The following is a 115,343-nucleotide window of genomic DNA, read 5'->3' as shown; positions in this document are numbered from 1 at the left end:
TTTAATTCTTTTATACGTTCCCGGTACCACCACACTACATCTTCGGTTGTGGTTACACCGGGTTGAATAACTTTATCAGAGAAGCCTTCCTGAATGATATCATGTGCTATACGACAGATCTGCGGATAGATCACCATCTCACGTTCGCTTCGCGTTTCAAGCCAGCCTATAGCAAGCCTTTCGGCAGATATAACACGTGTATGGAATTTTTTATTCAACGCGTTCAGCACCTGATCATAATCGTTAGCAGATATACCATCGGCATGACCAAAGTGTTCTGATTTATTCAATGCAATCTTCCTGGGATTTCGTTCTTCTATAATTCTGGCGAGTTGCTTCCATTGATCCGGTTCGCTATCGGGATCCCAGGCGCGCTTGAAAACTTTACCAACATCGTAACGTGATACGGCAAGGTATTCAACCTCTTTATCAGCACCGCGATCGAATACAACCAGCATGGTTGTTCTGCGTGCAGCCATCCACGTTGCAGGCAATAATGTTTCTATTACCGGGTCTTCATTGTACTCGCGAGAGATCACCACCCACATATCTATACCTTCCCTGCGCATCAGTTTCGGGAGAACCGTATGCAGGCGGTCGTCAAGTAAATCATCGATCACTTTTGCTTGCTCGCGCTGCGAAAGAATTACAGGCGTCTGCGCTGCCGCTGAAGATACAAAGGCTATACATGCCGCTACGAGTAAATACCTGATCATATATATAGTTTACCGGATATCAATAATGCATCGCTCGTTCTTCAACAGTTCAATCGCTTCTGGCATTTCTATTCCAGACTTCGCATCATCCAATGCTTCGCGTATCCTGGTTTTGATTTCCTTCATGCGCAGTGCCTCCACAAAACGTCTTACCTGCTCTTCACTTTCCAGTGTAAGCTTTGGAACCTTCGTAGGTTTGTCATCATCACCTTTTGCCACCATGGTAAAATACGATGAGTTGGTATGTGTGATGGTACCGAGTTTCACATTCTGTGCTTCTACACGAATGCCAACGATCATGGAAGAATTACCAACATAGTTGACCGAGGCATGTAATGATACCAGTTCCCCTACCTCTACCGGCTGAAGAAATTCCACTCTGTCAACGGATACAGTTACACAATACGCACCAGCGTGTTTACTCGAACAGGCATAAGCAACTTTATCCATCAAGGAGAGTAAAATGCCTCCGTGAATTTTTCCACCAAAGTTGGCGTACGAAGGGATCATCAATTCAGTAATCGTAGTTTGGGAGGAGCGGACAGGTTTGATTTCGATCATGGCAAATTCAATATTCGGTGAAATATAGTAAGGTTAATTGTTATACGTTAGCCGTAAACTATTTAAAGTTAAACGCTATTCGTTATTTGTTCAGCAGGAGTCAGAGTATATATACGTTATACACCACCCATTATCGATGTGGAAGTATACTCATAAAGATAACTTTCAGTATAGAATGTTTTAACCGCCAACGGCTAAACGTCTGTCCATAGACCACTTTAGACGAAGGAACATGGCAATGGCAGTAAGCGTAAGTCCTATGAGAAGTCCCATCCAGATGCCGATAGCCTGGTAATCGGTTTTGAAACCAAGCCAATAGCCGAGAGGCAAACCAATCACCCAGTATGAAATGAAAATAAAGAAGGACGGTATTTTTACATCCTGCAGTCCACGTAACGCAGAGGCGCAGACTACTTGTGCGCCATCGGATAATTGGAATATAGCAGCCACAATCAACAACGATGCTGCGATCGGAATCACCGTAGGGTCATTTACATAAAGGGTAGGCAACCAGTTATTCGCTATAATAAATATAGCTGCCGTGATACTCATAAAGAGAAGTGCCATGCCCAACAATGTATAGGCCGCGAGGCGCATATTCTTATAATCACGTGCTCCGGAAAAATATCCAACCCGAATGGTTGCTGCAGTGCCAAGCCCGGCTGTAGTCATATAGCTTAGTGTTGCCAGATTGATGGCGATCTGGTGCGCAGCTTGTGTTTTTGTTCCCAGCCAACCCATCATGACCAGGGAAAAATCAAATGCTGCGGCTTCAAATATAAATTGGACACCACTGGGGATACCGAGGTGCAACATCTTTGAAAAAAGCTTCTTTGAATAGTTACCCCACGAGAACGCTGCACGAAACTTCCGGAAGGAAGGAATATAGTATATATATACGGCGATGGCAATCGCCATAAAAATCCGCGAGATAAACGTTGCCCACGCGGCACCAATCAATCCGAAAGCAGGAGAACCTGCGTGACCATACACCAGTATATAATTCAGGATCACATTTAATATGTTCGCCAGGATCATCACGACTAACGCTACACGTGTATTGGACAATCCTTCAGCAAATTGTTTATAGCTCTGGAAGACCATCATCGGTACCAGTGAAAACGCCACGATGCTTAAAAAGGGAATCGCGCGTTCTACAACTTCCACAGGTTGATTGATGTGATACAAAACATTCTTTCCAATCTCCACTACGCCAATCAAAATAAAAGCATTGATCACATTGATGACGAGTCCGTGGCGAAGCGTCTCGACGATATCTGTATCGTTGTTCTCACCTTGTGCTGCGGCCACCAACGGTGTTATAGCAAACGACACTCCTATACCAAAGAGCATGAATACGTTAAACACAACAACAGCTAAACCCGCTGCTGCCAGCGACTCTGCATTGAGGTGCCCTACCATCATGGTATCTGTAACACTCATCATAACATGCCCGAGGTTACTGAGCATGACGGGATAAGCCAGGTGAAAGTTCTCTTTGAAGTGTGTGCGAATGGTCATGGGATATATAGATGTGTGCTGCCGAATTTGTTCGTGGCCATTATACGGCAACCAACACCTTACGGTTTATGGATTTGATATATAGGTGAGCTTAAGCTTGAAGTTTGTATCAGATTTTTTTCAATCTCCCCAACGTCAGCAAGCCGATAACGCTTAGGCTGTCCGTTATCTCTCCGCGCATCACCATGTCAATGGCTTCCTGCAGCGGCAGCTTCCATACTTTCAGGTCTGCTTCTGTTTCTTCCAGGTTGTTTACACCATACTCCAGGTCCTCCGCCAAAAACAAAAAGCCTTCTTCATCGGTCACGGAGTTGGAAGTATGAAGACGCGCAATCCTTGTCCACTTCTTTGCAGTGATGCCCGTCTCCTCCTGGAGTTCACGCTTTGCAGCATCCAGCGGATCTTCTGATAATGGAGCACCGCCCTCCGGAATCTCCCATTGAAATTCATTCAGGGTATAACGGAATTGTCCAACCAGCCAGGTATTCCCTTCATGATCAACCGGAATTACACCAATCGCTTTATTTCTGAAATGAACTTTGCCATAAATACCTTTTCCTCCGGAAGGATTCAGCACCTGGTATTCCGTTACCTGTATCCAACGGTTCTCATATTTTTCTTCACCAGATAAAGTGGTCCAAGGATTTTTTATTTCTTTCTGATTCATGAGATTTCCCAATTAGCTTTTTCGCAGATGAAGATTTTAAACCGGAGTCAAAAGTTGAACGCCAAAGCTATTCGATTTCTTTTTTGTATGAAATCAAATCTATTTTAAGTTTGTGAAACGTTAACGGTTAAGCGTTATTCGTGAATTGTTATCCGTGCAGAAAATATAAACGAGTAACGATCACCATTAACGTTAACGGGTAACCAATAACGTATAACTTCTACCGATGCTACGATCATCCTTTACGAAAGACTTAACCGAAGCGGGCTGCGATGAAGCAGGACGTGGTTGTCTTGCAGGACCTGTGGTAGCTGCTGCTGTTATACTTCCGAAAAAATACAGGCATAAATTACTGAACGATTCCAAGCAGCTGAAGAGAGAAGCGCGGGAAGAATTGCGATATGAAATTCAAAAGGTTGCTATAGCCTGGGCTGTTGGCGAAGTGAGTCACGAAGAAATCGATCAGATCAATATTTTAAATGCATCGTTCAAAGCCATGCACCTTGCATTGGACAAGCTGAATGAGTCACCACAGTTATTGCTTATTGACGGCAATCGTTTCAAACCCTATCGGGATATACGTCATGAATGTATCATCAAAGGCGATGCAACGTATTTGTCTATTGCCGCTGCATCGGTGTTGGCAAAAACATATCGTGATGACCTGATGCAGAATCTTGCGAATCAATTTCCGGGTTATGGATGGGAAACGAATGTAGGCTATCCAACCGAAGCACATCGCGATGGTATCAAACAATTTGGAGTCACACCGTATCATCGAAGATCTTTTACATTGCTGCCTGAGCAGCTCGAACTTTTCTAAAGCAGCACAACCAATAGTGCACACATACTACCTCTCATCCCCAATAAATTTCAGGTTCAAATGCAATCGTTATATATTTATCAACAACACTGACCCTGAATCGAATGTTGAAGAGAATACTTTTTCTGCTTCTAGCAGTACATACTTGCTTTGCGTATTGTCAAACCACGCCTGCTGAAAATGCTGACGCACTCCGGTTGCTGGATGAATGGTTCAAAGCGCAGGCTGAATACGATAACTTACCCGGCATTTCCGTAGGGATTGTAAAAGATCAGGAACTCCTCTGGAGTAAAGGTTATGGTAAAGCAGATATAGCCAAGAATATTCCGGCTCAGGCCAACACTATATATAGCGTCTGCTCGATTTCAAAACTGTTTACAGCGGTTGCCATTATGCAACTGCGTGACGCAGGCAAACTTCGGTTAGATGATGAAGTGTCTGCAGTGTTACCCTGGTTTAACATCAAGCAATCTTCTGCTGATAGCGGCCCTATCACCATTCGATCTTTACTAACGCATTCATCCGGTCTGCCACGTGAATCTGATTTTCCATATTGGACGGACTCTAACTTCCCCACGAAAGAACAGGTCATTCAAAAATTAAAAGAACAACAAACGCTTTATCCTGCATCAACGTATTTTCAATATAGCAACCTGGGGATCACACTACTTGGATATATAGTGGAAGAAATTTCAGGACTTTCATACGATGAATATATAAACAAAAATATAATCAAGCCGCTTCAACTTTCCGACACGCGCACGTACTTTCCTAAAGAGTTGTGGCAGGGAAGAATGGCTACAGGCTATAGCGATGAAAGCAGAAAAGGCGAGCGCAGAATGCTCGATAAATTTGATACCAAAGGACTGGCTGCTGCAGCAGGATTAACCTCTACTGTAGATGACCTCGCGCGTTTTGCTTCATGGCAGTTTCGCTTGCTGAAGAATGGTGGCACCGAGATTTTAAAATCGTCAACGCTTCGTGAAATGTATAACGTTCACTTTATGGATCCGAACTGGCGTACTTCATGGGGACTTGGCTTCACGGTTGCACAGGTAGATGGAAAGACCTATGTAAGTCATGGTGGATATTGCCCGGGATATCAAACCCTCATCATGATCAATCCAAAAGATAAACTTGCATTTATAGTCATGATCAATGCTATAGGCACAGATCCGAATAAATACTTTGAAGCGATGCGCACAGTATATGCCAAAGGTATTGATGAGAAACCTACGGAGAAGAAAGTAGACCTTGATCAATATAGCGGCTCCTATGGTTTTAAACCCTGGGGTGGCGAACTGATCATTTCGCCATGGGGCGATAAACTCGCGATGGTATATATGCCAAACGATAATCCTAAAAATATGATCCTGCTAAAGTATATAAAGGAAGATACCTTCAGGCGCATTCGTGATGATGGAGAACTGGGCGAAGAAATTACGTTCGAACGCGACAAAGCCGGTAAGATTGTTAAAATGTGGCGAAGCAGCAATTACAGATTGAAACTAAAGTAATATCTCAAGCTCAAAGCAGGAGAGCGTCCACTACAAAATATATAGCTTAATGTTTTAAAATATAAAGTCCTTTCGCCTCGGTGAAGGGACTTTTTTTATGTAATGTATTGAACTGCAGGCAATCTTAATTTGTATAGTATTCGCTTGATAAAAAATTATAACTTGACGGCAGAAAAATCACTATGTGTCTGATCTTCTTCTCTGTTCAAAATCATCCAACCTATAAATTAATTATTGCGGCCAATCGTGATGAGTTTTATAACCGTAAGACTGCGCCTGCCGCGTATTGGGAAGATCATCCTGAGATTTTAGGCGGGCGCGATCTTGAGGCGGGTGGTACATGGATGGCTATGACAAAGTCTGGAAAGATCAGCATGCTGACCAATTATCGTGACCCGCTCAACATCGATCCAAAGGCACCATCGCGTGGTCAGTTAATAACCGATTACCTGCTGTCGGATGAAGGACCGGAAGAATATCTGAAACGGATTGAGAAAAATGGCAAAGTATATAACGGATTCAATCTGTTAGCGGGAAGCGTCAACGAGTTATGGTATTATTCGAACTATAAAGAAGGCGTTGATAAAATTGCTCCCGGCTTTTATGGCATCAGCAATCACCTTCTGGAAACCCCGTGGCCTAAAGTGGTGCGTGGCAAAGAGAAATTCAAACCGCTGTTGCTTCAGCAATACATTGATCCAAAAGATGTTTTTGATATTCTGTATGACGATGCTATAGCAGAAGATGAACGGCTTCCGAATACAGGGTTAACCATCGAACGCGAACGAGCGTTGTCTTCTATGTTTATTAAAACTGAAAATTACGGGTCGAGATGTTCTACTGTTGTACTAGTGGATCACGACAATCATGTATTTTTCAGTGAGCGTGTATATGACCTTAAAACCTTTCAGTTCGCCACGCAAACCTTTCAGTTCACAACAGAAACGGTATAGGTATATAGATCCGCGAAAGCAAGTTGAAAAGTTTTTGTAAACTACGGTATGAAGAAAGACAATACACCTTTCGCGCTAAAAGTTGTGCGCTGGATTTTCCCAAGGGTTGAGCGTATTGCGCCTTCACTTGCACACCAGTACTTCGCCCGGTTATTCTTTACTCCGTTGCGTTATCCAACTCCTGAGAAGGAAAGAAAAGCGGAGACGTTCAGTGAAAAATTTTCATTCGACATCGAAAACAAAAAAGTACAAGCCTATAGATGGGGCAACAGCCCGCGCTATGTTCTTGTCGTGCACGGATGGGCTGGACGCGGAACGCAATTCAGACGATTCGTTAAACCCTTGCTTGCAGCAGAATATAGTGTAATCGGTTTTGACGCTCCTGCTCATGGAAATTCGGAAGGCAAACGCACCACCATTCTTGAATTCGAACAGGTGCTAAAAAAAATATATGAACTGAAAGGACAGCCTGATGCCATCCTTGCGCATTCATTTGGTGGTGGGGCTGCACTATACTCTGCCTTGAACGGACTGCCTATAAAAAAGCTGATCAACATTGCAAGTCCCACGATCGGCGATGAAATTATCAAGAGTTTCCTCAAGGCTGTTAATGCCTCGCAGGGTACAGCTGCTTTTTTCAAGGATTTTATAATGAAGACCTATGGTAAACCTTTTGATGAATATACCGCCCTTCATTTTATAAAACATCTTCCAACACCCATTGACCTTTTACTGATACACGATGCCGATGATAAAGAGGTTGAACTGAAACATGCCGAAGCGTTGGTGAAGATTTATCCACACGCACGCCTGATCCGGACAGAGGGGCTCGGCCATACCCGAATCTTAAAAGACAACGCTGTGATCCGGGCAAGCGTAACATTTATCAGCTCGGGAGCGTCTGGGGAAGAGTAGTATAAATTGTGACCGCCTGTGGATTTCTGGCGGCATTTTGCAACCAAACCCTGGATTAAGAGTATATTGATAGGAAACTTTTCAATAATTATATACATCCTTGTAATTAAATCGTTAAAACACAAACTAATTACCCACAACGCACACGCAGGTATCGGCTCCAGTTTTTAAAAAATATACAGATGAAAATTATTGAGACACATCACATTGCAAAGGTCTACCGCATGGGTAACAACATTGTTAATGCCCTTCAGGATGTAACCATTTCAATTGACAGAGGCGAGTACGTTGCCTTCATGGGGCCATCGGGATCCGGAAAATCAACCCTCATGAATATTGTTGGTTGTCTCGATACACCTACCAGTGGCACATATAGTCTCAATAATCATTTGGTAAGTGAAATGACGGAGAACGAATTGGCTGAAGTCCGGAATAAGGAAATCGGATTCGTGTTCCAGACGTTTAACCTCCTCCCCCGCGCTTCTGCATTGGAGAACGTAGCGCTTCCATTAATCTATGCAGGCTATAGCAGGTCGGAACGTGAAGAGATGGCGATGGCCGCGTTGGAAAGTGTGAGCCTTGCCGATCGTTATCATCACAAACCGAATGAACTCTCCGGAGGTCAGCGTCAACGGGTAGCAATAGCACGTGCACTCGTAAACAATCCTTCTATTATACTTGCTGATGAACCTACCGGGAACCTGGATACGAAAACTTCATACGACATTATGAATCTTTTCCAGGAACTTCACGATAAAGGCAACACCATTATTATGGTAACGCACGAAGACGACATTGCACATTATTCGCACCGGATTATTCGCCTTCGCGATGGCCTTATTGAGTGGGATCGTAAAAATGAAAACATCAACCGCGGCAGACCGGTTGAAGCTTAGAAAAAGCGTTAGGCGTTAGGCTGTTAGGCTGTACGTTTAACGCCACCTATAAAAGTATACTACACTGAAAGCTTAATCTGAAGAGCTTTCAGTTATACTGAGATCTTTCTTTTAACTTCCGGTTTTCAAAAAGGAAGTGTTCATGAAAATATATACCAAGACTGGCGATAAGGGTACCACTGCGCTCTTTGGAGGAAAGCGTGTATCGAAAGCCGACCTGCGCATTGACACCTACGGAACGGTGGACGAGTTGAACTCATGGATCGGTATGGTGCGTGATCTGGATGTCAATCAAAAAAGAAAAGATGTCTTGATTGAAATTCAAGACCGCCTTTTTACAATCGGTTCTATACTCGCTACGGAGCCGGGCAATACGAAAGTAAAGATTCCTGTTCTATCCGAAACGGATATACAATTCCTCGAAAAACAAATTGATACCATGGACGCTGAATTGCCGCCTATGCGTTTCTTCGTTTTACCAGGTGGTCATCCTGCTATATCCAACTGCCATATAGCGCGCACGGTGTGTCGCAGAAGCGAGCGATTGATCATTGCACTAAGCGAACTGGAAGGTGTCCCCGAAGAAGTTATCAAGTATATAAATCGTCTTTCAGACTATCTTTTTGTACTCGCACGAAAGGTAGCGCATGAGCTTGGAGCAGAAGAAACTCCCTGGAAGCCTCGTATGTGATGATATACTGTTGATCCGTTAAAGGCTATCCGTATAGCGGACGACCATTAACGAATCATTTATTACTAGAGGTTGTCGAGGAATGATTTGCGTCTTTCGAGTTTCAGATCCTGTAAAATGCTTGCCTTTACATTGATGGTAAAGTTGAAGGACTGGAATCTTCCGAAAGGTGTCCAATTCAAATGCATGGTCCAGCAATGAAGATCACGTGATATACCCAGGTTGGTTTGTGTAAACTCTTTGGACTCAAAGTGATATCCGGTGCTATAGGTCACTTTCCATTTTTCAGAGAGTGAAAGATCTCCATTGGCAGAAACAGTCTGCACTACATTTGGATCAGAGTCAACAGCATGCGTATAGCTAAGGTTGTAACTTAAATTCAAGCTCCACGGTATTTCAAAATCTATATAGGCATCGGGGTTTTGAATGAGAAATTCTTTTTCCTGCTGCGGCATATTGGACTTCGCTATTTTTTCACGACTCGATGTCTCTTTACTTCTTGCCTTCGGATTAAGGTTCGTACTCATGGCTAATGTAGCACTGGTGATCCGCCCGAGGCGCCCGCTTTTCCAGGCGAGCTGATCCATCCGTTTTTCTACGGGTTCTTCTCCCTCCACCGGTCGCATTACATAGTTATAGGGATCGAGTGTTGCCGAAAGGTTAAGATTAAGTTTATTATTCAGGATGTTTGTGTTAGCAGATATACCTATAGGGGCCAGCTTAAATGAATCGGCAATGATGTTATAACTGGAACTGAATGAGAGGTTATTCAATAGCATTACTTTACGGGCTACAGAATCTTGTGGCCCCTGTACTTTTGCTTCAAGATTATTCCCTAAACTAAACCCTATAGAGCCGCTCTTACCCGTGTTCGAGCCTCCGTATACAAATCCTTCGTGGTAAGATTTATAAACCGTAAGTGATTTCCCCTGGCTATCATTAGTCTCGAATTCTTCAAAATATTTTCTATTCCCGGTAAAATCCGGAGTAAACCCAAATGATACAGATGGATTCACGACATGGCGTATAGCCTTGATCTTACTATCTTTCTTTTTAAAGAAATATGTTCCATATAGCCTGGTTGTTAAACTGGTGCTGAAAGAATAATTTGAAATACGATTAAACTCTTTTCTTATCGTGTCGCTTCTAAGAATTTCCTTAGTTGTAGGATCTTCATACCATCCCCTTTTCTCAAAATACCATTTCTCTTCATAACTCACCGAAGGTGACACTGTAAAATAACGCAACGCTTTAAACGAGAAAGAAGCTGGTATAGAATGGCGTATACCTTTCTTACCATTCTCGAAAAATCTACCGAAGCTGTTGAAGTTAAACGGGGCTATACTATCGGTATCGGAGTTTCCGATCTTGCCCAGATTATTGGTTACACGGTTCGATGCTGCCATCGAATAGGACACCGAGAAGTTATCCAACGGTCCGTTGCTCGAACCATTCTTTCTCTGGAAAGGGTATATATTCGTCATGTTCACCGTAAGGGTAGGCAACGACAAGTCAACTATCTTGGTAACAAGATCCTGGTTGTGACTCATGTTCAACCCCATGGTAAAAGGAGTACCTGTGAAACGCTTGCTATAGGAAATATTGGAACTCAGCTTCGTTGATATATTGCTCAGGCTTGATGTGGTTAAGTCTGCCGATGTACCATATCCCAAATAGTTATTCTGATTATAGGTTGTAGTCGCGGCATTAACCGAAGCAGAAAATCTGCCTGTACCCTTGGACTGTGGCGAGTGGCTCCACGTTAACCGGAAATCTTTTGTAAAGTTCTGTGTCTCGATCTTATCATCAGAATCCGGATTCTTCGAGTATGAGAAATTTAATGAACCACTATAATGATAGCGCTTCAGGTAGCTTGAGTTTGCATATAGGGCATGACCTCCTTTTGAATAAATATCTCCGGTGAGGGCAAGCTTGGCATACTCGCTGATATCAAAGAAGTATCCACCTCCACGCAAGTTGAAACCTCTTCTTCGCTCTTCACCATACGATGGCACTATAATACCGGAAGCGCTTTTACGAGGCGAAGGGAACATGCCGAAAAGGAACCCGATGGGTAATGGAATATCATTGAACTCCATATAGAAAGGTCCCGCTACAATTTTATCGTTCGGTATAGCCTTTGTTTTCGTTGCCCTGATCCGGAAGTGAGGATGTTCCAGGTTACAGGTAGTATAACTATTGTGTACACTGAGAATCTCGTTGTTCTCATTCTTGAAGGCAGCCTCACTATGCAGGTATCCTTCGCCTTGCTGCGTTACTACTTCACTGATCCGTGCACGCTTGGTCTTGAAATTATAAATGATATCTTTGGTCTCATATAGCTCGGCACCATTTTTAAAGACGGGATAACCTATACGCTGGCCGAGGGAATCGCGAGTGCCATGTGCCGTGAGTGTACTGTTGGCATAGTCAATCACAATTTCATCTGCCTCCAGTTCAATCTCGCCATATACTATCTTTGCCTGCCCATATAGCCATACCATCTGGTTATCAAGTGTAGCACGAATAGAATCTCTGGCTGAATAGTTGATAGTAGTTTCGATATCACCTTTCGGAGGCGGTGTTTTTAGTGTATCTGATTTTAAGGTATCGGCTTGTGTGGATGGTGGAGGAATAGTATCAGAAGGTGTTGTATTTTTAATGGAATCGGTCTTAACCCGTAATATACTCTCAGGTGTTTTAACAGTAGGCTCTACCTGCGCATAGGAGGCCATTGAACTCATGAAAAAGAAAGTAAATATAGAAAGTCGCTGCACAGGTGCTGAGTTGAAAATCAGGGCTTTAGCTTTTAGTGAAAAATTCACATTTTTGCGTAAAGTTATTGCAAATAGATTGAACATTGTAAGGCCTGTGAAGAATATTGGATTAACTCTGCTTCTGATAGCAATAACCTTGCTAAATTCATCATCTACCTTTTATCGTACCGATGCAAAGGTAGATGTTATAGTTATCGATGCCGGCCATGGTGGCAAAGACCCTGGCAATATAGGCAAGCAGGCAAGGGAGAAAGACATCGCGCTAAAGTTGGCGCTGAAGCTTGGCGAATATATAGAAAAGAATATGCCGGACGTAAAAGTTATTTACACCCGGAAGGATGATCGCTACCTCGCCCTGGATGAACGCGCAGAGATCGCCAACCGGAACAAAGCCGACTTGTTCATCTGTATACATGCAAACTCTCACTCCAATTCCAAAGCCTTTGGCACCGAAACGTTTACCATGGGTATGCACGTAGATGAACGCAACCTGCAGGTTGCCAAACGTGAGAACTCAGTAATTCTGATGGATGAGAACTATAAAGAACGTTACGAAGGATTCGATCCGAACAGTCCTGAGTCCTATATTCTTTTTACACTAACACAAAGCGCTTACCAGGAAAGCAGCCTGAGCTTTGCTCAAAAAGTAGAAGCTCAGTTCAAGAACAAGGTCGGGCGTTTTAGCCGTGGTGTTAAACAAGCGGGCTTTGTTGTACTCTGGAGAACTACGATGCCGAGTGTTTTGATCGAAGCCGGATTTCTTTCCAATGGAGCTGAAGAAAAATTTCTGTTAACCAACGATGGCCAGGATTTAATTGCTTCCGGAATATACCGGGCCTTTAAAGACTATAAAAGTGAAGTAGAATCTATAAATTGAGGACGAAAACGGTTACTCTGAAATAAACATTTTTTTACTCCCTGCATGAAATTATCAAAAGAATTCAAGGTTGGCCTTTTTATGGTAGTGGCCATCGCGTTGCTCTATTTCGGATTTAACTTTTTGAAAGGCATCGACTTTTTTTCTTCCACCAATAAATACTACGCGATCTATCACAATGTTGATAAGCTTACGGAATCTAACCAGATCTTTTTAAACGGTTATGCGGTGGGCCGTGTAAGTGACATTCAAATACAGCAGAGCAGAGATCGCGTTATTGTTGAACTCGATATTGACTCTGATATTCTCCTCACAGATTCTTCCATCGCTATGCTGAATGGTGAGTTGTTGGGCGGTCGCTTTATTCAACTCGATGTTCGTAAAGGTGGCAAGCCTCTGGAACCAAAGGATACCATGAACTCGGAAGTAGCCAAAGGCATTATGGATTTCATTACACAAAATGCAGAACCGGTAGCTTCCAACCTTACTACTACACTGAAGAAAGTAAATGAGCTGCTTGAGAATCTTTCGGGGAATAGTAAAAGACTTGATACATTGTTTACCGGCTTGCAGTCAACGCCCGGGCTACTGAACAAAACACTTGTTACAGCCAATACCAACATCAACGACCTGGGTGCTAACTTTAAAACTGTTGCTCATAACCTTAACGGTACACTCGAAGAGTTGAAGCCAACCATTGCCAACTTCCATGTGTTATCGGATTCATTAAAGATGATGGAGTTGAATGGCACCGTTAAAAAAGCACAACAAAGTCTTACCAAACTGAATGAAACACTCGCGCGCCTAAATAAAGGTGACAACACCATGAGCAAGCTGCTGACAGAAGACACCTTGTATGTTAACCTGAACAAGCTGTTGCAATCCATCGATTCACTCGCGAAACACTTCGATAAAAACCCGCGGCATTTCTTATCGCCATTGGGCAAAAGCAGCAAGAAAATAGAAAGAGAATTGACACGTCAACGGAAAGAAGATCAGAAATAATTTACAGTTATTTTAGATCTGGACTGACAAATTCAAGGTCCATCTTGCGTGTATACCACCGCATGATGGACCTTCGCTTTTGCTATGGACTATTAACTATTTTTCCAATCTTTAGTCTTTCAATTTCTATTTTGAAATTAATCATCCTTCTATGGCATCCGATCTTGAGTTCAATAAAAATGAAGATCAGTTCAAGCAACTCCTCTATCAACTTCAGTCCAAAGCAAAAAAGACAAAGCTTGGTGGTGGTGAAAAGAAAATGGAGGAGCAACATCAACGCGGTAAACTTACAGCGCGTGAGCGAATAGAATACCTTACAGACGATGGTGCTCCATTCACGGAGATCGGATTGTTCGCAGGCGATGGTATGTATAAAGAACAAGGTGGCTGTCCTTCCGGAGGCGTAGTCACCGGCCTTGGATATATACATGGAAGATTATGTGTTATCGTAGCGAACGATGCTACTGTAAAAGCGGGCGCATGGTTTCCGATCACCGCGAAAAAAAATCTGCGCGCACAAGAGATCGCCCTCGAGAATCATTTACCGGTGGTATATCTGGTAGATAGCGCTGGAGTTTTCTTACCGATGCAGGATGAAATTTTTCCTGACAAAGAACACTTCGGAAGACAATTCCGAAACAATGCAAAGATGTCGGCGATGGGTATAATACAAATCGCTGCCATTATGGGAAGCTGCGTAGCCGGTGGTGCATATTTACCGATCATGTCAGACGAAGCTATGATCGTTGACAAGACTGGCTCTATCTTTCTTGCAGGATCATACCTTGTAAAAGCAGCTATAGGAGAAGATATAGATAATGAAACACTGGGCGGTGCTACCACGCATTGCGAGATCTCCGGAGTAACAGACAATAAATTTCCGAATGACCAGGCGTGTCTGGACTATATCCGGTCGTTGTTCAGTAAATTCGGATCGTCCTATAAAACTGGTTTCGATCGCGCAAAATCTATACCTCCATTGCTTGATCCCAAAGAGCTATATGGCATCATGCCGGTTGATCGCGTAAAGCCGTATGATATACTCGATATCATCAAACGTATCGTTGACAACTCGGAGTTCGATGAGTATAAAGCGCTATACGGCAAAAGTATAGTATGCGGCACGGCACGCATCGATGGCTGGGCGGTGGGTATAATTGCCAATCAACGTAAAGTTGTAAAGACAAAAAAGGGCGAGATGCAAATGGGAGGCGTGATATACTCTGACTCTGCAGATAAGGCTGCTCGCTTCATCATGAATTGCAACCAGCGAAAAATTCCGCTTGTCTTTATACAGGACGTGAGTGGTTTTATGGTGGGGAGTAAAGCAGAGCATGGTGGTATCATTAAAGATGGTGCCAAGATGGTGAACGCGATGGCTAACTCAACCGTGCCGAAGTTTACCATCATCATTGGTAACTCGTATGGTGCCGGTAATTATGCGATGTGTGGTAAAGCATATGATCCACGGCTTATTGTGGCATGGCCCACCGCACAGATCGCGGTAATGAGCGGAGCTTCTGCAGCAAAGACGTTACTTCAAATTCGTGTGAGTACATTAAAGGCACAAGGAAAAACCATTGGCAAAGAAGAGGAAGAAGCACTGCTGAAAGAAATTACGGACCGCTATAATGAACAACTCAGTCCATACTATGCGGCATCACGTATCTGGGTTGATGATGTGATCGATCCGCTTGAAACAAGAAAAGTTATATCGATGGGTATAGAAGCAGCCAATCATGCTCCTGTCGAAAAATTTAATGTAGGCGTAATTCAAACATAGTATATATATAAATCAAATTGCCCTGGGTTTAAACCCAGGGCAATTGATTTATATTAAACAGAATATATTATTTTATTTCAAACTGTGCTGTTACCTGTGCTTGCAGCGTAATTTTTCTGAAGGCCGTGGGATCTTCAGCAGGCATTCCACCTTCTGCTTCATAGCCAGCTTTGCTGCGTACCATTACGTTGGTGGCCATATCATTTTGAGGATAGAAGTTTTCAAATTCTCTTACCATGAGTGGCTTGCCAATTTCAGAGCCTATTGATTTCAGTAATGATTCAGCTTTTGTTTTTGCCGCTTGCAATGCTTTTACTTTCAACTCTATTCTGAATTTTTCAATATCCGTATGACTTACTTTTGTAATCACAACCTGGTTTACTTTAACAGGTTCAATCTTCTCCAGTAATTTTTCGAGTTCTCCTCCACTGCTCAGAATAAGTTGATAAGTTTTTTCGCGGAATGCATCTTTATCTTTACGACCAAGTTTTCCAAACTGCGATCCTACATTTGCCAGGGAAACTTTTTTCTTATCGATGTTTGCGCCTTTGATAGCATCCCAAAATTCTTTATCTAATTTTTCAAGCGATACTTTTTCACGGTTCTCTTCAAATTCGCGGAGCTGTACATTTACATAAATTTCGTTGGGATCAACTTCTTGTTTTGCGTTACCGGTAACTTCTATAAAATGCTCACCTTTAAATCCTTCCTGCGCAAAAGATATAATGCTTACAAAAAGAAAAAGGGATACTAAAACAGATGACTTCATGATTCTTATTTTTAATTTATAATTGGTTTCCAAGCAGCATCAAAAAATATTCCAGTTGTTGATAGCGTTCTTCATTGAGTGATTAGACACAGCGTAGGAATAAAAAGTGGTAATGTGGCATTTTTTTTAAGCGCATTATTCGCTTGAATATTGAATAGTTTATACTTTAGCGAACATCATTGAATAATTATTTGAAAGACACTGAATTAAAAGCGCTTGTTTCCCTGCTCGATGACGAGGATGTGCAAATAGTTTCCCATGTAGAAGAAAAGATTCTGTCGTTGGGTACTACTATCATTCCGTTTTTAGAGCAAGAGTGGGAAAGTAATTTCAATCCTCAGGTACAACGGAAGATTGAAGAGTTGATTCATTCTCTGCAATATGAACTGCTGAAAGAGCGGATTAAAAACTGGTATGAAACGCCTGAGCAAGATTTACTTACAGGCATGTGGCTCGTGGCAACGTATCAGTATCCAGACCTTGAGTTAATTAAATTAAAACAGGAGCTCGAACAGATCTATTACGAAACGTGGCTTGAATTCAAACCCGATCTTTATCCTTTTGATCAGATCAAAGTTGTAAACAGTGTCTTGTTTAATAAACTTAAGTTTGGCGCCAACACAAAGAATTTTCATTCACCCGGAAACTCTATGTTCAATGTTGTATTGGAAACTAAAAAAGGAAATCCGATAACCTTGTGCGTGATCTATCTACTCGTATCACAAAAACTTAAGTTACCGGTATACGGTGTTAATCTTCCGAACCTATTTGTGCTGACGTATAAAGATGAACGCCACACACAGTTTTATATCAATGCTTTTAACAAAGGATTAATTTTTTCGAAACAAGATATTGAGAACTATATCAGCGAGCTTCACCTCACACCTCAAACATCTTTCTTCGAGCCTTGCTCTAACCTTGAAATTATTCGCAGAGTATTCCGAAACCTGATCATGTCCTTTGACAAGATGGGTGAACACGCGAAAGCGGAAGAAGTGAAAGAACTTCTTTTGATTATTGCCGATGGTGCTGACCTGGGAGTTTAATATAGCGCTGTGCTATATTTCTAACGGAAAAGTATCCTGACTACTAGAATTCAAAATTTGGATTTTGCCATCCCATCGGTATATCTGCTTCATATATACCTTGTGGCGTCTTGATCCGCATTTCCATTCTTCCTTCAATCTTAAATCCGAGTGATTGATAGAACGCTATCGCTTTTTTATTGCCTTCGCGTGTAAGCAATTCTACTTTACCTATATCCGTATGGTTAAGGGCGATCTCTTCCAGGAAAATAGTGAAGAGTGTTCTTCCTATTTTCTTCCCTTGAAATTCCGGGTGCACGGCTATTGTTAAATCTGAGAGCAGATGTTTGAAGACGTGTATACCGGGTTTATAGGCGTGGATCTCACCAACAAAACGTTCAGGATCTTCCGGGTGAATCGCCACCAGGATCAAACCTGCCGCAAGGCTTTTCTTGAGGAAGTTCTCAACGTACTCTTCCGTGATTTCATTTTCGAGTCGAGCGATGCCGCCTTTAACTTTAGCAACTTCTTTATAGAGTTGCATAATTCGTTGTACATCATCCGGAGCCGCTGTTCTGATATGCATAAATATGGTCTTAAGGTCACTGAGCAAGTTTTAAATGTCCCACTCAGCGTATGGCTGCAAATATACTATATGGAATGCAGCCATATACCACGCATATTCAATATACTAAAATTATGGAAGAGATATACTTATTAGTTCGCTGTGCCAGCCTGGTATTGCTCAGGCTTCAAGAGTTGTCTTTTGCTTCTTTCGATGCGTTTCTGAAGCCGTTCCTCTTTAATTAATTTATTGAGGTTGACTTGTGCAATGTTGAATTGCTGAAGGTAGGGATTTGCGGATGCCAGAAGGTTGATCTTATTTTCCATGACTTTCATTTTTTATTCATTGACAATCGTACTAACGTTAACCCCTATGCCTTTCGTTACAAAAATGAGACGGCCCTGCGTTTTAAATCGACCAACACCGTGTTGCGTCTTAGAGTCGTTTTACAATGCAAACGATGCATAGTGCCCGTGCTGCTCCTATATATCCGTGGTTATACACCTTGATTCTTAGAAAGCGGCCCGACATACAGATATATCCAACTATCGGGCCGAAAATAAAAATGCTCCTGTTCGATGAACAGGAGCATTTTTAATGAGGTTTGGAATTCCGACTATAAATTCGGTTGTGGCGTAGTTCTCAGATACGGCTTAATGCGCGTATGTCCCTTTGGAAATTTAGCTGCAATGTCTTCATCTTTTACAGCAGGTGTAATAATTACATCTTCACCATGCTTCCAGTTGGCAGGGGTTGCCACGCTATAATTAGCGGTTAACTGAAGACTATCGACCACGCGAAGAATCTCATCGAAGTTTCTTCCGGTAGAAGCCGGATAGGTAATCATCAGCTTGATTTTTTTATCAGGCCCAATCACAAATACAGAGCGAACTGTAAACTTATCCACCGCAGGGTGAACCATACCATACAAGTGCGCTATTTTAAATTCAGGGTCTGCGATCAGCGGATAGGTTACTGTTGTTTTTTGCGTTTCGTTAATATCACCAATCCATTTCAAATGCGACTCAAGTGGGTCGGCACTGATGGCAAGAACTTTAACATTACGCTTTTCAAATTCCGGTGTCAACTTCGACATAGATCCAAGTTCTGTAGTACAAACCGGTGTAAAATCTGCAGGGTGCGAAAATAAAATGCCCCAGCTATTGCCAAGCCATTCATGAAATTTGATAGTGCCTGCGGTAGTTTCCGCTGTAAAATCAGGGGCTACATCGCCTAATCGGAGTGACATAATCAATCGTGTTTAAGTGAAACAAATGTATAGAAACTTAAAAATACTTAATCTCTATTGATTTAATAGAGTTACACAAAATATTGTGTAGAGCTTAACGCTTTTTGCGCGCTTTCAGTTTCGTTTCTTTCTTCACCAATGATTCCAGTGTATCGGCTTTCAACATTTCTACCGTTGCATTTCTGATCTGAAGAAAGGCATCATGAACCGTGCAGGTCTCTTCATCTTCACATTCTGCACAAGGTTCATAGAACTTATGAGCAGCGCACGATACGAGTGCTATAGCACCATCGAACTGGCGTACTACTTCTGCCAGGTTTACATCTGCGGGTTTCATCCTTAAAAAATATCCTCCACCCTTTCCTTGCTTGCTTCCCAAAACACCAGACCGCTTCAGATCAAGTAATATAGCCTCCAGGAATTTTTTTGGAATGTTACAGGCTTCCGATATGTCCTTGATCAAAAACTTCTCCTCTGGCTCTCGTGCCATGTGCACCAAGGCGTGGATAGCGTACTTGCATTTCTTTGATAGCATAAGTGGGACAATTTAAGGGATTTCAAGGTTTTGTAGTTACCTTCCTTCGGTTAATTTTGACATACTCCATTCGCTGCCGAGGTAGCTCAGGGGTAGAGCATCCCGCTCGTAACGGGAAGGTCGTGGGTCCAAATCCCATTCTCGGCTCTCAGTATATTCCTGTAAATCATTAAAAAATCTGGGTGATCAGGCATCGCTTGTGAATCATTATCACCAAGGTATATCATGACCCATTCGTAACTGAAAATTTATAAATTATGTTCCTATACATCGTTTTTGAATGATTTCCATTCTTAATCTAGGCCTGGCGTTGTTAGAGGATTAAGAGTACGGATTTCAGTGGTGCTATAGCCGGCTTTAATACTACGCCCTTTTTTGCGAGTGTATTTTGTTAAATCTAATAAAGCTTCTTACTTTTGTCGCCCCTCGTAAAATATCTACACCACTCTACATGCCCAGGTGGTGAAATTGGTAGACACGCCACTTTGAGGGGGTGGTGCCTTAACCGGTGTGCTGGTTCGAGTCCAGTCCTGGGCACATTGTTTAAAGGATAGAGAAAAGTTGATCCGTTGCATCGATTACATCACAGCAACGGTCAACACAAACCGAAGTGGTGGAATTGGTAGACACGCACGTTTCAGGGGCGTGTGTCGCAAGACATGAGGGTTCGAGTCCCTCCTTCGGTACTCAAAGAAAAACCCGGCTTTATAAAGCCGGGTTTTTCTTTTTATATACCTTACCACATCACGCGTTTAAAACGAAAGTTCTATACTTCTTATGAATCCGGTATAAATAAAGAGGAAACGATTTGCGTTGATGTTATCTGAATCTCACATGGATCAAATCCTGAATAGTTTTAAGCGCTATGTTTAACAACTATATAATTACGTCTTCTAATAAAGGTATACTTTATTTCCCTTGCATCACTTTAACCTGCTGGAGTGTAAGCACTTCATACTCGACACCCAGTCGTTTGGCATTCTCTTCTATAGTCTGATCAAATCCTGCCTTTTTTCTTAATGCGTTTACAGTCTTTGGATTCTGCACAGGCCAGATAATCATTTTAAATATCTTCTTCCCGGTTGCTCTATCTATAGTTTCAAATCCTTTCGCTTGTGTGCCGTAGATCTGTTCCTTTCCACTGTACATCAATGAACGATCGAGCATCATGGCGTATAGCGTAAAAGAAAGTTCATTCTGCTCTACGGCCTTTTTAATGACTGGAATATACTGGTCGATATGATTGGAGTGTTGAATAACGTAAAACGCTGCTTCATTAGCAGGTGTGCCCACCAGTGATTTACCTGGATATCCATATTGTTTAATGATAGCCTCTACTCTCACAAGATTCGCAGAGTCTACTTTTTGCATAGTCGCCATGAGGTGTTCGACTATATACTTTTTATCGATTTTATAAACCTCTGAAATAGAATCTGTTTTTGTTTTAAGCAGGTCAGAAAAAACAAGTTGACGATACCGTTGGTCTTCGTATAAAATACTGTCCAATTCCTTTTTTAAACCTGGATTATACGGTCTCTGTCCAAAGGATACAGAAGATATGAAGGTTACAAATAATACTATATAGGATAGCCGCATAAGTAAATATTGTTACGCTTGAGCATAGGCGGTTGAAATACATAAACTCTGCCACCGCCAAACGTAATACGAATATAATATGCTTTTGCTTTACCTCAGCGCTGAATGCTTATAGTTTTATACAACAATCTGACAAGCTATATTTCTAAGGGATAACTTATTTTATCATGACAAACTATGAGTGATTTTCTGTTTATAACATTCCTACAGAACGCGTTGCTTTATAGCAATGTAATGTTAAACACGAACGTAGCCTGAACAGTTTTACCACTTTCGTATTCATATACCAATGCTTGCTTTATTGTATACTTGTTTCCCGCTGCACATTGCCCCGGATATTGCCCTATAGCAAATGAAAGCGCAGTGCCATTAAATTCTGAAAACACCCTTGCCTCACCTCCCCATGCGCATACATTTCCTCCGGTATTAAACCAATGACCGTTGTTGGCAGTTGTGTTAGCATTCAGCGTTCCATTACTTTCCACTGCATATAGCTTGATGCTTTTGCCTATGGAAGAAGTGATCTCGCCTGGTTGTAACACAAATGCTTTTGCCAATGTTATAATATCATCATCTAGCGTCACGGTAGTTCCGGGATAAACCGTAGCACTAAAAGGAAAGCTGATATCATAGGTTAGCGTTACATTCTGTGGCGTTTCCGTACCATCAAATGTTACGTTGCCATATAGATTGGTATTTGTAAACTTAACTTTATAGGGCCACTGCTCATCGTTACTATTATCATCATCCCATGGATGTGGAGCATATGTATCAGGAGCCCCTGTAACAACAAACCAAAGTTTGCTGCAATTATCCGGCACCGTAAAAGTAGCAGTACCGTTTGTGCCGCTATACATTTCGCTATAGGTACGGACACCATTTTTCAACAAGGCAACATAACCATACCGCCATCCCGCTCTGCTCGCTTCTTCAACGTGATTAAATCCAGGGGCGTTTACAAGTCCTGTAAATCCTGCTGATATAGAGGTTCCTGCAGCTGGTACATTAAGTCTGATTACGTTGTAACCCGTTGTACCCGGACATCGGTCGTACGCAACCTGGTAACTCCCATCCTCCAGTGTAGTATACTTAAATGTATGTGCGCCTATATAGTCAGCCCCTATATCGCGGATAGCATCCAGGTCCCATGTAACAAAACGAGTGGCTGCATCATATATCTCTTCATTGAACTGCGCGTTGGTAATGTTCGTAATGCGCATATAGGCCTGCAACGGATCTTCCGGTTCCTTCGCCTCACGCCAGATTCTACCAATGATATCGCGACCATGCTTATCGGCCCAATAATAATGAATAAAATAGCTCGCATAGCGTTGTGCTTCATGGCATATATGTCGCGCGTAATTCTCGGTATATATACCAAAGTCAGAATCTGTAAAAGCCTGGGTCGGATAGCTTTGATACGACTGCCATTGAGCAGTTTGCTCCCAAAACGCATTGCCTCCCTTTCCCCCAAAGCCATACCGAAACCCGGAAGAACCTTTCAGGTCACAGAAAACCTGGTACTGAAAACTATGTCCTATCTCATGTGCAATGACAGAACCTACAGGTTTACACGTACTGGGACTTACCCACAGCGCTCCTATTTTATTATCGTACCCTGAGCCAGTGGCCAGCCATTCACTCTGATAGTATACAAAGATCAGCATCTTATACCGATCGAGATTAGATTTACCCGTGCCTACTTCTGCAAATTTAAGTTTGGTGATATTGAGATCATAAAACGACTCAGCCTTTGCGAGCAGGTCATCTATATTTACGCGGTATGTTTCCGGAACCTCTGCAGAACCCGGATCTTTATCTTTATACCCTGCACCCCAGAAAACAATAAAGTGATCTGATTGCTTGCTTCTCCCGTAATACCATGTGCTTGAGCTTTTATATAGATTGATACTCTGAAGTTCAACCGGAATATAAATCTTGCTAATATCAACTGCAGACGGCTCCAGCGTAGTTACTGAATCATCTGGTATTGGCTCTGTATCGGATGTTACATCATTATCACGACAACCTGCCAGCAATGCTACCGCTACTATAAGCGTAAACGACAGTAAAAAAGATATACTCCTATGATGGAAAGTATATTTCATGAAAGAACGAAGCATTGGCATCTGTAAAGTAATTAATTATGCGACTACAACGTATCAAAGGTAGAGATAAAGCCGTAGGATCACTTTACAGATATTAGCAAGTAATTGTATTATCTTAACATAGCTATGTTTTTTCCGGAAAGTCAATATTTAACCCGTCTTAAGGCATTTTATGCACATCGCAACACTCCCCATCCTACATATATAGGTATAGTATCGGATAAATATTAACGGCATTATGGCAAGAGCTTGATTATACCAAAATATCAAAATATACTTCATTGACTAAAAAAACTCGCCAAAATGCCAAAGTACCCCTGATGGGTCGTGCACAAAACATTCCCTACCCCAATCATATTCCCGAATGGGAACCAGTCTTACGCTTTCATATTTCGTTGGCAGATCCAACGCCAACAGTTCTTTCCAATAGCGGGTAACATCTTTAACTTCTACAAAGATCATCGAATTATCGATCCAATCTTTAACGTATGCATCTTGCAGATAGAATCCTATTTCGTCTGTTTTGAAATAAGACATATTAGGCCCCAGAACACTTTCCTGGAATCCGAAGTCGCGATAAAAATTACGCGACACCTCAAAGTTCTTCGCACCAATGAATGGCCGAATGGATATAGCCTTATGTTCCATTTACTTTATAGTTAGTTGTATAGATTAATCACAATTCATTTTTCAAGCGCCAAAATATAAGCGTCAGAAATTATTAGTTTGATTCACGATTCTAACCTTAATTGCTCGCTTAATCTCCTTTATGTTTTTTTGATTACTTCCAAATGTTATGAGCCAGCTCCCTTTGTTGGTATCAAAAATACTGTTTACTAATAACCCTCCTTTCACAAGTCTTATGGTTATATGTTGTCCCCAAGATTGATTTACAAATCCAGGATTCGTTTTTATAGTATACTCATTGTTTTTAAAGGACCGCACTGTCCACTTGAATTCTATCACTATATCTTGAATCAGTTTTTTTGATGCCTCAACATCTAAGGTGGTTCGAATAAACTGGAATTTCAATTTCTCATGTTGAATAATATATATTATCAATGCGATCGGGCCAAGCATTAAAGCAGGAATTATTACACTTAATATATCTATGTCCGGTTTATTTCCGAGGATATCAAGCTTTGCCAGCATGAAGTATACTGCGAAAATCAGAATTGGAAGTCCGAAATAAATTGCCAGACTATAATGAATAAATGTATCCAAAGTATCCAACCTAACTCTCTTATGTCCCATGCTACTTAAATACCTTTTTTAGAAAAAATTTAAATTCAATTTAAAGACCATCTTCATGAATATATATCTGTATTTTATCGTTAGGGATTGGCTCTTCAAAGAGCGACCGGAAAAACAAATTCGAGGGCCGCACCTTTAACGTTTCGGCATTCGCGAACTCGATGGTATACCTTCCTGATTCCTCAACCTTAAAAACGAATACCCGCCTCGCCCTCGTATTTAAAATAAAAGATTGTACCGGCAAGAGGCTACGTACGCAACGGATTATCTGTTGTGTTTCATTGTGTTTGAACGATACTGAAAAATCTCCAAGCCTGATGCCCCACCCACCCAAAATATGAATTTGATATTTCCCGGGTGTCAGGTCCAATTGCTCGCCTTTGGAATTAATATTTATGGGTTTTGCTATACTCACCTTGAATAAAGGTTAAAATTGATATTGAACATCTGTCCTCACAACTTCTCTGTGCCGTGAAAATGACCACTAAATTTATTCAATATAGCCTGAAAAGCAACCAGGTCTACCGCCGTATACACATAGGCATCCCAACCGAGATTAAAGAATATCAATTTCCTGTTAAGTTCTAACAAGTCCTTATCTACAGCTTTCAATAAATCAATGGTGAATTTATCGTCCCGTTGCTTTTCTCCATCTACTCCCCTTCTTAATGTATCGACATTAGTCCAGCTTGGCTTATTTAATACTCGCGTATCAATGAAATCCTGAATTTCATTTTCATTCTCCTCACCACGCCAATCTGTAATGTGTACAATCCCTTTATTGTCAGCAAAAGCGTATATGACCTCAAGAGGACTGATATCTTTTAGTTTAGCATCTTCATTATTTTTCAAAAGCATCACGCTATATCTCCGGATGAATTCTTCTTTTTCATGAAGGTATAGATTGAAGTAAGATTCGAATTCATCCAGGTAATCCTGAAAAAGCAATTTTCCTATCTGCAAAAACTCAGATTTGTCTTTGCCTTGTTTCTGCTTATCTCTTATTAAATATACCAGTGAAGCAATAATAAGTATTATAGAAACTATGATCTGCCATGTTCTGTTTAAAACGTTTAAAAACAAAACAGAGCCTACCACTAACACTACAATTGCTAAAACTAAAAGGGCTAAAATCAACCCACAACTGAATCTATTTTTCATTCAATCTTCAATATAAAGAAATGTTAAATCAGGCTTTACAACTTTATACCCTGAATAAGAACAGACGCTTTTATAGATTTCTCCTTCAGGTGTAAAAACTTCTTTCGTTCTTCATCAAGTTTGAAATCATCAAAATCCTGTTGTGTATCGAATTCTACCAAATGTATTTCATAAGGCTTATCAACCTGATGCCCAATATAGGCATCGTTTCCTGGCCTGACGCGGAATAAAAGCCGACCCTTATACTTTGCAATGATCGGTATAGCTATAGCTTCAAACGTATCGAAAACATCTTCCTGTCCGGGAATAACATAAATCAGTTGTGTGATGTAAATCATGCTAAAATTAATTACGGTAAACACTACAGCGTTACAGGCTATTACGCAATATACCCTAGAAATATCATTATGTTTGCATCATAGTTTTGAAATCAGAATTATGAGCATTATACTTTTTGTTATAGCACAGATTTTTAAGAGAGGAATCGAGATCCAATCCGAAAACGAATTAGATGTATAAGCATGCCAATTATAGTTAACCTGGACGTGATGATGGCCAAGCGAAAAATGTCTTTGAATGAACTCTCCGAAAAGGTAGACATCACCTTGTCCAATCTTTCAATATTGAAAACCGGAAAAGCCAAGGCAGTCCGCTTTAGTACATTAGAGGCAATTTGTAAGGCGCTGAATTGCCAGCCTGGAGATATACTTGAATATGTTGACGAGAAGAAATAATGAATCGCTAAGTGGGATAAGGGCGTATTAGCTATACCTCTTCATATTAAGTATATACAGACAGATATGTCCTATATAATTTGACGATGCCGAATAATCAACTAATAAATGACTTGGACACCGATAACAATCGAAAAGGTTTATGATTTTATCTTTCAAGCTGAAAGTGAACTGGATGGTGAACTTCTTAATTTTTGGGATTTGATAAAAATCAACCCAGAGAAATGGATTGAAGAAAATTATGGAAAAGAAGGAAACGGATTTTGGGTTGTTGGACTCATTGGCAGAAACGTGATCTGGTACAACGACATTGAAGAGGGATTCAATATTTCCAATTATAAAACATACGGAACCATCGATGAGTATTTTTGCAATCAAGATGAATTAACATCGGCAATTGAACGGCTCTTTCAAATAGTAAATTCTGTATCAACATAAATGTGGATGACCGAAGAAAAGTTTTGGACAAATACTATTGGGAACGTATTCAAGTAATCGCCAAGTATATAACTTCCGGCCGCTGGAAGAAAAAGCAGGATTTATTACGCTTGACACTAATGTCTATACAAACGTCCCTTCCTCCAAACTTCTCCAACCACACTTTTCACTTTCGGACTTCTCTGACTTCCCGACTTCCGGACTTTCTCACCTACTTTCTTACTTCCAACTCCTCGCTTCTTAAAACTGAATTTTTATCTTGCACCCATGAACGTTCGTCTATCATCATCACAAAAGATCGCGGTACTTAACTCCACCGATATATTTACCATTATGCAGGCCATACTGCTGCGCGAAAATAAAATACGCAGAAACCAGGAGCACTTTTGGGTAATAGGGCTGAACAGAGCCAACAAGATTCTGTTTATAGAGCTGGTAAGTTTAGGTGCCACCAACCGCGTAGAAGTAAAGCCGGCAGAAGTATTTCGTATAGCGATATACAAATCGGCCGTAAAAATGATACTGGTACACAACCACCCGAGCGGAAGTATAAAAGTATCGGAAGCCGACCGCGACTTTACCGACCGCATGATAAAATCGGGCGACATGCTGGCCATTGAAGTACTCGACCACCTCGTAATAACCGAAGAAACCTATATAAGCTTTGCCGACAAAGGTATACTTGACGAACTAAAACAAAGCGGCCGCTATGAGCTAATCGACAAAGAGAAGGGCTGGTTGCAGGAGATGAAGTTGGAGGCGGAGATAGATAAAAGAAATAAAGAAATTGCTACTAATCTTAAGAAGGCTGGTGTTGATATAGATACCATCAAGCAGGCGACAGGTCTTACAAAGACTGAGATTAAAAGCTTGAAGATTGATTGAAATGAAGTAAAACGCTCGAACCGTGAATAGAATATATATAATTTTCGTGATATCAGTTCTTGTAATTATCACATTCGGGTTGATCATTCTCAGCATTAACCAATATGTAAATGAATTCAATTCGAAGCAGATAAATTCCTTTGCGCAGTTTATCGTGAAAAATTATCGCTATTTAAGTTTTATTCCTATAGTTCTTGGTATAGTCGGCTTATTTAGAACAACCGTTGTTGGTTGGTTTTGTGCCGCCAGTGTTTTTTACTTATTGCTATTGCTAGGAATTATGGTTGGTATTAAAAACACTCCTGAATCATTGTTCGAAATATCCACATACTTACTTTTTATGATATTCATTGGGTTGCCTTTGATTCTAATGAATAAGAGTCCCTTAAAAAATCACTATCAAATTAAATCAAATCTGCGGTTAGAGAATATAATTGCATTTGCTTCTATGTCAATTTTAGCGACAGCCTTACTTATGTTGAATGCCTCTTAGTAGACACGGATACTGCAAGTAATGTTCGTTTAGTATATATAGCTAATATTTTGGGCGTGCCCCTACGGGTCGGGCTATCTGCTACAAGTCCTCACCCTAGCCGCACAAACCCGTCCACGCTCCGGGCTTTTCGCTTCTATCCCTCACGCGAGGTGCGGTGATGTTACTTTACTGCTACTAAATATATACCGGGATTTGGAATATAAAGTGTAGTTGTATATATTCACATCATGAGCCCATCTTTTGGCTACTTCTCAGTAGCTAAAAGATGGGCTTTTTATATGAGTTGATGTATGTAAAATGAAAGTTAATTGAAGATGATGTATTCTTGGATTTACTTCATAATGAAATGCGTTCATTATATCGGCTAAGACATGAATTTTTGTTTGTCTAAAAATCTATAGCAAAACACCAGATGATAAAGAAGGAAATTAATTTCTCAGACCTCATTGACTTTTTTAAAAAGAATCAAGTTCCAGTATTTGATGACGATATTGATAAGTTTGGTGGATACTTTATAACAGCCGCAAGAATTGTTGCTGTTATTATAGCTCCTGACCCTGTTTCTAAAATTGGTGTGTTTTGTGCAGGTATTGATGCCGCTTCATTAAGGGTATCCAAACTTTTCTCTTGGCTACCTGATAAATTTAAGTACAGAGATAGAGAAAGGACCGCATTACAAAAATATGAACTTGCAGCGTACGTAAACTTTATCTTAATGCAAATAGCAATTAAGAATGGAGTGAAAGAAATTATAATGCCTCATCTTGAAATAATTTTGAAAGGCATTGAGCTTTCAGCCGAAGATAAAATAGAACTGGAGAAAAAAAGTAAGGAGTGCGACAAGGAAAGGGAAATTTTGAACGTACAAAATAACTGTGCATTATCGAGAGAAGATATAAATAGTCAGTCGAATAAAATTATTGATCCTATATTTTCTGTTCTAAATAAATGTATTGATAAGGGGAAAGAAACAGTACCAGCATTGAAGAAATTTGATTCTTCAAAGATGAAGGAAGCCTTAATCGAGAATGTTTCGTTTCAATATCATGCGTTCCTTATAAATTTTTCCGGCGAATTCCCTGAATTCACGTTGTGGGTAGATGTAACACTAAAAGCAAAAATTATTAAAGAGCTAAAGGATTCAACGAAAGCCATAGCTGAGGCCAGTCGAGTGGAGCACGAAAAATTTGTTTCTCAAACGGAAAAACTACTTAAAAAAATTGAAGAATTAAGGGATAATTCATTCATAAGAGAAAGCGGATTTCCTTCCTTTATGGACGTGTACGAAACGATGTTCAAAGTACAAGAGGAGCATCTTTCAAAAATTCTTAAAGGAAAAACAATAGAGAATATTGCAGCACATCAGAATCAAATCAAAAGCGAACTGATTAAACCTTTGTCGGATAATACAGATGTCGAACAAATTGTATACCCTCTGAATAAAAATATTTTCATTTCACAAAGTTTTGAAGCAATCACATATAGAAAGAAAGAACATAGAAAAGGCTTTTTAACAGCAGATTCTTTAGGAGAAAAAGCAGAAAGGGGCGAAAATATAGGTAACTATCTCTTGAGAACTTTAGTTGATCCTAACTATGCAACCAGGCCAATTATTCTTCTTGGTAACCCAGGGGCGGGTAAGTCAATGTTGAGTAAAATGTTTGCCGGTCTTCTTTGTGAGACGAATGACTTTATTCCTTTTTTAATTAAGTTAAGGAGTGTCGCATCAAGCTCCGCAAGTATATCAGAGCATATAAATAAAGGTCTTCAAAACTCCATCGAAAATACTTCTGATGTTAACTGGCTTGAATGGGCAAAGGAGTTTAGAAATCGAATTCCTGTTATAATAATGGATGGCTTTGATGAATTGATGCAAACTTCAAATCGCGAGTTAAATGGTTATGTTGATGCCATTCGTGAGTTTCAAGAGAAAGCAATAAACAGTGGTATTTGCGTGAGAATCATATTGACTAGTCGCGTTACGGTAATGCAAGACGTTTCAATTCCGGAATATACTAAGATTATAAAACTAGACAGCTTTGACGGGAAAAGAAGAGATTTATGGATTCGTAAATGGAATGATGTACAAAAAAAACCAAAATACAAATTTGTAGTTCCTAAGAATGATAAGATTGAATTGCTTGCTAAAGAACCATTGTTAATGTTTATGCTTGCCGTTTATGATTTTGAAAATGGTGAATTACAGAATATACTGAACGATAGGAGTTTCAATCAAAGCAAGTTATACGATTCTTTACTTGATAAATTTATAAAGAGGCAACTTGTAAAGAATCTAGCGTTTAAAGATGCTGCCAATTCCCAGAAGGAAAAAGAAGAAGAATTGTTTCGGTTGCGTTTAGGGATGATAGCATTAATGATGTTTATGAACGATACAACGAGCAGAGACACACAGAAGCTGTTAGAAGAAATGACTGCCTTTGGAATTCATAAATCAAGTATGCAAGCTGAAAATATTTTGGGGGGGTTTTTCTTTATTCACGAAAACAAATCAACAACAGAAAGTGATGTGGAAAAATTTAATTACGAATTTCTTCATAAAACATTTGGAGAATTTTTGACTGCTGACTTTATGTTGCGCGTAGCAAAAAAACAAAAAGATAGGATGATTGCTATTGACCCTGAAATAATTTCACAAAAGGAAACCTTTAACTTCTGCTTTGGATACAATTGGTTACATAAACACAACAATATTCAAAATTTTTTATTTGAACATGCGAGGCAAGTTTTGAAACCTGATTCAAATGAATCCAAAATTGTTCTTAATCTTATTAAAACCGACTTAAAATATTTGTTTGATAAGGGACACAGGGAATTCCCAGTGACAACCATAAGATTACTTGAAAATAAAAATGTAATTGAACACTTAGGAATCTACTCGCAAAATATAGTATTTCTTTGGCTTGCTATTGTTGGTGATAAACACCAAGTTAAGTTTGAGATTTTTGATGTGAATGAAAATATAGGTGAAGTAGTAAACGAGCCCAGGTACGAGTCTCAAGATCGCGATGAAATAAATAAAAATAAACTTCTTTGGAAACACCTTGCAAAACTTTGGGCGTTAGTCGGAAATTATAGCGCAACGGCAAAACTTACCGAATGGATAGCAGTTAGTGAAATAGGAAATGTAATAGAATTGCGCAAAACTAAGTCTAAAGTAACTCATAATTTTTTCGACTCTGCAAATGTAGGATGCAATGACTTCGAACTTCTTCTCTCATATTTTGATAACGAGTATAAATTCTCACACGAACAAAATCCATTACAAGTTATTGAAAGAATACTTGAGAAAAAGCCCGAATTATTTTCATTGGCGGTTGACGTTGTGCTTCACAGATTTCATGATTTATATTCAATAGAAGGAAAGAATTTGCTTGAATGGTTTGGGAATAAAGATATTAATAGAAAACAGCAGATAGCTTTTATTAAGAAAGCTGGACTATTAAAGGGGCAAGTCGACTCAAGAAATTTGATTGATTTGATTCGGTTGATTAGTGAAAAAATGCAATCGATTTTTATGGATAATATTCAAGCAGGAATAGAGTATTTAAAGATTTTAGTGGACCTAAAAGCATATTTCCCGCTTGCACAAGTTGTTCATCCAGAAGTACTGGATGATTTGTTGCGTAGATTTTCAAGAGATTTTGGTCGACACGAAAGAGAGAGTCCACTGGCCTTATTAGAATATTTTCGTCTCCTAAACAAGATCAATGAGTATTATCCGTTCAGGCATAAATTCAAAGTTGACTATATGGAAGAGGCTTTGCATCGCTTGACTAGAGACATGAGGCATTATATAAGAGATAATTCGTATTTAGCTTTTGAATATTTAAAGTTATTAAATGAACTGAGACAGTACTATCCTATTCGTAAAATGCACCCCGACTTCCTGGATGAAAGTATACATATTTTTTCAAAAAATATTCGATCTCTTGTTAGGGAAAACCCTCAAGCTATATTAGAGTATCTAAAACTCCTTAACGACATGAAGGAAAACTTTCCTTTTAAAGAAAAGTTCCCTTATGAATTTCTAATTGAAGCAGTGCAATCTATAACAGAGGAGTGGGAGGTTATATTGCTGAAAAATGAGGACTTCAGTGTCTTGGACTACTTAAAAATAATAAGTGAATTCAGTAAGCATTATTCGATAAATGAAATTGTTCCTGACAGTTTAATTCGCGATGCCTTTCATCGCTTGTCAAAGGATTTGATTTATATAATTCGTGATCGGAAACAAGCTTATGAGTATCTACAGATTGTGAAACAGTTTTGTAGGTATTATTCTAGTGACCTTGGATTCAAGGGAAAGATTATAGATGAGCATTTGTTTAGAGTTTCAAAGGAAATGGATGTAGAATTCAGAGATAATCCGGACTTGGCTTTAATTTTTTTTGAATTGTTGTTAATCAATCAAATGTATCATACGACTGGACGTGAAAAGCATATGATAGAACGCTTAGTTGACACCTTTCGTGAGAGAGATTACCATAATAACGTATTGGCAAAAGCAGCAGTTATTCTTGTTCAGTACAATGCCCCTATATCCATAATTGAACGCTTGCTTGACAATCACGCGAAATTTAAGGACCTTTTTTCTAAGTCTCCGGAAATAGCAAAGGACATTTTGGAAGCAACAGCAGACCTTAACAACTATGAAAGATTTAATTAAGACGGCGATTGCACTTGCGTTCGTAGTTGGCGCGTTCTGGAATGGAAAATATATGGCGGAAGAGAAGTGCTCAATTCAATTAAAAGAATTGAATGCTAAATTTGAAACTGATATTCACCATCTACAAGATAGTCTGAATCTTTTAAGAACAAAGTTAGAAATAGATGGAGCTAAGAATGTTGTTGATGCAGTGAACATAACAGTCATTAAGCGATAGTTATTTTTGAGCTCAGACGTTGCGGAAGAAGCTTTTTTAGACACTGCCTAACAAAAAACTTTTCTTGCCTTCCTCTCCAAAAAAACATATACCTGCAATAAGAGGTTGTCAGTGTACTAACCCCATACTATGTATATACTCCGATAATTTAGGAGCGCGCCTTACATTAGTACCCATTATATATAACCCAACCATGAAACATTTAATTACGACACTCTTCGTTCTAACGACAGGAATTTTATTCGGTCAATCATTTGAAGGAACATTAGTTTATAAGACTGACTTTAAATTTCAGATCTCTAAGAAAATGGCTCAAATGGGTCTGACCGAAGAAATGATGAAAGAAAAAATGAAACAAGATGGTTCCTTGACAGATAGCGTTAAGACAATTTACAAGCAAGGAGACTATATTAGTTACACGAATTTCAATCCTCAATCCTGGTCGGTATATAAACAAAAAGACAACAAGCTATATTCATTTCAAAGCGGTGAAGATTCTGATATATGCACAGTAACAGATGTTGCTATAGACTTGGAATTTCAAATGACGGGTAATAAACCTACTGTAGCAAAACTTGATACTATAGCTGAGATAAACGGAATGAAATGTGAAGCTGTAAGAGTTAAATGGAAAACAGGAACATACGACTATTACTATAACAGTTCTTTTCTAAAAGTTGATAGCAAGCTATATGCAAACCATGTATATGACGGCTGGGCAGACTTTCTGAAAATTTCAAATTCACTGCCAGTTAAAATAGTAAAATCCACAAAGGGCCTGGCAACTGTGACGTATACACTTACCAGACATGCCGAAGAAAAAGTTGACCCAAAACTATTCGTAATACCAAAACTCGTTGCTGATAAAGACCTTAACATCATTAAAATAGCGAACAGAGAAGTAATGAGAATAAGTAAATAACTGTAGTGGGTAAAGGGGTAGATATTTTAATATATATATCTGAATTTACAAAATTTAATGCATTACATTAGTTTACAAACGGTTATTTATACAACGATGTTCTTATATTAGAATATTGGCGGTAATGTGGTCTTGGACAACAAAGGACTAGTCAACGCTGGACAATAATTAGTGATTAAAATAAACTTTGGCCTATGGCGACTCAAGTTAATATTGCTGAATGTGTACCATTTTTAATCGTGAAAAATATTAAGAAGACAATTGATTGGTACGAAAAAATCGGCTTCAAATGCACAGCGACTAATCTTATATGGGAGCCAGATTGTGAACTCAACTGGGCGAGAATAGAATGGTACGGAGCTGCTTTTATGATTGGGCCAGATGAAAGAAAGGATGTACCCAATAGTAAAGATTCGGGACTTTGGTTTAATGTTCAATCGGTAGACGAGATGGCGAAATTTTTGAACCAAGAGTGCATCTCATTTGATACAGAAGACGAAACATTTTACGGACGAAAGGTAATTTCATTCAAAGACATTGACGGCTTTACTGTTTCATTCTCCAGCGAGCTGCCTAAGAAATAACTAACGGACGACAAGGCAAGGCGACAGTTGACCCCAATGCCTTTGTTGGTGTTTTTCTCCAACAACACACTACACCACACTCATGGTATATTTCCATACCTATACCCACACTGAATTGAATATTGTAAGTATATATATATGTCTACTGAATAATCGACTATATTCGTTTGCAAACGGCTATAGGCAACGATATTCTTTATATTGGTATGTAGCCACAATACAGAAAGAAAATGAAGCATCACTTTGGAGATTTATTAGACAGAACAGGAGACTATTGGACCATTATTCCAAATGTTGGGCGCTATTCATTTTCAGCTGACAAAAACATTAAAGAAAAAAGTAAAGTCAAAATTTTAACTATATCAAAGCATGATAAATATTGGAATCAGGTTTTTGAATGCCCTAATATTGAAGAAATAACTTTACACGATCCAAGTAAAGAGCAGATCGAAGAAATTCAAAAATTAAAACAACTCAAAAGACTAAGATTAACTTTCTTTCGAGCGAAAGATGTTGAGTTTATTGCTAATCTTCGAAATCTGGAAGAAGTTATTTTTGAATATGTATCTGGGTTCTCAGACCTCTCCCCATTCCAAAGACTACCGAAAATAAAATCATTACATTTTGAAAACCTTCGTAGGGTTTCAAACTTTGACGGACTTCGAGGACTTAAAAGTTTACGTTATTTATACATTGACGGAACCCTTGATTGGAAGCAACCCATAGAAAACTTTAATTTTTTAGAAGAGCTACCCAACTTGGAAATTCTTGCATTTGGCTTTGTGATTAACAAAACAGACTTTCCTGCATTTTTACCAATTCTAAAATTAAAAAAGTTAAAGAAAATCAAAGTTGGAATGGCAACTTTTAATACAAAAGAATATGCATTTTTAGAAACAGCGTTGTCATCCAAAAAGTGTGTAAATTTTTCAGATACTCCTTGGACACCTTGTTACAAAATAGGAAAAGAGTATATGGAGTTTATTGGAAAAGGGGCAGGAAATGTAAAACTAAAAAGCTCTAGTGCTCTTGAGAAAATAAGTATGTTTGAAGAAAAGTACAAGGCTTATAAAATTGAGGCCGGGAAGATAATTAAAAGTTACCGTGGCTAACATTGCATATAGTCAGGTAGGTTGATGATTAATTATTTAATTTGGTCTGCCGGCACGCCTTATATGCTGGAGTTATAGGCTATAATTTGACAACAGTGCGAACCCAAACCGACAGTATATAAATACCGTGATAACTATTACGACTAGACCATTTACTGACAAAGAAATAAAAAGACAGACAAAACAACTGCCGAGTGTTTACAAACGGGTTGAGGGATTTGTTATGAAATTTATTTTCATAGTATTGGTGTTGGACATTCCCCTGCTTGTATACGACCACTTCTCTCCTGTAGCTTCCCAAACTCAGGCAGCCTATTGTATAGTAATGGTGGTAGTAGCGTTGCTGTTGACCTTTTGGATTACTAAAAGATGGGAGGGCGGACTTAGTATCAATAAATATATTTCGAACATTAACTCTGAACAAGCGGAAGTTATTCATGTGACGACTACAAGAGCAATTAAGCGGGAAGACGCAGAAGATTTTGGTGTTGCATATTACATTGACGTTTTGGACAAGGGAGTACCAAAGACTTTATTTTTATGGGGACAGTATTTAGACGAACTTGAATATGACAAGCGCTTTCCGAATACCGAATTTGAAATCATTAGAAAAAAAGGGAGTGATGAATTTATTGACTTCAAGACATTAGGACAATATTTCAAAGAAGAGAAAACTCTGCCACCGTTTGACAAGCCTGTTTGGGATAGTGGAACTTTTCCAGTAAACGGACAAATTCTTGACCAAACTATTGACCAAATAAAATGACGGCAGGACTTAACATGGACTGTATTACAGCCGCTAACAAAATGTTTATGCCAGCTTGGGGTTCAGTGTAAATTTGAAGTTTTGTTTTCTTAATTTCGTTTGGCAACGTGGGACAGTAATGTGCTTCAAAAATTCAAGCCCACCATAGACGTTATAGGCTGTGTAAAACAAATATTAAACATTATGAAAAAGTTGCAATTCAAAGTAAGTATCAATGCACCTGTAACCAGGATATATGATTTTATGCTTGGCATTAACAGTAAATCAACTTATGAACAATGGACTTCTTTGTTTAACCCTACATCTACCTATGAAGGAAGTTGGGGCAAGGGAAATAAAATTCTATTTATTGGTATAGATGAGAAAGGAGAAAAGGGAGGTATGGTTTCAAGGATAGCTGAAAACATTCTCAACCGATTTGTTTCTATTCAACATTATGGGCTTTTAAAAGCTGATAAGGAAATTACAGAAGGACCAGAAGTAGAAAAATGGGCAAACGGATTTGAAAACTATACCTTCGAAGAAAACAATGGGACTACAACCGTTACTGTTGACCTAGACACAACGGAAGATTTTTTAGATTATATGAACCAGACCTACCCAAAAGCACTCGACAAGTTGAAAGAACTCTGTGAAAAATAGCAATTTTAAGAATATCTTAAAAGCCAAAGAAATAAACACAGCCTGTAACATCAGTTTGGCAATATGGCGGCTGGAGCTAATGATAAGTTTAGGAAGAAGCTAGTATATATAAAGATGTTTTAGTTCAAGATATTTACATCCTGACTTAGTGTACACTGCATAATAATCATGACTCATTGCTTTGTGCCTTTCCATGCAAAGTTTTTTTCACTCTTTGAATCACCATATAAATAATATAGCCAGTTGTAAGCTCCCCTGAAAATAGGACGGTTTAAGATTAGACGAAAGTCTTTTAACTTTAAACTGTTACATATGAAAAAGAAGCGATTTACAGAGACCCAGATTTTTAACATTCTCAAGGAATTTGATGCGGGCAAAAACATTCAGGATATCTCACGCGAGCATGGCGTATCGAAAGCCACAATCTATAACTGGAAGGCTAAGTATGGCGGCATGGAGATGAATGAACTTAAGAAGTATAAAGAGCTCGAAGAGGAAAATCGAAAGCTCAAGCAGATGTATGCTGATCTTGCTCTGGATAATAAAATGCTGAAGGACATTCTAGGAAAAAAGTTCTAAGGCCCTCCGAGAAGCGAGCACAGATTGAGTATTTGCAAAAGAGCTATACAGTAAGCCTTGGACGGGCCTGTAGTCTGGTAAACTTATCACGATCAGTTTATTACTATAAAAGCCATCGCGATGATCATATAGTCATTGACAAACTCCGAAGCTTAGCGGAGCAGCGACCAACGGAAGGATTTTGGAAAATGTATTTCCGCATTCGCAAAGAAGGTTTATTGTGGAATCATAAACGCGTTCATCGGGTATATAAATTGTTAAAGCTAAATATGAAACGCAAGAGTAAGAGAAGGCTTCCTGCGCGTATACTATATCCACTGGAAGCAGTGAGCACAACCAATATCAGCTGGTCTATGGACTTTATGAGTGATGCACTCCTCAACGGTAGAAAATTCAGGACGCTGAACTTACTCGATGACTTTAATCGTGAAGCATTAGCAATCGAAATTGATACTTCGCTACCAGCAGAGCGCGTGGTGCGCATACTTGAACAAACGATTCAATGGCGAGGTAAGCCGCAAAGAATTAGGGTTGATAATGGTCCTGAATTCGTCTCCAGCAAGCTTGGCCTCTGGTGTGAAGAACATCAGATTAACCTTCAATTTATTCAGCCTGGAAAGCCATCACAAAACGCATACATCGAACGCTTTAATGGAAGCTTCAGGAAAGATATACTTGATGCCTACTTGTTTGAAACGCTCAGTCAAGTAAGAACCCTGGCTGACGAGTGGATGCAGGACTATAACTATGAACGTCCGCACGATGCGCTGAACGGGCGCAGTCCAGTGGATATGCTAGCCGTGGATTTATGGAAAACTTCGGAAGAGTTTCCCACAAATCCACAGCGGACTATAACTACAACTATAAATGAAATTTTCTAATTTGTGGACGTCCTAAATATGGGAAGCTTACACAGTCTTGGAATGAATTTTTATTCATTATGAGGTAGCTGACAGACCGAAATAAGCACTGACTTGCAAGCATCTGATAAGAAATCAATTAATGCACTATATATTTAGGGATATACAATCTGTAAATTCTGATTCTTCATGTCAGTTAATATACCTCACAAATATACCCGTTGTAAAAAATATGAGAATGCCGTTTTGACTACTACGCGATACGCCATTACGGTTACATGTCTTGAATGAAACCATTTTGCAAGACAAGCGCTTAAAGAAATAATTATTCAAAGCCTATCTCGAATACGCGGTCTTCGAAACCCTTTAATTTATTACAGCATTTATTTTTTGCCAGAGAGCATCGTCAAATCCGGAAAGTGCAAAATTAGGGTTTGCAGGATCCGAGGCATCGCCCATTCTTATCACTACCATATTCTTACTGGGAATAACATAGATGCGCTGATCTTCTGCACCCATTGCTGCATACATATCAGCAGGGGCGCTAGGCACTAAGGGTCCCTCGTAAACAGTTTGGCCACCCGGCACCATATAACTTGTCTTACCATTTAACCACCATAAATATCCATAAGCAGGATTTATACTCTGCGATGTACGGATGCTTTCATTAAAAAAACTTTCGTTTACAATTTGTTCATCAACCCATTTTCCTTTGTTCAGTGCCAGTAGTCCAAACCTGGCCATGCTACGGGTGTTACTATGGTATATTTTAAAAATAACGCCATAGTTCCAGCTGCCGTCCATTCCTATTTTATTTTTTAGTTTGGCATTGAAATACGCCTCAAAATCCTGGCTACTGGCCTCGGCAACAACATCCATTAATTTTTGAAAAACATTATGGTAAGACCACCGCGCACCTGCATCCGCCAGGTACGTTAAATTCGCTTTTATTACCAAATCACTTTCATCATTAATTCCCGAAGTCATGGTCAGCAAATGTTTTGATGTTATCAGGTTTTCTTTTTCTATGGGTTCGCTCGTCCAGCCCGTGCCCAGATATTGAGATACTTTGTTATTAATATCAAGTAGTGTCTCCTGCTGCGCTATTCCGGTTGTGGTGGTTACCAGTGTTTTACCTGCACTGTTCCATGGCCACGAAGTAGTTGATGTATGTCCATCAAAATACTCCTCCATAACAATCCTTCCATTTACAAGAATCATAAATGATTTGGAGTTCTTTTCAAGAAGATAATCTTTTAATGGTTGTACTGCACTTTGATTCCAACCCAAACTGGAAATGGATTTTGTTTCCCAATCAGTGCCGGTGTTTGAAGGAAAATACATGGATTCATCAGGGCTGGGTTCATTATCATTCGAACAACCCGAAAATACAAATGCAGCTATTACAAGGAATTTTATATACTTCATCATAGGTTCATTAGACTTCCAAGTTCTTAAAAAGTTTAATCAATACATTTTTTTATTTTTTGAAAATTGTACTATCTCAAAATGTCCAGCATCTCATGGCATTTGGCACTTCACCAACATGCTCCCAAAACTCACACTAATTAAAATACATTTCACAATTATACCGTTGTAAAGAAGTGAGGATGCTCATGCAGTTTTGAATACTACACAATACGCCAAAGGGTCAGCTGGCTAGTCACCACACAGTCCCACCTCAGAGCACCTTGCAGGACAATGAACCGCTATATACATGCTTAAAAACATTATATTAGGAGAGGAATGTTGTGCCTTATGAGCTTGCACAGATTATACCAATGAAATAAAAGATGAACCATCAATTTAGATTTTTAGTAATCTGGCTACTGGTGAGTAGCGCTTGTTTTGGACAGGACAAACTAAAACAACCTATTCCAGGTTTACCGCGTGCCGATCTCGCTTCGGTAAAAATGAATCAAGACACTATCGCGAAGCTGATTCAGTTAATCAACTCAACTCCTCCAAACGACTTCAGGGGAGTAGTCGTAATTAAGGATAACAAATTAGTTGTTGAAGAATATTTTAATACCTATTGGCGGGAGACGGTTCATGACATCCGATCTGCTGGTAAAGGGATTACCGCTTTACTGTTGGGTATAGCCATTGATAAGGGTTTAGTAAAAAGTACCGAGCAAAGTATATATGATTTTTTCCCGAGTTCTAAGTTTATTCGTCCTGCGAAAGACGGGCACCAGGATATTAAGATCAAGCACCTGCTTAGCATGTCTTCAGGACTCAGCGCAGACGACAATGATGACAACTCTCCTGGCGGTACTGGAAACTGGCTGACAAATGATAATTGGGTAAACTTTGCAATCGCTCTGCCGATGCTCTTTACTCCGGGAGAGAAATATATATACAACGACGTTTGCCCCATGCTTGTTGGCGCCATTATAGAAGAAGCATCGGGTAAAAAGCTTTCCGACTTCGCGAAAGAAAACCTGTTTACTCCTTTAGGAATAAGAGAATTCTATTGGTATACCGCGCCCAATGGCAGAACCGGACCGATGGGTAATTTATATATATCAGCATTGGACTTTGCCAAACTTGGACAACTGGTAATCAATAAAGGTCAATGGCAAGGAAAACAGATTATCAGCACTGCATGGATTAATGAAATATCCTTGAAACGGTTTGACATCTCAAAGGACGACCCATTTGCAAACTCTTACGGATATTTTTGGTTCATTGCGACAAAGGAAGTTAATGGCAAAAAATACGAATGCATTTATGCCTCCGGAAATGGTGGCAATCTGTTGTTTGTTGTACCCGGTGAGAATCTGGTTGTAAGCCTGATCTCCAGTGCTTACGGTCAAGGGTATGGCCATAGAAGAAGTCGCAATATATTTGATTACGTGCTGAGATCTCTGAACCAAAAGTGATTTGTTTAACTGCATGAAATGCGCAGTATATATTTGGTGAAAAGATTATAGGTATAAATTCATATATTAGTATTGTCGATCGTAATTTTTTCACAATGGACAGCGTAATAGATTTTATTAAGAATTTCAAATTCCCATTATCTGATCTGGACTTTTGGGGTCTACTGATAACTTTCGGAATTATAATTCTCATTTTTGTCATTGCAAATTGGTTGATATCCTTTCTTAATCCAACAACTGCAAGGACAACCAAACGTATCCTAACAATCATATTCTATTCTGTCTTCTTTTTCGAACTGATTTTTGTGGTCTTAAACGCAATACTGACAGAGAACTACAATCGACTAACTGTAATGGTTTTTATGATTGCTCCGTACTACATAAGACTATGGATTGGTAAGTTCTATAAGAGATATGACAAACTCGTAGATAAGTTAGCAAGTAAAGACTGAAACTATAAATAAATTCTCTATACATATACCATCTAAATCGAGTAGCTACAAGTATATCTGTAACAAGAATGACTATCAATGATATATTGATTGAAGGATGAATTAAGTATCTCTATACTGAAAAATTCGCTATAGTAGTTTGTACTATCAATGACTATAAATGAAGATTATTTTAATAATATCCTTTCTAACAGCGACAACCGTTTCCTTTTCGCAAGCAATCTTTCCAGGTCTAAGTCCGAAAGGGAGAATTGAGCAAACCATTGGACTAACAAACATTTCAGCAGATTACGAGAGACCGGCAGCCCGAGGGCGCAAAGTATTTGGCGAATTAGTGCCGTACAATAAACTATGGCGAACAGGCGCAGGGAACTGTACAAAGATTAGATTCAGCAAGCCTGTCACTATAGATAATAAAAACATAAGCAAAGGGACTTACTCAATCTTTACCATACCAGATACCAACGAATGGACTGTAATCTTGAATAAGGACACAACTCTTTACGGAGCAAGTTCGTATGACGCAACAAAAGATATAGTTCGATTTAAAGTAAAGCCGCACTCGACTGATCGATACTATGAATCACTAACCATAGACATTGATGTAGTACCCAACAATGCCATGGTTTACATTTCGTGGGAGAATACTCAGGTTTCATTCCTTGTAAAAACAGAATCAGACAAAGTAGTCAATGACTTTGTTCAACAACATTTGTTAACAGATAAGTCTAGCAATGCAGACGAATATGCTGCGGCAGCAGAGTACTATTACTTCCTAAACAAGGACTTAGATCGAGCGTTGTTACTCGTTGACAAAGCAATTGCAATGAAAAATGAATCCTGGTACTACAGACAAAAAGTTGACATCTTGGAATTGCAAAAGAAATATAAGGAAGCGATTGACTTTGCTATGCTCGCTATTTCGATGGATCAAAAAAGAACAGACTGGAACTCCAATGCAAAGCAACAAAGTGAAGCAGAGTATAAGAAACGAATTGAGCTTTTTAAAAGCCGGCTAAAGAAATAATACGGCTAGAAATATTGTAGGTTTATTCACGCCTTGGTCAGGTGTTAGCCCACCGCTATACCAGAATACTTGTAGTGAGTAGATCTGTTACAATGGAACCATCACTCATTGACAAAGAGTGAATCCTATCTGGCCTAAAAATCGCTATATTTTTTAGCACTGACTATATATATGCTGCAAACATTTTAATCCGACAGAATGACAAGCGTCAGTATTTCCTACTATTATAAATGGTCGTCACTTGTAACTTTCATAGTAAGTATTATGGGACCATTAGTTTTAATCGAAGGAACTTTGGTTGAAAAATTCTGGATGGCATTATTAGTGAACCTTCAATTTCACTTCGCATTCCAATTCTTAAGTAGACTTCCTTACGGTATATATAAGCGTATTGAGAGGGAGAATCCTGGAACAAAGATACCAGCATACAAGATTTTAAATATCTTTTCCTGGATAATGATGATCTTTTCAACCATCGGGTTTGTAGGATTTTTAAACTCTGTAATGGCTCATCGCCAGTACGAACAGCTGATGGTCACGATGACATTTATTGCCATTTTTCTTGGCGGGTATTCTTCCTATTTAAAATTGAGGGAAGGTTAATATGCCCCTTGCAACAATGGCAAATATGCGTAGCTAGATAGAAAGTCTTATACCGTAAACTGCGTATATCGCTAAACAGAGCTACTTTACAATGCTGGTCAATTTAGAATTGAAGAATATTTACAGTACTCCGCATTTTTATAGCATGTCACTAGGGTCTTATTTCAGTAGGGTATACGGTATAAATTTACCAAACAATCATTTCACCCTATACGCAAAAGTCCCCGTTATAGTCTTTCTGGCCTGGCAGGTACTGTTGTCTGTTGGTAAAGTTCCAACCAAGGTAAAGGTTCCTGTTACAAGTACATTTGTGGTGGTAGAATAATTTGTGAAACGAAACCTGGTACTACCATCACCTCTTCTATAGCACGAATTAGGATTAGGCTCAACGAACAATACATTTGATGTATCTGTAGGAGTCTGTTCTGTTAAGGCAGCAATCTTCCCAAGGTATGCGCTTAGTGTTGCATAGGATGCTCCCATGACCGTTGAGTCAACGGTAGCCGTGAAATATCTTTCTGTACTACTGGCGCGAAATTTTGCAGGGCGGCCTAACTTCGTGTCCATTGTTACTGAAAGAGACAAGTTTCTATAGGAAACACCGTCCACTGAAAAATCAAGTGTACCGTCCGTGCTTATGAGAGTCCAATCGCTAAAATGATCAACCTCTGCTTTCACTGTCTTTGTTGTTTGGTCGATTATAAAGTCGTCAACAACTTCCCAGCTGCTGCCCGATGATTTTCTCGTTACAAGTCGCAGAAGGGCAGGGTATGTTTTCTTCGTGCTAAGTTCATCGTCCGTATACTTTAAAGTCAATGTCACCGGCTTCAAAAACTGTTGATCCGTCAGGCTATATATTTTGCCAATGCCGTTAGTGGCATCATTTGCTAATTCTTCAATTTCAATGGAGACACCCGAATTCACAGCTCCAGCAGGAATTACAACAGATATATTTTTATCCGTAGACTCCAACGATCCACCTGACGAATTAATAGTTACTCCAACGGAATCTATTGGTAACTCAGGCTCCTGCTCTTCTGTATCATTATCGCTGCAGCTTGCGGCAAATAGAGAAATAACAATAACTAACGGGAATAGATATATTTTATACATGCTTATGAGGGAAAATAATTGCGCAAGAATACAAAATATATAGTGATATAAAAAAATAAAGCTTTAAGAGGCGTATTCACTTGTGTTATTCAGGTTTGATTTCTTTGGCAGTTCAGATTTTACTTTGGAAGCATTCGTTTGAAATTGGATGAATCACATTCGCTGTTGCTGTTTTATTTTTCAATACTATATTTATACTAAGGAGTGTATTGTATTGTGGGTAACTATTTAGCATGCTTGATAAAAGACCCCGAAACAGTAGATTCTTTGGGTGGCTAAAATATATGTATATTTATATTGTTGCGTATACCCTCGTAAATCGTACGTGGCATCTGGTGGTAATATTTCAAAACAATGAGTATAGAACAAGCTAAGAGTTTAGGTCAAAAGGAAACTTTAAAGTGGACTCTATACATCTTTTTAGTTTGCGAGTTGGTCGCGATGTTGTTTGAAATATCAGGAGATTTTGCCAACGGAATTATTTTCTTCATCGGCCAACACATGAATATTCACTACCTGATTATGGTAGGCATTTTGTTTACCGTGACAAATCTGTTCGGACAAAAAAATGGAAAAGAAATTTTGATTCTGAGAAGAAACTTTTTCATAACTCCATTTAAGTATGGACTTTTAACCATTTGGATCGTTTTAGCTTATGGTAGTGTAGTAGGACTATTGAGGCTAACTGGAAAGGGCACTATGAATACATTTGAAATAATTCAAACCTATATTCTAAAACCTTACTTACAAACAACATTGATATTCCTTATCCCACTTGCTATTTACTCTTACTTCTGTGGTGATCGAATTAAGAAAAACATAATAGGCATTGAGAAAAATTAGTTATCGAAACAAGTATACATATTCTACTTGGTATTTAATTGAGATTTAGTCCAACGGTTAATCCGTACCAAGGTTTATTTTGATAAATCCACGCATTCTTATCGCGATCCGTAAGGTAATCCCATCCGATACCTATACCTACCGTTAGATTGTTAACACCGACCATTACCGCCAGCCCACGGTTAAGTATAAATCCACTATACTCGTCAGCAACTTGATTATTCGTAGTCGATGGTGTGATAGATGTTGAACCAAGTCCACCAAATCCACCAATACTTAAGCCCCGATGTTTGTTTATTTGCTTCACTCCTATAGGCGTCTCCTTATAGCTTATGCGAAACCGGTCTATTCGATACCCTATAAAAATATTGCCATTAAAATCAGTTGTCAGTTGCCTGGGCATGTTACCGATCGCTGGCCGGAATTTGAAAGGTATAGTCATTACATCAACATCAAAACTCCGCTTAAGAAAAAATTGATCCTTCAATCTGTCAGGTATAAATGGTTCCGCTATTTTCTCTTTCAGGTAAATACTCATTGTATCGTCTGCTACATAAACAAAGACTTTCTTATATCTATCTGGGTGTTGTTTAAATTCATAGATGCCATCATTCAGTTGATACTTAGGCAAATCTTTAATACCGCTGCATGCATTTAACAACACCAGTAGAAGCAAAAATCCGGTAACGTTTCGAAACATAAGTCGAGAAGATAAACAATGCGAAATAAACACTTTCTTTTAATCCTACAGGATCATTTATATATTATATTCTTGCAATATATTTTTAACATTAACACGAATATATCCGCGACTACAATTATTCTCTCTGAGCTATGACAATAACATTTAACAAGACAGGCAAACGGACAAACTCATTCCTTGGAGACACGTATAAATCAGAGTATATTTTTACTACCACGAATAAATCTCCAATTGCAAAATTTACATATTCTGACTTCAACGCAACACTCGAAACTGAGGGTCGCACCTATCAAATCAAGCCAGTCCATGGCATTTTTACAATCAATGAATTTATAATTCTTGAGGGAGATTCTCCAGTCGGGCAAAAAAAAACATTCAAATGGTTTAATCGACTTAGCATTAAGTTACTAACGGGCAAATCTTATAAATTAAAAAGACTCTATAAATCATTTTGGGATAGATTCATCAATAGATCTGATTACTATGTTCAACTACAAAATGAAAACGAAATAGTATCTTACTCCTTTACCAAGGGAATGCGTTTCGAAAACGGCTACTTTAATGAAAGATATAGGGAACTAAAAGGGCAGATTGAAACGGATTTGGACAACTCACTGGTTTCGTTTCTAGGCGTGTTTCTGATCGAACAATTATTGGATCAAGAGAGAGACACTAGATGATTATGTTTAGACTCTTCAACAACTAAAAAGCCACAAAAAACATCTATAGTATAAAAGATCTATATACCATAACCAATCACGGCTTGAGAACATATCTCATCATAAAAAAATGGCTGCACGTGTTCACATGCAGCCATTTTTTATTACTTGTTATACTTAATTACTTTAACCAGCCTTCCACTTCTTCCATGGTAGGATTCGTGATTTCAAGTTTCATTTTTTTGCGTGTTCCGCATACATCGTTAAAGAGCTTCGAAGCTTTCATCTCTTTCATCTGCGCAAGCGACAGTATACCTAGCTTCTGGAGTATCGGTATAAATTCTGCTCGAACACCGGCATCGGTAAACTCTTTTTCATTGAAACCAGAAGCTGGTTTTTCAGGCTTCATCTGCGGGAAGAAGAGTACATCTTGTATCGATGCAGAGTTCGTCATAATCATGGAAAGACGATCAATACCGATCCCTAGCCCTGCCGTTGGCGGCATACCGAATTCAAGAGCACGAAGGAAATCTTCGTCCAGCGTCATAGCTTCTTCATCACCACGTTTACCCAGTTCAAGCTGGTCTTCAAAACGCTCACGTTGATCGATCGGGTCGTTTAACTCCGAGAATGAGTTTGCTATCTCTTTACGGTTACAGATCGCTTCAAAGCGCTCCACCAATCCAGGTTTGCTGCGATGCTTCTTTGCCAGAGGCGACATCTCCAATGGATAGTCTGTAATAAATGTAGGCTGAATCAGATTCGGTTCACACTTCTCACCAAAGATCTGATCGATCAACTTTCCTTTACCCATGGTATCATCCATCGGTACGTGCAACTGCTTGCAGGTTTCGCGAAGCTGTTGTTCATCCATCGCAGATATATCTACACCCGTAAAATGCTGAATGGCTTCAAACATAGTATAGCGTGTCCACGGACGTTTAAAGTCGATGACGTTCTCCCCTACTTTTACTTCGGTTGTGCCGTGAAGGTCGAGTGCTACTTTTTCAATCATCTCCTCTACAAGCTCCATCATCCAATAGTAATCCTTATAGGCTACATATAATTCCACTTGCGTGAATTCAGGATTATGGAAACGTGACATCCCTTCATTACGGAAGTCTTTCGAGAATTCATATACACCGTTGAATCCACCAACAATCAGGCGCTTCAGATATAGTTCATTGGCAATGCGCAAATATAGCGTCATGTCCAACGTGTTATGATGCGTTTTGAAAGGACGTGCTGCAGCACCACCATACAACGGTTGGAGTATGGGCGTTTCAACTTCGAGGTAAGCTTTTGCATTCAGGTACTGACGCATCGAGTTTACCAACTGTGTACGCTTGATGAATGTATCGCGTACTTCCGGGTTTACAATCAAATCAACATAACGCATGCGATAGCGTTGCTCTGAATCTGTAAAGGCATCGTGGCGTTGCACGTTGCCTTGCTCGTCTACCGTTTCTTTTACTATAGGTAACGGGCGTAATGCTTTTGTTAAAACCGTAAGGCCTGTAACGTGAATGGAGATCTCACCGGTTTGTGTAGTAAAGCCATAGCCCTTCACACCAATGATATCACCTATATCCAGTAATTTTTTAAATACAGTATTGTATAAAGTTTTGTCTTCGTCAGGGCAGATATCATCTCTGCGTATATAGATCTGTATGCGACCGGTCTCATCCTGCAATTCAGCAAAGGCAGCACTTCCCATCACGCGGGTACTCATGATGCGACCCGCAATAGAGATCTGGCGATAGTCGCTCTTCTGACGTTCGTAGTTTTCCAGGATTTCCTTCGCGGAAGCATTCACTTCGAAAAGTTCTGCCGGATATGGATTAATGCCTAATTTCCTGAGTTCATCCAGTTTTTGTCTGCGGATGATCTCCTGTTCGCTAAGTTGCATGATCTAAAAATTTCCCGCAAAAATACTCGAAATAGGGAGAAAAGGAACAATCCTGAAATATGCTATTTTCTGCTGCGCTTTCTTCGTTCCAGTTCTTTGCGGATCAAGATCAGCTCGCGACTACTCTGTCCGGCCACGGAAGTATTTTCCTGCGCTCTGCGGAAGAGGTATGGCATTACTGAACGCACGGGTCCGTAAGGAACATACTTGGCAACTTTATATCCGGCTTTCGCCAGATTAAATGAAATGTTATCGCTCATACCATAGAGCTGTGCAAACCAAATACGATCATCGGTATTCTTCAAACCGTACTTATGCATCAAGGTAGTAAGGTATAGATTGCTCTCCTCGTTGTGAGAACCACACATGAAGGCTATACGCGAAATGTTCTCAACACAAAATTCCAATGCTTCATTAAACGCTTTATCCGAAGCAGCTTTATCAGGTTGAATCGGATCAGGATAGCCCATCGCTTCAGCACGTGCCCGCTCCTTTTCCATATAGGCACCACGCACCAGCTTTGCTCCTATATAATAATTTTTCCGTGCTGCTTCCTCGAAAGAGTTTTTCAAATTCTGCAACGATGCTATACGGTATAGCTGATAGGTATTGAAGACAATCGCTTTCTCTTTGTTATACTTTGCCATCATTTCATAGGCAAGTGTATCGATTGGTTCCTGTATCCAGGTTTCTTCTGCATCGATTAATACAGGAATTTTATTTGCATGCGCACGTGCGCAAATTTTATCAACACGTTGACGAACGCGTTCGAAGGCACGTTGTTCTTCTATCGTTAATACATCTTCACGTTGAATTTTTTCGAACAGATCGCTGTCACCAAGACCGGTAACTTTAAAAACAGAAAACGGAATTCCCGCAGGATCTCCCTTTGCTTTATCGATCGTGCGAATAATCTCTTCTGTTACCTGGTCGAATCCTTTTTCAGATTTTTCACCTTCAACAGAATAATCCAGGATGGTGCCCACACCATATTTCGAGAGCTGTGCAATCTCATCATCACAGTTGTCGATGCTGATGCCTCCACAAAAATGATCGAAGGCTGTCTTGCGAATGATGCCCTCTACAGGCAGATGTAGTTTCAATGCAAACTTTACAGATCCAATCGCTGCCGCGGATATCCACGGATGATTGACCATCGAAAAAATAAAATTCGCTTTCCGTAAAGCCGCATCTGATTTGTAGGAGAATGCTACAGAGGTGTCTTCAAATGAAATCCTGGGTTCTTCTTCCATGCTGAAAAAATTCGGGCAAATATACTGCTTACAATTGTTAGCTCAAGTTCTCTCATAAACAGTTCTAATGTTTTTAATAACTTTCGATTCGAAAGAACTTAAAATCACACATGCTGCCCGATAACATTTTGTTTTCTGCTGATCCTTCCAACGATTTACTGGCGTTTTTAAATAAAAAAAATTACAGCAAAGTTGTCGTTCTCACCGATGAGAATACACGCGAGCATTGTTATCCTGCCCTTCAGCAAAAACTTCCCGATCATTTTGTTATCGAAGTAAAGAGTGGTGAAGAACAGAAAAATCTGGAGACGTGTGTGTTAATCTGGAAACAACTGACTGACTATGCTCTTGACCGCCATGCTGTGCTCCTTGTGTTGGGTGGCGGTGTGTTGGGAGATATGGGAGGATTCTGTGCTGCCACCTATAAAAGAGGAATCGATTTTATACTGATTCCAACCACGTTGCTTGCACAAGTAGATGCAAGCATCGGTGGCAAACTGGGCGTTGACTTTGATCATTTTAAAAATCACATCGGAGTTTTTCAACAGCCTGCTTTAACATTATTATATACCGGTTTTCTGAAAACATTACCTGTTGCCGAACTACGGTCAGGCTTTGCTGAGGTGATCAAGCATACGCTGATCTCTGACAAAGATATGTGGGATACGATCCGCAAGAAATCATTACAAGAGCAGGACTGGGATGGTCTCTTAAAACATTCCGTTGCTTTTAAAGCGGATGTAACAACACAAGACCCCAAGGAAAAAGGATTGCGTAAAATTCTGAATGCAGGCCATACTATAGGGCATGCCGTTGAAAGTTACCTGCTGGCCAGCGGGCATCGCATTCTTCATGGTGAAGCGATTGCGTTGGGCCTGATTGCAGAAGGCTTTATAGCACGTGAACGTAACATGCTAAGTCATGACGACTTTCAAAGCATTGCTGCATATATACTTGCCGTGTATGGCAAGGTTGATCTGAATGAAAAGCAAATTGCAGAAGCTGCTCAACTCACCGTTCAGGATAAGAAAAATAAGGGAAATAAAATACTGTGCGTTCTTCAGGAAGGGATAGGAAGAGCGCGCTGGGATTGCGAAATCAATTTTGATGAGGTAAAAGAGGCCCTCTCTTTTTATCAATCGCTTCAGATGTAGTGAGCGTCTGAATCATCAAATGGTGTTTTCTCAGTTTTAATGGTTTTCTTCAGGCCGTCAGCTTTTTTAGAGATATACTCTTTCGTTTTACGTTTCCGATTACCGGTAAGTAACCAGGCAGCCAACAATGCACCCGAAGCAAGACCAAGTCCTAATGCTATTTTACGGGTAGTACTCATATTACAATTTAACTTTTTTCAGCGTTAAAAGTTTCAGCGTTGTATCAAAAAATCTTTTTGCAAAGAGTAATTTGCCCACTCAAATTTCTGATCACATTGAATACAACAATTCATCTCAAGCGAACGAATGTTTTGCAGGGAACAGCAACACTGCTCCCTGCATCTAAAAGCATCAACAACCGTGCACTGATTATAAATGCACTGGCCGGTAGTAAATCAGAAATTCAGAATATGTCTGATGCCAACGATGTGCAACTGATGTTGCGGCTGGTAAACTCGACCGACGAAATTATTGATGTAGAAGATGCAGGCACAACGATGCGTTTTCTTACTGCATACTTTGCTGTTACCAATCAGCATAAAGTTCTCACCGGAACTTCGCGCATGAAAGAGCGCCCCATTGGTATACTCGTGAATGCCTTGCGCAGCCTGGGTGCAGATATAGAGTATATGGAGAAAGACGGATATCCTCCATTAAAGTTAAATGGCTTCAGCGGACAAAAAACGGATACCATACGCATTCGCGGAGATGTAAGCAGTCAATTCATTTCAGCACTTATGATGGTTGCCCCTGTGTTACCAAACGGGTTGACGCTTGAGCTCGAAGGAAAAATTGGCAGTCGCCCCTATATAGAGATGACAGCCTCCATTATGAAACACTTTGGCGCAAGCAGTGAGTTCATCAGCAACAAAGTAATTGTTCCTCATCAGCAATATACTCCTGCACCCTTCACGGTGGAATCTGATTGGTCTGGTGCCAGCTATTGGTTTGCTTTTACAGCGCTCGCTGAAAAAGCAGAGATATACCTGCCTAAACTTTCGCTGCAATCACTGCAAGGTGACAGTGTCATTGTAAAGATCATGGACCGCCTTGGTGTACACGCAGGTATGGAGAATGGCTTATTGAAGCTCACTAAAAAAGAAAGTCAGAAAGAACTTCATTGGGATTTTACACATTGCCCTGACCTCGGCCAAACCGTTGCTGTAGTATGTGCAGCGAAAGGTATAAAAGGCTACTTTACAGGATTAGAAAGTCTTCGCATAAAAGAAACTGATCGCATTGCTGCGCTTCAAAATGAGCTGCAGAAGATTGGCGGCAAGCTGGTAGAAGAAGACACTGAAAACTGGACATTAATTCCATCTTCACATTTACCGGGGCAGGTATATTTCAATACCTATAAAGATCATCGCATGGCAATGGCCTTTGCACCCCTGGCGACACTTATGAATGTTGAGATCGAGAGACCTGAGGTGGTAAAGAAATCGTATCCTAATTTCTGGAATGATCTGAAGGAATTTGGTTTGGTTTAATCAAATTCATTGCACAAAGATCACGAAGGATATATAGAGTTACACGGAGTAAATATACTAACAGATAATATCCCGCAGGGTATTGAAATATAGCGGGGCGTGTAACATACGGCTTCCGTACCAGGAGAACATTTCGCCATCGACAAGTATAATTTTTGATGACGGGCTGATTTGTTTCAATTCTTCGATATGCTTCTCCTGAAACGGATAAGGCTCTGAGGATAGAAATATATAGTCTGGCTTCAATTGATTTATTTCGTCAGCGCTAAGCTCCGGGTAACGCGAAGATTGTATTACATTCTTCAGATTCAACTTCTCCAACGTGGTATGAATGAAGGTGTCTCTCCCTGCTACCATCCAGGGCTTTCGCCAAATGAGATATAGCACCGACTGCGAATCAAATAACGTTATCGATTCAAATGACTTTTGAATCTTATCTATAGTCTCACATGCTTCGGCATCTTTCGCTGTTATTTCTCCGATACCTTTTATCATTGCGAGCACATCGTTCCATGAAACTATATCGCTCATCCACACAGGATATTTCTTCTGAAGCTCAACGATGCCCTCCTGGTAATTTTCTTCTTTATTACCAATGATCAAATCAGGTTGAAGGGTATCAATAACATCAAAATTAAAATTCTTGGTACCTCCTATTATAGCTTTGGTCTTTAACCATTCACCAGGATGAACACAAAACTTTGTGATGCCTACAACTTCCGTTTGCAATCCGAGTGCTGCCAGTAATTCAGTTTGAGAAGGGACCAGGGATATAATTCGCCTGGGTGGAAAGGAAATGGAAATGCTTTGATTCAGTTGGTCAATGAAGGTGCGCTGCATGCTTCAATTCTGGGAACTGCTGACAGGTTTAACTTTTTTCTTCATAGGGAATTCAAAACCTATACGCATGTTCAGTACATCTGCATACGGGCTTTTATTCTCATAGTTAAATACACGAAGCATGATTTGAGCGGTTCCCTTTACTCGCTTGATGAATCTATATTCTTTTTTCAAGCCTATAAATGCACCCGGTACCCACTCTCTTCCTGTCACGTCAGATGTTTTCGATTGAAGTTTCGGAGGAACTTGTGTGTTCATCAATTCTACTTCAGCGCGTGGAGAAAATCCTTTTCCTATTTTAAACTCAGAGTATATTCTTGGTCCATATACTCTTGTGCTGGGGCTGAAGGAATTATGATTTGTATTATAGCCATACCGTTGGTTCCAGCCAAGTCCGGAAGTGAGGCGACCGGAAAGTCTATACCCTATATATGGATTGAAATCAACGAGTATATCATTGCCCTTCTTTTGTATTTGTAATGCTATGCCCGGGAGCAAACGTTCTATCAATGGTTTATCGCGCATTTCATTAGGACGTTTTTTGCCAACTTCACTCAGACTGTTCAGGCTTGAATATTTATTCTTCAACTTCGCCATTTTGTCCATGGCTTCCTGTAATACTTGTTCTTTTCCTGCGAAATGATTTATAGCGACTTCTTTTACTTGCTGAACGGCTTGCTCTTTCATCGCCTCAGGACTTTCTACTGACTTCAACATCGGGTCAATCGCACCTGCAGACTTCTTTAGGTCACCAACGCCAGCAAGATCACCCGCTTTAGTTTCCAGAGCCTGCGGCAATTGTTTCACATCCGTGAGATTGCCTTGCGTTATATTCTGAATATCTTTTTGATAAGCGCCTGCATTTTCCGTAAGCGAAGAAAGATCACCCGCCTTTCCAGTGATGTTCTGAAGACCATCCAGTTCGCCAATTTTACCAATCGGAGATTCTATCGATGTATTCAACCCATCCAGGTTCTTCAATGGATTATCGGGTAAATCCAGCGAAGGTATATTCATATCTTTTACAGGAAGTTTGAAATCCTGAATGTTACCCGTTAGCGCGCTTGCTTTCTCTTGTAGCTCCGGAGAAAGCTCAAGCTTGTTTATTTTATTTGTCGCGTTGGACTTCAAGCCGTCTATTTTTGAATTCAAAGAGCCGACCACTTTTTCACGCTGCTGCAAAACGCTGTCGAGCTTTTGTGTGTATTTATCAGCAGGAAGTTGTAATGATTTCAGGCTGTCTATTTTCTCTTGCAAACCGGATCGTGAAGAATCAATGGATGCAAATTTTGACTTGTATTCAAGTTTCAGACTGTCAGACCTGGCATAAAAAGAATTCTGAATTGAGTCCAGAGCATCCATTTTGGGAATGGAGAGACTATCTAATTTTAGCGCGTTTAAAAGGCTATCCTGTTGCTGTGCCTGAAGAGAAGCAACAACGAGCAGCAGGAGGATTATTAGCCAAAAACGCATCCGACAAAGGTACGCGATTTACCTTGAAGTTTAAAGATTCGTGTCCTCAAATATCTGTTGTTGAAATTCTTAAATGCAGCCATACAAATAAAAAGAGGCTGTGAATCCACAGCCTCTTTTAAAATGACAATAAACACCTGTTCTACAAGGTCAGATTTAAACGCGCAAAAAGAAAACGCCCGTTGTATCCAAATTGAGAAGCAGCGTTCTGATAGCGGAAACGTCCATCATCATATCCGCCTGGATATTTAACTTTATCAACTTTTGAAGGGTATATATCTAATAAATTATTAGAACCCACAGTTACCTGCACTCCTTTTGTAATGTTATAACCTATTGACAAGTCGGTAATAACTTTAGGCTGGAATGTCATATAGTTATTATCATCGTCATATATATTAGGATCTATCACTTTGCCAAAGCGTACGTTACGCAAGAAGAAACTCCACTTTTTCAAAGAGTACGTCAGAATCAAATTCTGCTTTTGCACAGGAGATATATTTTCCAATATAGTCTGGCTGCTCTTCGGGAAGAAGAAGTTCTCGTTGCCTGTAAACGTAGCCGGAACTTTCACTTTTCCATCCAGCTTTGTTTGAGAAAATGTTGCTGCCAGATCAACTTTCAAGGAGCCTGCTCCTATTTTGTTAGTATACGAAAGAACGGCATCCACACCTTGTGTTTTTGTGTCAATTGCATTTACGAAAAATTGAGCAACAGAAGCATTCGCTTGTAAAAGTAAATTATAGATCTGCTGCTGACTAGGGGTTCCATTAGGATCACCTGAAATAGCATCTGTAAATACAATTCTATCCTTCACTTTAATAAGGAAATAATCCAGACTCAAACTGAAGTTATCCAGGAATGTTCCGGTAACACCACCTGTAAAACCTTGTGACTGCTCAGCCTTCAATTTAGGGAGACCTAATATCTGTGCTACTTTACTGGTATTCGAGAATATACCTACTTCAGAAAGTGTACCATTCACCAATTGGGTTGTGGTGGTTTGGAAATATACCTGGTGCAAAGAAGGTGCACGGAAGCCTGTGTTAAAGGAAGCGCGTGCTGTCCAATTGCTACCTAATTTATAGCGTGTAACGGCTTTGTAATTTGTAGTACCACCGAAATCGCTATAGTTCTCATAACGAATCGCTGCACCTAAAAGCCATTTCTCTGTTACATCAAGTTCTACATCACCATAAAATGCATAGCTGTTTCTGTATTGATTTACTGCGGATTGAAATCCTGGGAACACTTGTGATCCACCGGGACGAATGGCTGTATTTACTGCTATATCTCCGTTCTCATCAGTCGTAGGCGTTCTAAGAAATACAGTAGGCTGATTGTTTGCATCCAATCCATAGTTTCTCCAGGATGCTTCCTCGCCTGCTATAATTTTAAAATTCTCGTATCTGTGTTCTGCTCCGAAGGCTATATTTAGTCCTTTCAGAATATCAAACTTTCTGCTGAGATCAAAGTTCGTTGTATTCTGACTGAAGGCATGTCCACCCGCATCAAAACTTGTTTGAGATGCTGTTAACTGCGAGAAGTTAATCGACTGGTCAATGATGAACAAGAATTGATTGGAGCCATATATATTACTGAAATCAACATTCCACTCACCAGATTTACCTCTGATACCCACTGCAAAATTCTTGTCGGATATTTTTGAATTGATATGCGGCAGGAAACCATCTTTATATAGTTCAGGGAGATAGCGTGAAGGGTTTGATGGAAGACGTGAATATCCTGATGAGCGTCCTTGACGGAATCCGATCCCTCCAAAAGCATAGAACTCAAAGTTTTCATTAATAGGAAGTACAGCATTGAAATAACCTTTAGCATCTCTTAACTGTGCTTGTCCAACATACATTGTATAGTCTCTGCGTGTAGTTCCTCTTCTGACCAACTCCGCATCTGTAATATCTGCTCCTGTTAAATTATTAGCTTGAAAATAAGCAAGCGCATTATCATCGGTTGCGTCCTTCGAGAACTGTGTAACGTCATACAAAAGATTACCGTTGCCATCCGTTGCGTTGTAATCTCTAAATATACTTCCTTCATAATCGGTAGCTCTGTTGGTACGCTTTCTATCTTCTATAGAACCGCTGAAGTTTATAAAGCCGCCTTTGTCATTTAAGGGTATACCATAATTAAACGTTGTTAAAAACTGTTGTCCGTCATAATTTTTATCCTGCTGTTTCAGACTTTCATCGCCTGTGAAATAAGCACCTGTAGTTGCCGTTACTTCAACTACACCGGTTGTTTCTTTCAGTATAATATTAATCACACCGGCAATGGCATCGGAGCCGTATTGTGCGGCAGCGCCATCGCGCAAGATTTCAATTTTTGATATTGCTGATACAGGGATCTGGTTCAAATCAGTACCTACTTGTCCACGACCAGGACCAACCTGAAAATTCACAAGTGATGTCTGATGCAAACGCTTGCCATTCAACAACACCAATACCTGATCTACACCCATACCGCGTAATGATGCGGGGTCAATATGATCGGTACCATCCTGAATAGACTGAGCATTTGATGAGAACGAAGGTGCTACATAATTCAGAATTTGACTGATCGATATTTGAGGAGTGGTTTTATATAGTTCCTTCAGATCTATTATATCAACTGGAACTGGCGTCTCCAATACCGTTCTGCCACTCGCGTGTGAACCAATGATTACAATCTCATCCAGTTGACTTGCTGATTCCTGCAACATGACGGTTATGTTAGCAGATGCGGGCACTTGTACATCCTGCGTTGCATACCCTACAAATGAGAATGTTAAATATGTAACTGCTTCCGGAATCTGAAGTGTAAACTTTCCTTCCGCATCGGTAGTTACTCCTGCTCCACCTTTCGCGGAAACAGTAACGCCTGGTATAGCTGTACCTTCATTATCTGTTACAGTACCCGATATAGTTTTGGTTGCCTGACCAGTAGCTGTGAGGCTATAGGCCACCAGCATCAAAAGGAAAAACATACTTTTTACCAAAGACTTAAGTGTGTTAGAAAGGGATTGATATTTAAAGTCTGAAGCAAAAAATAGCCGCTCTACATAATTTGTAGATAGAATCATAGATTTGAGATGTTTTAAATGATTGTCTAATTATTTTGAAACAGCCTGCTGCCCGATTGCAGTCGGTGTGGCAGGCACAATTTTCATCTCCTCATCGCCTGGGACCAGGAAGCGCGAATAGTAAATACCTTACGTAGAAATTCTCATATATAGGTTTGTTTTAGTTTAGGTTATTTGTGTTTTGTCTTTCTTTTACATCTATAAATAATTTAGTTACTCTAAAAATTATGACACAAAAAAAGGCGCGCTCTTTAAGCTACGCCTTGCCGGTTTAAAATCAACATTCTTTAATGATGCTGATTCGTTGTTTTCGAAAAATTCTATCAATGATACATTTTCTCATTACCACATCTTTATGGCTTTAAACTTATAGAAGAGCCGCTATAGATACAATCCGTATTTATACATAGGTATTTGTAGGTATATTACATAGATATATATCGGTAATCCTGTAGGTATTTTTAAATGCAGTAACATGTAATTTTTAACGAGCGGTGGAGTTCTTCATAAAGATTAATGGCTAGTTGGTTGGTTATTCCTTACATTGCTAATGCCAAACCAGATGGGAACTGAGTATGGATTTACAAGATATATATCGGTATTGCTGTGGGTATCTTTAAATGCGGCAACACATAATTGTGTGATAACGTAAGGGCTTTATTAAGTATACGCTTATTGTTGATGAAGCCTACACTCTTGCCTTTCGCAACAAGATTAAACGACATTCAAATTTTTCCTGAGAAGGAACTCGAGCATATTCTTTATACCATCGATGCATTGATCAAAAATGCCAAGCTTAAAAGCATTTCAGAGTGATTAGTTGTTTTTTCAATCTCCTACGTAATCAAAGAAACGTACTTGATATGAATAACTTCGAAGAGATTCGTTAACTCTTACATTCTTAATGTCGACCGTTACGGAGTGATTCAAAAAATAGTCACGCTTCAATTTATCTTTCAATTCCCAAACTAGGGTCGGATCATATATATCCTCGTACGGTAAAACTGTAACATTGATTAACCTGCCAGTTTCGTCTTTCAGTTCAACAACAGCCTCCTTAAAATCAACTTTATATATATCCGGGATGCTGAATGACCAACGAGGGAAAACCAAATCAATTTCATTGTAGCCACCAACCGGGTAACTAAAATACTTGGGGAACAAAGTGCTGTCCTTTTCAAGCCAAGAAGTGTAATCGCTATAAATAGCTTCAGCACGCAAAGTTGTTCCATAACCCTTATTCACAGAGCGCGAGTATAACATCGCACGTCTATGCCCCACCGCCTTATTAAATTCCCCATAATCCTTCACAAATTCAGTAATGAATGCAAGTTCAGGATAATACACAAAATCCATAAAGCCAAGACTTGAATTGCTTGTAGCGATAACTGACTCTTCGGAATAACACTTGGAACTCGGATCAGGATTATGATTTATCTTGTTATTCACATGAGTAATGAAGGCTGCCTTTTGCGCCAAAGCATTGTACTCATCTTTGAATTTCACAGGACGAAGTCCTGATAGAATTCTGAAGTAATTGATACGTAATAGTGCCTTATTCTTAATCTTATCTGATGTGTTGCCTTCATCACACTTATTTACATTTCCTCGCCATTTTATCTCCTTGCCATCCTTTACTTCAGAAGCCAGGTACTCACTTTTATATTTTTGTATTGCCGATTCTTTCTCTTCCTGAGCATTCCCGGGTAGCCAAATAAAATTCAATAGCAGAATGCATCCTATAACTTTATGTGTCACTATGGTTTCTTCGGTTTAGTACCTGAAATGATTATCGCTCCTGTAACGTTCACTTTGTTACTGCCGCCACCGGAAAACTGTACAGAGAGATTTGTATTGGGATTAATATTATTCAGCGGTATTGATGTATTAAAGCTTCCTTGAACATCCTGAATGTTTACGTTCAATAATGTAGGCCCCTGAGCCCCTTGACCATCCATACTAAAATTGCCTTGCTGTACCGTCATAGTTTGAGGATTACCTCCTTCCACTACTTCAATGTTTATGTTCAGTGTCGCGCTCTCAACAACTCCACCCGCTGGTATATCAGTACTTCCATTAAAAATGTTTTGCTCTGCTGACTGTGCCCCACCACCATAGTCAAAAGGAACTATATCAAGTGGTCTATCTGTGGTGAACGGCTCTCGACCTTGTTGGCCAGGGCTTTCTTCTTTTTTATCACCGCTTTGAAACTTCCCACCCGTAGTATTAGATTTTGCACTAGTATTTGTCGTATTCTCTTTTGGAATCACATTAAGATTTGGAGTCTTGCCTTCATTTCTTCGTTGCAACTCTTTATCTGTCTCTTTTTTCTGTCTATCAGTTTCCTTCTTATTAACCGATTCTGCCTCTAAGCCTTCCAACTCACGATGTGATGTAACCTTATTCTCGCTAAACGCATATGGGCTATTGTATAAATATTTCTCAGCCAGTGGATCAACGTTAAAGAACCTTCCTATATCTGGCTGATGATTTCGCCACTTGAATGAGTCCCAGTATAAATTTAGGTCGTCAATGTGCTCTTGTGATTGAAATTTAATTCTATTAAGAACACTACTTTCTCTTTTATAGCTATTAAATGTCAACCCAAATGGATAATAGTCATCCGTCTGTACTACTGGTGATTTATTATGCTCTACCTTAAAGTCATCAAAATATACCTCAACCTGGCTTCCACCTAAAGCCATGTTGTCATTGCTTAGGTAAAGATAAACATATCCTGGTTTCTTTATTACCAGTTGTTTCAATAGCAACTCATGCTCATGCTGTGCATCTGTGCCGCTCTCTTTAGCATCTTCACTTACGCGTACGAAACCAGCATCCAGTACGTTGTAGTCTCTATCAAAGACAAGGTAGTTCAAATAAGCTTTCGGTGCAGTGCCTGTTTCATTTCCTTTGTTCAGGATGCTTGCAAATGGATTGACTGCACCTCCTGTACTTCCTATAGCGCCACCATCTATATAGGTTCCGGTCGCTGCCGTTCCATTAGCAATGGATGCAATCAGGTTTGTAACTGCCGTTGACCAGTTGCTAGAATTTGTGTCTAAATACTTCGCATATACTTCTGCATATATAGTATCACCAGGCATTACACTGATCGACTTGGCCAAGCCCGTTCGTTCATTCTCGGAACCATTAAGACGTGTAGAGTAGTATGTAGTATCACCCTGATCGGTGTGATTGAACAATGGGAAGTTTAGCTTCACAGCTTCATCGTAGTATAAAAATTTACCTGATTCACCATCTGCCCTGGCAGTCTCCAGCGTGGCCAATGAATTATCAGTCTCCTGTTTTGTGGTAAACGTTAACCTTACATTGCCCAGATGATCTTTCATGTGATATTGATATTCAGGAGAAGCCCCATTCATCACCACTCTCCCTTCTTCATGATTAATAAATTCTAATGAGGGGCTTCCAATGGCTTCCGTTCGGATCAGTTTTATATAGTCAACAGCAAAGGTATTCCCTGATACGCCTCCATCTATAGGGTCTAACCGTAATGTATTAAGCGTACCAGCCCAATATGGATTGCGTGATAAATCCACTATATATTCACTAAATTGGTTATCAACAGGAACTAACGGAACCTTAACACTTTTCACTTCACTTATACCCGTCTGCGAGGATGTCACAAAAAACAATTGCGCACGATAAACCTTCGTGGCCACCTTCATTCGTATTTTTATAATAACGTTCTTGTCTATTGGAATGCTTAGTGTACCGGACTTTACTTGGGAATCACTGCTATTGACAGTACCTTGAATATACCCCGCACTATTCCATCCATAATTAATGATGTTCCCACTGGCCCATCCCATTGTATTCGTATTGAAATTAAAATCATAAACTACACTCGCATCCTTTGTCTCGCCTGTATAAAATAATTCTCCAGTATAGTAGCTCTCTTTGCTTACCCCCTCTCCCATCACCTCTTGCTTTAGCTTTGTACCCGCTGCATCATAGATATAGGTTACACGATGACCATCTTTCGCTATAACATTGAGCGGTAAATTCAAATGATTATAAGAGATAGAACTTATAGCTTTATTCAAATCAGAAGTCATGTTTCCATTGCTATCGTAGCTATAATCGTTACTGGTATTGCTGCCATCCTTAAAACCTTTAGTCTTATCGCCACCATCGGAAACTTTTAAAAGCTGATTGCTTACGCCAGTACCTGTACCATAATCATAGGCCAGATTATCCATTACTACAGTAGATCCTCGCTCATCGTAGCGTGTCAATTTTGTAATGTTACCGTTCAGGTCGTATCCATAATCAGATTCAGAGAATCCCCCGTTAGAAGCCAGTGCCCAAGCATTGCTTTTTTCCTTATAGGCAGCTCCCGTCAGGCGGTTCATCGGGTCATAACTATATTGATAAGCTTTTTCTTTAACACCGTCCATGCCAAGGTTATTACTCCAACACATCGCCGATATATTTCCATTGAAAAGACTTGCGTTCCCTAACCCTATATCTTCATTATAACCTAACTCAAAACCAAAGAGATCACCTGTATCATCATTGGTGGCCACTTCTTGCGTGAGTGATGCGTTGTTCATCGAAGTAATCCAGCCGCGAATGTTATAACGATAATCGATCGATTGTCTTGCGTCCGTTGCAGTAGCTTGTATGCTATGCAGTTTTTTGTCGACAAGCTGGCCAAGCTCATTGTATTCATTACTGGCCAGAAGTATCTCAGGTTCCCAATTTGTCTTATGCCAAGTCTTCAAAAGTCGCCCGGCATGATCATATACAAAACGCCTTGTTATTGTCGTACCAAAGGAAGTCCATATACCACCAAGTGTAGACATATACGTATACATGGCGACATCTACCATAAGTGAGCTTGTAGAAGCCACCATGGAAGTGCGCAGCAAAGTTCCGTTTCTATAGTATTTTATTGCCGTACCTGTTCGCTCTATCCTGAGTACATCACCCGTTGCATAAGATGAAAAATACGTAGAGGTTACCCGGTTGCCACCTTCATAAATATATAGATGCCCATCCGAATAAGGATAAAATGCGTAATCCATACTGGTATAGTTAGCATCCTTGTTGGTTTTTGAAAAACCAATCATACGCGAAGAATTAGTCTCGGTCATCATCACCTCTACCCACCCATCCTGACCGGCTGGCAGCTGCTGATGCGTCACTGTACCAGAATGTCCCCAACCAGCATTATAGGCTGCACAAGTCAATGTGTTACCCCAGGCAGATAAGTGAAGAAAATCTTTCCAGGTTAACTGGCCCGTTTTTGTCTTTAAGACTTTGCCCGTAAAGTCAAATACATTTGATGTCCGTTGCTGGCCTCCCATATAGTTATCAGCCACACTATGAATCAACCTATATCTATCATCATAATAGTTTACCAACTTGAGCCATACATTTCTACCATCCAACACCTTGACTTTAGTACCAGTTAATTGACCGGCAACCTGGAGAAACTCTACATCAGGTTGAGTATACATTATCCCGTTTGCCGTTTCGGAAACATTCTCGTCCATGTATTTATAATTACCGGGCCACAATGACCGGAAATCATAATTATCATAATACGTAACCGTGAGGTAATTATTAACATCAGTCGTTGCTCCTGTAGTATAAACCGGATAAGACTTGTTGCTATAGCCGTGAACATTACCAGCAGTATTACCGACATAAACCTCACCATATTTTGTCCACGGTTTAGCATAGTGATTATTGACAGCAGTTTGCATTTCAATTTGGGTAAGAGCACCAATAGTATCTTTTACTCCGGTGGCAATCGGCCTATTCAACTCATCATATTTTGTAAATAACCACTGCTTACTCGTGCGTTGATTGCCGTCCTGAGTCAGTACTAATCTATCACGATTGTCATACACCATATATACCGCTTCTGCACCAGGCACTTGTTTTTGAATCATTCGCCTTCTACTATCATATATATATCTAAATGCCCAACGCTTTAGAAAAGCATCCTTAACGGCGTCTGTCTGACCAGGGTAAGCGGTCGATCCTGAGGCAGTTATTAACTTCACTGCTTCCGGAGGAATAACAGACACTAAATTTCCAACATCATCATAGACATAGTAGGTACTGGCATAGTTCGTATCATTAACAGTCGTTGCTACGGCTACTGCCTGAACGCGCTTTAAAACTATATGACCTTCCCTATCCGTGTATTCAATCACTTCTGCATTGTGCTCATCGATCGTTTTATTCACATAAAGTTCATTTTGAGAATAGTAGGTAGTATTGTTAACAATGATATTGTTCGACACTGGATCATACTCAATTAACAAGACTTCATTTGCCTTATTAAAGGCATATACTTTCTTTATTGATCGGTCAGTGTTTACATTTGGGCCTGGTTGCCAATCTAAACCAACGCTTCCTTGCTTCATTATGCGACTACGGGGTGATGATTCAAAAACGGTTTCACTGTAGTAATATCTTTGGCCTGGAAAAATCTCGTCATTGAAATCACTTTGCCATGGTAATGAATTTAACTTATAGTTACCATCTTGAGACTGAGTAGAGACAAATGGCAAATATTTTTTTACCTCACGGTTATACAGATCGTAAACCTGCAAATTCACAACATCGTTTAGTGCCGGGCTCCCTTGTTTGCTCACAGTTTGTATGGGCCTACCAAGGCCATCAACATATTGTGTGACTTGTGTAACATCATAAACATCGGTCAGTTGATCAGCACTTTCTTTATTCACAATACCTTCGTTATTAATAACCCTGGTACGAATATAATTTAGTCCTGAAGCCTCCGCGATGGTGCTATATTCTATATTCTCAGGGTACACCTCAACCACGGCAACAGTACTGTATCCTGTGAACCCACCAGTGACCATCACTCTGTAGTAGGTTGTTTGTGTAAGACTGCCAGGGTTATATGTGCTTCCCGTAGCATTCGGTATATTACTCCAGTCAGTGCTATTAATTGCACGTTGCCATTGATAGCTATAACTGCCTCTTCCGCCCGAGACATTAAAGATTGTCAACGAAATGGCCTCCGTTCCATAGTTAACTGGAGGTTGTACTGCCGGGCTTACCTCACCACTTATCAGTGGTGGACAAACATAAATCACGGCACTACTGCTCATGGCAGATACGCCATTACTGCTCACTTGCAATTTATAGTATGTGGTAGCCGCAAGACTCCCCGGAGCGTAACTGGCTCCTGTAGCTTCCGGTATTGCGCTCCATGAAATGCCATCGCTTGAACTATACCATTGAAAAGTGTACTGAGAATTACCGCCTGTCATTTCATCATCGAGCATTTGTACTGGTGTTCCTCCTGGTACAACGGCCTGGCTAGCGGGCGTTATGCTTCCAGCCAGAAGTTCACGATATACATTTACTTTCGAAAGTGTGCTATAGGCAGTAACCCCATTGCTATTCACGGCGACACGATAGTATGTAGTCGAAGTCAGCGCGGGGGGAGTATAGGTGAGTGATTGGGTGGCAACAATTGTTTTATCGGCAAAAGAAGCTGTCGGTGAGCTTTCCCACTGATAAGTATAGACATTATTTCCTCCGGAAACATTGCTTATAGCAAGTGGTCCAGGGCTTGTGTTATAATTTATTGTAGGTGCTGACGGTGTAAGATTACCTCCATTCAACTTTGGAAAAACAGAAACGAAAGCTGGTTGAGAGGTAACGCTGGCACCATTGCTGGTAACGATTACCGTATAGTATGCCTGGCTCGTTAAAACTCCTGGAGTATACGTTGTTGCCGTGGCCCCATCAATAGCCGTATAAGTTCCTGTACTTGATGCGGCCGACTGCCATTGATAGGTATATACACCTGTACCTCCGGTTGTTCCTGAAATACTTAGCGTAGAAGGTGCAGTGTTATAGTTTATCAACTGACTGGACGGACTAATGGTCCCTGTAACCAACTGAGGGTATACCTGGACTGTGGCAATGTTTGAAGTAGTAGCAGATTGATAACCACATGCTACCGTACGTTTGAAATAGGTTGTTGTCGTCAGTGTACCCGGCTGATAATTTTGACCTGTTGCTCCTGTAATCGCATAAAACGTTGAATTATTAACAGAATACCACCATTGGTAAGCATAACCGCCACAGGTACCGTTAGCAGGTAATGATGCATTGATTTGAGCCGGTATACTATTGTAATTCACTGCCTGAGAAGTCGTGGTGATAGTTCCCCCTGTAAGCGGCTGCGCAGCATTGATCGTTATTGTAATGGAAGCAATTGTACCTCCCGAACTGTTCAATGCTTTAATTATTGCAGAAGAACAACTGCTATTACTGAAATAAATTTTTACACTGGTCGAGGTCTCGCTGTCTACAATAATACTTCCGCAGCTCACTGTCCAGCTTGCTGCGCTAGAACATAGCGAACCATTCAATGAATACGTATAGGCGGTATAGGAAGAAACTGGATTATTGCCTGTAAGGCTACAGCCGGCTATGGGACTATCAGTCGTTGCATAAGCCATCACGTTAAATAACAGCATCATCAAAAGGCTAAGTGAAATTCCAGATGCCCGCATACTATAATATTTATTTTGTCTTGTCATGGGAGTTCAAGCGGAAAAATTATTGTTCCTGATAGTGATATTCAAAGGTTTTAATGATGTTTCCTTTAGCATCCCTTATTAAATTGAGCCGGTTGAAGCTGTCATACTCATAGTATGCAACATTATTATTGGCGTCAGTCATTGAATTTATACCAACAAAAGGTTTATAGGTAAAAGTAGTCATCAAGCTTCCAGCAGGTGTTAGCCTCACCTCATCTATATCGGTGCCTTGTATTGTAATGGTCGAAGGATTAGTTAATATCCACTGATAAAGCTTCCAATCACCAACACTTCTCACAAGTACCCCGGAGGCACCATTTACAGAGGCACTTTGCTTCGTCCATAATGACGCTATATATATACCCGCAGCAGAAATTGTTTTTTTCAAACTCCCTGTAAAACATTGACCTCCCGTAAAACCGGTTTTTGTGTTTGTCGTTCCTGATAATATAGTCCAGTTTCCCAATGCATTGTTTTCAAAACTCGTATAGGCTACCTGATCAACCGTTGCATTCTTTACTTCACAGATTGGCTGCGTTAATATATCATCCCATAGATAAACTATTGACAGATCATCCTTCATCTGCACATGCAATGGATTACCTAATGAATTATACTGCTTGAAGAGTAAGGCATCGTGTAGATCATCGCCTTGTGATTCCTTTACCTGAATAACTTCCGGAGCAATTACAGCTGTATTAGCAAACCAATCTTTATAAAGCGTTTTTCGTTGCTGGGTGAGCATTCCTCCCTTATATAGAACCTCTTCCACCACGGGTGTAAGTATATGCTTATTGGTAAGTGCGGAATACCCTGGTAATGCACGATTGTCATCATCACCCTCTCCCTGGTACGTATAGGTGTTGGGATAATGTCTTGATACTTTAGTTTCAGTGCCTTTACTATCGATTGATGTAATGGTTTCTGGAAGCACATTTATAGCTTGTCCGTAGGTATATTGTGTGCTCTGTGTCAGAGCTACGCCTTCAAAGTATGACCGGTTGGTTTGTTTTTTTAAACGATTCCAACAATTGCCATAGTAAGCTTGCATGACGTCAAAAGATTCAAGTCTGTCGGGTCGTGTATCCCAAGGCTGGTATTTTTTTCGTACATAGACAGAGTATGTCGAATTTGTCATATCAAACTTCGTCTCATAGTCATTCTGTTCTTCCTGAACAATGATCCTGTCTTTATTGAATATTCTCTTTTTATAAACAACCCCCGAAAGTGTTGGATATTGACCTGAAAAATAACTAACAGATTCTCCTAGTACTACTTGGGCAGCCTCTCCGTTTTCGTTGCTATAGAAAGTATATTCAGTTCCTCCATTTTGAAAATCCGGTGCGTCACTTTCAATCACAGTGGTATAGTAAATCAGACTTCCACTTCCAACGCTACCATAGACATCATTTGTGCTGCTGGAGGTGTAAATATCACTATTGCAGTTAGTAGTATACGCAGCATAATCACCACAAAAATTCTTGGTAGCCAAAGTCGAATAAAAACTTAAGCCTCGTGCACTCCCAGATGACTTGGTCAGGTCACCCAAAGAAGCGTATGTATAAAATTTACTATAGGTTTTGGCTGTAAAAGGGTCTGTATATTTTATTTGTCTAAGCCGGACTCCTGGAATCTGTTTGTTTTGATATATGTAATAGTTTGACTTATCATAAATGAAAGTGACATACCCTATTTCCGTATAACTATAGATCACCATTTTGATAGTATATGTATGCCCTTGGAGCAAAGTAAAGTCTGTGCTCGTTGACGCATACCCTAAAATCGACCGTGACGCAATCAGTGTCTCGCCCTCATAGACAGACACTGAAAGAGTTTTAACATGTGAATCGGTAGTTTGATCATCAAATGGAAGAGCATCATCAGTATATGCCGACAATGTAACGGTCTGATCCCATGAGACCATTACATCAGACCTGGTATAGGTTACTGGCTCACTCACTCCTGAACTTCCTCCTCCAGTACCTGAAAGTTCAAGACTTTTTGAGGAAGTTTTTTCGATCCTAGTACTTTGCGTGTTTCCCTCGTATATAAATTCTTCCCTTCCCCCAGTCGCATATCGGATGCTAACAAGCGTACCTATTTTTGCGGCATCACTATTGGGATTTCGGAAACTGAAATCAATCGTACCATCGGACTTAGTACTTGAAGGAATCAGGTAGCTATAGCGGGAAGCATTGTAATACCCGAAATAATCCTGGTTAAAGAGTATAGGCAAAGGCACTTGATCCAACCGGTCATAATCAAGAATATAATCATAGCTCGTATTAGGAGCATCTTGTACGACATCTCTGACTTTTGTTAGAAAAAACCTTCCTATAGCATTATTTCCTGAGGACATAGGAACATCATAATATTCAAACTGATATTTTTTCAAATTAACTACCTCTAAAGCAGTCAGGCGGTTATCACCACTGATATCAGGACGTTGACTATACGTAAATTTGATGAGTTGACCATTTGATGTGGTGATTGAATTTAGATAGTGAGTCGCGTATGATACAGCATCTTTTTGAGTGGTGTAACTGTTTAAGGTAGAACAATCACCACACATCATGCTGCCATTGACTTTTGACACCTGAAGTGTTTGCGTAATTCCAGTAGCAACCGAAGTATTGATCGGTGTATAATGGAACAAAATATACTCACCTGTGGGTAATTCAATTTTATCTAAAAAAAAAGCTGTCTTCGTAACCAATTTATAGGCACTATAGCGCATTACATTATGGCTCGTTGTGCGCTCATACGTTCCAAAATAATATTTGACTCCATCGGGGGCAGTTAACAGAATTGAACTAATATTCCCGCTGGTGCTTCCCGGTGTAACAGTAATATCCAAATCAATTTTGATATTACTCGTTGATGTCACACGGGGTATATAATCATCGTCAAGTACAAACTTCCCAGAATAACCGTTGCAATTAAACTGAAATTCGTCCGGCTGTGAATCAAACCCCGAACCAGATGTTGATGCGTTTTTATAATAGTGATAAAGCACATCTGTGTCAGAAGTAAAGTCGGTAGGAGAAGCGAGTCGCTGTGCATACTCATCCGGCTCACCTTTTACCGAGCGGGTGATAACACCTGAAGACGCATCTAACACCCAGCCATAACCAACTCTGGAACTGGCTTCATCCGCCCGGAGCCCTTGAGTAGAGTAAGTCAAAGCAATGGGAAATGTATAGTCTTTGAGTTTGATGGTGTATAGCGGAATACTAGCCGTTGCCGCTCCTGTAGACGTATTTACATTTCCTACACCAGCCTTAACAAAGGCTGAAGGCTCAGGAGATGCAGGCAAGATCTGAGGAAGTTCAATCTGAGAAGTAGAGTTGCTTTGAGAAAATGAATTGATTGAAAAAGCTAGAGTAATAAAAAAAACAATAAGATTCTTCATATATATATTCACTAGAATACTTTTAATTTTCATCAGCGGCGTAAATGGATTTCTATTAAACATGTCGGGGTTACATTATGCACATTAAGTGCTGGCAAAGGGCTCATGGAAAATCAGACTCAATGCCATTTAAGGAAAATTAGTCATATCCGTAACTGTCCAGAGAGGAATTTGGATGATCGGATTACCAGTAGCCACGTCAACCGGGATTTCTCCTTGTGAAACGCCCCTTAGAAAAACGAAACACAGAACAACAGGCAGAAGGAGCTTCTTCATATAAGCGGTTAGATTTTAAGAATACAATAATAAGAAATGGCTATATATACTCTAAACTCAAATCAATGGTGAGCGGTATAAATAAAATTGCAGATTGTCTATAGTATCTTTGGAAACGGTTCTTACAGGCTTGCATGCAAGAATATTATATACTTTGTAAGTATATTCACTGAGACTGCTGTCGGTAAAAATATATCCATCTTGTGGTATTTTTTTACCATATACATTTTATTGCTCTTCACAGTTCTGTTCTTAAACAGTGAAAACATGTAATTCACAAAAGCAGAACAAGAACAAAAAGTATCCGGCAAATAGCATGTGTGCAGACAACTGTTACATACAGAATAAGTTTGGGCTAGCGCAAAGAAACAAAGAGGCCGCTTTCTGATAGCGGCCTCTTTTATATTTTTTTAGTATACTCGATTTTACAACGGCTACAAAGATTATTTTTTAACCAATATCTCATCAAACTTCCTATAAAATCCAGAACCATTCACATACTCGTAGTATAGATGGAATGTTTTAGTTAGTGGATCATAGGTTGAGGTAGTTCCGGATGTTGGGCCTATTGTTATACCCGCTTTCACTGCATCTGGATCAGATGTTATTTTCACAGTATTGTCAGAGTTAACCGAAAATCTAAATTTAATATCAGAATTACCAAACCAAGCATAACCAGCGAAAGCCTTAAGTGTTTTTGAATCAACTGCTTCTAAAGCTTTAGGATCTTCTGATAATTGTTGAGGACTATTACCTTCTCTTACCAAAGTATACGTGGATGTATAAGGACCTGCTAAAACGTTGCCAATAAATGCAAGTTTAGCTGTTCCAAGATTATCTGCCACTAAAACTCCTTCAACACCATTAATTTTTACTGGAAGCAAATAACTCTTCGATTTATCCATTTTATACTGATAAATGCGCACATAAAAAGAAGTCTCTGTTGTGTCTTTTGGAACAGTGACACTAGTTGAAAGCATATCATACACTGAATCCGGTAATAATGTAAACTTTTCATCAGCGTTTTCAATCGATGCATTTACCTGTGCGATAACACTCTCATCAATTGAAACAGTTACAGTGATATCCTTTCCTAAGCTGTGTGATGATGTTGCAGAGATATGGAGTTCATAATCAACCGTATCCTTTCCTGCTGTAAGTTGAACAGACTGAGTACCTGTTGTACCCCCACTGCCATAAAAACTTACAATAGTATTGCTGCTGTTGACTTCGTCAACTATATCAGTATAACCTTTATCTTCTAAGCAGGAAGTTAAAAATAATCCTGTAGCGATTGGTATTACCAGCGTTGCCAGTAATAGTCTTATTCGATTTTTCATAGTATCCAATACGTTAGTTTTACTGTGCATCCCAAAATATTTTACTTGTAAATTGATTGATATCTCCCTGTGCAGAAGCATTCTCAGCATTATTACTATACTCCGACAACGGATAGAGAAGCCGTGCAGGATATTGGCTACCTTGAGCACGCGTAGATAGAGGAACATTAGGTATACCTGTCCTTCTATATTCTGTCCATGCTTCGAAGCCACCATAGTTAGCCAATGCTATCCACTTCTGAGTGATAATTGCTTCTACCTTATTGGATGAAGCTGACCAGTCAACATTACTTATACCTGAGCTAAGATATTTTTTAAGACCCTTTTTTACATTAACATTTGAAGGCCAGCTACTTTTTAAAGCGGTAGTATCGGCCAATGAAGCAAGAGTATAAAAAGATTGCGCCACTCCTTTTTCATACAACTGTTGTGCAGATAAGTTACTGGTCAATAATCCACGTTGTACTGCCTCAGCCTGGAGAAAGAAACTTTCTGCGGAACTCATTACAATTTGATCATTCTTATAAAGCGTTGCCGACTTAACTGTATTATCTGTAGGCAGGAAAGCGGGGCCAAATCCTGAAATTTTTGAGTATAGATAAGTATCATTGCCTTCACCGAATGGTACACCAATAATTTTTTTATCTGCACCAGTACCGACAGGGTATGTAAGAAGCTTTATACGAACACTATCCTGGGTATCTGATAAAAAGGACACAAAGAAATTGCTCCAGCAATAGAAATCATGACTTCCTGATCTTGAGTCAGATGCAGAATATCCGTAAGCTTCATACCATGGATTCTCTTTACCCGCAGTTTTAAGATAACCAGGGTTTGCTGAAACGTTTTCTCCGCTGTCAAGAAATACAGTATTTGATTGACCCAACTTGGCCATCTCTGATGCAATCAATGCTTGCTTGTCAGATACATTCGTTAGCCTAAGAAGCATTCTTAACTTAAGCGTATTTGCAAATTTGATCCACAAGTCATTATCTCCATTGAAATAAATATCAGCTGAACCTGCAGAAGGATTTGTAGTTGAGACAGGAACACTCAAATATGTTATAGCAACATTAATATCACGAATTAAGCTATCATATATAGCACTTCCGTTGTCGTATGCCGGGCGTATAGATGTCGTGCCCTCAAGAGCTTCTGAATACGGTGCATTGTTATAAGCATCCACTATAATCTGAAAGTTGAAAGCTTTCATAACGCGTGCAATACCCGCTATAGCCTGCTTGCCTTCTTTTACAGCCGCTTCTTCTACATATTTATAGTCTTCAAGATTATTGTAGGGGCCTGTCCAAACTCCAGTCCTGAACGTTGTTTGGATGTCATATGTCTTCTCTGGTGTAAAACCAGAAACTGATCCTGAAGGAGACCATTGGCCAACCCAAAAAGCACCAATTTCATTGTGAACAAGGCGTGCTGCCGTTACATTTAAAGCATTTGTCAGCACTGTCTCTGGAGTGGCTGAAACAGCTTGATTCGGATTTGTATTGACATCCAAATAATCATCACCACAGGCTGTTGTAATAACTGCCACTGCTGACAATATATAGTATATAAATTTCTTTTTCATAAAATGGTCTTAAAGGAGATTAAAATGTTATTGATACATTGAAACCATAAGTTCGTGTAGGTGGCGTTTGAGCCGTGCTGTTCAATCCTACAGAGTTACTATTATCAAGTGCATACTCCGGATCGGTATATTTATTTTCCTTCGGAAGGAACATTAATAAGTTTCTACCAATCAATCCTACGGAAGCTGATTTAATAAATTTCACAGAAGAAAATATGCTCTTCGGTATATCATACGTTAGAGACACCTCTCTTAGCTTCCAAAAATTACCACTGGTTACAAAGTTTTCACCAACCGATCTTAAGTTAGAGTCCCATGCACCTAGACCACCATCTTTTGTAGCGATCGATGTGTTTGCGACATAACTACCATCGGAACCCAGGTAAGATGAGTTGGGAAATACAAAGCGTTCACGTCCATAAGCAGCTGTTGCTTCTGCTACACCTGTAAACCACATTGTGCTCGCTAATCCATGATATACTACATTACCGCCTCTGTACTCAGCCAGTGCATTGAACGTAAACCCTTTGAATTTTAAACTTGATTGTATACCTAGGAAATACCTCGGATTCGCTTGTCCAAAAGTTTTGAGATTAGGATCCTTAATAGGATATCCTGTAGACGGATCAACAACTACTCGTCCTTCTGGATCACGTTGATATGAAATCGCTTTTATAATAGGATATTGACTGCCTACTTGCGCAAACACTTGTCCTAAACTGGCATCACCGGTCTGTCCATAGTAATTTGACAGGTTGATGTTGCTAAGCCCCTGATAAAGCTCTTTAATTTTAGTACCCCTGTCAGCAAAATTTATATTTAAATCCCATTTCAACCCACCCGTTGTAGAAACTGGTGTTGTCTTTAAAGTAATCTCGTATCCGCTATTCTGAAGTGTACCAGCATTTACTGTAGCTCTTGAATATCCTGTGGATGAAGCTATATCTATATTTACTGTCTGATCAACTGTCTTTTGAGTATAGTAAGCTAGCTCAAGATTAATTCTGTTATCTAAAAATCCAAACTCACCACCAACCTCATATGAAGTTGTCAATTCAGGTTTTAAGTTAGGATCTGCATACGTATCTCCTAAGGAATATCCAGCTAAACTTCCATAAGGGAAACCATTCCCTGCATTAAAAACATTTTGCAGCGCATAAGCACCAACGTTAACGTTACCCACTTTCGTAGCTGACGCTGTGATTTTTGCATCACTTAATATCGCACTATTTTTTAGTGCTGGGATTGCTTCAGATGCAACAAAGGAAATATCTACACCAGGATAGAATGTGTTTCGATTCTGCTTTGAAAGAACCGAGTATGCATCTCTTCTACCGGAAGCATGTAAATATAGATATTCATTATAACCTATAGTCAAATCTCCATAATACCCAACTACACGAGTAGTTGATTCGAATTCATTTGCAGTAGCTTCACCAACCCGGTTACTAACATTATATAGTTCAGGTAATACTAAACCATTTGCTGATAAGCTCACAAATTTTGCTTTCTCTTCACGAACGTTACTTCCGATAACCAAATCCGTTGTAACGGGTCCGATGTTTTTCTTAAATGTCAGAATGAAGTCCTGAACAATCTTATTCGTGTAACCCATAGCATCCGTGAGACCACCCGTTATATTTGACTGTGCTATATATTTCCCTGTCGACTTTGCAAACGCATTGTAATCGTACTTCTCTTGAGTAAACTTATAGTCATAGCTTTGATACGTCATCCCTGCGCGATATAAAGCACCCATCCAATCTGTGATTTGATAACTTACTTCTGCATTACCTTGTAAGTTTCCATAGCGGTCCTTCTGACGATTAATATCTTTTGCCATGAAAGGATTATAGAAGTAATCGTTAAAGTAATTATTAGGATTAGCATAGTTCAACGATCCATCAGCATTTTTGTAATTTCTCCAATTTCTATACTCGTTCAGAGGGATATGTCCCGGAGTATTTAAAACATTCGAGTAAAAATCAGAAGTGGTCCTATCGGTTTGTCTTAAAGCATAAGCAACATTAAAGCTGGTCTTTAACTTCTCGAACATTGTACGGCTTGCATTGAATCGAACAGAAGTTCTTCTGTTTTTATCACCTGGTACAATACCTTTTGTGTTTACATCTTGAAGCGAAAGAAAATAGCTACTGGTCTTGTCGCCTCCCGTTAATGACAAACTATTCTGAACTGTATGACCTACATCATACGATTTTTTCTTTGCATCTTTCTTATAGGAGTATGTTGTTTTTTGAATTGAACCATCTTCTAGGGTGCGGCCTAAATCTACCGTACTTCCATCGAACTCAGGTCCATAAGATTGATTTTCAAAAGGGATATATACTCTACTATAGGATTCAGTTCCTGCTCCAAAACGTTCCTGGAATTTTGGCATAAAGCTTATGCTTTCCCAATATGTAGTGTTTGAGAAATTTATGGCTGGGACAACATTTGAGCCCTTCTTTGTTGTAATGATCAAAGCACCATTAGAGGCATCCGCTCCGTAAAGCGCAGCTGCGTTAGCACCTTTCAATACTGTGACGCTTTCAATATCATCCGGATTCAGATAGTTGATAGCATCACTAGTGGATTGAGTTCCATCAATAACAACTAGTGCCTGGTTATTTCCGGTAAGAGAACGATTGCCTCGAAGTGTTATACGGGTTGTTGGATTAATACCATTATTAATAGTATTGATTTGCAGACCTGCAACTTTACCGGAGAGAGCAGTAGCAACATTTATAGCTTTGGATTGGGTAAGTTCTTCATTCTTAACTTTCGTCACGGAATATCCAATCGACTTAGCGGATTTCTCTATACCCAACGCCGTAACTACCACTTCACTTAACTGAGTGAGATCCTGTTCTAATTGCGCATCAACCGAAGTGTTCCCTCCTATTTCAACTTCCTTAGATTTTAATCCAATAAAAGTAAATATAAGCGTACCTGTTTCAGGAGCCGCTAATGAGTAGGCACCGTTGGCATCAGTTACCGTACCTATGGTAGTTCCTTTTACCACAACGTTAACACCCGGCAGGCTTGAGCCATCTTCTGCCGAAGTTACTTTGCCAGAGATTGTTCTGTCTTGGGCTCGAATTTCAAAACTTATCCACAGCGAGATAAGCAGAAACAGTAGAGTTTTCTTCATACTTTATTGTTTAGGTTTAAAGTCCTAAAGTTGAAGAAGCTTTAATCAGCAGAAAATCACTTGAGGGAGGTAAAATATATAATTATAAATCACACATAATGTGGTATGTATAAAATTACATGACTTTGCAAACGATATTTATACTTTACCCCGAGAGCGAAGAGGCAAAGAAACACAGATAAAAATTTACTTGAGCAACAGTCTGTATGATGTAATTGTTACTTTGACGAAATGATTTCAAAAAATAACGAGTCACTTCACTAACATATAGTTAACAAAGCCCTACTCTAAAAAAGCAGGGCTTTGTTTATTTAACTATATATTTCAACTAATAATTAGGATTCTTTACGGCAACGCTACTTTCAGACGGAGGATTTAATGCCGACTCATTGGCTGGCACGTCCCAATAGTCCATAAAGTTATAGTTAATTATAGCATTCGTATTTACTACAGTGCCCTGCACTATTGTATTACCATAACTTCCTCCACCTTTTGAAATATCATACGTCCACCCCCATCTTCTGCTGTCATAGTAAGATAGTCCGCGAAATAACAATGCAACTCTTCTTTCTTTCGTTAGTTCAGAGAGCGCTTCCGATACTGTAAGGCCTGTACCTGAAACAGCTGTAAGGCCAGCACCGAAGTAGTCGCGAACATCATCTATATAGGAAAGACCAGCATCAATATCATCCAGACGAATATTGGCCTCGGCCAGCATTAATGCGTTTTCTTCATAACTGCCAGCAATGATAAGTTCATGCTCCCCCGCATCCCGGTCGGCATACACAAATACTCCTTCAATTCCATTACCTCCATTCACAGTATTATAGCGTGTGGTATATATATAGTCATTGCTATATCTGTTACTGGTGTTAAAGTTATTATCGAATCGCTTGTCGCCAGTTTTAAAATTCTGAATAACACGTTCACTGACTTTAAATGTAGCAGTAGATACATTGGTAGCAGTCAATGAGGCAACGGTGCCACCTGTTGCAGAGAAGAAATCATTTGTACCAGTAGTCCGTCCGGTAAATATTATATCGCCCTTCTGTATACCATCTGTTGCAAGTGTTTTCACTGCATTCCAATCTGCATCCGTCATTACACCGCTCATTGACGATTGCGTAATGGTAGCATCCGGATTATTATTTACAAATGGAGATAATTTATTAAGCAATATATTACGGGCTAACATCGTATTGATGTTTCGCTTCCACATATCTATAGTAGGAACTCCTCCGTTGCCAACTTGTGTGTGCGAAGGAATCAATTGGACTAATACTTCCGCATAATCACTGGTTGAGGTAATGCCCGACAGTGTTGTAGCTGCCAGGTTAAAGTATGTATTCGATTCATTCAGGATTACATCATGCAGTACATAGTCATTACTCGATACACCATATTCGTTTACAATCAAACCTGCATAATACTTCGTTCCTATAGATGCATACGCAAATCCTTTCCACCAATAGCACCATGCCTTTATGGTATTAGCTTTACTGGCAGCATCGCCTGTAAAAGGAATTTCATCGACAACCGATAGTACAAGATTGCAGGCATTGTTAAGTGCATACATATTTAACCACTGGTAATGGATAGCATTATTACCGGCACCAGTGGCGGCACGTGTGTTATAGGTACGAAGTATACCTACAGAAGGAGACGTGTTTGTCATTTTCGTGCCATCGTCCAAAATAATGTAGTCAGGCTGGCCCACGGTTGTAACTTGATTGTTAGATGCAGAAGCACCTACGTTGTCGGCCATTAACTCATTATATCCCATGGGCAACGAAAAATAACTGTTTCCCAACCACGTATCTCCGTTCAGGAAACCATTTATATAAACACCTCCTTGTGCCAGGGAAATTACACCGGTTTCTGTATTTACATTCGCAGATAATGTTGGTGCATTAGGATTCCCGATGTCCAATTGATCTTTGCAACCCATTGTTCCCAGAACAACTGCAACAAAAATTCCATATATATATTTAGTCATGATTTTAGATTTTAAGAATTAGAATCCTATGTTCAACCCAACCTGATATGATTTAGTGTTTGGCAATGTGTTGTGGTCTACACCTCTGTCAAAGGCTGAGTTCACTGTGCCTGAACTGATTTCCGGATCAAAACCTGAGTAGTCTGTAAAAGTCAAAAGATTTCTTCCTGTGAGCACTAATTGAAATTTCTTCAATGACTGGATTTTCATAATTTTTGCCAGATCAAATGCAAATGAGATATTCCTGAGTCTCAAGAAAGAAGCATCTTCGAGAAAGAAGTCTTTGGTTGCAAGATTACCCGCTCCGTTTAAGCTACCAAATAAACCATAGTAGGCACTGGACCAATATGCCGGAAACGCTCCTGTTTTTCCATCTATAGTTACCTGCTTTTCATAGTCACCATGTATACCATCTCTATACATCCATTCTTTCGTTTGGTTATATAGTTTACTGCCATATACCCAATCGAATTGAAAACTGAACGTTATAAAATCTTTATAGCTTACCGAGTTTATAAATGAAGCGTTGAATTTTGGATTGGGATTAGCCAATGGAGTTTTCTCATCTGCAAATTGGATCTGATAGGTAGTCTTGTCTACGAGGCGTCCATCTACAATCTCATAGTTTCCTTCGGTTCCGGCAGTGATATAGCGCGAACCATTTGCACGGGTAGCATCCACGCTGGTGAGTGCTTTATAGCCATATATCTGTCCTATAATCTGACCAGGCGTTAACACCAATGAAGCATCACCAGCGCCTGAGTTAAGAATAATATCATTGCCTCCAGCTATAGCATCTATTTTAGAGACCTGATGTCCCCAGTTAGTAGTGAAATCCCATGTCATGGTAGCTGAACTATATACTGGCAAATTCAAGGAGAATTGAACTCCGTTGGATGACATGCCTATTGCATTTGTAAGTTGTCCTGTCGAGCCTGTTGAAGGCGCTACACTCACGGTATAAATAACGTTTTCACTTTTTCTTTTCCAATACGTAAACGATCCGGTAATAGACTTAAACCAGTCCCCTCCATTGCTCACGTCAACTGTAAAGTCAGTGCCTATTTCCGTCTCTTTGGAAACCTCTACTGCCAGACCAGAATTGTTGCTCGTCTCAGGAACCGTATATACTAACCCGGTACCAAGATTTTGCTGAGACAAAACAGGATATCGGTCGAATGCATTTGGTTGAATACCCGCTTCTCCATAGGCGGCACGTACTTTAAAGTAAGGAACAACGTCTGCAAGCTTACTGTCCTTCCAGAAAGTAGAGGGTAAAATATGACCATCAAAATGAGGAAATGTAAATGGTTTAGAACCTCCTCCAAAAGCAGAAGACCAATCACTTCTAAATCCTGCAGTTACTCCACCGTAATCACCAATGTCTATTTTCTGGTTAACTAAATATCCATACGTAACAAATTCTTCTGTGTAATCAAATGCCACGGCCTGATCTGAAGTGGATTGAAGATTCGTTGGCGGTGAGAGTGACAATCCTACACCATAGGTATCAAGTTCAGTGTATTTCCTCTTACGATAGTCAAATCCTATTTGTGTACTGGTTTCAATAGGTATATTTAAATGAAAGTCATCTTCAAAGTTTGTTCTGATAAATGCATTCGCCAAAAAGTTTTGAAATGTATTGTTGTATTGCCAGTTGTCTATCTCTCCCTTTAAGTCGGAAGCATAGGTACTTATCCAGTTGTCATAATAAACAGAGTTTATATTTTCGGACTGATTCAGATAAGTCCATTTAGAATTTTCAGTCCTATAGTTGAGACCATATTTGGCATCCAACTCAATAAACTTATTCACTGTATAATTGACATCAAAACTCTGTATTACATCTATCTTGTTGTCGATTTGATTGGAGTACTCCGTACGATAAAATGGATTACCAGCATTCACACTCAAAAAACCACCAGCTTCCTGATAGCCGGGATATGTACCATCTGCCAACTTTTGTGTCAGATCAAAAAATGGAGATGTATTCAGGAAGCTAAATACACCGTTAACGCTACCTAAAGTATTACCAAAACCATATTTATTTCCACCGGCTGCCCCTAAGCCCGGATGAAGATTATTTTTAGTATATACCAATTGCGTTGTAGACCTGATCTTAAATCCCTTGAACAATTCATTGCCCAAGTTGAGTGTAATATTACTTCTGTCTACAGCGCCATTTTTCATCACTGGACTGACTGAATGATTATTAGCAAGAGATATTGCGTAATCACTTTTATCAGATGCGCCTGAAATACTTAATGAATTATTGGTTGTATAGCCCGTTTGAAAAACTTGTTTGAAGTGATCATAATATTTAAGGTTTGCACCATACTCCTTGTTAAAATCATTTCGGATATCCTGAATAGCATAACGCGTAGCACCATTTCCATTTGGATATTGTTCTGAGGCACCCGTTTTACCGTACATATAAGATATACCTTGTATGCTACCGTACTCATCATAGCTCAATATATTTCCATCCTTATCTGTGATATTATTATTTGCATCGGTTATATAACCGTGTCGTCTGGCTTTATGAACGTCACCTATATTTAGAAATTGATTCGTGGAATAACTTGTAGAGAAATTAATAACCGGGCGTCCCTTCTGTCCTTTTTTTGTAAACACTTGAATAACACCATTGGCTCCCTGTGCTCCATAGATAGCAGCGGAAGCAGCACCTTGTACCACCTCAACGCGATCAACGTTACTGAGATCCAGCGAGTTGATATCTGTTGCTGCCAACTGTACACCATCTACTATAATTAAAGGCTTTGTACCGCCTTGTACTGTGTTGATACCTCTTAGCAAAATGTTTACAGGATCGCCAGGATTACCACTTATAGAAGATATCTGTGCACCGGCAATCTTCCCGATCAAAGCCTGATCTATTGATCCGGAAGGCGCTGCCGGAAGTTTTTCCGCAGTGACAGATTCAACAGCAATACCTAATTTTCTTTTATCAGTAGCAACACCAGTCCCTGTAACTACAACTTCTGTAAGCTGCGTGACATCTGTCGAAAGCGCTATATCTACTGTGGTTCGATCACCTACTTCAACCTCCTCCGACTTTAATCCAATAAAAGTAAAAATAAGTATAGCATTAGGCGGGGCGGATAAAGAGTAAATCCCTTCCGCATCGGTTACGGTACCATCTGCTGTGCCTTTTACAATTACGTTTACGCCTGGTAAGACTGACCCGTCTTCCGCTGAGGTGACCTTTCCAGAGACCGTTCGTCCCTGGCCGGTACTTTCAAAACTTGCCCATAGCAGGACAAGCAGAAACAGTAGATACTTCTTCATGCTTTAATGTTTAGGTTTATATGCTAAAGATGAAGAAGCTTCGATAAGCGTTAAATAACGTATTATCGCCAATTTTATAGCAGAAGATTAACGCAATATGTAGTATAAAATACGATTTAATAATACGCAAACGATAGCTAAGCAGCATCGCTATACCGAATTCTATACAAGCGTTATAACTTATATTATATTATAACCTGAAGAGTTATATAATTATAGTTACACCTACAATGACATAAAAAAAGCAGGATTAAAATCCTGCTTAGAAATAGAATACAAACAACGGGGAATTTTACAATTACATTGATCCAAGAAATATACTATACCAATTCGAAGTATAATATAATATCTACCTGGACTAAATAATGGAAACCAGCTTATCGTTTATAGCTTTCTTAACAACTTCTGACTTGCTGCCTACTTTAAGCTTTCTATATATATTCTTGATATGCGTCTTTGAAGTTTCCTGGGAGATCTGAAGTTGAGTAGCTATTTGAGTATAACTTTTACCTTCTGTTACTAACTTTAATACTTCAGTTTCACGATCTGACAGCGGGGATACTGGATTTACCCAGAATGTTTCCAATAATGTCCGCGTAAATACAGGGCTCAGATATGCACCACCGTCAAGGATTTTATCCAATGCTGTTAAGAAATAGGATAATCCGGATTCCTGGAGAACATATCCAGTTACACCAGCAGCAATTGTTGATAAAAACAATTCGCGTTGACGCTCGCCCGTAACAACTAAGAATTCTGTCTGCGGACGTTTCTCGCGGATGCATTTGATGGCTTCGATGCCTTCAATACCTGCGAAAACTAGATCCATTACAATAAGATCGGGAGACGTCTTATTGAGTTCTTTAATAGCCTCTTCGCAGGTGCTATAAGAATTAATGAGGGAGCAACGAGTGTTCGATTCGATAGCATACCCAAGTCCTTCGCGTGTTCTGGTGTCCTCAATTATCAAAATGAGTCTCGCCTTAAATCTTCCTTGTATCATTTTTAAATTTTAGATAAATCGTTAAAATCACTTCATTTAAGCACATAAATGTGCTCGCATTTACATCATCAAACTTATCTAAAACCACATATGCTGCGCAATCCTGTTATTACGCAGGGTAGTGTAGTGAAGTCACTAAGTGTAGCATCCGTATTTTTACTTATATAGTGGTAGGGAAAGCACAATGAATATTCCTGAATTCAGATTATATTCAGAATGTAGAGTTATATATAACGGCAACGTGTTTTGAGGGAAGACTAATCTGATTGATATATACTCAGAGGTATATCTTAAAATAAGAACGCACAGAGCACGCAGAGAAAAGACCCTCTCTATAAAAACTCTGCGACCCCGTGCGTAGACTTTCAATGGGAAGAAGCACAGCTTGCTTCTTTATTTCTTAAAAAACGCACAGAACTCACAAAGAAAAGACCCTCTCTATAAAAACTCTGCGGCCCTGTGCGTAGACCTTTATTCTATTTCTATCGGTTGGTATAGTTGATTGGGTATACTAATCTTAAATATTGTCCCCTCTCCTATTTTTGACTGAACGTTTATCGTTCCCTTCAACCGATCTATTGTATCCTTCACTATGAACAAGCCAAGGCCTGTACCTTGTCCTTGATCTGTAGCGCGAAAGAACAAGTCAAATATTTTCTCCTGATAAGCTTGTGCTATACCAATGCCATTATCTTCGACCTGTATATCACAAACTTCCTCTGTGATCTGTGCTGCAATTTTGATGAATGGATTTTGCTTTTGCAAGTCCATGTACTTTATAGCGTTGGAAAGAATATTTGTAATAATGGTTTGTACCCTTACCTTATCAGAAAGCAATTCCGCATTTCCCCCTATATTCCAGGATATATCTATGGATCTATCGGGGTACAGATTTTTAAGATTGTCCAACTCCTCCGATAACATATTCTCAAGGTCTATCTTTTCGCGATGAAGCGCTAACTTCTCATTTCGATAGAAATTATTCATTTCCTCAATGAAAGAATCCAGCCGCAAAAGACTTTTTTTAATCATCCCCAGATACAAACTCTGCTCTTCATAAGATGCTTGCTCTGCAATTTTTACCAAGCCTAAAGCCGACATGACTGGCGCCTTTAGATCATGTGTTGTTTTATAGATGACTTGATCGAGTTGTTGATTTGAGCGAATGAGTTCTTGCTCACGCAATTTTTGAGAAGTAACGTTGTATAACTTGAGAGCTAACCCTTGTGCCTTTTCTTCATGAAAAAGCTTTGATACACTTACATCAAAATAAACCTCGTGGTTACTTCCATCGGTAAATATAACTTCATCGGTAATGTGATCTTCGCCTTTTTTCAAGCTCTGATCCCACCGATGAAGTTTTTCACTCTCAATAAAGTCAAGGATATTTTTACCAAGTAAAAAGCCAATTTCAACGCCTAATACTTTCGTAACTGATGAAGAAGCATACTGGATTTTTAATTCACGGTCTGCTACTATAAATATATCTTCAGAGTTCTCTACAAGTTCCCTGAACAATTCGTCCCTACATTCCATCTTCACAAGCAGACAAAAAATCTGCTCTTTTTGTTCTTCCAAATGATACTTTATATCAATATAGCCATGCTACTAAGCTGGCTTGATATCTTGAGATTTGAACCATTGACTGTTGCCTGGTTCAATTCAAACTTCAATTTTCCGTCTACTACTTTAAAATTAATACAGCTTCCTTTTTGCCCGAGTCCATTTCCGTCTGTGATCGTTAAAATGGATTTCCCTGCGGTGCTGCTTTTTATAGTATCAAAATCTCTGTTTTTCGATTTACCAACATATACCACCTGGCAGTCTGACGACTCAGAAGCAGATCCCAGTTTTTTGATCACATACTTCTTGCTTCCCTTTGGTTTGCCATCATACCACTGCTTTAAAGTATTAAAGACGTTGTCATCTCCAATCACTCCAACAACAAAATCACCAGTTTCACCTTCATTTGGCCATTGCACATACTTAATAAAGTTGTACAACATCGCTGCATGAATCTCATGGGGTGGCCTTTCCTGTGCTACACCTGTCCCGATCTGGGTGAAGATCGAGAGAATCAAAAAAATAGAGGTTTTCATAGATTAAGTTTATTAGGGCTCTTACTACCAATCTATGAATTAATATTGAAAAAACCCCAGAGAGTAACCCCCGAGGCTTTCCAAACAACCCATTAAATCAGTATCGCCATAGAAGAAAGTGAACCGGAAACCTTAAGGTTAGATGCCTCAATGGCCTTTTGATTCAATTCGAATTTAAGCTTGCTATCAACCGTTTTAAAGTTGATACCGCTTCCCTTCTCTCCTAGTCCGTTTTTATCTGTAATTACAAGGGTACCTTTCCCTTTAACCTTTGAATTTGCAACGTCAAATTCACCGCTTTTAGATTTGTCAATATATAGCACGTGACAATCTGCTATTTCCGCTGCAGAATTGAATTTCTTTATCACATAGGTTTTAGAACCTCTTGGTTTTCCACCATACCATTCTGTTAGTGTTTTGAATACGTCATTGTTTCCAATAACACCGATAACAAATTCACCACTGGTTGCCTGATCAGGCCACTGTACATATCGGGTAAAATTGAAGACCATCATAGAGTACACTTCGTGCATTGGTCTCTCTTGCGCGAAAGTGCTTCCAGACATAAGCAGTACTGCCAGTGCTAGGATTTTAAACTTTTTCATAAATAGATAGATAGGTTGTTGTTTGTTGATACAAAGATAGGCTACGAAATCGCGTAAGGTCATGCCCATAAATGGGTTAACCTTATCGATGTAAGATTTTCCCCAATGATTACTTAATATAGCGGAAATCATGCCCCGCTTTTAACTGCAATAAAAATTCATAAATGAGATTGATAACGTTTTCGACATCATCTTTATGGACCATTTCTACAGTTGTGTGCATATATTTCAATGGTAATGAAATGAGTGCGGATGCTACTCCTTCTGCAGAATATGCAAAAGAATCGGTATCAGTACCTGTTGAACGAGACACAGCCTGACGTTGAAAAGGAATTTTGCGCTTTTGGGCAGTCTCAATGACCATCTTCAACACATTATTTTGGACAGCCGGTCCATAGCAAACAACAGGGCCACTGCCAGCTTTTAGATTGCCACTCTCTTTTTTATTGTACATCGGTGATTGTGTATCGTGCGTTACGTCTGTACAAATAGCCAAATCGGGTTTCAGTCTCCGGGAAATCATCTCCGCACCACGTAAACCGATTTCTTCTTGTACCGCGTTAACAACATATAACCCAAATGGGAGCTTCTTTTTATTCTCGTGTAACCTACGGGCAACCTCAGCAATCATATACCCTCCCATCCGGTTGTCCAGTGCGCGGCCTACAAGCCAGCTCTTATTCAATTCCATCAGTTCATCCTCGAATGTAATAACACAGCCTACATGAACTCCCATGTCTTCCACTTCCTTCTTTGAAGCAGCTCCTACATCTATAAATATATTCTTAAGAGAAGGCGCTTCTTCTTTTGCTGCATCCCGCACGTGAATAGCTGGCCATCCAAATACACCCTTCACAGTACCTTTATCGGTATGAATGTTTACACGCTTCGAAGGTGCGATCTGATGATCTGATCCTCCATTTCTGCGTACATATATATATCCATCTTCGGTAATATAGTTTACGAACCATGATATTTCGTCAGCATGCGCTTCAATCACAACTTTATAAGGTGCCTTTGGATTTATAATTCCAACGGCTGTTCCATATACATCTACCATATACTCGTTTATGTATGGCTTCATATAGTCTAACCAGATTTGTTGTCCGGAAGATTCAAAACCGGTAGGCGATGCATTGTTTAGATACTCGTAAAGAAACTGTTTGCTTTTCTTATCCATGATCCATTTATAATTTAAGTTCTACTAATATTAATATCAACGATCAATCTATAGCTATAGATAAATAGCGAAGCACTGACTGCTCATTCACATCGGCTATATTAAATCACACGAAGCGTTGGCAGAAGTATACTTCGTATGTCACTATTCAATCAAACGTCTCGCACCACGAAAACGCTTTTGATAGTATTCGGCAAAAATATTTGTTTCGACTACTCCCAGGGATGAAGATGCGTGAATGAATTTCACATTGTCTTTTGATTTTACATCGGTTACAAGACCAACATGTGTTACTTTCTTTTTCTTCTTACCTGTCGCAAAGAAGACGAGATCACCCGGTTCAATTTCACTCATCCTTACCTCTTTGCCAATTTTACTCTGATCTTCCGAACTACGGGGAAGTGATACATCGATGGAGCGAAAAGAGTTAATGAGCAACCCTGAACAATCCATACCCGATCGCGTTGTGCCTCCGTATTTATAGGGCGTACCTATAAATGTTCTTGCTGTACGAATAACCTTGTCCACTCGCTCATCCCTAACGCTCACTTGTTTGTGTGATGCACAAGACACTAAAAAAAGTGTTGCTATTCCTACGGTCGAGAGAAGAAGCTTTTGTTTAATTTTGAACTGAAAAAATGGCTTCATATCTAGCTTAAAAAGTAAAAACAAATATACTGATTCATGGCATTTGCAGAAGTATCCACCGGCATCATTAGCGAATTTGAGGCCATTGTTGGCGAACAAAACGTAGTTATTGACCCTGAAAAGCGTTACGATTACTCGCATGATGAAACGGAAGACTACTCTTTTCTCCCGGATGTAGTTCTCAAGCCCGGCTCTGCGGAGGAAATTAGTCGTATCCTGAAACTTTGTAATCAACATCTTATTCCTGTAACACCACGGGGTGGTGGCACTGGACTAAGTGGTGGAGCGTTGCCCATTAACAAAGGGGTAGTAATCTCGATGGAGCGATTCAACAAAATTTTAAATATTGATGAACTCAATCTTCAGGCTACAGTCGAGCCCGGTGTAATCACTGAGATCTTTCAAAATGCTGTTAAGGAGAAAGGACTCTTTTATCCACCTGATCCTGCAAGTCGCGGCACGTGCTTTATTGGTGGAAATGTATCTGAAAATAGCGGTGGTCCAAAAGCTGTGAAGTACGGCGTTACGCGTGATTATGTTTTGAACCTTGAGGTGGTGTTGCCTACTGGAGAAATTATATGGACAGGTGCGAATGTATTAAAGAACTCAACGGGATATAATCTCACTCAACTGATGTGTGGCAGTGAGGGAACGTTAGGTATAATTACTAAAATAGTTTTCAAGCTGCGAGGGCTGCCTCAAAAATCAGTAACGCTGCTTATGCCGTTTGTTACAAATGAAGAGGCTTGTAAAGCTATCGCTGAAATATTTCGTGCAGGTGTTCAACCTTCCGGTATGGAGTTTTTTGAACGCGAAGCAGCCATGAAGACTATAGATTATTGCGAGAAGATATATGCAGCAAAAGTGACAACGCAGTTCCCTGAAAACATGGATGCTTACCTGCTTTGTGAACTCGATGGCAATGATGATGAAGTGCTGATGCGTGATGCGGAACGTGTAATGACTGTTGTAGAACAATTCCAGGTAGGAGAAATTCTATTCGCGGACACTGCTTCTCAGAAGGAGGAACTTTGGAAGATTAGAAAGAATATATCTCCAGCTGTTAACGCCTATTCGTTAACCAAATCAGAAGATGTAGTTGTCCCTCGCGCTAATCTTCCTAAACTGATTGTAGGTATTAAAGAGATCGGCAAGCAGTTCGGCTTTAACTCTGTTTGCTATGGACATTTAGGGGATGGCAATCTTCACGTGAATGTTATGAAAGAGCAAATAAGCAATGAAGACTGGGATACAAAAGTAGTAGATGGAATTGGTGAAATCTTTAAACTAACGGTGAGCCTGGGCGGTACATTATCAGGAGAACATGGAATTGGAATTGCCAAGAAACCCTATATGCCTATAGCGATGGGTGAAGCAAACCTGATGGTGATGCGAGGCATTAAAAAGGCCTTTGACCCCAACGGCATATTGAATCCTGGCAAAATTTTCTAATTGGATGTACTATATAGAATCCTGTTTGTGTAGCCTATACATGAGCAGGATTTTTCATTTTCTCTTTACAACACTTTCTTTTACCTTTCTGATGATATGATGAACACCATTGTTACTGTCCTCGTTATTGCTGCGGTCATTGTAGTGCTATATATCCTCTTTAAGATTTTCAAACTTATCACCAGGCTCTTACTCATTGCTATCTTTTTAGTTATCGCTTACCTTACAAACCCAGGCTTAGAGAAGCATCAGCAAGCAGTAGAAAAAAAAGCCGAGAGAACGAACACAAAACTTCGCGGCCGGAATGTATCGCTTAGCGATTTCAAGATTTTCTCCCTCACAAAAATATCGAACGATGACCATGATAAGGTAGTCGGTGCCGGCTTGTTTACAAAAGTCTGGATCTTTCGTACCCTGGACTAACATTACTATATACGTTATGCGATCATGATTTAGTGCGTTTTAGTTAACTTCGAACAACTAAAAAACTTCAATCATGAAATCACGCTTATCTATTGCCTTAGCAATAATTGTTCTGATGGCATGCCAGCCAAAAAAACAAGAAGAGCAATCTTCTACTGCAGACTCTACCACTACCACTCCGGCATCTGAACCAATGGGTGACAACCATGTTTCCGAGCAACAAAAAGCCGAAGGCTGGGTGTCTTTGTTCGATGGTATAACTACGGAAGGATGGCACTTTTTTAAGGGCAAAGAAAATAGTAGTTGGGAAGTAAATGATGGTACACTTCATTGCAAACCTTTTATTGAGAATGGAACTAATCATCGCTCGGATCTGACTTCAAATGAGCAGTATGAAAATTTTGAACTTTCGTTTGATTGGAAAATTTCTGCGCAGGGCAACAGTGGTGTAATGTTTCGTGTTAGCGAAGAATTTACGGAGCCCTATGCGTCTGGTCCGGAATACCAGGTAATTGATGATGAAGGATATCCTGGAGACCTCAAGCCTGTTCAATTGACTGGAGCGAATTATGATATGCATGTACCTTCAGCAAAGGCAGCGAAACCTGTTGGTGAATGGAATCAAAGTAAAATAATAGTTAACGGTAACCATGTAGAACATTGGTTAAATGATACCAAGGTAGTTGAGTACGAACTCGGTTCCGAAGATTGGAATAAAAAGAGAGCAGAAAGCAAATGGAAAGATTTTCCTGGCTATGGCTTAACGAAAAAAGGATATATAGACTTACAGGACCATGGTAACGAAGTGTGGTATAAGAATATATTTATAAAGCCTCTATAGTATATTTCTATATATTAATGTAGTGTGCTAAATAAACAAAAGGTCATCGCTATGAATGATATACTCTTACAGAGATATCAACCTGGCGATGACCTTGATTTCCCTTCAGATTTTCTGATTTTTAAAAAGAAGCCGGACATTTCTGTCCGACTTCAACTACAACCAGACGCCCTGAAAGAAAAGGGTATTTTTAATGACCGTTTGAAGTTGCGTACTCCGGAACAGTCTTTACTGTCTTAATGATACGAGCTGCTACTTTATATGGATCAGCAGCAGAGTTTGGTCTTCTGTCTTCCAACCAGCCTTTCCATCCATTCTCCACCGTTGCAATCGGAATGCGTATAGAAGCACCGCGATCAGATACACCATATGAGAATCTATCTATAGATTGTGTCTCATGTTTACCGGTTAAGCGCAAATGGTTATCAGCTCCGTATACAGCAATGTGTTCTTTCACTACCGGTGCGAATGACTGACAAACTCTGTCGTAAATTTCTTTTGAGCCTGCTTCTCTTAACAATCCGTTAGAGAAGTTAGCATGCATACCAGAACCATTCCAGTCTGTTGCACCTAGTGGCTTGCAATGCCAGTTTATAGCTATACCATATTTTTCTGCTGTTCTTTCGAGAAGGTAACGAGCAACCCAAACCTGATCACCCGCAGCTTTAGCACCCTTAGAGAAAATTTGAAACTCCCACTGGCCAGTTGCTACTTCAGAATTTATACCTTCTACATTTATACCTGCTTCAATGCACAAGTCAAGATGTTCCTCTACAATCTCACGACCGAATGCATTCTTTGCACCGACTGAGCAATAGTAAGGTCCTTGTGGTGCAGGATAACCACTTGCCGGGAAACCTAGAGGTTTGTCTGTTTCTGTATCCCACAGAAAATATTCTTGTTCAAATCCAAACCAGAAATCATTATCATCATCATCAATCAGTGCACGACCATTTGAAGGATGTGGAGTTCCATCCGGACTCAATACTTCATTCATCACCAAGAAGGCATTCTTGCGAGCTGGATCTGGGAAAATAGCGACAGGTTTTAACAAGCAGTCAGAAGAACCACCTGGAGCCTGCTCAGTAGAGCTACCATCGAAGCACCAAACCGGGCAGCTTTCCAATTTGCCATCAAAATTTCTTACGATTTTAGTTTTGCTGCGAAGGCTCTGTGTTGGTACATAACCATCAAGCCAAATGTACTCTAATTTAGTCTTTGACATAGGGCGTTGTCATTAAAATTTAATAGTTGTTTATAGTTTATTTTAAATGTGTCCGTTGTAATTTTTATATACCCGAATGACTTCGTGAAATCATTCGGGTAAGTATATATTTTTAGAATTTGTAAACTGCTGCAAGATTTACTGTAGCCATCATATCTTTCAGTTCTGCCTCACCATCTTTGAAGAAGGAATCCTCAGAAGTTTTATCGATTCTTACCTCAGGAATAAAAGTGAATCCACCCGCTTTGTAGTTGCCTGATAATGTAAACTCCATAACACTTCCGTTTCCATCTGTATCCAAACCTATAATTCCAAGATGTCCTTTGCTTATTGAAAAATATTCTGCTCTTAATCCTAAAGCGAAAGTTTCAGATAGTGTAAGCTTTGGATATAGTGCAACACCAAAGAACGAGCTTGCATCATTTCCTCTATCGACAACACCGTCTACAGTAACACGCTCTCCCTCTCCAACGGTTTGATAAGAGGTATTTGCTCCCAAGTAAAAAGTTTCACTAAGATTCCATCCAGTAGTCAAGTCAACCTGGAATAATGTTCCATTTGAAATTGTTCCTAAAGCGTCTACTTTATCATCTAGCGTACCATCCTGATCTCCGTAAAGTAAATTCAACCATATACCACCTGCATCACTTGTTTTACCAATTTGTGCTCCCAGGGTATATGTATTAACCGGATTAAATTCAACTACATCAGTTGGGTTCATGATTGCAAGTTTGGCAACACCACCGTCACCAAAAGCAAAGTCAGCTCTCAAACCTGTATGGTTGAAAGGTCCCCATGAGAATAGGTAAGAAGTAGAATAGTGAAAATTAATAGCAGGAGAAATTACTTCGTATCCTACAAACGTGTTGAATTGACCTAAATTTAAAGTCACAGCATCTGACAGCTTATAGTAAGCAAACATTTGGTTTATAATAGCTTGCCCGGAAGCTGTACCAAACACTGCAGCTCTACCTCTTGGACCGAACACTACATCCGCTGTAAATCCTGCTTTCTCTCCTTGGTAAGACGCAATCAAATTAACCATACCCAGTGAAAAGCCTTTTAAATCGGCGAACGAAGTAGAGGGTGCATATGTAGCGCTTGGATTTCCGTCATTATCTAATGGATATAAATTCCGTGTTCCAAATGATGAATGCACATAAGTGTCGATTGACCCTGACAGGGTAAAAGTCTTTGTCGAATCCGACTGGCTATATGCAGTGAACGATAAGACCATAAGTGTTGCAATATATATAGTGCGTAGTTTTTTAAATTTCATCTTGTGTAAATGTGTTTTTATTTAACATGAGGCCATAGTTATCCTTGGAGGTCTCTCACACCTCCAAGGATTTTTTTAAGTTGGGTTGCATTCCGGTTCACCGAAACACAACTAGTCTCTAAATAGAATCAGGCAATTCATCAAGAACTTTCCCGGAATTGGGATTGGTACTCTTTCATAGGTTTGGTTTTAGGTTTGGTTTGTCGAATGAATTGGTTAATGAGTCTATTTAGAGGCCGGTTTCCCGGCCTTCTGTTAAATAACTTTCTCTTTCAGTGAGCTGAAGTCCATAGGGTAGAGATTTTCGCCGTGCTGACTAAAGTCTGAACCTATTTTCTTCTCTTCAGGAGTAACATTCAATCCAAAAATCAGGTCGGTAATTTTCAGAAGTACAAGTGCTCCTACAAAACTGTAAGCCACTACAATCACAAGTGCTTTAAGGTGTACTATGAATAGCGTAGTGTCACCGAAGAATAAACCGTTACCAGTAGTGTTCGCAGCGTTAACAGCAGTGTTGGCTAATAAACCAGTCATCACCATACCTACTGCTCCACCTACACCGTGGCAAGGAAATACATCCAAAGTATCTTCGAGTGAAGTTTTAGATTTCCATGATACTACTATGTTACTGATCAGAGCAGCGAATGTTCCGATGAATAAACTTGAAGGAATTGTTACAAAACCTGCAGCAGGTGTGATGGCAACAAGACCAACAACAGCACCGATACAGAAACCAAGTGCCGATGGTTTTTTACCTCTTACGGCATCAAATAAAATCCATGCAAGTCCTGCTGCTGCTGAAGCTGTATTTGTTGTAGCGAAAGCAGATGCAGCCAAAGGACCAGCGGCTAATGCACTACCTGCATTGAAACCGAACCATCCGAACCACAGTAAACCAGTACCCAGCAATACGAATGGAATGTTTGCCGGTGCTATATGTGTCTTCTCTTCTCCTTTGCTTCTCAAGTAAATTGAAGCGGCCAATGCTGCAAAACCTGCTGACATGTGTACAACTGTTCCGCCAGCAAAATCCAACACACCCCATTTAAAAAGGAAACCTTCAGGGTGCCATGTCCAGTGTGCGAGGGGAGCATAAATTAATAAAGAGAAAAGAACTAAAAACAGAATATAAGCTTTGAAGCGAATACGTTCTGCAAATGTTCCAGTAATAAGAGCAGGAGTAATGATTGCAAATTTCAATTGAAAGAATGCAAACAGAACCAATGGTATAGTTGGTGCAAGTGACCAAGGCTTACCATCCAATACGTTTTCAAACATAAAGAATGATGCAGGGTTTCCAACAAGTCCAAGACCTCCAACATCTTCTCCGAAAGCCAGACTGAATCCAACCAGGATCCACAATACGCTTATCACACCCATGGCAATAAAACTCTGCAACATGGTTGAGATAATGTTCTTGGTATCGATCATACCTCCATAGAAATAGGCTAAGCCTGGAGTCATGAGCAACACCATTGCAGTTGCTGCCAGCATCCACGCTGTGTCACCGGAGTTTATTCCCTCCGTAACAATAGTGGTGGGCACAGATGGCATAAAGACTGCCAAAATGCTTACCGCGATGAGCAAGACAAGAAAAATAACGGACTTTTTCATAGTTGTTTAGTTATTAGGTTTAGATAAAGACGCCTAAGCATCATTTAATGGTATAAATTTTTTAACAATAGGGTAAAAATCAAACTACTTTTCAGAAAAAATTACAGAAATCGTTGTAGTTAGGGTTAAATTTTAACCATAAACGTTTTAAATTATAATATTTTAAAAAATAAGCTGATCAAAATATTATAATGAAAATACTGCCCATCGATCAAGTAAATTTTGATCAAATCGGCATTTTTAAATTTTTATACTGAATCAGGTTTGACCAAAAAATAAAGGTCAGATGTTTCCACCTGACCTTACTAAACAACCAGACGCTGTCCGTTAAACTAGCGCAACTGGAAGCTCTTAAATGACAAAATCTTGAGGTTAGCCAGTCTAAAGGCAACGATGCATTAAAATATAAATTTTAAAGGTATTAGTTAAAAAACGAACCACATTTAAATAAAAACATCAGAAATCGATATAGCAACGTTAGAAACACACGCACATACACCTAAATGTTATAATTTATTTAAGTTTTTATCTAAAAACTAAACCGACATACTACATAATTTTTTTCCACCAGGACTGGAAAACAATCAATCCCCAAATTCGGGCATGTACGTCTCCAGGGTTGGATGAGAAAAGCTGTTGTTTGAGTTTTTCTATTTCACGATAGTCAAAGATGCCTTGCGCCTGGATAAATTGTTCTGACAACAGATCATCGACAATCAAAGACTTCATTTCATTTCTGAACCATTTTAACAAGGGAACCTCGAAGCCCTTTTTAGGGCGATTATATAATTGAGCAGGAAGTACATCGCGAAAAGCATCCTGAAGAATTCTCTTTCTATACTGTCCGTTGATTTTGAATTCTCCCGGGAGGCTGAAAATAAAATTCACCACCTCGTAATCCAGAAATGGAACCCGCACTTCAAGTCCATTGGCCATGCTCATTAAATCTACTTTTGTAAGCATATCATTTGGCAGAACGAGTTGCATGTCCGTGAGTAGTATATCATTGATGCTTTCCTGATCGGGTATATTTTGCAGTATACTTTTACGTCTCGGCACAAACTCACTCAGCCATCGGTTGATCCGTAAATCCGGATGAAGCATTGCTAATGTCTCATCTTTATCAGCGTAGCTTGCCCAACGCCAATATCTATCCTTCGAAGAAAGTTTCATTCCTTCACTGAAGCGTGCGAGTTGTCTGGCTTTATTTGCCAACGAACTATTCCTCGATTGTGGCAGCGCTTTCCAAAGTGAATGAAAGCTACCCACCAGCTTTTCCTTTACTCCCTTATGAATGATCCGGTTAAACGCAGCATGTTTATTATAGCCTGCTAACATTTCATCCGCTCCATCTCCCGATAGGGCAACCGTTGCATGCTTGCGCGTTTCCTTACTCAATATATATACTGCCAGAGCAGATGAATCTGCAAAAGGTTCATCTATATAATCAAGTACAGCATTTACATGCGTATAGAGATCACTATTCGTAAGCGAAAAAACGGTATGTTCCGTTTTGAAATGTTTGGCTACCAGTCGTGCATAATTTGTTTCATCGAAAAATTTTTCATCGCGAAAGCCAATGGAAAATGTATGCAGATCTGGCTTGTGCTTGCTCGCCAACGCTGTAATCACTGACGAGTCTATTCCTCCGCTTAGGAACGCTCCCAACGGTACATCTGCTACCAATCTTCGCTGCACCGAAGCTTCAAGTAACTGCATCAGTTTTGCTTGTGCGTCTTTATAGGAGATAGGATTTCGTTCAGCTTCATCGCGGTTGTACGGAATCTGATAGTAGGATTGAATGTCAATATTCTGCCGTGACACCATCATATAGTGCCCCGGCATTAATTTCTTTACATTCAGAAATATAGAATCTGGTGCGGGTATATAGTTAAGCTGAAGATAAGTATAGAGAGAATTATAATCAATATTCTTTTCAATACCATACTGCAGCAAAGATTTCATCTCGGATGAAAATAAAAATTTGTCCTCATCGAAAAGATATAGCAACGGCTTAATACCGAAACGATCGCGGGCAACAAAGAAGGTCTGTTCAGCTTTATCGTATATACAGAACGAAAAAAAACCATTCAATTTATTCAGGCATTTTTCTTTCTGATCGATGTATAGTTTCAACAGAACTTCCGTATCGGAATGAGAGAAAAATGTATACCCTTTTCGCTCAAGTTCCCGTCTTAGTTCCTGGTAATTAAAAATCTCACCATTAAATACTATGCAATAGCGTTTGCTTTCATCCCACATCGGCTGGTGTGCAACCGAAGTGGTGTCTATAATAGACAATCTGCGATGACCAAGACCCACCCATTCATCAATATAAATATCCTGAAAGTCTGGTCCGCGTTTTTGTATTGCCATCGTGGCATTTGTGATTTGTATCTTGTTGAATTTACCAACGAGGTTAAAAGCAAAAATGCCCGTTATGCCGCACATGAATTTTACAAATGAATTTGATTCCGGAAAGTTAATGGATTATAGAATATCTTAATTATTTTTCCCCATGCAAGAAAGTCATACTAACGATTTACAATTCAATTCGAGTGAGCACGAACTTTCCATGGGCGTTGAACTTGAACTGCAGGTCCTTGATCAAAAAAATTTGTTACTGACACCGCGTGCAGCAGAGATCATTGAATCCTTAGGAGGTGATGCTTTTAAGCAGGAGTTTTTTCAGAGTACGATCGAAATTATCACAGGCGTTTGCAATACAGTACAGGATGTTGAAAAAGATCTGAAACGTTCAATTTTAAAAGCACGCGAAGCATCCGCCCCTCTGGGGTTAACACTCGCGTCAACCGGTACACATCCGTTAGCGGATTACCGCGATCGATTGGTTACACCATCACCGCGCTATCATGAATTGATTGATCGCAATCAATGGCTGATCCGAAGGATGGCTGTATACGGTATGCATATTCATTTGGGAATGAAGTCTGGTGAAGATTGCATTCGCTTCAATTATTTCTTTATGCATGTGTTGCCGCATATCCTGTCGCTTTCCGGAAGTTCGCCCTTCTGGCAAGGTATGTATACCGGCTTGTCTTCTTGCAGACCGACAACATACGAGGCATTGCCCACTGCAGGTATGCCGTACCTGGTTAAAGACTGGAAAGAATTTCAAAAGCTATATAACTTTTTACTTCGATCGAAAGCTATACATAGTATGAAAGATCTTTGGTGGGATCTTCGTCCTAGTCCACAGATTGGAACACTGGAACTTCGCTTCTGCGATGAACCCGCTACACTAGCCGAGGCGTTGGGTATAGCAGCCTTTGTACATGCGCTCGCGCATTGGTTTCGTGATCACGAAGAAGAATGGACAAAGTCGCATACGCCCTTGAAGCGTTGGATCTTCCGTGAAAATAAATGGAGGGCAATTCGCTTTGGACTTAACGCTGAAATTGTCACCAGTAAAAATGGAAAGACTACGGTATTACGAAAAGATATCAAAAGCTGGCTGCGATCGGTAGAGCCCTATATCAAACAGCTAGGCTATAGTCACTATATTTCAGTGATCGAGGGCGTTCTTGAAAAAGGGAATAGCTCTGACCGGCAGCACGCTATATTTACAAAGTCTGACAACCTGATGGAAGTATTGCGGCATAATGTTTCGGAATTTGAGAACGGAGTTCCCAACTGGAATATCTAACCATCAAGAAGCTGCTGTACCGGAGAAGAGTATAATTTCGTGCTCAATTTTCTGGCGATCTTTCCAATAATTACGGCTATATATCATACGGTAGTTCCAGTTCTTCTGCGACAGAAGTGACGGTGTATATACATGCGCTTCTTTAACAGATTGACTTTGATAGTAGCGAATGTCATCCGTTAATAAAATACCAAGGTAATTATCTTTCTTCTTTACACTGATGTCAGAGAAAGGCAATGAGTTCGTTTCGAATAAGAATTCATTTAACCGCGATACACTCCAGCTACGAAGATGATTCTTCAGATACCAACTTGAGCGTTCGCCATCCTGCTCATTGGTCTGTGGTGTAAACCTCCGCTGATCTACTTCACGTGCGAAGGCCAGGTATTGTTTCAGCAGACGCGGACCATCATTTTTCACATCGTCAGTTTTCAATTGCTCAGGCCATATACTACACACCAGAATTATTTTTTCACGTGCACGAGTAACAGCAACATTAAGCCTGTTTTCCCCTCCTGTCGAATTCAGACTTCCAAATTGCATCATCATTTTACCTTTCTTATCAGGTGCGTACCCAATGGAGAAAATGATAATATCTTTTTCATCACCTTGTACATTCTCGATGTTTTTGACAAAGAGTGTAGCAGGCAACAGTATACCTATATTTATAGCTTCTGCCTCAAGCAAATCGAGGATGAGCATTTGCTGCGGTGCATTAAAAGTAACTACACCAATTTCTTTACCGGGTTGTGTTTGCAGCAGGCTAATCACTTTGGCTACCACAGCTTCAGCCTCCGCGTTGTTTGTCTGGTTTTCCCAAACACCATCTACCTTGGTATATTCTATAGCAGGTTGATTTTTATTGATCACATTTTTATCCGGCAACAACTGGAGTTTACCTTCATAGAAATGCTTATTAGAGAAATCGATCAACTCTAAAGATTTACTTCGATAATGTCCTTGTAAGTGAACAGTGGATACATATCGCTCCACGAGTTCAAGCACCGAGTCTACCTCAAGCTCCGGATTCTCCTGGTCATCTTCCCAACGTACCTGGTACATTTCATTCGGACGAAGCTGCTTGTTATCGCCCGCTACAATGATTTGCTTTCCTCTATACATGGAAGGTATACCACGCTCAGCAAAACACTGCGATGCTTCATCAAAAATTACGATATCAAACAACTCCATCATAGGAAAAACTGCTGACACCGATTCAGGTGAAGCCATCCAACATGGCATTAATTGAAAAAGCTCTTCACGATATTCAGTTATAACTTTTCGAACAGGCCAGATTTTTTTCTTCTTTGTTACCTGGTGGTATAGATCCCGATAGGTAATGCGGTTATTCAACCGGTTATATTCTATACCTTCATAGATACGTTCGCGGGCGCGCACCAACAGTATATCTTCGCTTAACTTTTGCTTCTCATATACCAGTTGTTGCAATTCTGTTTGCAGTGTCTCCATTTTCATGGTAGACACGGATCGAAGCACCGGGTATTTTGTTTCAATGTGATCGATCCACGCAAGCCGTATACTATTTTGAAACAAAGCTTCCATGCGAGCTGCATCCCATTCCTTCAGATGATCGTTTAGTTTGGTGATCACTTCTTTTTCATACGGTCTGAGGCTTACCTTTAGTTTATCGAAGGCGCACAGGTTATCGAAATCACGCTTAAGTGTTTTTGTAAATTCAGTTTCAAGAAATGGCTCTAATACAATTTGCCTGTATTGATACGGCGAAAGATACCGAAGCCATGTTGCTTTACGTGCCGGAACGTCACTAACAAGTTTTGATGCCTGTTGAAGGAGATCTATAAATTCCTTACGGGATAAAGACTGAACATCTATAGCCTTGTTTACCTCACGCAGCGAACTGAATATAAGCTTTGCGCGAACGGCAAACTTTTTCCTTCGAAACCATTTCTTTAATTGATCGGCATTGTAATCACCCGGAACTTCCTGTAACCAGCTCTTGGAGCGAAGTGCAGTTAAATGATGTTCCAAGTTTAAGCGACTGTCAATTCGTTGCTCCAACACATTGAGTCCAATTTTATTATAGGCTAGTCCGTTCGCTACAAGAATACGTTTTACCAGAAATTTATTCTCTGAGAAAAACTCCCAACGCACCATGCGAATCAGATTACTTCTTGCATCCACACGCTGTTGTAATGCCTCCTGCACTTTACCGAGTTGATCGCTGATAATCGTTGCTTCAGGTCCTTCTTCCTGGAAGCAATTCAGAACAACACGCTCCATGTTTGCAAGCCAGAGCAAACTCGTTTCATCATCGGTCTCGCGCACCATCGTCTGGAAGTAACGGTACGTCTCCTCATCTTTCAAGACACTGATCATTCCGAGAATTTCGTCTTCTCTGAAATAAAATGATTCAGCATCCTCCAGGTTTAAAGGTATACCCAGAAGCGCCTGGACTTCATTTGAAACTTGTTTTTGATATTGAACTATATCATGAATTGTTCTTTCTATCTCGCGCTCATCCGCAGGATGAAACTCGGCAAAAGATTTACGATCGCGCCAACGGTAATCATCACCCTCAAACCACGCAGCATAGTTGGTATACATTTTCAGCGTACGCGTAAAATCCGGTAACTCTGAAAAGCTGAAGTACTGATACTCCTGTTTTACATTTATTGAATCTGCATGCGGATCGCTGGTGAGGTATAATTCTTTTATAGTAATTCCACACTCGGTATCGTTAAAGAGGGCACTCTTAAATTCTTCAAGCTCTTCAGTGATCAGGTCGATCCTTCTGCTTACCTGAAAAAACCTGCGCTCGGTTTGAATAACATCTACACCACGATTTCGCGTTTTATAGTCTTCTATATTTTCAATCTGACGCGCGATCTTTGCGAAGACTTCCTTCCGATCGTTTCTGAAATCATGAATGAGCCCGAGGAAATCCTCGAGACCAATTTCACGCAAGCGTTTATATACTACATCCAACGCGGCACGTTTCTGGCAGACGAGTAAAGCTTTCTTACCGGAAGCCATGGCATCAGCAAGAAGATTACAAATCATTTGTGATTTACCTGTACCGGGGGGGCCTTGTACTACAACAGACTTCCCAACCTTCACAGCTTTTATCGCAGTCTCCTGGTGAGCATCCAACAGGAAGGGCGTAAATATTTTTTCTTCGCTGATGCGTACATCTGCTACCTGCTGAGATTTACCGGTGAAGAAATCTTCGAGATCCAGAATAGAATCGTTCTCCAACAGATATTGATAATCAGGAACGAGTTGTGAACCTGCTTGTGGAAATATACCCAGCACAGCTTCAGGATATAGTTTGATCTCACCATTGCGGTGAGTTTCATTAAATGCATCTTTCTTAAACTCCTGGAAAGGGATAAGTTCATCCCGGAAGTTATCAGGGTTAAAGTTGATTTCGATTTTGTCTTTGATCAACTGGTATAGCTGCGTGCGAAAAACTGTACTGTCCTTATCGAAATCATCAAATGTAGTATCAGTTAACGATTCATCCAGCTTTACTTTATTATATAGCGAGTATGCTAACAGGAACGTTTTATTAAATGTAACACCAGCATCTTCCCGTGGCTCCAATACCCAGTGTTGTCCGGATTGGACAATGGTAACGGGGAAAAAAAGCAGCGGACAACGTACCATGGTGCTATCTGAAAATTTACCGTGCACAAAAGGCCAGCCTACATGAAGGTCATTCGAGCCGCGCTCTTCATATATAAACCGGTCGATGCGCTGGAGGTTTTTCAGTTTTTTGCTGGCTTCGTTATTTGCTTCAAGGCGACTGTCCAGTACCTGGCAAAGTTTCTTATTACGCCCCGCGATCAACGCATTGATAATTTCAAATGATCGCTCGTTGTTCAGAAAACTGAGTTCATGTATATCCATCAACTGCTCTGCGTGCAGTCGAAACAGAAGTAACGACCGGCTATTTCCCGTAAGGTTTGTGAGCCTGCGCAGGTAAGTCTGAAGGATGTGTTTTATAGTATCTGACATGTATCGTGATCGATCACTAAAAGTTAAACAATATGAGCATTAGTATTTGTATCAGGTAAATCTTTTATCGAGTGCCTGCATTTAACTTTTATTCAAAATCCAAATATCGGGTGATTTTCTGTATGGTCGTGGCGTCTAAGGCTTGTATCTTTCGAAGATCTTCAACATCATTGAATTTTCCATGCTGAAATCGATAGGCAACTATAGCTTTGGCGACAGACTTCCGTAGATAGGGATGAGTAGCCAGCTCTTTATCGGTAACGGTATTGATGTGGATTTTTTGTGGATTAAAATTTTCAATTATAAAGGACGCCTGTGATAATTTTTCGATGACAGCGGAATCCAAAGTATATATTTCTGTAAGCTGTGCCAAGTCGATAAAGCCCCCGAGCTTTTCGCGGTAAGCAACAATCCGTAGCGCGCGCTTCTCTCCTATACCATATACTTTTTTCAATTGTGCCGTGTCAGCCATATTCAAATCAAATTTTACAAATGCCCGTTTTGATTCGGCTTTCTTAAATTCTGGTTTTGCGTCAGCAAAAAACTTCCGTTGTGTTTTATCTGGTAACTGAATATAGGTATAAAGCCGATGATAGAACGATGAGTCCATACCATACATTTTCAGTAAATCAGATTTTATTCTGAATCTTCCGCCCTTCTTGCGATAGTTGATGATTCGGCCGGATATCTTTTCAGAAAAACCCAGAGACAAAAATTCTTGTTTCGAAATAATGTTCGGGTCGAAATAAAAAAGAGATGCTTTCGCGACCGGAGAATGTTGTGTGCTATCAATCTTCTCATTGTTCCATTGAATCACTAAACTGTCCAACAGTATTTCTCGAGGTGATTCATGTGCCGTATAATGGCTGGTATACCAATGATAAAACGGCTCTGAAAAAATAAGAAGCGCCATCAGCGGCAACAGAATCATAAATGCATTTACCTGCGAGCGCGAAAAGCCGAAGAAATTCTTCACCCAACGTTTAATCACCATAAACTATACTGTAATTATCTACAACTGTAAAAGAATTCTTCAATAACGGGATTTTTTTCGAAATCCAATTGTACCACTCACTTCGTATGTAAATACAAACACCTGAACCGGTAATGCGCATTGCTCTTTGTTGTCAGGTATAAAAGAAGTCATCAGTATAAAAAAATGCTTTATGAAAACTCTCCGAATTACTTCGGCCATCCTTGCTATGGCATTTATAGCGTTGATTCTGTACGCCAACCTTCGGCATCTTTCTGTCACCGAGCGACTAAAACATGTACAGTTAGTTTCTTTCAATTTAAGCGGAAGCTTAAGCAATAAGAGTCGTGTTTCTCTGACCGAAAAAATAAGCAGTAGCCCAGGCGTTACAGCTTGCTCGATCAATCCGGAAGGCACAATTGCCTCTGTCATTTATTATCCCGATGAAGTAGACGAAGCTACACTGAACGCAGTGCTCTCAACGCAGTGCACAATAGAAAAAAGAGAGCTTGCTGCCGTTGGTGGTTGTCCTGTTCACCAGGTGAATGCATCGGTTCAGCAATTTGTATCGATGCTTGATTTACGTACCCGATAAAACATTTCTCAATTTTAAATCCCAATGTATTTATGAAAACCAAACTGTTTAAAAATGCTGCTGTAGTGTTTACAATTCTAACACTTGCCTTCGCTGTAAGCTGTAGTGATGACGATGATGAAATGAAGGAAGACACATCCTTGTATACTCGCCTTGGCGGCATTGATGCGATCTCCGCTGTAACCGATCAGTTTCTGGCGAACGTTGCCGCAGATAGTAAAATCAATGCCCGGTTCGAAGCCACGGTTGCAAATTCTTCCAGACTGCAATTGCTTCGTAACAACCTTATCGACCAGATCTGCGCAGGTTCGGGTGGTCCTTGTCAATACAAAGGAAAGACAATGGCCGCGGCTCATGCCGGCATGGGCATAACGCAGGACGAATTCAATGCATTGGTTGCTGATCTTGTTGCTGCGCTTGAAAAGTTTAGTGTGCCAGCCCAAGAAAAAAATGATTTGTTGGCAATCCTTGGTCCCATGCAATCCGATATCGTTGGAAAATAATCTGGAATGATGATCAACTTTAAAATCGCTTCTCCGTAACAGGAGGAGCGATTGCTCAAGCGAACTATTTATATTAATTCTAAATTATATATCTGCTGACATTTATCATGATTGATTTTCATTCTGGTTTTACCTTTGCAACTCGAAAATGACACAGAATCTAAAAGCACTCGTTCTAACCTATAAAACCGCACCCGTGGCGGTTCGTGAGCAGGTATCTCTTACTGAGTCAGCTGTTAAATTATTATTGAATTTTATCCGCGACTATACTCAGGCTACCGATGTTCTGATCGTGTCTACTTGTAATCGTACGGAGATTTATTATGTATCGGAGCAGGATTATGCTACCGAAATTTTCAGAGGTCTTTCTTTTGTTAAAAATATCGAACAAGGATTTGAGCAGCACTTCACCACCTTAACAGGTTTAAGTGCTATAAATCATTTGTTCGAAGTGGCTATTGGACTGGATGCGCAGGTTATTGGCGATCTCCAAATTTCCGGGCAAGTAAAAAATGCTTATCAGTGGAGCGCAGACGAAAACATGGCGGGACCTTTCCTCCACAGATTGATGCACACCATTTTCTTTGTAAACAAACGTGTTGTTCAGGAAACTTCCTTCCGCGATGGAGCAGCTTCCATTTCATACGCTGCCAAGGAAATGGCTGATGACCTGACCGCAGGCATTCGTGAACCAAAAATTTTAGTGGTAGGTGTAGGTGAGATCGGTCAGGATGTTTGTCTGAATCTTGTAAATACGCGTCTTCAAAATGTTACGATTCTGAATCGTACACTTGACAAAGCTGAAAAGCTTGCACAGAAATGTGGATTCAGATTTAGCGGAGTTGAAAATCTGAAAGAAGAAATACAAAAAGCGGACGTTGTAATCAGTTCTGTTTCAGGAAATGAGCCGTTGATCAACCGCGATCTTTTAAACGACATCAAAATCTTTTCGCATAAATTCTTCATTGACCTTTCCATGCCTCGCAGCATCGAAGCATCAATTGAGGAAATTCCGGGTGCCATCGTTTATAACCTCGATGACATCCAAGAAAAAACAAACGAAGCAGTAGAAAAACGGAAAGCGGCTATACCTAGAATTCAAGCGATCATTCGCGAGACTATAGGTGAGTTTGAAGACTGGTCGAAAGAAATGGTAGTCTCTCCTACTATTCAAAAGCTAAAAAATACGCTTGAGAAAATTCGTCAGGAAGAACTGGCTCGTTTTCTAAAGAATTCGAAACCGGAAGAAGCTGAAAAGCTTGATGAAATGAGCCGATCGCTGATGCAGAAAATATTGAAGTACCCGGTGCTTCAACTAAAGGCGGCTTGTAAACGTGGCGATGCAGAGTCTCTTACAGAAATGCTCCACGAACTCTTCAACCTTGAAAAGGTATCGGAGAAAAAGTAGCTCCAGTTAAAAATCAACAAGCCGACAGGCTTTTCTTCTATCATTATGAAAACTGTAGCACTTGAGCTCCAGCAAATCGTTAATCTTTTTGCTGATCGATTAACCCATATTCCTGATGCTGAGTTCTCAGCAAAACCGCTACCTCATAAATGGAGTAAGAAAGAAGTGTTGGGGCACTTGATAGACTCGGGACACAATAATCTACGCAGATTCATCTGTGGCCAATACGAAAGTATACCTCCTCAAATTTTATACGATCAAAATTTCTGGGTAGCTGTAAACAATTACCAGGCTTCAAAAAAAGAAGATGTAATTATACTTTGGAAACTTATGAATGAGCGCATATGCGGTGTTCTACTTTCAATGCCCGAAGATAAATACACGCTGGAATGTAACACCGGCCGCGATATAGCTGAACTTCATTCACTCGAATGGCTGGCCGTTGATTACGTGAGACATCTGAAGCACCATTTGAACCAGATCATTCCCGGTTCATTTTAACGCGATCTATTCGTAGCTTTATAGCATGTCGTCTTTTACAGTGGATGAGATTTACCAATGGCTTGAAGAAGTCAAAGATCCGGAAATACCAGTTTTATCATTGGTAGATCTTGGAGTAATCACATCTATAGCTATAGCTGGGGAAACTGTAAAAATCGAAATGACCCCAACCTTCGTTGGCTGCCCTGCGCTGGATTTAATGCAACGCGAAGTAACTGAGACGCTACGAGCGAAAGGTATTCACGAGGTTGCCATTACGGTGTCGTTTCGACAGCCATGGTCATCTGATAAGATCTCTGAGAAAGGGAAACTGGCCCTGAAAAAATTCGGACTGGCTCCTCCTCCTTCCGCAGAAATCTTTCAGGATATAGATTTACTCGCACATGTAGCCTGCCCACGATGCAATGGCACTAACACAGAATTAAGAAACACGTTCGGCCCCACCCTCTGCCGTTCGATTCACTACTGCCATACCTGTAAAGAAGCCTTCGAACAATTTAAACCTATACACTGATTCGTTGTGCTATTTATTCAATGATGGATTCTTCTATTGCAACCTGAAATATGAAATTGGTTCTCAAAACATACTCATCCCATAAAATGCTGAGAATCAGAGGAACATTTTATTTCTTTATACCGTATTGGTCACTTGGAGCCTTTTTATATAAGCTAGTATGAGAACTTTGTTATCTGGTGTGGTTATTACCAGTTGTGCTTTTGTGTTTTGGAACTGTGGTGAAAAAAAAGTCGCACAGGAACAGACAACAACATTTACGCGACTGGACTCGCTTACGGACTGCTATCTTGGCTTACAAGACAGTATGCTGCAGGCGTGGAATGTTATGATCCATGATGACAACCAGAAAATCAAAGCTATGCATAACCTCATTCACGAGTTAATGATATCATCTCCTGAACGAAGTGAAGAGCTTGCTGTATACGAACAACGCCTGGATCAATTGCTCCGGCTACGCTATACGCAGAAAACAATGGCCAATAGTGATGTTGTTGAAGAGTATGACTTTGCCTCCAATTCACTTGTAAGTGAACTTCTTTCATTGGCTCAATCACAAACTGAATTCAATTACAATACAACGCTTCAAAAGCTTGCAGAAGAAATTCAACAAGCTGACCAACGTGTTAATAATTATCGTGAAGAATACGACATCGTTGTTGCCTCTTACAATCGCTTTCTCGAAAAAAATCAGGCAGATATAAAGGATATCGATGCTCATATCCCACTTGAAAAACGCCCGATGTTCCAAATGGTATCAGAAGAGTAATTGCTACTTTGATGGAGACATTATTAATACTCCACGGCAGCTATCTATAGATTATTTTAATAGTACAAGTTTGCCTTCTCTTGTTATCTGACTTCCATTCAGATTAAGCTGCAGCTTATATATATATACTCCATCCGGCATTGTGTTGCCATTTAAATCAGTCCCATCCCACTTAAGGTTGTTCACACCGATGTGAAAATCAGCAATATCATCCTGTGAAAAAGCGTGGAGCAGTTTGCCGTTTACGTCCACTAACTCAAGGTTAAAATTCTCTGGCAAAGATTCTCCACTCATAATAATTCTGAAATAGAACTCAGAGGCAGATGGATTCGGGTAAGGCTCAGAAACTGTAATAGAAGTTTCCTTACTCACTACAAAGTCAATAAGATAGGGGTCAGCTCCACTGCTATTATTACGTGCATCCGATGCCTCCACGCGTAAAGTATATTTACCTTCCGGCAGATTTGTTGGCTTGAACTCAATTCTAAAATCAGAGGTTTCAGTAGCCGGGTACCACGTGACTTCGGCACTCGTCAAGTCGATAGGTGTTGGACTACAGTCTTCTTCTTCACATGGATACGTAAGATATACTTTCATTCCTTCCAGATCGTGCTTAAAATTCTTTTTATTTTCATCCCATACACGAACCAGGATAAACGGATTGCTAGATACAAAGTCTCCGTTCAGTACATGACGATCGTCAATGGTAACATCTAATACTGGGGCAAACTCATCCAGCGTTACATTCAGATAATCCGTAAGCGACAATACGTTGTTGTCATAGTATTGTTCGGGCTCAACCTGCGGATTAACAAATACATTAACATCATTCAAGCCAACCATACCCGATGTCGAAATGTTGAGGCTAAACTTGGATGTATCTCCAGGCGCAGGAGGTTTTATCTTTATATACTCTAACTGAGATACGCGTTGGTCTTTATTAAACAACTCGTATCGCACTGAAAGCGAATCAGTAAACTCTTTATCACTGATATTGATAAATCCATAGGTCCCTTCCCATACTTCGCCTTCAGATATAGTTTGGGGTTCATAATTGTTTTTAAAGACTAGCAAACCTTCGGGCACTGGCGTATATAGCACCAGCCATTTCTCCAGTTGGGCAGGAGTAAGATTTATATTATCTCCAGTCTTATAAACAAGTTTAAGATAAGGATATACACCAGCATCGATAGACGACAAATCAAGGTCATCGACAATATCCTGGTATATAATTTCTTCTTCTCCATTCAGCTTTATACCCAGTATATCGAAACTCATGGCGTCCTGTGACTCTACATTCCTTGTATTGGCGATGAAGGATTCCCATTCTTTTGCGGGTCCGATCAATTTAGATTCCATAGTACCGGAGGTATACCCTCCTGTAATTGTTCCGCTTACAGTTAGTACTTGTTTATTGGCGGGAGTACCTGAAGTTCTTATAAACTTTGCTGTTCCAGGAGCAGTGCCTTTTTTACCAAAGATCACAACAGGTTCACCAGGAACAAGCGCATCGATTTGTGTTACTGATATACCGAGTTCACCCAACTTTGTTTTAGCAGCAGCGGGCCAGTTTTGATAGTATGCATCTCCAAGGTTAAATAATACTACAGAATCTCCCTCAGCAATATTATCCACATAGGTTCTGATGTCGTCATTATTATTCGTGATCATCTCGGTATAATAAAAGCTATTGATCACCCAAGGCGAACGTCCACAGGAGCGCAAGCCGCTATTATACCATTTAAATGGAATGCCTACATAAGGAGACGTTGAGCGTTTATCAAACGCAATCAGGTTAATAGTGTTACTGCGACATACATAGCCTTGCCTATATAGATTATACTCTGCTCCGCCAATCTTATAACTATAGTCCAGGTATGTTGCACCATAAGCAGAACCAAAGATTTTAATATCAAGCGATGTTACAGTTTCTTTAAAATTCAATTTTCGCAATGCTGCATCTTGCACTAGCCCTTCCGTTGTATTCGTAAGGTATTGAGGAAAATGTACCTGGGCCCAACCTTCCGGCCCGTTGTCTATATAGGTAAACGTACTTAACGTCCATGCATCACTTTCCCCTGCAAGGGGCTGTGATAATTTAGTTCTCCAATAATAGGCAAGTGTATCAGCTTCTATCAGGGCAATTGTTTGGCGACCCAGCACTGTACCCTTTATAGTAAATGTTTTTTTAAACTGACTGTCAAATGTATTTACAGTATCGAGCTCCACTATAAATTCCCGTTCATTGGAGAGAAGATCCGATGTTTGAAATGACAGTGGGAGGTCTTTAGTATGAACAATTGAAAAATTAGAAGGGAAAAGATTTTTGGTTCCATTCAACGCTATTGGCAATGTAAACGAAGCTGTGTTGTTGGTTTCACTGAGTTCGGTAATCACTCCATCCGGATCCAGTGTAATTTCAAAACGGTTGTTACCGGAACCATCTTCACGACCTTTTCTCACCACAAATGTTAACGTATCACTATAGAGCGTTGACGGGTATAAAGAATCGTATACAATCAACGAGTTGTCATTCAGGTAACGCTTTACCTCAATGCGCATAGTATCTTCCTTTGCCTGACCGAAGTTGCGCACAATGATCTTCAACGCAAATGAATCTGTTAAAGCTGTAACATCTCCTCCATCAAAAGATTCAAGGTATATATTGTCATCTTTTATTTCCAGATCAGGCTTGCTAGCTCCAAACAATGGAACAGCAGGATCGCCCAGCAGAATCATCTGCTGAACCTGTGATGTATTGGCAAGCGATGAACCTGTTTGAAGAATATGCCGCCTGGCAGTTTCTTTATGAATATCACCTATACCTTTATGGATAAACACGGAGTCACCAAACCCTACTTTATAAAACATTTCAGAGTATATTCTGAGATTGGATACAAAGCCATAAGCACTATGCGCTATAAATGCAGTAGCTCCTTTGTTTGCTGCCAACACCCAGTCTTCACCAAATAGTATCTTATTTGAAAAGAATGCACCGGCACTACATCCATTCATAATCAACATCGGATATTTATTGGGATTGTTATAGCCCATCACCGGATCGGTAACGTACCCTATATCAAAATCCAGTGTTGTGGCGGATGCGTGACCAAAAAATGTAATCAGGTTTAATCCTTTATTAACTTCTTCAGCAATGTTAATTAGCTCTATATCTGTAGAGCGTTTGGCAATGGCGGATACTTTTCCGCCCAGATGATAACTTGTTGCTATAGTGGCATAGTCTTCAAGAAACGAACGGAACAATTCAGGCTCACCCTCTTCAATTCCGCCACTTAGGTGGAGAACATTTTTTCTTCGCAGGTCATCAAAGGGTTTGGCCTCTGTTTCAATTACCTTGTTTAAGTAAGCAGCAACCTGAGCAGCATTCGTTGCTGTTATGCGTCCGGTTGGAACAGCTGGCTCATCTGTTGTTCCCGATAAACCTGCGGTATAGTATGCATCTGAACCTGGATGCCCTGCGGTAGGAACCAGATCTTTGTATGTTGCATAACCAGCAGCAGTAGGATTACGGTGATATCGTCCTCCATAGTCAAGTCCTTTTCCTATAATAAAAAGATAGCGTGGCAAGCTTGTACCAGCCAGGTATTGCATGAATTTATAAATAGCACGCGATGAAATTTCTCCGTAATTGAACTGATCATAAAGTTGTCCAATGTTCACCACCAACGTATCGTAGTTACCACCAGCAGTTGAAGCCCTATATTCAGCATATGCCTTTACCGGGTCGCTATAGCCACCAGCAGCTGTTCGTAACATCGGGTGACTGATGATAACATAATTGTAATCATGAGGATTAATCGATCTGAATTTTACCGGCTTTATTTTAGCCGACAAAGTAGCAGCCGCTGAAAAGATTTTACGCGAGATACTGGTTGATGGAACAACGGCATTTAATGTTGATGAGGAAGTTGTGCCTATTTTCACTACGGATGATGGATCGGTTACATCAAAAAGACGAAGGCCCACTGCCGGATTTTGTATCTCTATATATGATTTCCCAGCTACGTTCGCAGCAAGGTTAAATACCTTTTCGCTTAACGATGATGCAGTCGTCTGTTGCGCATAACGCAGTTTCATATAGGATGCACTGACGCGATCCGTTCCTCCCGTACCAATCACTTTAATACGAATCGGCAATGTACCATCGGTTGCTACATCACTCCACGCCAAATCTTGTTTATAGGTATACGCGTCATATCCGGAGAAGTTTACCGTTCCGATTAATCGTTGGCCGGCACCTGCATATATTTCGACAGCATGTGCCATCGGACCGCGGCCTACCAATAAAAGCTCTAACGTTGGAGGCGATGCAGAAGTAACTGTATTGGTAACATCTGAAAATGTGTAGTCTATAAACTGCGCTTGAACTACCTGCGAGCCTGTGAATCCTTCCCCGCGATCAAAAAATGTATACCGCATTTCAACGTTGTAGTCAGTGCCTTGAGAAAGCTCGTTTACAAACACCAACAACTTCTCATCAAAATGATAACTCTCAGCGCTGAGACCTGATGTATTGTTTTCGGAAAAAGAAACCATCCGTTTGCCTGAAAGTGAACTGGCTGTTAGAAAGTAACTGGTTGTATCACTATATAGATTGTAATATTTGTGCGGCTGAAGCGATGAAGGTTTGTAAAGATCAGCATCCAGTGTACCATCGTTACGCCTTCCATAAAATTCTATAAAATCTGAAGAATTGAATTGTCCATCGTCTTCCCCCTCTATATATATAGCCTGCTCTATGCCCCGGTGAAAAAGCTGGATCTTTTTTGGGTCAACAGAACCAACCGGGAAACCGGCTGCCTGCAAGGAGGAATAGTCAAGTTTGTAAATGCCGTCTTTGCCTACCGGAATTTTGAAATAGGACTGGCCAAAATCAATCCACTCGTTACCCATCTGGGCATCCGCTCGGACGACTGCTGAAAAAATCAGCAAAACTGAAAAAATACGGTTCATTAAACTGGAATTCAACTTCAATAACGCCTCCTAACAAAGGTACATACGAACTTCTGCATTGAAGTAAGTTGCTAAAAATCAAGATTCTATGAGAATTTCAAAAATATTCTAAAAATTTTCATCTAGTACTTGGCCATACATAGTACTTATCCGTATATAGATCTATATTGAACACAATAACCAGGGATGTATGAACCTTGAAAACACGCAAGTACAGATGAGAAAGGGAATTTTAGAGTACTGCATCCTCCACATTATCTCACGAGGCGAAGTTTATGCCTCTGATATGCTGGATGAGCTTACGGCAGCAAAAATTATTGTAGTGGAGGGTACCCTTTACCCACTCCTCACACGCCTCAAAAACGCGGGGCTGCTTGAATACAAATGGATCGAATCGAAATCCGGGCCACCTCGAAAATATTATAAACTTACTGACAAGGGAAGTAAATTTTTGGGAAAACTTACCGAGACTTGGGATGAACTTGTACATTCCACGCAAACTATTACTTCTAAGCCTAACATATAATTGTCTAACATCTCACGTCTATTGACTATATGAAAAAGAATATCAGCATCAACATCAGCGGCATCATCTTCCACATTGAAGAAGATGGGTATGATAACCTGCGAAAGTATCTGGATTCAATCAATAAATATTTTTCTTCCTTCGAGGACAGCAGCGAGATCATGGCCGACATTGAGAGTCGCATTGCCGAGATCTTTTTATCGAAATTAAATGAAGGCAAACAGGTAATCACTTCCGAAGATGTCAATACACTTATTACTACAATGGGTAGTGTAAGCGACTTCAAAGCGGCAGAAGATCAAGAATTTACACCAGGCGCAGCTCCCAAGCAGGCTACCAATAATACCTATACGGAGACCACCACAGAGGATACGTCCTATACGGGACAGTCATCTTATAAAACGTTTACTCCTTCGCGCCAGTTAATGCGCGATCAGCAGCGTAAAATTCTGGGAGGTGTCTGTGCCGGCCTTGGCAATTACTTTAATATAGACCCACTGTGGATTAGATTGTTTTTTGCAGTGTTAGCATTCGCATACGGGGTTACAATTGTTGTATACCTGGTGATGTGGATCGTTGTACCCGGTTCCTATACTTTGGAAGAACCCACTGTTGATAAGAAAATGTACCGCGACCCGGAGCGTAAAGTACTGGGAGGTGTTTCTGCTGGCGTTGCATCTTACTTTGGTGTAGATGTAGTGGTGATCCGTCTTCTGTTCGTAATTTTTAGTATCGTAGGTGGGCTCGGCTTGCTTCTTTACATTGTCTTATGGATCGCATTGCCCGAGGCCAAAACCCTGACCGACCGCATGCAAATGCAAGGTGAACCGGTTACGCTTTCGAACATAGAGTCGACCATAAAAAAAAATCTGAACGTTGATCCGAACAAAGAGGAAAGTGCTACTACCAAAATTTTACTTTTCCCTTTCCGGTTAATCGGCATGATCCTGTCTGCACTTGCAAAAGTTATAGGCCCTTTAGTTGAAGCATTGCGTATACTCATCGGAATTTTTATAGCGTTTCTGGGTATATCCCTTGCATTCAGTGTACTGGTAATGGGTGGTATAGCATTGGGTATCTTTTCAGGCACAGCCTTTTCACTTCCGTGGATGGTACAAGGCGATAACTTTGGTATGCCAGTAGATGCTCTGACGCGCGCTTTCCCCGGATGGATTGCTCTCGCTGGATTTATAGCATGTCTGATTCCTAGCATCCTGATTCTTTTACTCGGTATATCTATCATTGCCAAACGAATCATTTTTGGTGCCGCTGCCGGATGGACATTGTTCGTGCTGTTCTTTGTGAGTGTCATTATGCTCGGTATAGGTATCCCTCGTATAGCCTATGCTTTCAAAGAGAATGGCTCCTATAAAATCGAAAACACATATCATGTAACCGGGAAAAAGGCAATCTTAAAACTGAATCAAACCGGTATGGATGATTATGATCAAACATCATTGTCTTTAAGAGGCTATGATGGAAGGGACATCAAGCTTGTACAGGATTTTCAGGCACAAGGCAGCACACGGCAGAAAGCTATAGAGAATGCACGCATGGTAGACTACTCCGTGTTGATCCAGGATTCTATATTCACGTTCGACTCCAACATTCAATTTAAAAAGGATGCGGTGTTCCGTGGTCAGCGTCTAGTCATGACGTTGTATATACCGTACGACTTTCCTTTCACAATGACGGAAGACATAAGCCGCTTCATCACGCAGTATGTGGATGGCGATTACCTTGACGGCGAAACCTGGCGCATGACTCCGAAAGGATTGGATTGCTTAACATGTCCCGTAGCCGAAGGCGATCCTGAAACAAGAGAAGAAACCAGTGATCAATATGGTCTTAAAGATTTCGATGAAGTTGAAGTGAACGGTATATTCGATGTACGCATAACCAGCGGAAATGAATATGCTGTAGAATTAACAGGACCGGAAAATGAAAAAGAAAAGTACAAGATCGAACTTCAGGGCAGTACACTGGTAATCGATTTTAATGATGACCGCGGAATAAACTGGAGCAAAGATTTCCTGGACATCGATCGGATCAAGATCAACATTACTATGCCGAAACTTGAAAAGATAAAAGCGAAAGGTGCAGGCAAAATATCCTTTACGGAATTTAAATCTGCAGACCTTGATATAGACCTGGTGGGTGCCGTTGATGTAACCGGAGAAGCAGAAGCTGAGGATGTAACCCTGCATTTAAGCGGAGCGTCAAAGCTGACATTAGAAGGTTCTGCCAACACGATGGATGCAACTATACAGGGTGCTTCATCTTTACGGGCCTATAGCTTTGAAGTACGTAATGCTATAGTGGAAGTAAACGGTGCATCTTCTGCCAAAGTAAACGTTACGGAACATCTTGAAATGGAAGAGGGAATTGCCAGCGATATCGATTATCGTGGTCATCCGGATGTTACAAAACGCGACCGTTAGCAAAGTATAGTATCTCATATTATGTGTAGTAGTGAGGGAGCAGCACACTCCCTCACACTGCATAACCGCGATAGATGTCTAAACCCCAAACCCTCT

Annotated in this window: 88 protein-coding genes and 3 tRNA genes (1 of these 91 cut by a window edge); 44 read left to right on the top strand and 47 right to left on the bottom strand. The window is 40.1% G+C overall.

The annotated features are described in order from the left end of the window. From B5Y40_RS28190 to B5Y40_RS28175, 4 genes are all read right to left on the bottom strand, one after another. A protein-coding gene (locus B5Y40_RS28190; RefSeq protein ID WP_079690246.1) for a M24 family metallopeptidase crosses the window boundary here: on the bottom strand, positions 1–716 show its 5' portion. The gene continues 616 nt to the left of window position 1, outside the view; only the first 716 of its 1,332 coding nucleotides appear in the window; the start codon lies at positions 714–716; its stop codon lies off the left edge, out of view. Between the two features lie 9 nt (positions 717–725). Beyond that, complete coding sequence (locus B5Y40_RS28185) at positions 726–1,277, bottom strand: acyl-CoA thioesterase (RefSeq protein WP_079690245.1); 552 nt, start codon at positions 1,275–1,277, stop codon at positions 726–728. Between the two features lie 180 nt (positions 1,278–1,457). Next, positions 1,458–2,798 carry an MATE family efflux transporter gene (locus B5Y40_RS28180; protein WP_079690244.1) on the bottom strand — a complete coding sequence of 447 codons (1,341 nt, stop codon included), beginning with the start codon at positions 2,796–2,798 and terminating at the stop codon, positions 1,458–1,460. Between the two features lie 109 nt (positions 2,799–2,907). Continuing rightward, positions 2,908–3,465, bottom strand: coding sequence for an NUDIX domain-containing protein (locus tag B5Y40_RS28175; RefSeq protein WP_079690243.1), 558 nt, complete (start codon positions 3,463–3,465; stop codon positions 2,908–2,910). 226 nt (positions 3,466–3,691) lie between these two features. On the opposite strand from B5Y40_RS28175, the gene B5Y40_RS28170 reads away from it, so the two are divergent. The 6 genes from B5Y40_RS28170 (at position 3,692) to B5Y40_RS28145 (ending at position 9,260) form a co-directional block, all read left to right on the top strand. Next, positions 3,692–4,288, top strand: coding sequence for a ribonuclease HII (locus B5Y40_RS28170; protein WP_079690242.1), 597 nt, complete (start codon positions 3,692–3,694; stop codon positions 4,286–4,288). 104 nt (positions 4,289–4,392) lie between these two features. After that, positions 4,393–5,805: a serine hydrolase gene (locus B5Y40_RS28165; protein ID WP_079690241.1), complete on the top strand. Its 1,413-nt coding sequence runs from the start codon at positions 4,393–4,395 to the stop codon at positions 5,803–5,805. A 182-nt stretch (positions 5,806–5,987) separates the two neighbouring features. After that, on the top strand, positions 5,988–6,758 hold the full coding sequence (locus B5Y40_RS28160; protein ID WP_079690239.1) for an NRDE family protein: 771 nt from the start codon (positions 5,988–5,990) through the stop codon (positions 6,756–6,758). A gap of 48 nt (positions 6,759–6,806) precedes the next feature. Further along, positions 6,807–7,673 (top strand): alpha/beta hydrolase, encoded by an 867-nt coding sequence (locus B5Y40_RS28155; RefSeq protein WP_079690237.1) that lies wholly within the window; start codon positions 6,807–6,809, stop codon positions 7,671–7,673. Positions 7,674–7,855: 182 nt separating this feature from the next. Beyond that, positions 7,856–8,569 (top strand): ABC transporter ATP-binding protein, encoded by a 714-nt coding sequence (locus B5Y40_RS28150; protein WP_079690236.1) that lies wholly within the window; start codon positions 7,856–7,858, stop codon positions 8,567–8,569. 142 nt (positions 8,570–8,711) lie between these two features. Next, entirely contained in the window at positions 8,712–9,260 is a 549-nt protein-coding gene (locus B5Y40_RS28145; RefSeq protein WP_079690234.1) for a cob(I)yrinic acid a,c-diamide adenosyltransferase, read from the top strand. 65 nt (positions 9,261–9,325) lie between these two features. Here B5Y40_RS28145 and B5Y40_RS28140 read toward each other — a convergent pair whose 3' ends face one another. Further along, on the bottom strand, positions 9,326–12,004 hold the full coding sequence (locus tag B5Y40_RS28140; RefSeq protein WP_079690232.1) for a putative LPS assembly protein LptD: 2,679 nt from the start codon (positions 12,002–12,004) through the stop codon (positions 9,326–9,328). Between B5Y40_RS28140 and B5Y40_RS28135 the strand changes: the two genes are divergently transcribed. The 3 genes from B5Y40_RS28135 (at position 12,003) to B5Y40_RS28125 (ending at position 15,702) form a co-directional block, all read left to right on the top strand. Further along, entirely contained in the window at positions 12,003–12,914 is a 912-nt protein-coding gene (locus tag B5Y40_RS28135; protein ID WP_185145749.1) for an N-acetylmuramoyl-L-alanine amidase family protein, read from the top strand. The genes B5Y40_RS28140 and B5Y40_RS28135 overlap by 2 nt on opposite strands. 45 nt (positions 12,915–12,959) lie before the next feature. After that, positions 12,960–13,919, top strand: a complete 960-nt coding sequence (locus B5Y40_RS28130; RefSeq protein ID WP_079690231.1) for an MlaD family protein — start codon at positions 12,960–12,962, stop codon at positions 13,917–13,919. 151 nt (positions 13,920–14,070) lie between these two features. Further along, entirely contained in the window at positions 14,071–15,702 is a 1,632-nt protein-coding gene (locus B5Y40_RS28125) for an acyl-CoA carboxylase subunit beta (protein WP_079690229.1), read from the top strand. A 67-nt stretch (positions 15,703–15,769) separates the two neighbouring features. On the opposite strand, the gene B5Y40_RS28120 is transcribed toward B5Y40_RS28125, so the two are convergent. Further along, positions 15,770–16,471: an SIMPL domain-containing protein gene (locus B5Y40_RS28120; protein ID WP_079690227.1), complete on the bottom strand. Its 702-nt coding sequence runs from the start codon at positions 16,469–16,471 to the stop codon at positions 15,770–15,772. Between the two features lie 191 nt (positions 16,472–16,662). Between B5Y40_RS28120 and B5Y40_RS28115 the strand changes: the two genes are divergently transcribed. Beyond that, a complete protein-coding gene (locus tag B5Y40_RS28115) occupies positions 16,663–17,517 on the top strand; it encodes a transglutaminase-like domain-containing protein (RefSeq protein WP_079690226.1) in 855 nt (284 codons plus the stop codon). 43 nt (positions 17,518–17,560) lie between these two features. On the opposite strand, the gene B5Y40_RS28110 is transcribed toward B5Y40_RS28115, so the two are convergent. The 4 genes from B5Y40_RS28110 to B5Y40_RS28095 all read right to left on the bottom strand — a co-directional run bounded on the left by B5Y40_RS28110 (position 17,561) and on the right by B5Y40_RS28095 (position 19,845). Further along, entirely contained in the window at positions 17,561–18,082 is a 522-nt protein-coding gene (locus B5Y40_RS28110) for a GNAT family N-acetyltransferase (protein ID WP_079690224.1), read from the bottom strand. A gap of 131 nt (positions 18,083–18,213) precedes the next feature. Beyond that, entirely contained in the window at positions 18,214–18,387 is a 174-nt protein-coding gene (locus B5Y40_RS29735) for a hypothetical protein (RefSeq protein WP_159453830.1), read from the bottom strand. 290 nt (positions 18,388–18,677) lie between these two features. Then, the gene (locus B5Y40_RS28100) at positions 18,678–19,310 is read right to left on the bottom strand and encodes a peroxiredoxin (protein ID WP_079690221.1); all 633 of its coding nucleotides are present in this window, start codon (positions 19,308–19,310) and stop codon (positions 18,678–18,680) included. A 94-nt stretch (positions 19,311–19,404) separates the two neighbouring features. Further along, on the bottom strand, positions 19,405–19,845 hold the full coding sequence (locus B5Y40_RS28095; protein ID WP_079690220.1) for an RrF2 family transcriptional regulator: 441 nt from the start codon (positions 19,843–19,845) through the stop codon (positions 19,405–19,407). A gap of 75 nt (positions 19,846–19,920) precedes the next feature. Here B5Y40_RS28095 and B5Y40_RS28090 point away from each other — a divergent pair. The 3 genes from B5Y40_RS28090 to B5Y40_RS28080 all read left to right on the top strand — a co-directional run bounded on the left by B5Y40_RS28090 (position 19,921) and on the right by B5Y40_RS28080 (position 20,531). Continuing rightward, positions 19,921–19,992: transfer RNA gene (locus B5Y40_RS28090), tRNA-Thr, on the top strand. A gap of 306 nt (positions 19,993–20,298) precedes the next feature. Then, positions 20,299–20,382 (top strand) — tRNA-Leu (locus tag B5Y40_RS28085). A gap of 67 nt (positions 20,383–20,449) precedes the next feature. Next, positions 20,450–20,531, top strand: a tRNA-Leu gene (locus B5Y40_RS28080). 223 nt (positions 20,532–20,754) lie between these two features. Here the strand turns inward: B5Y40_RS28080 and B5Y40_RS28075 are convergent. From B5Y40_RS28075 to B5Y40_RS28045, 7 genes are all read right to left on the bottom strand, one after another. Further along, the gene (locus B5Y40_RS28075) at positions 20,755–21,441 is read right to left on the bottom strand and encodes a DUF6624 domain-containing protein (RefSeq protein ID WP_079690219.1); all 687 of its coding nucleotides are present in this window, start codon (positions 21,439–21,441) and stop codon (positions 20,755–20,757) included. Between the two features lie 221 nt (positions 21,442–21,662). Further along, the gene (locus B5Y40_RS28070) at positions 21,663–23,570 is read right to left on the bottom strand and encodes a DUF4859 domain-containing protein (RefSeq protein ID WP_221409003.1); all 1,908 of its coding nucleotides are present in this window, start codon (positions 23,568–23,570) and stop codon (positions 21,663–21,665) included. Positions 23,571–23,834: 264 nt separating this feature from the next. Further along, a complete protein-coding gene (locus B5Y40_RS28065) occupies positions 23,835–24,197 on the bottom strand; it encodes a VOC family protein (RefSeq protein WP_079690217.1) in 363 nt (120 codons plus the stop codon). A gap of 63 nt (positions 24,198–24,260) precedes the next feature. Next, complete coding sequence (locus B5Y40_RS28060; protein WP_079690216.1) at positions 24,261–24,803, bottom strand: hypothetical protein; 543 nt, start codon at positions 24,801–24,803, stop codon at positions 24,261–24,263. A gap of 40 nt (positions 24,804–24,843) precedes the next feature. Beyond that, complete coding sequence (locus B5Y40_RS28055; RefSeq protein ID WP_079690215.1) at positions 24,844–25,218, bottom strand: hypothetical protein; 375 nt, start codon at positions 25,216–25,218, stop codon at positions 24,844–24,846. A gap of 38 nt (positions 25,219–25,256) precedes the next feature. Further along, positions 25,257–25,766 (bottom strand): DUF6630 family protein, encoded by a 510-nt coding sequence (locus B5Y40_RS28050; protein WP_143785980.1) that lies wholly within the window; start codon positions 25,764–25,766, stop codon positions 25,257–25,259. A 233-nt stretch (positions 25,767–25,999) separates the two neighbouring features. After that, the gene (locus B5Y40_RS28045; RefSeq protein ID WP_079690213.1) at positions 26,000–26,302 is read right to left on the bottom strand and encodes a DUF1330 domain-containing protein; all 303 of its coding nucleotides are present in this window, start codon (positions 26,300–26,302) and stop codon (positions 26,000–26,002) included. A gap of 183 nt (positions 26,303–26,485) precedes the next feature. Between B5Y40_RS28045 and B5Y40_RS28035 the strand changes: the two genes are divergently transcribed. From B5Y40_RS28035 to B5Y40_RS27980, 11 genes are all read left to right on the top strand, one after another. Next, positions 26,486–26,698 (top strand): helix-turn-helix domain-containing protein, encoded by a 213-nt coding sequence (locus B5Y40_RS28035; RefSeq protein ID WP_079690211.1) that lies wholly within the window; start codon positions 26,486–26,488, stop codon positions 26,696–26,698. A gap of 108 nt (positions 26,699–26,806) precedes the next feature. Continuing rightward, positions 26,807–27,136, top strand: coding sequence for a hypothetical protein (locus B5Y40_RS28030; RefSeq protein WP_221409002.1), 330 nt, complete (start codon positions 26,807–26,809; stop codon positions 27,134–27,136). Between the two features lie 267 nt (positions 27,137–27,403). Next, positions 27,404–28,021, top strand: coding sequence for a JAB domain-containing protein (locus B5Y40_RS28025; protein ID WP_079690210.1), 618 nt, complete (start codon positions 27,404–27,406; stop codon positions 28,019–28,021). A 908-nt stretch (positions 28,022–28,929) separates the two neighbouring features. Further along, complete coding sequence (locus tag B5Y40_RS28015; RefSeq protein ID WP_079690206.1) at positions 28,930–33,204, top strand: NACHT domain-containing protein; 4,275 nt, start codon at positions 28,930–28,932, stop codon at positions 33,202–33,204. Further along, the gene (locus B5Y40_RS28010) at positions 33,188–33,421 is read left to right on the top strand and encodes a hypothetical protein (protein ID WP_079690204.1); all 234 of its coding nucleotides are present in this window, start codon (positions 33,188–33,190) and stop codon (positions 33,419–33,421) included. The genes B5Y40_RS28015 and B5Y40_RS28010 overlap by 17 nt, the downstream gene beginning before the upstream one ends. A gap of 193 nt (positions 33,422–33,614) precedes the next feature. After that, on the top strand, positions 33,615–34,343 hold the full coding sequence (locus B5Y40_RS28005) for a hypothetical protein (RefSeq protein ID WP_079690202.1): 729 nt from the start codon (positions 33,615–33,617) through the stop codon (positions 34,341–34,343). A gap of 194 nt (positions 34,344–34,537) precedes the next feature. Then, positions 34,538–34,927 carry a VOC family protein gene (locus tag B5Y40_RS28000; protein ID WP_079690200.1) on the top strand — a complete coding sequence of 130 codons (390 nt, stop codon included), beginning with the start codon at positions 34,538–34,540 and terminating at the stop codon, positions 34,925–34,927. A gap of 230 nt (positions 34,928–35,157) precedes the next feature. After that, positions 35,158–36,039, top strand: coding sequence for a leucine-rich repeat domain-containing protein (locus B5Y40_RS27995; protein WP_079690199.1), 882 nt, complete (start codon positions 35,158–35,160; stop codon positions 36,037–36,039). 127 nt (positions 36,040–36,166) lie between these two features. Continuing rightward, on the top strand, positions 36,167–36,805 hold the full coding sequence (locus B5Y40_RS27990; protein WP_079690198.1) for a hypothetical protein: 639 nt from the start codon (positions 36,167–36,169) through the stop codon (positions 36,803–36,805). A gap of 183 nt (positions 36,806–36,988) precedes the next feature. After that, a complete protein-coding gene (locus B5Y40_RS27985; protein WP_079690451.1) occupies positions 36,989–37,447 on the top strand; it encodes a tungsten formylmethanofuran dehydrogenase in 459 nt (152 codons plus the stop codon). A 312-nt stretch (positions 37,448–37,759) separates the two neighbouring features. After that, positions 37,760–38,907, top strand: a protein-coding gene (locus B5Y40_RS27980; protein WP_245840865.1) for an IS3 family transposase whose coding sequence is annotated in 2 segments (ribosomal slippage) — positions 37,760–38,012 and positions 38,012–38,907 — 1,149 coding nt in all. Because the reading frame shifts where the segments join, the coding sequence is not laid out codon by codon here. Between the two features lie 345 nt (positions 38,908–39,252). Here B5Y40_RS27980 and B5Y40_RS27975 read toward each other — a convergent pair. Beyond that, positions 39,253–40,317, bottom strand: coding sequence for a serine hydrolase domain-containing protein (locus B5Y40_RS27975; RefSeq protein WP_185145748.1), 1,065 nt, complete (start codon positions 40,315–40,317; stop codon positions 39,253–39,255). 362 nt (positions 40,318–40,679) lie between these two features. On the opposite strand from B5Y40_RS27975, the gene B5Y40_RS27970 reads away from it, so the two are divergent. The 3 genes from B5Y40_RS27970 (at position 40,680) to B5Y40_RS27955 (ending at position 43,853) form a co-directional block, all read left to right on the top strand. Further along, entirely contained in the window at positions 40,680–41,771 is a 1,092-nt protein-coding gene (locus B5Y40_RS27970; protein ID WP_079690194.1) for a serine hydrolase domain-containing protein, read from the top strand. Between the two features lie 612 nt (positions 41,772–42,383). Further along, positions 42,384–43,250, top strand: a complete 867-nt coding sequence (locus tag B5Y40_RS27960) for a DUF2911 domain-containing protein (protein ID WP_079690191.1) — start codon at positions 42,384–42,386, stop codon at positions 43,248–43,250. Positions 43,251–43,514: 264 nt separating this feature from the next. Continuing rightward, entirely contained in the window at positions 43,515–43,853 is a 339-nt protein-coding gene (locus tag B5Y40_RS27955) for a hypothetical protein (RefSeq protein ID WP_143785979.1), read from the top strand. Positions 43,854–44,051: 198 nt separating this feature from the next. On the opposite strand, the gene B5Y40_RS27950 is transcribed toward B5Y40_RS27955, so the two are convergent. Next, positions 44,052–44,966 carry a hypothetical protein gene (locus B5Y40_RS27950; RefSeq protein WP_079690189.1) on the bottom strand — a complete coding sequence of 305 codons (915 nt, stop codon included), beginning with the start codon at positions 44,964–44,966 and terminating at the stop codon, positions 44,052–44,054. Between the two features lie 354 nt (positions 44,967–45,320). Between B5Y40_RS27950 and B5Y40_RS27945 the strand changes: the two genes are divergently transcribed. Further along, positions 45,321–45,809, top strand: coding sequence for a hypothetical protein (locus tag B5Y40_RS27945; RefSeq protein WP_079690188.1), 489 nt, complete (start codon positions 45,321–45,323; stop codon positions 45,807–45,809). 34 nt (positions 45,810–45,843) lie between these two features. Here B5Y40_RS27945 and B5Y40_RS27940 read toward each other — a convergent pair whose 3' ends face one another. Next, a complete protein-coding gene (locus B5Y40_RS27940) occupies positions 45,844–46,509 on the bottom strand; it encodes a hypothetical protein (RefSeq protein WP_079690187.1) in 666 nt (221 codons plus the stop codon). Positions 46,510–46,643: 134 nt separating this feature from the next. Between B5Y40_RS27940 and B5Y40_RS27935 the strand changes: the two genes are divergently transcribed. Continuing rightward, entirely contained in the window at positions 46,644–47,192 is a 549-nt protein-coding gene (locus B5Y40_RS27935; RefSeq protein ID WP_079690186.1) for a hypothetical protein, read from the top strand. A 160-nt stretch (positions 47,193–47,352) separates the two neighbouring features. Here B5Y40_RS27935 and lysS read toward each other — a convergent pair whose 3' ends face one another. Next, entirely contained in the window at positions 47,353–49,080 is a 1,728-nt protein-coding gene (lysS, locus tag B5Y40_RS27930) for a lysine--tRNA ligase (RefSeq protein ID WP_079690185.1), read from the bottom strand. Positions 49,081–49,142: 62 nt separating this feature from the next. After that, the gene (locus B5Y40_RS27925; RefSeq protein ID WP_079690184.1) at positions 49,143–50,333 is read right to left on the bottom strand and encodes a proline dehydrogenase family protein; all 1,191 of its coding nucleotides are present in this window, start codon (positions 50,331–50,333) and stop codon (positions 49,143–49,145) included. Positions 50,334–50,443: 110 nt separating this feature from the next. Between B5Y40_RS27925 and aroB the strand changes: the two genes are divergently transcribed. Continuing rightward, complete coding sequence (gene aroB, locus B5Y40_RS27920) at positions 50,444–51,487, top strand: 3-dehydroquinate synthase (protein ID WP_079690183.1); 1,044 nt, start codon at positions 50,444–50,446, stop codon at positions 51,485–51,487. Here aroB and B5Y40_RS27915 read toward each other — a convergent pair. Further along, positions 51,478–51,666: a hypothetical protein gene (locus B5Y40_RS27915; RefSeq protein WP_079690182.1), complete on the bottom strand. Its 189-nt coding sequence runs from the start codon at positions 51,664–51,666 to the stop codon at positions 51,478–51,480. The two genes, aroB and B5Y40_RS27915, sit on opposite strands and share 10 nt — an antisense overlap. Before the next feature lie 96 nt (positions 51,667–51,762). Here B5Y40_RS27915 and B5Y40_RS27910 point away from each other — a divergent pair, with 96 nt between their 5' ends. Then, a complete protein-coding gene (locus tag B5Y40_RS27910) occupies positions 51,763–52,977 on the top strand; it encodes a 3-phosphoshikimate 1-carboxyvinyltransferase (RefSeq protein WP_143785978.1) in 1,215 nt (404 codons plus the stop codon). Positions 52,978–53,034: 57 nt separating this feature from the next. Here the strand turns inward: B5Y40_RS27910 and B5Y40_RS27905 are convergent, their stop codons facing one another. The 3 genes from B5Y40_RS27905 to B5Y40_RS27895 all read right to left on the bottom strand — a co-directional run bounded on the left by B5Y40_RS27905 (position 53,035) and on the right by B5Y40_RS27895 (position 58,276). Continuing rightward, positions 53,035–53,817 (bottom strand): helical backbone metal receptor, encoded by a 783-nt coding sequence (locus B5Y40_RS27905; protein WP_079690181.1) that lies wholly within the window; start codon positions 53,815–53,817, stop codon positions 53,035–53,037. 3 nt (positions 53,818–53,820) lie between these two features. Further along, a complete protein-coding gene (locus B5Y40_RS27900; RefSeq protein ID WP_079690180.1) occupies positions 53,821–55,290 on the bottom strand; it encodes a hypothetical protein in 1,470 nt (489 codons plus the stop codon). 142 nt (positions 55,291–55,432) lie between these two features. Continuing rightward, positions 55,433–58,276: a TonB-dependent receptor gene (locus B5Y40_RS27895; protein ID WP_079690449.1), complete on the bottom strand. Its 2,844-nt coding sequence runs from the start codon at positions 58,274–58,276 to the stop codon at positions 55,433–55,435. A 777-nt stretch (positions 58,277–59,053) separates the two neighbouring features. Here B5Y40_RS27895 and B5Y40_RS30050 point away from each other — a divergent pair. After that, positions 59,054–59,188, top strand: coding sequence for a hypothetical protein (locus B5Y40_RS30050; protein WP_262497201.1), 135 nt, complete (start codon positions 59,054–59,056; stop codon positions 59,186–59,188). Positions 59,189–59,200: 12 nt separating this feature from the next. Here B5Y40_RS30050 and B5Y40_RS27890 read toward each other — a convergent pair whose 3' ends face one another. The 14 genes from B5Y40_RS27890 to B5Y40_RS27825 all read right to left on the bottom strand — a co-directional run bounded on the left by B5Y40_RS27890 (position 59,201) and on the right by B5Y40_RS27825 (position 87,543). Next, positions 59,201–60,130 carry a CAP domain-containing protein gene (locus B5Y40_RS27890; RefSeq protein ID WP_079690179.1) on the bottom strand — a complete coding sequence of 310 codons (930 nt, stop codon included), beginning with the start codon at positions 60,128–60,130 and terminating at the stop codon, positions 59,201–59,203. Further along, the gene (locus tag B5Y40_RS27885; protein WP_143785977.1) at positions 60,130–66,912 is read right to left on the bottom strand and encodes a DUF6443 domain-containing protein; all 6,783 of its coding nucleotides are present in this window, start codon (positions 66,910–66,912) and stop codon (positions 60,130–60,132) included. Before B5Y40_RS27885 ends, B5Y40_RS27890 begins: the two co-directional genes overlap by 1 nt. 46 nt (positions 66,913–66,958) lie before the next feature. Beyond that, positions 66,959–70,351 (bottom strand): hypothetical protein, encoded by a 3,393-nt coding sequence (locus B5Y40_RS27880; protein WP_143785976.1) that lies wholly within the window; start codon positions 70,349–70,351, stop codon positions 66,959–66,961. Positions 70,352–71,070: 719 nt separating this feature from the next. Beyond that, positions 71,071–71,967, bottom strand: coding sequence for a BT_3987 domain-containing protein (locus B5Y40_RS27875; RefSeq protein ID WP_159453829.1), 897 nt, complete (start codon positions 71,965–71,967; stop codon positions 71,071–71,073). A 19-nt stretch (positions 71,968–71,986) separates the two neighbouring features. Further along, a complete protein-coding gene (locus B5Y40_RS27870) occupies positions 71,987–73,552 on the bottom strand; it encodes a SusD/RagB family nutrient-binding outer membrane lipoprotein (protein WP_079690175.1) in 1,566 nt (521 codons plus the stop codon). 19 nt (positions 73,553–73,571) lie between these two features. Further along, positions 73,572–76,703: a SusC/RagA family TonB-linked outer membrane protein gene (locus B5Y40_RS27865; RefSeq protein WP_079690173.1), complete on the bottom strand. Its 3,132-nt coding sequence runs from the start codon at positions 76,701–76,703 to the stop codon at positions 73,572–73,574. Positions 76,704–77,031: 328 nt separating this feature from the next. Then, complete coding sequence (locus B5Y40_RS27860; RefSeq protein ID WP_079690172.1) at positions 77,032–78,699, bottom strand: RagB/SusD family nutrient uptake outer membrane protein; 1,668 nt, start codon at positions 78,697–78,699, stop codon at positions 77,032–77,034. Between the two features lie 18 nt (positions 78,700–78,717). Further along, on the bottom strand, positions 78,718–82,008 hold the full coding sequence (locus B5Y40_RS27855; protein WP_079690171.1) for a SusC/RagA family TonB-linked outer membrane protein: 3,291 nt from the start codon (positions 82,006–82,008) through the stop codon (positions 78,718–78,720). A gap of 358 nt (positions 82,009–82,366) precedes the next feature. Continuing rightward, positions 82,367–83,011 carry a response regulator transcription factor gene (locus B5Y40_RS27850; protein WP_079690170.1) on the bottom strand — a complete coding sequence of 215 codons (645 nt, stop codon included), beginning with the start codon at positions 83,009–83,011 and terminating at the stop codon, positions 82,367–82,369. A 471-nt stretch (positions 83,012–83,482) separates the two neighbouring features. Further along, positions 83,483–84,589, bottom strand: coding sequence for a PAS domain-containing sensor histidine kinase (locus tag B5Y40_RS27845; RefSeq protein ID WP_143785975.1), 1,107 nt, complete (start codon positions 84,587–84,589; stop codon positions 83,483–83,485). An 8-nt stretch (positions 84,590–84,597) separates the two neighbouring features. After that, complete coding sequence (locus tag B5Y40_RS27840) at positions 84,598–85,110, bottom strand: YfiR family protein (protein ID WP_079690168.1); 513 nt, start codon at positions 85,108–85,110, stop codon at positions 84,598–84,600. A gap of 92 nt (positions 85,111–85,202) precedes the next feature. Then, positions 85,203–85,715 (bottom strand): YfiR family protein, encoded by a 513-nt coding sequence (locus B5Y40_RS27835; protein WP_245840863.1) that lies wholly within the window; start codon positions 85,713–85,715, stop codon positions 85,203–85,205. Between the two features lie 109 nt (positions 85,716–85,824). Then, a complete protein-coding gene (locus tag B5Y40_RS27830; RefSeq protein WP_079690167.1) occupies positions 85,825–86,895 on the bottom strand; it encodes a M42 family metallopeptidase in 1,071 nt (356 codons plus the stop codon). A gap of 144 nt (positions 86,896–87,039) precedes the next feature. Then, positions 87,040–87,543 carry a C40 family peptidase gene (locus tag B5Y40_RS27825; protein WP_079690166.1) on the bottom strand — a complete coding sequence of 168 codons (504 nt, stop codon included), beginning with the start codon at positions 87,541–87,543 and terminating at the stop codon, positions 87,040–87,042. 36 nt (positions 87,544–87,579) lie between these two features. On the opposite strand from B5Y40_RS27825, the gene B5Y40_RS27820 reads away from it, so the two are divergent. The 3 genes from B5Y40_RS27820 (at position 87,580) to B5Y40_RS27810 (ending at position 90,259) form a co-directional block, all read left to right on the top strand. Continuing rightward, the gene (locus B5Y40_RS27820; protein WP_079690165.1) at positions 87,580–88,995 is read left to right on the top strand and encodes an FAD-binding oxidoreductase; all 1,416 of its coding nucleotides are present in this window, start codon (positions 87,580–87,582) and stop codon (positions 88,993–88,995) included. A 96-nt stretch (positions 88,996–89,091) separates the two neighbouring features. Then, positions 89,092–89,418, top strand: coding sequence for a hypothetical protein (locus tag B5Y40_RS27815; RefSeq protein WP_079690164.1), 327 nt, complete (start codon positions 89,092–89,094; stop codon positions 89,416–89,418). Between the two features lie 73 nt (positions 89,419–89,491). Further along, a complete protein-coding gene (locus B5Y40_RS27810; RefSeq protein ID WP_079690163.1) occupies positions 89,492–90,259 on the top strand; it encodes a 3-keto-disaccharide hydrolase in 768 nt (255 codons plus the stop codon). Between the two features lie 190 nt (positions 90,260–90,449). Here B5Y40_RS27810 and B5Y40_RS27805 read toward each other — a convergent pair whose 3' ends face one another. The 4 genes from B5Y40_RS27805 to asnB form a co-directional block, all read right to left on the bottom strand. Then, the gene (locus B5Y40_RS27805) at positions 90,450–91,484 is read right to left on the bottom strand and encodes a glutamine synthetase beta-grasp domain-containing protein (protein ID WP_079690162.1); all 1,035 of its coding nucleotides are present in this window, start codon (positions 91,482–91,484) and stop codon (positions 90,450–90,452) included. 112 nt (positions 91,485–91,596) lie between these two features. Then, entirely contained in the window at positions 91,597–92,721 is a 1,125-nt protein-coding gene (locus tag B5Y40_RS27800) for an outer membrane beta-barrel protein (protein WP_262497203.1), read from the bottom strand. 297 nt (positions 92,722–93,018) lie between these two features. After that, on the bottom strand, positions 93,019–94,377 hold the full coding sequence (locus B5Y40_RS27795; RefSeq protein ID WP_079690160.1) for an ammonium transporter: 1,359 nt from the start codon (positions 94,375–94,377) through the stop codon (positions 93,019–93,021). A 549-nt stretch (positions 94,378–94,926) separates the two neighbouring features. Next, positions 94,927–96,828 (bottom strand): asparagine synthase (glutamine-hydrolyzing), encoded by a 1,902-nt coding sequence (asnB, locus tag B5Y40_RS27790; RefSeq protein ID WP_079690159.1) that lies wholly within the window; start codon positions 96,826–96,828, stop codon positions 94,927–94,929. A gap of 67 nt (positions 96,829–96,895) precedes the next feature. Between asnB and B5Y40_RS27785 the strand changes: the two genes are divergently transcribed. Next, positions 96,896–98,044 carry a carboxylate-amine ligase gene (locus B5Y40_RS27785; RefSeq protein WP_079690158.1) on the top strand — a complete coding sequence of 383 codons (1,149 nt, stop codon included), beginning with the start codon at positions 96,896–96,898 and terminating at the stop codon, positions 98,042–98,044. A gap of 3 nt (positions 98,045–98,047) precedes the next feature. Here the strand turns inward: B5Y40_RS27785 and B5Y40_RS27780 are convergent, their stop codons facing one another. Then, on the bottom strand, positions 98,048–102,043 hold the full coding sequence (locus B5Y40_RS27780; protein ID WP_079690157.1) for an AAA domain-containing protein: 3,996 nt from the start codon (positions 102,041–102,043) through the stop codon (positions 98,048–98,050). A gap of 88 nt (positions 102,044–102,131) precedes the next feature. Then, a complete protein-coding gene (locus tag B5Y40_RS27775; protein WP_079690156.1) occupies positions 102,132–103,037 on the bottom strand; it encodes a ComEA family DNA-binding protein in 906 nt (301 codons plus the stop codon). A gap of 172 nt (positions 103,038–103,209) precedes the next feature. Between B5Y40_RS27775 and B5Y40_RS27770 the strand changes: the two genes are divergently transcribed. The 6 genes from B5Y40_RS27770 to B5Y40_RS27745 all read left to right on the top strand — a co-directional run bounded on the left by B5Y40_RS27770 (position 103,210) and on the right by B5Y40_RS27745 (position 107,306). Next, positions 103,210–103,611 (top strand): hypothetical protein, encoded by a 402-nt coding sequence (locus B5Y40_RS27770; RefSeq protein ID WP_143785974.1) that lies wholly within the window; start codon positions 103,210–103,212, stop codon positions 103,609–103,611. 32 nt (positions 103,612–103,643) lie between these two features. Further along, the gene (locus tag B5Y40_RS27765) at positions 103,644–104,114 is read left to right on the top strand and encodes a group I truncated hemoglobin (RefSeq protein ID WP_079690154.1); all 471 of its coding nucleotides are present in this window, start codon (positions 103,644–103,646) and stop codon (positions 104,112–104,114) included. Between the two features lie 148 nt (positions 104,115–104,262). Beyond that, the gene (hemA, locus tag B5Y40_RS27760; protein WP_079690153.1) at positions 104,263–105,522 is read left to right on the top strand and encodes a glutamyl-tRNA reductase; all 1,260 of its coding nucleotides are present in this window, start codon (positions 104,263–104,265) and stop codon (positions 105,520–105,522) included. A gap of 45 nt (positions 105,523–105,567) precedes the next feature. Then, positions 105,568–106,023, top strand: a complete 456-nt coding sequence (locus tag B5Y40_RS27755) for a DinB family protein (protein WP_079690152.1) — start codon at positions 105,568–105,570, stop codon at positions 106,021–106,023. Between the two features lie 25 nt (positions 106,024–106,048). Next, on the top strand, positions 106,049–106,537 hold the full coding sequence (gene paaD / locus B5Y40_RS27750; protein ID WP_079690151.1) for a 1,2-phenylacetyl-CoA epoxidase subunit PaaD: 489 nt from the start codon (positions 106,049–106,051) through the stop codon (positions 106,535–106,537). A 160-nt stretch (positions 106,538–106,697) separates the two neighbouring features. Beyond that, entirely contained in the window at positions 106,698–107,306 is a 609-nt protein-coding gene (locus B5Y40_RS27745; RefSeq protein WP_079690150.1) for a hypothetical protein, read from the top strand. Positions 107,307–107,357: 51 nt separating this feature from the next. Here B5Y40_RS27745 and porU2 read toward each other — a convergent pair whose 3' ends face one another. Continuing rightward, positions 107,358–112,280: a putative type IX secretion system sortase PorU2 gene (gene porU2 / locus B5Y40_RS27740; RefSeq protein WP_079690149.1), complete on the bottom strand. Its 4,923-nt coding sequence runs from the start codon at positions 112,278–112,280 to the stop codon at positions 107,358–107,360. Positions 112,281–112,470: 190 nt separating this feature from the next. Here porU2 and B5Y40_RS27735 point away from each other — a divergent pair, with 190 nt between their 5' ends. Together B5Y40_RS27735 and B5Y40_RS27730 are read left to right on the top strand one after the other, a co-directional pair. Continuing rightward, a complete protein-coding gene (locus B5Y40_RS27735; protein ID WP_079690148.1) occupies positions 112,471–112,806 on the top strand; it encodes a PadR family transcriptional regulator in 336 nt (111 codons plus the stop codon). A gap of 29 nt (positions 112,807–112,835) precedes the next feature. Then, entirely contained in the window at positions 112,836–115,247 is a 2,412-nt protein-coding gene (locus B5Y40_RS27730; RefSeq protein ID WP_079690147.1) for a PspC domain-containing protein, read from the top strand. The last annotated feature ends 96 nt before the right edge of the window (positions 115,248–115,343 follow it).

It is taken from the genome of Ohtaekwangia koreensis (genome assembly GCF_900167975.1).
Classification (GTDB): Bacteria; Bacteroidota; Bacteroidia; order Cytophagales; family Cyclobacteriaceae; genus Ohtaekwangia; species Ohtaekwangia koreensis.
The sequence above is the reverse complement of the archived record's forward strand: the minus strand, read 5'-3'. Positions and strand labels throughout refer to the sequence as shown.

Coding starts and splice junctions, on each gene's coding strand:
- B5Y40_RS28185 (WP_079690245.1), bottom strand. CDS start 1,277: ATGATCGAAATCAAACCTGTCCGCTCCTCCCAAACTACGATTACTGAA.
- B5Y40_RS28180 (WP_079690244.1), bottom strand. CDS start 2,798: ATGACCATTCGCACACACTTCAAAGAGAACTTTCACCTGGCTTATCCC.
- B5Y40_RS28175 (WP_079690243.1), bottom strand. CDS start 3,465: ATGAATCAGAAAGAAATAAAAAATCCTTGGACCACTTTATCTGGTGAA.
- B5Y40_RS28170 (WP_079690242.1), top strand. CDS start 3,692: ATGCTACGATCATCCTTTACGAAAGACTTAACCGAAGCGGGCTGCGAT.
- B5Y40_RS28165 (WP_079690241.1), top strand. CDS start 4,393: ATGTTGAAGAGAATACTTTTTCTGCTTCTAGCAGTACATACTTGCTTT.
- B5Y40_RS28160 (WP_079690239.1), top strand. CDS start 5,988: ATGTGTCTGATCTTCTTCTCTGTTCAAAATCATCCAACCTATAAATTA.
- B5Y40_RS28155 (WP_079690237.1), top strand. CDS start 6,807: ATGAAGAAAGACAATACACCTTTCGCGCTAAAAGTTGTGCGCTGGATT.
- B5Y40_RS28150 (WP_079690236.1), top strand. CDS start 7,856: ATGAAAATTATTGAGACACATCACATTGCAAAGGTCTACCGCATGGGT.
- B5Y40_RS28145 (WP_079690234.1), top strand. CDS start 8,712: ATGAAAATATATACCAAGACTGGCGATAAGGGTACCACTGCGCTCTTT.
- B5Y40_RS28135 (WP_185145749.1), top strand. CDS start 12,003: ATGAAAAAGAAAGTAAATATAGAAAGTCGCTGCACAGGTGCTGAGTTG.
- B5Y40_RS28140 (WP_079690232.1), bottom strand. CDS start 12,004: ATGAGTTCAATGGCCTCCTATGCGCAGGTAGAGCCTACTGTTAAAACA.
- B5Y40_RS28130 (WP_079690231.1), top strand. CDS start 12,960: ATGAAATTATCAAAAGAATTCAAGGTTGGCCTTTTTATGGTAGTGGCC.
- B5Y40_RS28125 (WP_079690229.1), top strand. CDS start 14,071: ATGGCATCCGATCTTGAGTTCAATAAAAATGAAGATCAGTTCAAGCAA.
- B5Y40_RS28120 (WP_079690227.1), bottom strand. CDS start 16,471: ATGAAGTCATCTGTTTTAGTATCCCTTTTTCTTTTTGTAAGCATTATA.
- B5Y40_RS28110 (WP_079690224.1), bottom strand. CDS start 18,082: ATGCATATCAGAACAGCGGCTCCGGATGATGTACAACGAATTATGCAA.
- B5Y40_RS29735 (WP_159453830.1), bottom strand. CDS start 18,387: ATGGAAAATAAGATCAACCTTCTGGCATCCGCAAATCCCTACCTTCAG.
- B5Y40_RS28100 (WP_079690221.1), bottom strand. CDS start 19,310: ATGTCACTCCGATTAGGCGATGTAGCCCCTGATTTTACAGCGGAAACT.
- B5Y40_RS28095 (WP_079690220.1), bottom strand. CDS start 19,845: ATGCTATCAAAGAAATGCAAGTACGCTATCCACGCCTTGGTGCACATG.
- B5Y40_RS28075 (WP_079690219.1), bottom strand. CDS start 21,441: ATGCGGCTATCCTATATAGTATTATTTGTAACCTTCATATCTTCTGTA.
- B5Y40_RS28070 (WP_221409003.1), bottom strand. CDS start 23,570: ATGCCAATGCTTCGTTCTTTCATGAAATATACTTTCCATCATAGGAGT.
- B5Y40_RS28065 (WP_079690217.1), bottom strand. CDS start 24,197: ATGGAACATAAGGCTATATCCATTCGGCCATTCATTGGTGCGAAGAAC.
- B5Y40_RS28060 (WP_079690216.1), bottom strand. CDS start 24,803: ATGGGACATAAGAGAGTTAGGTTGGATACTTTGGATACATTTATTCAT.
- B5Y40_RS28045 (WP_079690213.1), bottom strand. CDS start 26,302: ATGATTTACATCACACAACTGATTTATGTTATTCCCGGACAGGAAGAT.
- B5Y40_RS28035 (WP_079690211.1), top strand. CDS start 26,486: ATGCCAATTATAGTTAACCTGGACGTGATGATGGCCAAGCGAAAAATG.
- B5Y40_RS28030 (WP_221409002.1), top strand. CDS start 26,807: ATGACTTGGACACCGATAACAATCGAAAAGGTTTATGATTTTATCTTT.
- B5Y40_RS28025 (WP_079690210.1), top strand. CDS start 27,404: ATGAACGTTCGTCTATCATCATCACAAAAGATCGCGGTACTTAACTCC.
- B5Y40_RS28015 (WP_079690206.1), top strand. CDS start 28,930: ATGATAAAGAAGGAAATTAATTTCTCAGACCTCATTGACTTTTTTAAA.
- B5Y40_RS28010 (WP_079690204.1), top strand. CDS start 33,188: ATGAAAGATTTAATTAAGACGGCGATTGCACTTGCGTTCGTAGTTGGC.
- B5Y40_RS28005 (WP_079690202.1), top strand. CDS start 33,615: ATGAAACATTTAATTACGACACTCTTCGTTCTAACGACAGGAATTTTA.
- B5Y40_RS28000 (WP_079690200.1), top strand. CDS start 34,538: ATGGCGACTCAAGTTAATATTGCTGAATGTGTACCATTTTTAATCGTG.
- B5Y40_RS27995 (WP_079690199.1), top strand. CDS start 35,158: ATGAAGCATCACTTTGGAGATTTATTAGACAGAACAGGAGACTATTGG.
- B5Y40_RS27985 (WP_079690451.1), top strand. CDS start 36,989: ATGAAAAAGTTGCAATTCAAAGTAAGTATCAATGCACCTGTAACCAGG.
- B5Y40_RS27975 (WP_185145748.1), bottom strand. CDS start 40,317: ATGATGAAGTATATAAAATTCCTTGTAATAGCTGCATTTGTATTTTCG.
- B5Y40_RS27970 (WP_079690194.1), top strand. CDS start 40,680: ATGAACCATCAATTTAGATTTTTAGTAATCTGGCTACTGGTGAGTAGC.
- B5Y40_RS27960 (WP_079690191.1), top strand. CDS start 42,384: ATGAAGATTATTTTAATAATATCCTTTCTAACAGCGACAACCGTTTCC.
- B5Y40_RS27955 (WP_143785979.1), top strand. CDS start 43,515: ATGGGACCATTAGTTTTAATCGAAGGAACTTTGGTTGAAAAATTCTGG.
- B5Y40_RS27950 (WP_079690189.1), bottom strand. CDS start 44,966: ATGTATAAAATATATCTATTCCCGTTAGTTATTGTTATTTCTCTATTT.
- B5Y40_RS27945 (WP_079690188.1), top strand. CDS start 45,321: ATGAGTATAGAACAAGCTAAGAGTTTAGGTCAAAAGGAAACTTTAAAG.
- B5Y40_RS27940 (WP_079690187.1), bottom strand. CDS start 46,509: ATGTTTCGAAACGTTACCGGATTTTTGCTTCTACTGGTGTTGTTAAAT.
- B5Y40_RS27935 (WP_079690186.1), top strand. CDS start 46,644: ATGACAATAACATTTAACAAGACAGGCAAACGGACAAACTCATTCCTT.
- lysS (WP_079690185.1), bottom strand. CDS start 49,080: ATGCAACTTAGCGAACAGGAGATCATCCGCAGACAAAAACTGGATGAA.
- B5Y40_RS27925 (WP_079690184.1), bottom strand. CDS start 50,333: ATGGAAGAAGAACCCAGGATTTCATTTGAAGACACCTCTGTAGCATTC.
- aroB (WP_079690183.1), top strand. CDS start 50,444: ATGCTGCCCGATAACATTTTGTTTTCTGCTGATCCTTCCAACGATTTA.
- B5Y40_RS27915 (WP_079690182.1), bottom strand. CDS start 51,666: ATGAGTACTACCCGTAAAATAGCATTAGGACTTGGTCTTGCTTCGGGT.
- B5Y40_RS27905 (WP_079690181.1), bottom strand. CDS start 53,817: ATGCAGCGCACCTTCATTGACCAACTGAATCAAAGCATTTCCATTTCC.
- B5Y40_RS27900 (WP_079690180.1), bottom strand. CDS start 55,290: ATGCGTTTTTGGCTAATAATCCTCCTGCTGCTCGTTGTTGCTTCTCTT.
- B5Y40_RS27895 (WP_079690449.1), bottom strand. CDS start 58,276: ATGTTTTTCCTTTTGATGCTGGTGGCCTATAGCCTCACAGCTACTGGT.
- B5Y40_RS30050 (WP_262497201.1), top strand. CDS start 59,054: ATGAAGCCTACACTCTTGCCTTTCGCAACAAGATTAAACGACATTCAA.
- B5Y40_RS27885 (WP_143785977.1), bottom strand. CDS start 66,912: ATGCGGGCATCTGGAATTTCACTTAGCCTTTTGATGATGCTGTTATTT.
- B5Y40_RS27880 (WP_143785976.1), bottom strand. CDS start 70,351: ATGAAGAATCTTATTGTTTTTTTTATTACTCTAGCTTTTTCAATCAAT.
- B5Y40_RS27875 (WP_159453829.1), bottom strand. CDS start 71,967: ATGAAAAATCGAATAAGACTATTACTGGCAACGCTGGTAATACCAATC.
- B5Y40_RS27870 (WP_079690175.1), bottom strand. CDS start 73,552: ATGAAAAAGAAATTTATATACTATATATTGTCAGCAGTGGCAGTTATT.
- B5Y40_RS27865 (WP_079690173.1), bottom strand. CDS start 76,703: ATGAAGAAAACTCTACTGTTTCTGCTTATCTCGCTGTGGATAAGTTTT.
- B5Y40_RS27860 (WP_079690172.1), bottom strand. CDS start 78,699: ATGACTAAATATATATATGGAATTTTTGTTGCAGTTGTTCTGGGAACA.
- B5Y40_RS27855 (WP_079690171.1), bottom strand. CDS start 82,008: ATGAAGAAGTATCTACTGTTTCTGCTTGTCCTGCTATGGGCAAGTTTT.
- B5Y40_RS27850 (WP_079690170.1), bottom strand. CDS start 83,011: ATGATACAAGGAAGATTTAAGGCGAGACTCATTTTGATAATTGAGGAC.
- B5Y40_RS27840 (WP_079690168.1), bottom strand. CDS start 85,110: ATGAAAACCTCTATTTTTTTGATTCTCTCGATCTTCACCCAGATCGGG.
- B5Y40_RS27835 (WP_245840863.1), bottom strand. CDS start 85,715: ATGAAAAAGTTTAAAATCCTAGCACTGGCAGTACTGCTTATGTCTGGA.
- B5Y40_RS27830 (WP_079690167.1), bottom strand. CDS start 86,895: ATGGATAAGAAAAGCAAACAGTTTCTTTACGAGTATCTAAACAATGCA.
- B5Y40_RS27825 (WP_079690166.1), bottom strand. CDS start 87,543: ATGAAGCCATTTTTTCAGTTCAAAATTAAACAAAAGCTTCTTCTCTCG.
- B5Y40_RS27820 (WP_079690165.1), top strand. CDS start 87,580: ATGGCATTTGCAGAAGTATCCACCGGCATCATTAGCGAATTTGAGGCC.
- B5Y40_RS27815 (WP_079690164.1), top strand. CDS start 89,092: ATGATGAACACCATTGTTACTGTCCTCGTTATTGCTGCGGTCATTGTA.
- B5Y40_RS27810 (WP_079690163.1), top strand. CDS start 89,492: ATGAAATCACGCTTATCTATTGCCTTAGCAATAATTGTTCTGATGGCA.
- B5Y40_RS27805 (WP_079690162.1), bottom strand. CDS start 91,484: ATGTCAAAGACTAAATTAGAGTACATTTGGCTTGATGGTTATGTACCA.
- B5Y40_RS27800 (WP_262497203.1), bottom strand. CDS start 92,721: ATGGTCTTATCGTTCACTGCATATAGCCAGTCGGATTCGACAAAGACT.
- B5Y40_RS27795 (WP_079690160.1), bottom strand. CDS start 94,377: ATGAAAAAGTCCGTTATTTTTCTTGTCTTGCTCATCGCGGTAAGCATT.
- asnB (WP_079690159.1), bottom strand. CDS start 96,828: ATGTGCGGCATAACGGGCATTTTTGCTTTTAACCTCGTTGGTAAATTC.
- B5Y40_RS27785 (WP_079690158.1), top strand. CDS start 96,896: ATGCAAGAAAGTCATACTAACGATTTACAATTCAATTCGAGTGAGCAC.
- B5Y40_RS27780 (WP_079690157.1), bottom strand. CDS start 102,043: ATGTCAGATACTATAAAACACATCCTTCAGACTTACCTGCGCAGGCTC.
- B5Y40_RS27775 (WP_079690156.1), bottom strand. CDS start 103,037: ATGGTGATTAAACGTTGGGTGAAGAATTTCTTCGGCTTTTCGCGCTCG.
- B5Y40_RS27770 (WP_143785974.1), top strand. CDS start 103,210: ATGAAAACTCTCCGAATTACTTCGGCCATCCTTGCTATGGCATTTATA.
- B5Y40_RS27765 (WP_079690154.1), top strand. CDS start 103,644: ATGAAAACCAAACTGTTTAAAAATGCTGCTGTAGTGTTTACAATTCTA.
- hemA (WP_079690153.1), top strand. CDS start 104,263: ATGACACAGAATCTAAAAGCACTCGTTCTAACCTATAAAACCGCACCC.
- B5Y40_RS27755 (WP_079690152.1), top strand. CDS start 105,568: ATGAAAACTGTAGCACTTGAGCTCCAGCAAATCGTTAATCTTTTTGCT.
- paaD (WP_079690151.1), top strand. CDS start 106,049: ATGTCGTCTTTTACAGTGGATGAGATTTACCAATGGCTTGAAGAAGTC.
- B5Y40_RS27745 (WP_079690150.1), top strand. CDS start 106,698: ATGAGAACTTTGTTATCTGGTGTGGTTATTACCAGTTGTGCTTTTGTG.
- porU2 (WP_079690149.1), bottom strand. CDS start 112,280: ATGAACCGTATTTTTTCAGTTTTGCTGATTTTTTCAGCAGTCGTCCGA.
- B5Y40_RS27735 (WP_079690148.1), top strand. CDS start 112,471: ATGAACCTTGAAAACACGCAAGTACAGATGAGAAAGGGAATTTTAGAG.
- B5Y40_RS27730 (WP_079690147.1), top strand. CDS start 112,836: ATGAAAAAGAATATCAGCATCAACATCAGCGGCATCATCTTCCACATT.